Here is a 115,343-nt window from a genome sequence, read left to right on the forward strand (position 1 = left end):
CAACCTTCTTTTCTTCAAGAGCGGCTGCTAACGTGATAATTTTAAATGTTGATCCAGGTTCATACGTGCTCCAGATCGGCAAATTTCGGTTATAAACTTTCGGATCGACATGCTGATATTTTGTCGGATCAAATGTCGGTCTTGATGCCATGCCTAAAATTTCTCCGTTGTTCGGATTCATGGCAATGGCAATTATTCCGTCCGGATTGTATTTCGATTCGGCAATGTCCAATTCCCTTTCGATGATCGATTGAATTTTTGCATCAATCGTCAGCTTTAAATTCAAGCCGTCCACAGGAGGCATATATTCCTCCACTTCATTTGGCATTCTTTTTCCTTTAGCATCAGAATAAAATTTAACATATCCTTTTTGGCCTTTCAATTGCCGATCATAATATAATTCAAGTCCGCTTAGCCCTTGGTTGTCGATCCCTGTAAAGCCTAAAACGTGCGCTAAAAGGCTGTTAAACGGATAATATCTTTTAGAATCTTCGGCAATGTAAACGCCTTTTAAATTTAAACTGCGTATTTCTTGCGCTTTTTCGTCAGATATTTTCCGCCCTTCAGGATGAACACGGACAATCATTTCTTTTTTCGTTACGTATTGATAAGCTTTTTCCGTCGGCATATTTAAGACAGAAGCAAGCTTTTGAGCCGTTTCAGCTGGATTTTCGACCTGACGAGGAATGATAAATACGCTCGGGGCACTGACATTTGTCGCAAGCTTCTCCCCATTTCTGTCCACGATTTCTCCCCGCTTTGGTTCAAAAGGAATATTTCTGCTCCATAAATCCTTGGCAAGAGAAGTTAATTGCCCGCCTAACACAAATTGGACATATCCTAGTCTTACTTCGATCACGGCGAAAATCAAAAAACCTGCCAATAGAACGAAAACGAGCCGTTTTCTTACTGTTACATTTGAAACGCGCATATATACGATAACTCCCCTCATGTAGGTTCGCTATCAAAATATATGCCTCGTCCATTTAATATAGAACAAGCTTCAAGCGGAAGCAGGCGCCCGCTTGCCGAACCGTTCCCAGATACATTTTTTTTAAAAGCGGGCTCCTATTGTGGTACTATTTAGGCTTTTTTAATTTAATAGTTAATTGATCTCCTTTTCTAATTTCAGTGCCTGGTTTAATATTTTGTGCGTTAACATATCCGCTTCCTTCATATTTCAGCTCAAGCTCCATGATGGAACACAGCTTCATCACATCCCGCAACGACCATCCGGAAATGTTCGGCATTTTCACAGCTCCGTCCGTTAGAAGAAACACTTTTTCTCTTTGGATCACCCGTGAAGTCGCGCTTGGATATTGGGAGGTGACGGTGGCTCCGCCGCCTAGAACAATTGGTTGAATTTGCTGTTTTTCGAGCTGTTGAACGGCTTGTTGAACCTGCTGGCCTTTATATTCAGGCAGTGAAACTCCGACTTCTTTTTCATTTTTAACATTTTTTTCTTCCTTCGCAGCAGCAGTTGTCGGTTCAATTTTTAAATATTCAAGACTATTTTTCATCACTGATTTAAAAATCATGGAAACAGGAGCTGAACCGGTTTCTGTCGGCTTCAACTTCGGCTGCTGAACAGCAACGTAGACAATGAGCTCTGGATTTTCTTTTGGAGCCATTCCTAAAAAAGAAAATACATAATTTTCCCGACCCGTTAAATAACGTCCTCCTTCTCCTGCAATTTGAGCTGTCCCAGTCTTCCCGGCGATGTGATACCCCGGTATTTGAAAAGGTTTCCCTGTTCCATGTTCAGATGTCACAACAGTTTCTAAAATATCAAGCGTTTTCGCAGCAGTTTCTTTTGTGATTGGTTCGCCTTCTACCGATGGTTCCGTCTTCTTTAGCACTCGATTTGTGTCAGGGTCTACAATTTTATCGATGACATAAGGCTTCATCATCTTCCCATCGTTGGCAATAGCTGTTGCAGCTTGTACGAGCTGGATTGGTGTGAAAGCTGACGCTTGTCCAAATGCAGTCGAAATTTTATCCCTCTCCCATTTGTAATTTAATTTGCTGTTCTCTTCGTTCGGCAAATCAATACCCGTTTTCTCTAAAAATCCAAAACGATTTAAATATTGATAAAACCGCTCAAGCCCAATCTTTTTATGCGCTAATATGGCAAAACCGACATTGGATGACCGCTGAACAGCTTCATCAAACGTAATGGTGCCCCATCCGACATTGTTATGATCGTATATAGGACTTGCGCCTTTTACTTTATACATCCCGGACTTATATTTTTCGTTGCCGTTATAAACCCCTTCATTGACCGCAGCAGCTAATGTAAAAATTTTCATTGTCGAACCAGGCTCAAAACGGTAAGAAACAGCGTCATTGTAAAAATTTTGAATATCACGCTCGTTTGGATCAAAGCTTGGCCGCTGAGACATCGCTAAAATTTTCCCCGTTTTTGGGTCTGCGACAATTCCGATCATTTTCGTCGGCTGATATTGTTTTTCAGCTTCATTTAACGCATCTTCCAAAAACGTTTGAATTTTTTGGTCAATTGTTAAATAAACGTCGGCTCCGTTATTCGGCGTAACAATTTTGTCTTTGCTGCCCGGCAGCTTGTAGCCGCTTCGGTCGCTTTCATATATCACATATCCGTCTGTTTCCTGCAAATATTTATCTAAGCTTTTTTCTATCCCCAGCTGCCCGGTTGTTGTTCCCGTCTTTTCATCTCGCTTGGCGTAGCCAATCACATATGATGCAAATTTTCCGTTTGGATAAAAACGTTTTGTATCGCGAATAAAACCGATGCCGGGCAATTTAAGCTTTTCAATTTGCTGTTTTTTCGCAAAGCTGATGTTTCTTCCTTTTTCTCCGAATTCGACCTGAAATTTGTCTTTTTTCAAAATAGCTTCGATTTCTTTCTGTTTCATTCCAAGAATGGGAGCTAATTTTTCTGCCGTTTCTTCAGGATCGACAACATGATTCGGATGGTCGGGATCCGTTGTCATTTTTTCATCCAATACAGCTACTAATGTATAGGTAACAGTATCTTCAGCGAGCACGTTTCCTTTTTGATCCAATATTTGGCCGCGGCGGGCTTCAAGCATGCGCTTTTTTTCATATTTTTCTTTTGCCTTTACAGCTAGCACTTGACCATCGACAGTTCCTGTCGCTTGAATGTAGAAAAACCTCCCAAATAAGATAAAAAAGAGCAGAACAAATATTACGGATAATATTGCTGCTCCCCGATTCATATTTTTGCTTTTCTTCATCCCAATCAGTCCTGTATGCCTTTTACTTTGCTTGGATCTAATGTGAAGCCTAAGTCTTTAGCAATTTTATAAATTCTTTCAGGTCTTTTCAATTCATCGACCTGAAGGTTTAAATCACTGTTGATTTTTTCCTGATTTTCAATTTCAGCTTCGATTTTCTGCATTTCTATATTTGCTTGATACAATTTCACACTATTTGAGATAATCCAAATGGAGCATACCAGCATCAAAAATAAAAAAACAACAAATAACAGTTTCTCGCCTAATGTAATGGAGGATCTTTTTCGTTTAACAACGAGGGTTTGTTTTGCATGCTTCTTTTCTTCTTGTCGCCTTTCTTGAATTTTAACAGCTAAATTGCTCATAGAAAACCTCCTATTTTTTAATCTTTTCTGCTATACGAAGTTTAGCGGATCTCGCCCTTCGATTTTCTTCAATTTCATTTTCCGACGGCACGATCGGTTTTTTTGTTATAATTTTGATTTCTGGCAGCATTTCGTTGGGAATTATCGGTATGTTGCGCGGAATTTCTGCTTGGCTGGCAGCTTTTCTAAACGCCAGTTTGCAAATTCGATCTTCTAAAGAATGGAACGTAATAACACATATCCGCCCTTCTGGAGCTAACAGTTCAATTGCCTGACTAACCGCGCTTTCAAAAGCGGAAAGCTCGTCATTGACGGCAATTCTAATTGCTTGAAAGATGCGTTTGGCAGGATGCCCACCTTTTCTTCTAGCGGCGGAAGGAATGGCCTCTTTTATAATTTCCGTCAGCTCGCCAGTTGTTTGAATGGTCTTTTTTTTGCGGGCAAGTTCAATTTTTCGAGCAATTTGCTTTGAAAATTTTTCTTCTCCGTATTGAAAAAAATTTTTTACAAGCTTTTCATAAGGCCAGGTGTTGACAATGGTAAAAGCGGAAAGCTCTTGGTTTTGATCCATTCTCATATCAAGAGGAGCGTCATATTGATAGCTGAAGCCTCGTTCCGGTGTGTCCAGCTGAGGCGAAGATACTCCCAAATCAAACAAAATCCCGTCTACTTTATGAATACCCCTAGAGAAAAGCTCTTCTTTTAAATGTTTAAAATTGCTTTTGATGATGGTTACTTTATCTTGGAAGGGCTCGAGTTTTTCCTTCGCAAAAGCAATTGCAGCTTCATCTTGGTCAAAGGCGTATAAATGTCCAGTTGTCAGCCTTTTAGCAATTTGTTCGCTATGGCCTGCCCCTCCTAATGTGCAATCAACATAAATTCCGTCCTCTTTTATTCGTAAACCTTCAATCGCTTCATCCAGCAAAACTGTCTTATGTACAAACAATATCCAGCACCTCGTTTCCAACGGAAGAAGTTTTGATCATGGATAGGATGAACATCAAATATCAAAATCAATCATGTTTTCTGCAATTTCTTCAAATGATTCTTCTTGTTCAGCCACGTATTGCTCCCAATTTTGTTTGCTCCAAATTTCTATCCGACTGGAAACGCCGATGACGACGCATTCTTTTTCCAATTTCGCGTAAGCAAGAAGTGGAGCCGCAATGTTAATCCGTCCTTGCTTGTCCATTTCACATTCAATAGCGCCGGAAAAGAAAAATCGTGTAAAAGCTCGGGCATCTTTTTTTGTTAATGGGAGAGCTTTCAGTTTCTCTTCAATCACTTTCCATTCGCTGAGGGGATATCCAAACAAGCATTGATCAAGACCTCTCGTGAGAACAAACTTCTCGCCAAGGCCTTCCCTGAATTTTGCGGGTACGATCAATCTTCCTTTTGAATCGATCGTATGTTGGTATTCTCCCATAAACATCACGTTGGCCCCACTTTCATTTCTTTTCCACCACTTCCCCCCACTTTTCACCACAAATTTATTGTACTATTAATGGACATAAAAAAAAACCCTGTATGACACAGGATTTTTCAAAAAATAGTTTTATAATTTGACAATTTTATGTTTTCCATTGAAAGTATATGTCAACTGCTGCAAATCTTTTACAAAATTCGGCCCATATTTGTTTAAATAGTAATAAATATTCCATACTCTTTCTTGCCATTGATTATTCGGTTTCAGTGAATACTCAATACGCCTGAACTTTTGCAGCTCTGCTTCATATTTTGCATGTATCTTTTTTTGAACGATCCTTTCCACAAAATCTATCTGCTGTTCGATAAATTGTGCGTTTTTCCGCAATACGGGCGCTAAGCTTTGGTCGAAATCCTCTATTTTTTCTCGCAATGACCGATGAATGTCCTCAATCTCTACTTTTGCTTTCGACACATATGTGCTGACATCAAACGGCTCCTTTTGTTTAAACCACCTATGTTTTAACGGTTCAACCCCCTGCGTAAGAACCTCTTCCAACGGCAGGTCCAATTCTAGCAAGTCCGACTCTATGTTTCTTTCTAAAATCGTCAAATGAATTCTCGGAATAACTGGCGGCACATTCATCGAGAATAAATGAAATACCCCTTTTAATTCTGCCCAATACGCAATTTCTCCTGGTCCGGCGATAAAAGCCAAAGTCGGAAGCAAATATTCCTGCATGACCGGTCTTGTCACTACATTATTGCTGAACTTCCATGGATTTATTCTGACTTCTTCTAAAAGATCAGACAACGAAGACGTCCAATTGATTTCAGGGATCGAAAACAGATTCTTCTCTTTTTCTATGAGCAAATAGCGCTCATCTTCTATTTGATAAAACAGATTGGCGCAGTTTTCTCTCATTGTAATTGCTTGATATTGATATCCTTCTTCTTTTAAAATTTGCTGCTGCTTGACGACTTGATGATAAATGCTGTCAGTTGCCATGAGCATTTGTTCGAAATAAGATTTTTCCAATTCCCGCAATTCTTTTGATCCAGAGTTGATGAGTACAATTCCTTCATCTCCGAACATGGAGATGAGTAATCGTTCAAAAAATTCAACATAAGTGGCAGATTGGTCAAGCTCATGATACAAAGAAGCAAGCAAATGTTTCGTATATTTCGTTTCGCCAAATGCCGCAAAAACTTCTTCCAGCCAAATGCGACAAGCGTTTTTATCAATTGATAACTCCGATATCATTGTTTTTTTTCGCTGTGTTTGCATGATCGTTTTCTTTTTCAAACGCCCTCTGTCTGTCACATAGAGATGATTAATTTCGTCAAAGTCATGATCCTCCCCCGCGATCCAAAAAACGGGAACAACAGGTATGTTCAGCTTTTTCTCTTGCTCTTTCGCCAATGCCAATATGGAAATGATTTTATGTATTGTATATAAAGGTCCTGTTAAGAGTCCAGCTTGCTGACCGCCCACAACGACGACACTATTCGGATTTTTTAATTTTAAAATATTCTCCATTATCTGTTCTGTTGCGTTCAGCCGCTTATGATATTGGATTAAAACATCCGCCAGCTCATCCCTCTTATAAGTCCTTGATAAAATATCGTCATATCTTTTTTGAAATACATCTTCTTGAAATGGATCATAATCAAAATATTTTTCAACCTCTAATCGCCGATTTATATAATTGTTCACAAAAGGATTGGATTGAGGAAGGAAGAGTTCAAACGCCTCCATATCTATTAACTTCCTTTCTTCGTTCATTATCATTACCCCGACAAGAGTATAGCATGTAATATTTTTAAACAAAAAAATTTTGCTTTTATTTATTCACATTTGATTCATTATGTACATAAACACCCCGATGATCGCCATGCTCTCAGACAGCAGAAAAAATATTAAAAAAGAGCTTCTCCACATCATTTTCAATGCTTTCATCCATTTGATCTCGTCAGTGAATACGAATTGAAGTCCAGCTGTCGCCAAAAAAAGCAGCAAATATAAACAAAGCAGCCATAAAAACGATTGATGATGCCAAATAACAGAAAGCTTGATCCAAAATGAAACGGCAAAAAATACAGTAGCCACATCAACGCTCAAAAGGAAAGATTTTTTCTTACTCTTTAATAAAACACGAAAAAGAACCAAAAACAGCAGCCACGCGGCCAATGGAAACGTCACAAAAAAGGCGATGATTCCTATAACAATTCCCATCAACGTTCCTCCTGGTTTTCCAACCCTTTAATCGCATTGTACAAAAATTCCATTGTACAAGTATGAGCACCCTTTTCTTTCCCTTTTTGAATGAGATCCCCTAATATTGAATCAATTTCTGTTTTTTTATGATGTTCAATATCCGACAGCATTGATGAACGATTGTTTTTTGTCTTTATTGCAATACTTTCAATATATTCCCATAAATCATCCTTTTCATTTATTTCAAGAACATCACATACTTCGTGAAATAGCTTTTTGGCAAGCTTTGCAACATAAGGATTGCTGACGATGTGGCCATTCGGCATTCGAAATAAGGCAGTTAATGGATTAATAACTGCATTGGCGGCCAGTTTTTTCAATACAACCGGCACCCAATCCTCTTCATATTGTATCAAAAATAATGGATCAGACGTATTTAACTGATCAATAAATTCCCGCGCCCCACCGCCGTCATACGGGCTGATGCGAATTTTCCCAATACCAGTATGGTGAACGGTATTGGGGGATTTTTTTAAGGCGCCGTGCTCTACAACCCCTATATACAATTCATGTTGGGCAAGCTCTTTCATTCTGCCGATATGAGTTATGCCGTTTTGAACAAATACAATCTTTTTCGGCGGCAATTGCTTTAGATTTCCAAATAATGACGGCAGACTATATTGCTTGACAGCAATAATTAATATTTCTTCTTTATATAATACATCTGCACGTGATTTTACATATGCAGTCCAAGGGTTCGGGCCTATGACATGTATCCCTTCTGTCCTTACCGAAATTGCCTGCTCTTCCGTCTTTGTATAAAGGGTAATGTCATGTTTTCGGCTAAGGTATGCCGATATTAACAAGCCTACAGCTCCTCCGCCAATTACACCGATCTTCAAGTTCTCCACCTCTCTCATATGTATCATAACAAACAAAAACTAAAAATTCTTCTTTTTCCTGAATATAATTAAAAATTTGATTATATTTGCTTTTTTATTATTTTTTCAATGTTATTTTCTCTTTATGTTTAGTATAATGTGAGTGAAAAGGCGTCTATCATTATAGCGGCAATTGGGGGAGATTCGCCATGGTAAAAGTGGAAAAATTATTAGTCAATTATAAAACTTTAGAGGAATTTAAAAAATTTAAAGAATACGGTTTACAAGAATTATCCATGCTGGAGGATTTAGAAGCAAATATTATCGAAAATAACAGCGATTCGCCCTTTTACGGGATTTACTACGGAGACAAATTAATTGCCCGGATGAGTTTATATCGGGTGGATAAAAAATATGATCAATATTTTGAGCCAAAACAGGACTATCTTGAGTTATGGAAATTGGAAGTGCTTCCTGAATACCAAAGAAAAGGGTATGGAAAAGCGCTAGTTGATTTTGCCAAATCGTTCGGCTTGCCTATAAAAACAAATCCGCGTATGAAATCGGCTGGCTTTTGGGAAAAGATGGGCTTTGTCCCTGTAAAGTATGATATGAAACGAGATCGTGGAGAAAATCCTCTCGTTTGGTATCCTAACGGTGTCACTGTCAAAGAAAAGGGAGCTCATTAAAAAAAGACGCTGGCAGCGTCTTTTTCAAAGTCAGAAGTCGATAGTTGATGAAACCGGCACGCTTTGTCGGTTTCATCTATTTTTAGAATCTCCCTTTTTTCATTCCTGACCGAACTGAAACGGTCTTTTTTTATGTTTCATTTTTTCTTTCTCCGCCTCTTCTTTCAATCCTGCTCGTTCCCTCACTTTTTCCATCATTTTAATAAAAGCGTAAAATTCATTTTCAATCTTCTTCAATTGTTCATGTAATTGTTCATTTTCGTTTTTAAATTCTTCTACTTTTTGTTCTAGAAAAGAGATTTTTTCACGCAAGCTTTTATTTTCTTCTTCCAACCGATTGTTCACCGGTTGGTGCTGTGTAGACTTTAAAAAAGCAATCACATCTTCGATAGTGATTTCCGATCTTCCACCTGCTTTCTCATAATGAAGCAGCTTTTTTTCGGAATTTTTCTTCTCTTTTTGCTGTCTAAATTTTTTACGTTCCTGTTTCGCAAGTTCAATGTCTGTTTCATATTTTTTTCGCAAATATGAATTCCAGCGAAAACCGCATGCAGCAGCCGTTCTTGAAAGTTTCTCCGCAACGATCTCAAAAGCCTTTAGTTGTGTTCCGCCTTCGCGAATATGCTGCAAAACAATTTCTTTCAAGAGCAGATCTTCATCCTCTGTCCATGCATCTTGCCGTGTCACCGCCATTTGTTCATCCCTCCGTTTTGATTTGACTTTTTCTTAAAAATGATTTTTTAAAAATAGAATGAGATGTAACAAATCAATTGTTGCTTCCATTCTCTTTTCTAAATTTTGTGATGCGAGCTTTTTGCCTCATCTCAACTATTTCATGCAATTTTTAATAATATATATGCCTGTAATAGAAACGATAGAAGCACAGTTTTAGTTGAAAGGAAAAAGAATGTGCTTTTTCATTGACATTTCTTCTGCTTCCTAAAAAGTTTTTTTTGAAAATCGAGGGAGAATTGAGAGATGCATTAGTAAATTTGGAAGAAGCGGTTGTTCTAATTCGGCATTCGACATTTTCTTCACATCTTTTCCCATTCCGCCAGCAGGCAGGCTGTCAAAAGAGAGGATATTTTTTAGAGTCTAGCTTGGAGGAGATTTATGCTAAAAGGACAAATCTTCTACTCATATTCGTGAAGTCGTTCGCTTAACATTAGAGGAAGGATCGTTTTCTCGGCAGCTTCATGGAGCCTTAGGAATAAAGAGGATGCACAGATTGCAGAATGGATTAAGAAATTTTCAAAGATTCAAGGAAGCCTTTGTGCCAGGAGAAAAAATATGTATGTATTGAAAAGCTTTTTCTCGCGCTTTAATACAGAAAGCTCCAAAAACGATCAAGCCGTTCAAGCAGATCTTAAGCCGCATTTGCTTTCACAAAATGTAACGGCCTTTCCCCGACTGAATATCGAGAAAAGGCCGCAGCTAAATTGTCTACTTGACACGGGTATGGTCACTTTTCATTATTTGTTTACTACTTCTCTGCCTTTGTATGTTCCGCAAGATTTGCATACGCGGTGCGCCAGCTTCATTTCTCCGCAGTTTGGACATTCTACCATACCTGGAACTTGTAATTTAAAATGTGTACGGCGCAATCTTTTTTTCGTTTTGGATGTTCTTCTAAAAGGTACTGCCATTTTTCCCACCTCCTTACAGAGCAAAGCTTTAAGAATCATTTTCTTTCTTATCCAATAACTTAGCTAAGCTAGCTAATCTTGGGTCAATTTTGTTTTGTTGTTCTTCCTTTTTTATTAACTTCCAAAACTTTCCTTCTTGAGGTGCTGCTTCCTGCTTGTTTTCCTCTTCATCACTAAACACTTGAAGCGGAATTTCTAAAAGGACAAGCTCATGAATGATTGGCATTAAATCAATGACTTCTCCTTGAACAACATGTGTTTGCTCACTCGTTTCATACTCGTCGGAACTAAACAAAAACGTTTCCGATGTGCGGATTTCAAATGGATATTTAACATCAACAAGTGTTCTTGCGCAAGGAAGCGTCATTTCGCCAGTAATTGTTAAATGAAAGATGACTTTCATAGAGCTTATATCTGCATGTCCTTGAACATGAACAGGAGTTATCTCCCGCAAATCAGGATGATTTTGGACAAGATCATATAGATCGACATCTTCATTGATTTGTAAGCCTTTTTTCTGCAGTTTATACAATTGATGAACAGACCATTTCAACATATATCACCTCAAGACAACAAAGGTTATTATAGCTTTCAAATAAGTATTTGTCAATATTTTTCCTTTACACTATAATATAGGCATTATTGCACAAATATATTGATGAATTGAAAAAGAAGGTGATGGAGTTGAAGGCGGTCGGAATTGTTGTAGAATATAACCCATTTCATAACGGTCATTTACACCATCTAGCCGAATCAAAGAAGAAAGCAAATGCTGATATTGTCATTGCAGTGATGAGCGGTCATTTCTTGCAAAGGGGAGAGCCGGCACTCGTCTCAAAATGGGCGAGAACAGAAATGGCTCTAGCAGGCGGCGCAGATTTAGTTTTTGAACTTCCGTTTGCCTTTTCAACGCAAAGCGCAGAAATTTTCGCCAGCGGCGCCGTGTCGATTTTAGATGCGCTTGGCTGTGATTCACTATGTTTCGGAAGCGAGGTCGGAAAAATTGACGCTTTTCTTGAAACATATGAACTGCTGGAGAAAAGAAGCGATGATTTCGTTCATCTTTTGAAAACAGCGCTTTCGAAAGGCAACAGTTATCCAAAGGCCGTTTCCATTGCTTTTCAAAAAATTGCTTCCGGGGAAAAAACGCTATTAGATTTAAGCAAACCGAACAATATATTAGGATTTCAATATGTCAAAGCCATTGTTCAACAAAAAAGCTCGATGAAGCCTCTTACAATCGAGAGAATTGGCGCCGGCTACCATGATGAATCATACCATCACCCGAGCATTGCCAGCGCAACAAGCATCCGAAAAAACATTGTTCATGAACAAAACTTGTCTTCCATGAAACATTATGTTCCGGAAAGTTCGTTTCGCATTTTACTGAATTATAAACAAACTTATTCAGCCTTTCACGATTGGGAGCTTTACTTTCCATTTTTAAAATATTCTATATTGTCCAAAACTTTAACAGAATTAAAAGAAATATATGAAATGGACGAAGGCTTGGAACACCGCGTTGTTCACCATATTAAAAGGGCTGCATCATTCCACCAGTTTCTATCTCTCTTGAAAACGAAAAGATACACATGGACAAGATTGCAAAGATTATGCACCTATCTTTTGACCAATACGAAAAAAGAAGAAATGGCGAGCATATTAAAAACGAAAAAAGCCCCGTATATTCGTTTGCTCGGAATGTCAGGGCGGGGGCAAAGCTATTTGCAAGCTGTTAAAAAACAGTTGGAGCTGCCGCTTATTTCTAAAGTTTCGTCCTATTCTTCAGATGTATTGGAAATGGATCTCAGAGCGACAAATGTTTATGCGCTCATCCTCAACGAACCTGCCGCAACCGAGTTTATGAAGCTCGAGTATACAATGCCTCCTATACGTTACGGGCTTCCTTAACCGGAAGTCCTCATTGTTTCTAAATAATGGACGGCATCATCAAATGTATCCACCGGTATGATTTTCATATCAGAATGAATGGAGTCTCGTGTCTTCAGCGCTTCTTCATAATCGGAGCCTCTCTTGCCGTTTTCGTTAGGGGCAAAAAATATATCAATCCCAGCACGGTCTGCTGCTATCACTTTTTGTGAAATGCCGCCGATCGGACCTATCTCCCCTTTTTCATTAATCGTTCCTGTTCCAGCAATATCTAATCCTTTTGTTAAATCCGTTTTCGTCAGCTGATCGTAAATTTCAAGAGCCATCATCAGACCTGCTGAAGGACCGCCGATGTCTTTTGTATTGATAGTAATACCTGGTGAAGTCGTCAATTTTTTATCCGTCACGACGCCAACACCGAGACCCGTTTTATTAGGATAACCAGGAATTTGGACAAGTTCTACTGATGTATCAATTATTTTTCCATCTCTGTTTATTTTTAATGATATATGATCGCCTTTTTTCTTCCCTTTTAAATAATCAGTGAATTGCTCTGAAGTTTTTATTTTCATTCCATCGGCTTCGACGATTCGGTCGCCAACTTTTAATTTTTCCCTTGCCGGTACTTCTTTCATAACCTCCAATACTGTAACGCCATTATTTTGAATAGTAATTTTTTTGCCGGCTTCTTTATAGGCGATGGTAATCGCAGCTTTTTGTGAAGCTTCCATTATATGTATTTGACGTTTTATATATTCCTCATCAGATTCATCTTCTTGGCGGACATGTTGAATCGGCATAATCTCATAATCATTCTGCATTTTCGCCCATAAATACGTAAATAATGTTGCTCTTCCGAAACGGACTGTTGTTAACGAAAAGCTGCCCTCTTCCTTATATCCGTTTTCAACATGAATCATATTGGATAAATCATTGACCAATCCCGGTTTTGTAATATAATAAGGGAGCTTGATGAAGGAACCGGAGAGTGCGACAATGATGCTGATGATAAGAGAAATAATAATGCGTTTACTTTTCATGATTGGTCTCCTTCCATTGGTTGATCTTATTCTTGATCTCATCAATATGTTTCGTTGCTTCCTCTTCACCGAGTTTAATAATTTCATCAATTTTCGTAAACGCTCCGCTGTGAAAATGTTCAACACGCGGGCAGATCACTACATCTGATGTTATTCGATGCTGCGCTAACTCATTTTGCATAATGTCTAAACTCCGCATAATGACATCAAAAATGGACTGAATGCGAGCTTCTTTTTTGACATGTGATACATCGACCGCTATTACGATATCAGCCCCCATTTCTTTCACCGCTGAAACGGGAACCCGTTCAATCACTCCTCCGTCAACTAATAACGAGCCGTTATAAGAAAAAGGAACAAAAATTCCCGGAATCGAAATGCTTGCCCGAACGGCATCCGCCACAGGACCTTTTCGAAAAACAACTTTTTTCCCTTCATTTAAATCGGTTGCAACGACCGCTAAAGGAATCGGCAAATCTTCTATATTTTGATTTCGGGTAAAAATTCGAATTAACTGTTTAATGCGGTCTCCTTGAATAAACCCCATTTTTGGAACGGTCACATCGATAAAATATTTTCGTTTAAATGCTGCCGCCAATTTATACATTTGTTCAACAGTTAAGCCTGAGGCATAAAAGCTTCCTACAAGGGCCCCCATGCTCGAACCGGAAATCATATCAATCGGTATTTCATGCTGCTTCAACACTTTCAAAACACCCAGATGAGCAAACCCTCTAGCTCCCCCGGAACCTAACGCCACACCAATTGTTGGATGTTTCGGCATAAACGGAGCCCCCTTTCATGAATTTGTTATTCATCATATGGTCTAAAATGCCACCCTATTCACGTATATTGAATTATAGGTTGTACGAAAACCTCTTATTCATTCTATCATGTCAGCTTATACGTGTGCAGTTTTCAATAGGGGGCATAACAATTGAAAGAGGCAAAAATTAAAACTGCTTTATACGCAACCGTTATTTTCTTTATCACCTGCACGATTATTTTTTTTCCTGACGCCTCACTTGAGGCATCAAAGCGGGGATTACATATGTGGTGGAACATTGTTTTTCCTTCCTTGCTGCCTTTTTTTATTGTCTCGGAAATTCTTATATCAATCGGTGTGGTCCGTTTTATCGGCGTGTTTTTAGAACCGCTTATGCGGCCCGTTTTTAAAGTTCCAGGAGCAGGGGGATTCGTTTGGGCAATGGGGATGGCTTCCGGATTTCCCGCCGGGGCAAAATTGACTGCAAGATTAAGACAAGAAAACCAGATCTCAAGACATGAAGCGGAAAGGCTTGTGTCTTTTTCCAACTCTTCAAATCCTCTATTTATTTTCGGAGCTGTGTCAATAGGTTTTTTTCAAGATAAAAATCTCGGATTGCTGCTGGCCGTTTCGCATTATTTAGGAAATGTTTTCGTCGGGCTAACGATGAGATTTTGGGGAAAAGATGAAAAAAAGCTGCAAAAGGAAACAGTACATTCGAAGCCATCATTTAAAAAAGCGTTTCAGCTTATGCACGAAATGAGAATGCAAAATGAAAAACCTCTTGGAAAAATGCTCGGGGATGCCGTTCTCAATTCTGTCCAAACGCTGCTCGTCATCGGGGGCTTTATCATTTTGTTTTCGGTATTAAATCAAATTTTAAGCATCGTTCATGTGGCGGACATAGCAGCAACTTTCATATCGTCTTTGTTTATTCTTGTTCATATACCGACTGAGCTTTCCGTTCCGTTTTTTTCCGGACTGTTTGAAATAACATTAGGCAGCCAGCTTACAAGCCAGGCACAAGCCGCCATGCTGGATAAGGTGATCATCACAAGCTTTATATTGGCATTCAGCGGCTTCTCCGTTCAAGCACAAGTGGCAAGCATTTTAGCAGAAACAGACATCCGCTTTAAGCCTTTTTTCTTTGCCCGCATTATGCAAGGTATTTTTTCAAGCCTCTCTGCTTTGATCTTATTCAAGCCTTTATATATCGATCTATTATCAAAGAATGAAGGTTATGCACCAGCATTTATATTTGAAAAAACTCCAAGCTTTCTCACGGAGTATTGGCTGCTCCTTTCCAAAGTCGGCCCCGTTATCACGATTTGCACGCTCATTGTGTATATTTTGATTTACTACTTTCGTTTAAGAAATAAAAGTGGCACATAAGAAAAGGTTCGGAAACCAAAATTTTCCGAACCTCAAAAAATTATTTTTTATACATATGCTCATATTTTTTCTTTAATGCTTCTTCCACTTCATACGGTACAAGCTCAGAAACTTTTCCGCCGTATTTAGCGACTTCTTTAACAATACTTGAACTTAAAAACGAATACTGATTGTTTGTCATCATAAAAAAAGTTTCTATATTTTCATCCAGCACTCTGTTCACTGAAGTGATTTGCATTTCATATTCAAAATCAGAAACAGCCCGAAGGCCTCTCAATATAGCATTCGCATTTTTGCTTCTCGCATAATCAACGAGCAGCCCTTGAAAGGATTCAATGTATACGTTCGGTAAGTTGCCCGTTACCTTTCTCAGCAGCTCACATCTTTCTTCTACAGTAAATAGCGGCTTTTTTGAAGAATTGTTTAAAACGCAAACATACACTTTTTCAAATACATTTGCCCCCCGCTTTATGATGTCTAAATGTCCATATGTAACGGGATCAAAGCTTCCCGGACAGACTGCAATGCTTGCCAAAATAAATACCCCCATCCGACTTCAAACATTTTGATACAAAGATACACTTGTTATACCATATCGCTCAGACTTCGTTTTTGCAAGTGATAAAACTTGGTCTGGCAATGTTACTTCATAGCTATGCTCGCACACAACGACACCATCCGTTGACAACAAAGACTGCTCATGAATTACCTTTAGAATAGATTCTAATTTTTGTTTTTTATAAGGCGGATCCAGAAATATGATCCGAAACTTCAGCCCGCGTTTGCTGACAGCTTTTAACGCTTGATCAGCGCTGGTGCGATATACTTCAGAACAGTCGTTTAACTTTAAATTTTCTAAATTCTCTCGAATCGTTTGAATCGCTTTCATATCTTTATCAATAAAAATAGAGCATTCTATCCCTCTTGATAAAGCTTCTATTCCAAGACTGCCGCTGCCGGCAAACAAATCTAAAGCAAGTCCCCCTTCAAAATATGGTCCGATCATGTTAAATATTGCTTCTTTTACTTTATCTGTCGTCGGTCTTGTCGTCTTTCCAGGAACCGATTTTAATGCTCGTCCTTTTAATGCACCGGAAACCACTCTCATACCATTCACCACAACTTGACAAAATTCCTTTTGGCTCGGAATAATATTAACATAGAAAATGTAAGATCATCAATTAAATTTGACAGCTGTTTTTTTGCAGAAGCGAGTATAATTTTTTGCCAATTGACCATAATGAAAGTGACAACATCAGTTGTGATGGTGTTGTTGCCAACCGCGGAGAAGACTTACGTTTCCCCATAAGTTCTTCCTCCGGTTTCTCCTCTCCCTTTCCCTTCTGCTTTGAAGATTTGGCTTCAAAGCTAGGAAGGATCCTGCAGATCCAATCTGCAGGCTTTTTTTTATTCTTTCAATTCTTCCATTTTCATGATACATTTATTTACGGACAAAAGCGCAATACATTTAGCTTATGAATTTAGCAACCAAATACCCATTGGAGGAAGGATAAAAATGATCCAGCGATTTATTGAACTAGGAGAAGGATATTCAGATATATACGAATTATTGGAAATCGCAAAAAGAAATCAAGACCGGATTTCGCACTTTCTAGTCCTTTATACAGTAAAAAATGGAAAAGAGGTTTGTTCGTTCGTCATTGTGTTAAAACCGACGGAGATAGGTGATTTCCAGCCTCTTTATATTTGCCGGGAAGGGATCCCAAATCCGCAGAAAAAAACGAACAAACGATTTGAACTTTTTCAACAGGCTGCCGAAACATATGGTCATGAGCTGATCGAGCTTGTTGTAAAGCCTTCAGACCAATTTTCTGATGTTGAATTGTATTACCAGCATTTAATCGGCATATTGCGGATGAACCGATACATACCTTCTTTACAATAGTAGGACAGCCTAAATTCTCGGCTGTCCTATTTATAATCCAATTTTATAATCATATTCTTTTGCTTTATCCACTTTTGATTCAAATTCAATTTTTAAAAGCGGCCTGTAAGAAGGTTCGACCCTTTTTACGAAAGAAAATGATGCAATGGTGTCCATTATTTCGTCTATTTGTTCTCTATCACAATAAAGAACAACATATTTCATTTTTTTTGAAACATAATGAATGTTTCCAAATTTCCGCAAACTTTTTACATATTTTAAAGAATGCAGCCAAACAATAATTCCTTGTCTTTTTTCAAACATCCCGATTCTCCTTTTCCTTTGCTTCTAAACCCGTTTAAGCTGAACAGCCGCATGCTCCGCCTGATGCGCATCCACAGCTAGGCATCATTTCAAAATAAGGGTTTCCAGTAGGAACTTTAATGGCTGTTGAAACAGCTCGTCCGATATACATGCTGATTTCATCGAGAAGTTTTTGAATTTCTTTTTCCGCTTTTTTAAATGCAGCGACTTTATCATTTAAATCAAGTTCTCTTTTAATTTCCCTCATTTCGCTTTTAATTCGATTATAATCAGGATGATATTTGCCAAATCTCATGACATCTTCGTATTGCTCTTTTATTTTGACAAATTTTTGAATGATTGTTTGAGCTTCTTGATCATTTTGCAAATTATATAATGAACGCCGATATTCGATCGCAAGTTCTGATTCTGTTATCATTTTTGCTAAAGCTTCCGCTTCATCTAAAAGCAGAACGCTTTCCATTGACGTAACCATTAAGATCACACCTCCAATATTGATTGTAGCACGAACATCATCTTATTTACAACGCCTGCGTTTCTCATATATTTACAATCCATTCTTTTTTCAATTGATAGCTGGTTGAATCATTATATACTAATTCCAGGTTGATTGTGTGCCGCCCTTTAGACAATCCTTTTATTATAAATGCAGCAGAATAAATATCACTTTTTTTCTTTCCATCAATATATAATACGATATGACCTTCTCCTTCTTTTTTCGTGTTCCGTTCACCGTTAAATGTAAAATCAGGCACATAGCATTCTACATAAACGTTGTTTCCTTCTACATGATGACGAACTTGAAATTTTCTTATTTGGCTGTTCATCGTTTCAACGGCATTTCTGTCGGATTCATGAATTTCTGTCGGAACGATGCTGTCTTTTTTATTTCCTTCCGGTACCGGTTTTTCTGGGGAACAAGCCGCCATAACCGTGAGAAGCGTCAGCATTGCGAGCCATTTCATTTGCATAATCATTGATGCCTCCTTTTTCATATATTTTCAACACTTTATGTAAAAACATGTGCTTAAAAATAAAAAAGGGGCTGTCCGAAAAGTCGATTGAATCGACCTTGGGCTCAGCCCTTTTTTCTGTTTTTAGGGTACAAAAAAATCGTCCTTTTTTATAGAATGAAATTGACCAAAAAACATTCTACAGAAAGGACGATTTCTTATGAATAATCAAATGACTATTCAAGAAAATTATAACACGCAATTAGAAATGACTCTAGAGGGTATTCAAAAAATAGAGGTTCAAAAGAATAAGAAACGCAAAAAACTAGTTTTCCAACCTTATTGCAATCGTCAAGTCATGAGCATTTTAGATATCGAAATGTATATTCCTGAAAATCATGTCGCCCGTTTAGTGGATGAAATGGTGGAATCGATTCCGGATGAAGTGTTGTATACTCATTATGTTGGTGGGGGTCGTGCACCCTATCACCCTAAAATGTTATTGAAAGTGATTTTATATGCGTACACTCAAAATGTTTATTCAAGTCGGAAAATAGCGCAAATGGTGAAAGAAAATCTTCCGATGATGTGGTTGGCGGGATTGCAAACCCCTGACCATCGCACAATAAATGATTTTCGTAGTGTTCGTATGTCAAACATGATGGATTCTGTATTTGAACAATTTGTCCTTCAACTAGTAGAACAAGGACTTATCGACCTCGACCATATTTTTGTGGATGGTACGAAAATAGAAGCGAATGCCAACAAATATACGTTTGTATGGCGAAAATCCGTAGAAAAATATGATCAGAAACTACGAGCCAAAATTCAATCGTTTCTACAAGAAGCGCACCAAATCGCCTTGGAGGAATTAAAAGAAGAACAATTAGAAGAAGAATTAGAAAAATCATCGGCACAACTTTCTGAGAGAATAGAAGCTTTGGAAAAAGATTATAAACAGGAAGAAGACAAAGAAAGAAAAAAAGAACTTCGCTCTAAAAAATCCCAACTCACCAAACAACTGAAAACGATTCAAACGGATTATCTTCCACGATTACGAAAATACAAAGTACAAAAACAGATTCTAGGTGAACGAAATAGCTACTCGAAAACCGACCATGAGGCCACTTTTATGCGAATGAAAGAGGACCATATGAAAAACGGCCAACTCAAGGCGGGTTATAATGTTCAACTCGCCACACAACATCAATTTATCGTGGGATTTGAAATTTATCAAAATCCAGGAGATACTCGCTGTTTCCAACCATTTATGGAAAAGTTATTGGAATCGATGCCGAAGGAAAAGAAACTCAAGTATGTCATTGCCGATGCAGGATATGCGAGTGAAGAAAACTATTTATATGCGATTGGCGAAGAAAAAGAACCTCGTTTTGAATTATTAGCCCCATACCAAACCTATTTGAAGGAACAAAGTAAAAAGTTTAAAAAGGATTTATCAAAAGTACAAAACTGGAAATACATCGAAGAAGACGATTGCTTTATCTGTCCGAACAATCGGAAAGTCGTATTCAAGTATTATCAAAAAAGAAAAAATGCATCTGGATACATACAAGATTTGAAAGTGTACGAGTGTGAAGATTGTACGGATTGCCCGTTGAAGAATGGGTGTACGAAAGCCAAAGGAAATCGTCGAGTATATTGGAACACGATTTATGAAGAAATGAAAGCGAAAGCCAAAGCAGCTCTTGGTGACGAACAAAAGGCAGCTCTTTATGCGAAGCGTAAAGTGGATGTCGAAAGTGTGTTCGGTAACATCAAGGGCAATTTGCGTTTCACTCGATTTCTGTTACGGGGGCTTCATAAAGTCCGAACAGAATTCGGGATTGTGGCAATGGCCCACAACATACTGAAATGGGCCGCAAATTCCCAAACCAATTTCAAAAATAAGGAAACAGAGCGAATGGAAAAACTCATTGTTTTCTCCATTCGCTCTGTTTTTATGGACTTTTTAGACAAGCCCATTCACAAATTCGGAAGCTGCTGAGTGCGGAATACAAACAAAAACCCGTTTTTTTCATTCCATTAGGAAAAATGATTATTTTCTTACAAACACATTTGAACCGTTAATTTTCGCGAAATGCTTGCAGCATCGCCAGCATCATCGACATCATTTGAATAGAATTCGAAAATTTTTCTATTTTATGCGGCAGAGTTAGATAATAGTCATTTGCCATGCTAATTTCCATTTTCTCAAGAAATTCAGGATGTCTAGTCAAGGTGCGGTACCAATATGGCTTTTCGCGAATGTATTGCTTTAAAAGGGGATTTTGTTGAATATATAAATACAAGTCCTTTCTCATTGTTATTAATCCTTTCTAAACGATAAGGGATGCGAATGATTCGGATCTGATTTGCGGCTGCTCTCGATCTCTTTTAAAAGATTTTGAATGGTTGAAATCGCATCATTCATTTTATATAAATGTTCGTTTACCGTCTCCACATCTAAATGCTGAAAAGTTTGTAAAATATTTTTCAGAAAATCACCTTGTTGATGTTTACGGCTTTTCATACTGTTTGATCGGTATTTATTCCACAAAGGATCTTCCTCACCTAAAAGCTGCCAATCTTCATAAATCTCCTTCCATGTTTTCTTTTCTTTGCGGACTTCTTCTATTAATTTTGGATGTTTTTTAATAAATTGTTTAAACAATTCGAGTTTTGATAACGATTTTGTTTTCATGCGATCACCTCATAAACGTTTTTCTTATATTTAATATATCGATAACGGAAAAATTGGTGATAAAATGAAAAAGCGAGCCTCTTCATTTGGCCCGCTTTGCAATAAAATTTTGCGTATAAAATTTTTCATACACTCCTACCCCTATATGTGTGAACCGTTCATCAAGAAGCGTTTTTCGGTGTCCTTCACTATTCAGCCAGCCTTCGACCGCGTCAATTCCATCCATATATCCATGCGCAATATTTTCACCAGCCATTTCAAAATGAACCCCAGCAGATGTCAAACGATCGGAAAGAGAGCCTCTCTCAGGCGACACATGAGAAAAATATCCTTTTTCACTCATTTCCTTGCTGTGAGAATAGGCGACTTTCGCTGTGCTTTCTTCCTGCTTAAGAGGACTTAAACCATTTATTGTTCGTATTACATTCGTTATGTCAACAATTTGTTGTTCTTCCCCGTACTCAATTTTCCGCTGCTCTTCCTCTGTTATAGGCTCTGCCGCTAAAAGCTCGCCTCTATATACAACTTCATATGGACGCTGTTTTACTAATGTTTGAACATCAAAAGCTCTAATGCTCGATAACGTTCCAGTGAATTTATCCATATACAACTGAACATAAAGATCATCATTCAAACGGACTGTCGGCCTGACATTCAGGTCATCTTCCGACAGCTCGAACCGATATGAGTTTAAACCAATATCTGCTGTGACAAATGAATTGGGAGCGACAATATGAAATACTTGGGTAGACGGCTGGCCAATTTGAAACGGATCTACATTTACTTCTTTTCCAATAGCAAAAACTGTAACGACCTTTCCGTTTAAAACACCGAATTGCTTGTATTGCTGCAAATCATCTCGGTATATCCACCATTCATAATCGTATCTTGATGGATCAATCCGATCAGGTTTGCCAAAGGTTTTTAGTACTTCTTTGGAAGATCTTCCGACAAATGAGATAACTCCTTCCCCCACTTTTATTTCTTTGTCCGTTTTCTCTTGAAAATTTTGCTGTTCCGGAGGCAGTACTGGTTCCTTTTGAAAGGTGACATATACGATATATGTTAATGTAATAATTACAAATATCAATATAATTCTTGTAACTCTTTTCAGTTCAATTCCCCTCTTCTTTCTTTGTTTCTTATATATTCTGTTTTAAGTCATTTTAATCAAAAATGGGGAAATTTTGCAAACATTTCATGAAAAATTCACTTCTCTCATTTTTAATGGTGTAGTTTTTGTCTTTTCATCATGTAAAACAACGTTCTGTTATAATGCCAACAAGCTTTCCATCCTCAACAACCGGCAAATGATGAATATGATGAGCTGCAAGCATCTCAGCTGCGTCTTCTGCTGATGCATCAGGAGTGATCGTTACAACATCGCCGTTCATTACATCCGTAATTTTCGTAGAACCAGGACGTTTTTCTGCAATTCCTTTTGTCACAAGATCACGATCGGTTATGATTCCTGCTAATTGATCATTTTCAACGATTAAAACGGCATCAGCATTTGACTCTTTCATTTTCACAGCCGCTTCAAACACATTATCTAACGGTGTGCAAACAATACAATTTGTTAACATAATTTCCTTTACCTTTTTCAATGAGGACACCTCTTATGCTTTTTGATCTATTATGGGAAATTTCGATTTTCTTTATTCGCTCTCCATTTGAATACCGAATTTTATTTGAACATTGTGTAAATGCTATATATATAACATTGCATGTTTTAATTATTCATACTATTATTAAACAGTAGAGAGAAATCAATTTTTTGTTCGAAGCGCTTAGGAGGGAAATACATATGAAATTTGAACAAATCGGCCTGGAAGGGCTGACGGTGGAATTGTCTCACCTTAAGGATGCGTTGACAGAATTAGGTTTTATCCTTGCCGGCCAATGGGATTATGACCGTGTGACGTTTGACAAAAAATTTGAGCATAAGGGCGATGTTTTCTATTTAAGAGTACAAGGATATTGTATTGAAGGCGATGTGGGAGGCCGCTACGCACTTATTAAATTGCTAACTCCAATATTAGGGAAACATTATTATCCTCATGGTGTCGAATATGGAGAGGATGAACATTTTCCAGCCGTCATCGTTGAGTCGAGCGAAAAACTGTTAAAGCGGGCAAAAGAAGCGATTGAAAGCTTAACTGTTTGAAAAACTGCAGGCAAATAACCTGCAGTTTTTTTTATTTATTTGGTTCAGGAGACAAATTTTGCACATCAATGTCGTCTTTTTCTCTTTCTTTTTTCGCCCATTCAAAAAATACATGAGCTAAAAATGTTCCGTACACAAGCTCTTGGATCACTTTCATAATAATGCCGCCAAGCTGCTGATCCTCAAGCAGCGGCATTCCGCTAAACATTTGCGGGCCTGACAAAGACAACCCAGCCAACGTATCAGAAGGAACACATAAGCTTAAAGTCTTTACCCACGCCTCCGGATTCGAATATGTTTCAAACAGCGGCGCACCTGCAAAAATGATTAAACCGCAGGCTGGTGTGATTAAAACGCTGTTCCCTAAAATGTAGGCAATTTTTTTCAGACCCCCAATTGGATGCCAATTTGGACTTTTTCCAATCAATGGCCAATACATAAAAAAGGCAAAAACGAAAATAAAAGTAGTAGCAGCCTCATGATAAATATAATTTGATTTTAATGTATCGAAAATAAACGGCACATGATACAAGGAAAAAAATAAATTAAACAAAATCATTGCCAATATCGGTTTAGTGAAAAATTTTACAACAGGTTTTATGACCGGCTTTTCCATAACAGCCTTCCATAACCATTCAGGGACGCCGATAATCAAAAGCGGTGCTACGATTAAAAACAAAATCGCCATTGAAGCCATATGCCCTGTAAATGTAATGTGCCCCAGCAAATCAAGCGGGCTGCCTTTGCTGACATAAAGGAGAACGATTGCCAATATAAACACTAATTTTTGCTTTAAGCTGACCGGTTCAGAATTTTTAAAATAGTGACGAAGCGAATCGGTTAATAATAAGTAAAGCACAATTAAAATAACACAAAATATAAAAAACAGCGGACTCCACATAGCGCGAAAGCCAAATATATCTAAACTCAACTGAATCAATCCTTTCAATCATCGATCTAGTCGATTCCATTTCATTATACATGCTTTCCTTTTCTTTTTCCAATGAACGTTCTATGAATTTGCATTTCTTACAGCAAGCAGATTTATATTGCCTTAAAAAAAGAAGCAACCAGTTAAAACTGATTGCTTCCATAAAGAGTATTTTACCACCAGACAATTGTCATAAAGGCAAGAACCGTCAGAAATGTGACAAAAATACCTGACCATATGAAAAATTGTGGTCCTTCATGTCCTTTATGATTCATATGCATGAAATAATACAGCTGGAAAATGACTTGAATGCATGCAAGCAGTACAATAAATGGAACTTTCAACCATTCGTCGATTCCATCATATCCTACTGTAATAAAAGCTACAATCGTTAAAAAGATCATTAACGCAAATGAAACGACTTGGTGCTTCATTTCTTCCGCATTTTTTTTGCGGCGAAACGCTAAATCAACTTTTGGGTTACGAGAATTTTCACTCACCATCGTTATCCCACCATTCCCATTAAGTATACAACTGTGAATATAAATACCCAAACAACGTCGATAAAGTGCCAATAAAGGCTTGCGACGTAATATTTAGGAGCGTTGTATAAGTTTAATCCGCGTTTTGCATTTCGAATCATCAGCGTTGTGATCCAGAGAAGCCCGAAGGCAACGTGCGCACCGTGCGTTCCTACCAATGTGTAAAAGGCTGAACCAAGCGCACTGCTTGTCAACTTAAATTCATATTCATGCATATAATGGTTAAATTCATAAATTTCCAAAATTAAGAATGCAAGACCTAATAATACGGTGACACCAAACCAGAACTGCATTTTGCCAAATTGAAAGTTTTTCATATGATAAATTGCATAGACACTTGTCAAACTGCTTGTTAATAAGAGCATTGTCGCTACAAATACTAATTTGATATCAAAGAGCTCCTGCGTTGAGGCTCCACCAGCGGTGGAATTTCTCAACGCAAGAAACGTAGCAAACAACGTGGCAAACAACACAGTTTCGCCGCCTAAGAAAACCCAAAAACCTATAAACTTATTTTTCCCTTCGAGGGTGGCCTTTTCTGGCTGCTCAGGAAACGTTTCAGCCGTTAATTTTTCTTCTACTTGCATTATGCCCGAACCCCCCCATTATCATCTTTTAAAAGATCCTCTTTATGAATATGGTATCCGTGGTCATCAATAACCGAGCGTAAAAACATCGTACCGAACGTAATGACAAAGCCGATAATCGCAACCGGCACACCCCACGAATAGTCATTGTGGTACATGAGGCCGAAAGCGGCAATGAATAAGCCTAATGAAATAAAAAACGGCAAGATTGAAGAGTTCGGCATATGAATATCACTTAGCGGTTCAGCAGGTGTTAAGCCTTTTTTGCCCTCCATTTTTTCAATCCATAAAGGATCTAATCCTCGAACAAGCGGAGTTTGTTTAAAGTTGTATTCAGGTGGAGGTGATGCGACTGCCCACTCTAGTGAACGTCCATCTTCCCAAGGATCTGCACCTACTTTTTCTCCCTTCACAGAAGTAACCACAACATTGATCAAGAGAACGACTACTGCTACCCCCATCAGAACCGCACCTATTGTACTGATCAAGTTTCCAGTGTCAAAGCCTTGGCCTGATAAGAATGTGAACACGCGGCGCGGCATTCCCATTAAACCAAGGAAATGCTGGATAAAGAACGTTAAATGGAAACCGATGAAAAATAATACAAATGTTATTTTACCAAGCGTCTCATTTAACATTTTTCCAAACATTTTTGGCCACCAATAATGGGCAGCAGCTAAAATAGCAAATACGATACCACCAACGATTACGTAGTGGAAGTGTGCAACAACAAAGTAAGTATCATGGTATTGATAATCGGCTGGAGCAGCAGCGAGCATGACTCCAGTCACACCACCCATAACAAACGAAGGAATAAAGCCGACTGCATAAAGCATCGGTGTCGTAAAGCGGATGCTTCCGCCCCACATCGTAAAGAGCCAGTTAAACACTTTAATTCCTGTCGGCACACCAATTGTCATAGTTGCAACCGCAAAAATCGCATTGGCAATCGGACCAAGACCTGTTGTAAACATGTGGTGCGCCCACACCATGAATCCTAAAAATCCGATCAATACTGTTGCAAACACCATTGATGTATACCCAAACAATCTTTTCCGAGCAAAAGTTGGAATAATTTCCGAAAAAATTCCGAATGCCGGCAAAACTAAAATGTAAACTTCAGGGTGCCCAAAAATCCAGAAAATATGTTCATAAATGATCGTATTCCCGCCTAAAGCCGGATTGAAAAAGTTCCCGCCAAATAAACGGTCAAACATTAAAAGCGCAATTCCAACAGTTAGCGGAGGGAACGCAAACAAAATGAGCGATGATGACACAAATGTAGTCCATGTAAACAATGGCATCCGCATGTATGTCATTCCGGGAGCACGCATATTAATAATCGTAACAATAAAGTTGATCCCGGCGATCAATGTTCCTATACCGGAAATTTGCAGCCCTAGTATATAAAAGTCTACTCCATGTCCAGGAGAATTCAAGGCCACTGATGCGTATGCCGTCCAGCCAGCATCAGGTGCCCCGCCTAAAAACCAGCTTAAATTTAAGAAAACACCGCCAAAGAAAAACAACCAAAAGCCTAAAGAATTCAAAAACGGAAACGCAACGTCACGAGCTCCAATTTGGAGTGGAACAACTGCGTTCATATATGCAAACAATAACGGCGTAGCTGCTAAAAATATCATCGTTGTACCGTGCATTGTCATCAATTCGTTAAACGTACCTGCACTGACAAAGTCATTTTCTGGGATGGCCAATTGAATACGCATTAAAAGCGCTTCAATTCCACCAATTACAAAAAAGAGTCCTCCAGCGATTAAATAAAGGATGGCAATCTTTTTATGGTCAACAGTTGTCAAATAGTCCCAAACCGTTGGCCAGAACCCTTTTTTCCGAGCTAACGTACTCACGATGTAACCTCCCTTTTATAATTAGTGAGCATTACTTTTCAACTGATAGGCTTTGTAAATAATCTGTTAATGCTTGAAGTTCTTCTTCAGTCAACTTACCGTATGTGCCTGTCATTGTGTTGCCAGGTTTATATTTTTCAGGATCTTTCAACCAGTTTTTAATATTTTCTTCATTGTGCTCCAAGATGCCGGCTACTCGTTCACGATCAGCAAAGTTAGCTAAGTTAGGTGCCGTGCGTGCTTGTTCAGGTCGGTTATCAGCTGGTGATACTGCATGGCAGCCGATACAGCCTTTATCTTTGAACACTTGTTCTCCCTGTTTTGCAGACGCTGTTTGAGCAACAGTTTCAGCTTTGAAATTTTTCATTTTATTAATCCAAGAATTAAATTCATCTCGGGAAACCGCCTTCACTTTAAAGTCCATCAATGCGTGAGATGGTCCGCATAATTCAGCACATTTCCCGTAAAAAATGTTTTCAGCTTCCTTCGCACGTTTTGAATCAATTTTTAACCAGAACTGGTTCTCATTATCTGTGTTTGTATCGATTTTACCACCAACTGGAGGAATCCAGAATGAGTGCTTCACATCTGATGCTTTTAAGTTAAAATAAACTTTTTCATCTGTCGGCAAGACTAAATCTTGGCTTGTAATGACTCCATAGCCAGGATATTCAAATTCCCACCAATACAAACTTGCTCTTACATTGACAACAAGAGGATCTTTTCCTCCATTTTTATCGTCTGCCAACGCTTTTTTCATTGGGTCGGTATCCGCCAAATTAAAGGTGGAAGCAACTACCGGAACTGCCAATACAATCAGCAATAATATAGGAATAACAGTCCAAATGATTTCAAGCTTATGGCTTCCTTCCACTTGTACCGGAATTTTATCGCTTCCTTTCCGGCGGAATTTCATTAAGACATAAATAAAAATAATCGTTACGACTGCAACAACAATCACCATGATTGCCGTACTCAACATCATGAGCGAAAATTGTTCATCGGCAACTTCTCCAGCTGGAATCAGCGTGGAAATAAACGGTTCGCCGCAGCCTGACAATACGAGCGTCATGACTGAAAGTAGTAACAAAAGACGCCATTTCAGCTTTTTCATCGCTAAATCAAACCCCTCTTTCTTTGTTAAATCCTGTTCATAAAGAAAAAATGAAGAATTCCTTCTATGAATAAATTCTTATCTAGAAAGAATTACTACCGAACGTTAAATTATTGAAAAGGCAACCATAGCCACAAACAAAATGGTTAAATAGTTAATTGAATAGATAAACATCCACTTAGACCATTTTAAATCATTTTTCATTTTCAGTCCAATTAATGACAAAATCAACCAAATAATGTTCAATACAGTAGCCAAAACGATGAAGCCAATGCCTAGGCTAAACAAATAAAAAGGAAGGGGCAGCAAGCAGGCAACCCAAACAATGATTTGTCTTTTCGTCACCTCAAAGCCATGAACAACTGGAAGCATCGGAATTCCAGCTTTACGGTATTCTTCCGAACGCTTCATCGCAAGTGCCAAGAAATGAGGCGGCTGCCAAATAAACATGATTAGAAATAAAATCCATGCAATGATATTTAAATCATCAACTGCAGCCCATCCAATCAGCGGCGGAACAGCTCCAGCGATGCTGCCGACTACCGTATTGATCGTATATTGGCGTTTTGTCCACATCGTGTATAGCACTATGTAGGAAAACACGCCTAACAAACCAATGACGGCTGCGGAAACAGAAACCATTAGAAGCAAAATCGTTCCAATGGAAATGAAGCCGGTCCCCAGCAGCAATACTTGAAACGAGCTTATACGGCCCGTTACGGTTGGGCGTAATCTTGTTCTTTCCATTACATGGTCAATATCTCTGTCATAAAAATTGTTGATTGCGCAAGATCCAGCAATAATAGCTGCTGTTCCAAGCAATGTAAACACAACAATATCTATATTTTCAAGAAAACTTTTACCGCTGAAATATAATGCCAACCATATTCCGGTAAAAGTGGTGATTAAATTGGAGTTGACGATTCCGATTTTAATTAATGATAAAAAATCTTTCCAAGCGGAAGTTGCCACTTCAATTTCTTGCCGATCGTTTAAAACAACTTCGCCCCTTGTATTACCCAATTGAATGACCTCCTCTGGGACGGCCTCCTATCTGAGACCATTTAGCGTTTGCCTCTATCATATAAAAAAAACACGAGACAAAAAAGCATTCATATAGTATTAAACCATAATTCGTCAATTTTTTGTGTACATTTCGCGAATAAAGTTTGTCGAAATTGTGAAGCGGTTAAAAATAAAATATTTTCCGATTATAATAATAGTTGGTCGAACGTTTCGGCAAAATGCCTTCCCCATAATATTTCTAGCAAACTCCTTTTGAATATTCAAGCTTTTTCTTATTCTACAAGAAACTATTTGTTTCGAAGTTTGATGTTTCTATACCCATTATGGAGTTTCTTTCGGCTTTTTAAACTTATTAAAGATGTTAGAAGGTGAATGAGACATGCACTATTTATTAAAATGGCTTGGCGTCGTGACAACAATCGTCATGCTATTCGTTTTAATTGGCGGAGCACTCGTAACAAAAACAGGATCATCTCAAGGATGCGGCCGGTCTTGGCCGCTTTGCCACGGAAAAGTTCTTCCAGACCCTTTGACATTAGAAACAATCATTGAACTTTCACACCGACTTGTGAGCGGAATTGCAGGAATCCTTGTTTTATGTCTTGTTATTTGGGCTTGGAAAGCGATCGGGCATAAAAAAGAAACAAAGCTGCTTTGTTTTCTGGCCATCTTTTTTATTGTTTTGCAGGCGCTAATCGGTGCTGCAGCTGTCGTATGGGGGCAATCCGATGCCGTTCTTGCACTTCATTTTGGAATTTCCCTCATTTCATTTGCAGCTGTTTTGCTGCTTACTCTGCTGATTTTTGAAGTTGATAAAAAATTTGACGCAGATAATGCTGTCATTGGGAAAAAAATGCGATTTCATATTTATGGCATTATTACTTACAGTTATATTGTCATTTACACAGGTGCATATGTTCGGCATAAAGGCGCAAGTCTAGCTTGTCCAAGCATTCCTTTTTGCAGCGAAAATCGCTTGTTCCCGCAAACCGTCCATGAATGGGTGCAAATGGGCCACCGCTTTGCAGCAGGCTTGCTGTTTATTTGGATTGCGGTTGCCACTATTCATGCGATAAAACATTATAAAGATCAAAAAGTGATGTATTGGGGTTGGATTATAGCTTTCATTCTCATTCTTCTCCAAGCATTATCCGGCATATCCGTGATCTTGTCTGATTTAAATCTTTATCTTGCCTTGGCACATGCTTTATTTATTTCCTGCTTGTTCGGGCTGTTGTGCTATTTTGTTCTTCTTGCAGGCCGGGCAAAAGCTTCGAATGATTAAAAGGCTCTGTCTAAAGCCTTTAGAATTGATGATGGCGGAAATCGGCGAAAGAGCTGATATCCGCCATCTTTTATTTTTTTTTAAGAATGTGGGATGTCATTTTAAAAATCGAAACAATTTTTCCCTGATTGACGATGGAAAGTTTTCCAAACGAATCTTTTAATCAAGACTGTAAATGTCTTTATATTTCTTTTCTAAATACTGAATAAAATATGCCGGATTCAACGATTCGCCAGTCGCATCCTTTAATATTTCCAGCGGTTTTTTCATTTTGCCATATAGATGAACATGTTTTGTCAGCCAGCTTTGAATTTGCTGAAATTCTCCGTTTTCAATAAGTTCTTCAACATTCGAAAGATCCTGCTCCATTTTTTGCATCAATTGCGTTGCATACATATATCCTAAAGCATATGAAGGGAAATAGCCAAAGCTTCCTCCCGCCCAATGAACATCTTGAAGCACCCCGTTTCCATCATGATCTGGAGCAATACCTAAATATTCGCTATATTTATCATTCCAAACTTTTGGAAGATCAGACACATCCAAATTTCCTTCAAACAGCAATTTTTCTATTTCATAGCGTACAATGATATGAAGACAATATGTCAATTCATCTGCTTCAATACGGATCAGCGATGGTTTAACTTCATTGATCGCTCTGTAAAAATCATTTAAAGAAACCCCAGTAAATTGGTTTGGAGCATACGTTTTAAGTTGGTTGTAATATCGCTTCCAGAAATGATAGTTTCGCCCAATTAAATTTTCATAAAATAATGATTGAGATTCATGAATCCCCATTGAAGCGCCGTCAGCAAGAGGAGTTCCTTCCAGTTCTTCATTTATGTTTTGCTCATAAATCGCATGTCCGGCTTCATGAATGGTTCCGAAAACGGCCGTTCGAAAATCTGTTTCATCATACTTTGTTGTAATTCGAACATCGCCCCGGTTCATTCGAATTTCAAAAGGATGGACGGTTTCATCAAGGCGGCCGGCATCAAAATTGTAGCCTATTTCCTTTAAAATATATTCGGAAAACTTTCGCTGTTTTTCTTTCGGAAACGGTTTGTGCAAAAACGAAACGTCGATTTTTTTTGATGATTGTACAATTTGTTGTACTAATGGGACGATATGTTTTTTTAGCTCTGCAAAAACCTTGTCAAGCGTCTCCACAGTTATTCCTGGTTCATACAAATGAAGGAGCGTATTATATTTATGTCCCTTATAGCCCCAATAGGAAATAAACTTTTTATTGAATTCTATTAATTTTTCTAAATAAGGAGCAAACTGATTGAAATCTGCATTTGCTTTCGCTTCTTCCCAAACTGATTCGCTTTTTGATTGGAGAATGACATATTCTTTATATTCCTCTTTCGGAATCTTAATGTTTTTTTCATACTCCTCTCTGCATTCCTGAAGAGCTTTCTTTGTCACCGAAGAGAGATTGTCATAAACATGTTTTTCTGTTAATTCATCAAGAAACTCTTTCATAGTATCTGAAACGGACATCTGGAACCACTCTTCAGAAAGAATGCCGATTGTTTCAGCTCGCCGCTCCAATCCATTTTTCGGCGCACCCGTCCGTAAATCCCAATACATTAAATTTAATGCTTCTTCATAGCTTTCCATTTTCTTTAAGTAATCGAAAAATTTTTGTTCTTTTTCTTTTAAGCCCATTTTGATCATCCCCTTCTTCCAATTGAAAATATATTTCAGCTCGGTTTGACAGGCAACGCTTTTACGACCTCCGAAACAATATTTTCTCCCTCATCTTTGCTGATAAAAATCGTTACAGTACCATGGTCATCTTTCGTACGAAGGAGGCGTCCAACCCCTTGCTTCAGCCGCAGTATCATATACGGAAGATCCACTTCATAAAAAGGATCTGTTGCGGATTTTCGTTTCGCATCAAATACAGGATCATCCGGCGGGAATGGCAGCGACCAAATGATCACATGTTCAAGCGACGGTCCTGGAACGTCAAGCCCCTCCCATAAATGCACAGCGCACAAAACGGTTTCCGGATCTCTTTCAAAAGATGCCACTAATTCGCTGATTTCATAATCTCCTTCAAATAAACATGAATGCCAAAAGCTTGGTAAATGTTTTTTTAAGAAAAGCAGCTCCTCTTTCGTTCTGCATAAAATTAACGTGCGCCCTTTGTTTGATTTTATGACAGATTCCGTCCAGTTCAATTTTTCCTCGCTCGTACCTTTTTTTACAAACACTTTCATATTTTTTTCATAGTCAAAAGGAGAGGAAACGGAGAATGATAGATAATCTTTTATACCAAGGCTATTCGCCAAATAAGCAAACGATCCGTTTTGATCCGATAAAGTGGCTGATGAAAAGATATAAGGTATTTTATGAGAAAACACTTTTTCTTTTAAAATATCTTCTATCCTTTGCGGCATGATCACAAAAGAAGATGACGCGACGTTTTGTTCAAGCCAGGTAATTGTGTTGTCAAATTGTAAAAACAAGCGAAAAGAAAATTCCATTTGATCAAGGTATTCTTCCACAATCTTTAAGCTATATTCATCAATGGTATATAGTTCACTTTCAAAAACTAAAGCTTCAGACAGCTGGTTCAATCGTTCGTACAAATTTCCGGCCGCTTCTAACAAATCGTCTGTTCTCGTGATTGTCATCCGATTGGAGCCTTCCTTTTGATGTGCACTTTTAAACAGCATATGAAAAAAATGATCGTTCGCTAAAAGCGCTTCTTCGACCATTTCAGCAAGTTGTTCACGAATGTTGTTCTTTAAAATTTTTTCTAAATATGCTGCTAGCGTTTCTTTTTTCACTTGATACGTAAGTGCCTTTTGAGCCGCAAATTCTAATAAATGGCCTTCATCAAACACGACGCAGCTGTGCTCTGGGAGAAGCGGGAGCTGTCCTTCACGTTTCCGGGATTCTTTCGTCCAAATATGCTCCATATAAAAATCATGGGAGCAAACGATTAAATCCTTCGCCTTCCGATAATAATCGCGGGAAAGAATTAAGCCGCACCGATGTCTTTTGCTGCATGACAAACAGTTTTTAAAAGGATCCCAGCTGATTTTTTCCCATTTTTCATCGGAAAAAAACGGGTATTGCTTCCGGTCTCCATAATGATAGTAAGATTGCCATCCGCTCTGATCATGCACGAATTCAGGGAGAGATTCATAAAGATCAAAAAAGTCCTCATCATCGTCCATTCCAAGCAAATCCTCAAGCTTGTCCAAACATAAATATTGGTTCATCGATTTTGCCAATCGCACATCCACTTTTAGACCTAGAGCTTCTTCAAGCTTTTTTATATCCCCTTGTTTTTTGACAAGCTGTTCAATTAAAGCTTCGTCCGCACAGGCAATGACGGCAGGTCTTCCGGTATATCGCGCATATGCAATCGCATAAAGCAAATAAACAATCGTTTTTCCTGTCCCTACTCCCGCTTCCGCAAACATAACTTTCTTTTCTTTAAAAGCTCTGTCAAGCTGGAAAGCCATAAAAATTTGTTCGTCGCGCAATTCAAAGCCTTTTTCAGGCAAAATATCATACAGAACATCACCGATCCATTTGTTTAACGCTTCATAAAAACTTTCATTTTTTGTCAGCGGGAAAGGTAAACCTTGAAACATCATGACTCCAACCTCCGTGATTATTCATAGAGTAAAATTATTTCACTTATTACGCTTAACGTCAATATCTTTTCTGGCAGCGCGCGATTCAATTAAAATCATGTCAACCTCGCTTATGCAGGAAGCGAGCGGTAAGGTTTGAAGCATAAGCGATTGACTCGGTTGAAACGAAATCATTTAAAAACAGAAAAAACTTCCCATTTTCAGGGAAGCCGTTTCTCTCGAACGGAAAGAGATCCGTGAAAAATAGCCTTTTTCAATTGCCCTTCCGCTTCAAAGATTTGACTGAGCGCTTTTTCTGTTGAACCTCTTTCTACCAATGCAGTATACGTATTTTTTAATGCGCGAGAAATAATCGCATATTCTTCCTTTGTCATAAATCAACCAACCCCGTATAAATTTTATCCATTTTAATTTATGCAGAGCTGGTATTATTTATGCTTTTTTGGGCGGTTTAGGTCCCCAATACTGATAATAGTGCGTTTCGATAAACCCGTTAAAAAGTTTCCGTTTTTTTGTCGCCTTTTTTCCGTAAAACTGTTCAAAGTTTTTATTGCTAGTCAAAATGTAAATCGACCAAGTATCTAACAGCGAGAATGTTTTCCCCATTTCCTTATATAATTGCTCCACTTCTTCTCGTTCTCCGAGTCGCTCACCATACGGTGGATTCCCGACTATTACCCCAAATTCCTTCACTGTACGTAAATCTTTAACTTGCATTTGTTTAAAAGTAATGACATCCGAAAGCCCGGCCTCCATGGCATTTTCTTTTGAAATCTCAATCATTTTATGATCAATGTCCGTCCCGATGCAGTCGAGGCGAATATCATATTTAGCTAAATCCTCTGCTTCTTCTCTTGCCCTTCTCCATACATCCTTGCCGATCCAGTCCCATTGCTCTGAAATAAAATCTCTATTGAAGCCGGGCGCGATATTTTGCCCAATTAACGCCGCTTCAATCGGAATCGTACCTGAACCACAAAATGGATCAAAGAAAGGTCTGTCAGGAGTCCAATTCGTTAGCAAAATAAGTGCAGCAGCGAGCGTTTCTTTTAAAGGGGCATTTCCTTTTCGAGCGCGATATCCTCGTTTATGGAGGCCGTCTCCGCTCGTATCAATGGTCAGTGTAGCAATGTCTTTATGTAAAGAGATCTCAATCTTGTAAACCGCCCCTGTCTCTTCTAACCAATCGGTCGTTTTTCGGTACTGCTGCTTCAATTTTTCAACTATTGCTTTTTTCACAATTTTCTGGCAGTCAGAAACACTTGCCAGTTTTGATTTCACCGATTTTCCGATGACAGGAAATTGAGCGTTTTCAGGCAAAAATTCCGCCCAATCAATGGCTTTCGTTTTTTCAAACAGTTCTTCAAATGTCGTCGCCGGAAATTCAGCCACTTTTAATTTCACTCGATCAGCCGTTCTAAGCCATAAATTCGCTCGGCAAATCGCCAGTTCATCGCCTTCAAACGTTACTTTTCCGTTTTCCACTTTGCATGTATATCCTAGATTGCGCACTTCTGATGCAACAATCGCTTCAATTCCCATTGCAGCTGTTGCAATCAATGTAAACCGTTTGCTCATTTTTTCACCTGTCTTTTTCAGAAAATAAAAGCTCTCCAAATGGAGAGCACGAAAAATTGCGGTTTATTCCATAACGTTCTGTAAGCCATGTTTTGTCCCCATGCAGCTTGTACATGGGTGGTAATCATCTATCTACAGAAGGGTTTTAGCCCTTCTGTCCTTCTCCTCGTTCATTTCCTCAGAGAAGGTGCCCCTACCATCATTTGGGTTTCTCGCTCGTGGGGTTTACCGCGTTCCACTCTTGCGATTTCTCGCAAGACTACGTCACTGTGGCACTTTCAGGGTAATAGTGCCATACTAATCAATAGCTTAGGCACGTTCCCCGCCGTCAGCCGAAAAGGCTGCCCTAGCTTATGGTTTCGCTAGGCACGAACACTACGGGCATCTCAGCACCGTGCGAGCATGGACTTTCCTCTACAACGGATGATCCGTTGCAGCGATTACCCGAACGTTATGCTAAACCGCATTATGTAGTATAGTGAAAATGAATAAAAAATTCAAGTGGCATCCATGAACATTATTCATATAATTTGCTTCCAAATACATGTTTTTCTAAATTCGATAAACGCTTCAAAATGTCAAAGTTCGTTGTATTCGCCTGCATCGTCGGTTGTTTTTTCGATGCTTCTTCGAGCTGCTTTTTCAGCCGCATATTTTCCTGCCGCAACTGTTCGATCTCCTGGTAAAACGTTTCGTAATCTTTAATGATAATATCTAAAAATTTATCAACTTCTTCTTGTTTATAACCGCGCATCGAAGTTTTAAACTCTTTTTCCAAAATTTCTTTCGCCGTTAATCTAATTTTATCTGAAATCAACTCGGTTCACCTCAATCGTCAGAAGTCCTCCTAGGCTATATTTTTTCAAACTTCCTGATTAATGTCAATTTATTCTTTATGGTAATAACATGTCTCCATCCTATTATGGGAAAAAATGAAGCCTTCAGAGGTTTAAAAATAATGATTATAAACGGAAGGAGCTGGTTACTCAGCCCCTTCTCAAAGATTATCTCGGAAACGGACCAGGTCCCATGCACTGAAAATGTTGATGTGACACGTTATTTACCGCAGATTGAGTATGCGGGAAATAATGCAAATGTTGATACATTTGATGATTAACATTTGTTGTATGAATTGGATGGATATGAGGAACGATTGTTGTTGAATGTGTATGATTGACGCAGCATTTCGTCGGATGAACAATCGGCTGAAGAACGTTCGGTCTGCATTTCATATTATATAACTCCTTCCTTTTTATTATTTTTACAATACTAGCCTATGAATATAAAAGTGTACATGTACTAATTCAAATACCTATTTTCAAAAAAAAGCAGGCGCGATATTTATCATGTATAGGCATTTCCTTCATAACCGATTGATTAAGGCACTATAGTGAACTACCCTCCACTTACCACCCTTGCGGGTCGCTTGAAGTGGGGGCTTCTCGGGTAATCCTATCTAACGATAAGAAATTGACCGAGCTTACCCTCTCGTTCCGAAAGTTATTATTCTTTATGCTAATATGCGTAATCCTTCATTTTTGATATTGATTGCTGAATTGTGATCACGATCTAATACAAAACCGCAAGAACATTCATATACACGTTTAGATAATGGCATTTCTTTTTCCTTGCCACAACAAGAACATTTCTTAGTAGAAGGGAACCACTTATCGATTTTTACAAGTTGTTTCCCTTGTTCTTTTAGCTTGTATTCTAAGAAAGTAGTGAACATACCCCAGCCATTATCATGAACACTTTTTCCAAAATTGAGGGCTTGAGACATTCCTTTCATGTCTAAGTCCTCAATGATAACTGCGTCATAGGTTGATGCTAATTCTTTTGATTTATGGTGAAGAAAATTCTTGCGTTGATTGGCAATTTTCTCTTGTAACTTTGCTACTTTCAAACGTTGTTTTTCCCAACGTGCAGAACCTTTTTTTCTGCGAGAAAGAATTCGTTGTGCTTTTGCCAGTTTGTCTAATGCTTGTCGATAGTACCGTGGGTAATTGGCTTTCTCACCCTGTTCACTCTCGACATATAGACCGTCCATAGCAAAATCTAAGCCAACTACTTTTTGAATCTTTACTGACTGAATATCTTTCTCGTATTCTGTCAAAATCGAAATATAATATTTACCTGTCTTTGTTTTAGAAATAGTACAAGATTTGATTTTATAATCAGCAGGTATTTCTCTATGTCGGTTCATTTTCATTGGCTTTTTGATTTTTGGTAGTTTGATATGACCATTTTCTAGCTTAATATTGCCGTTGACCATATTGGTTGTGTAAGATTGTTTATTTTTCTTGCTTTTGAATTTAGGAAACTCCGCACGACCTTCAAAAAAGTTCTTATAAGCATTTTGCAAATTGATCTGTGCGTTTGCTAAAGCTAAAGAATCCACTTCTTTTAGGAATGGAAATTCATCTTTGTATTTCGCTGGTGTCGGGAATGCTTGTTGTTTAAGCGTTTCTTTATCGTTTTTGAATTTCTCATACGTTTCCTTACGTTCTTCCAGCATCTTATTGTAGACAAAGCGAACACAACCAAATGTTTTGGCTAATTGGATTTTCTGTTCTTTATTCGGATACAAACGAAATTTGAAGGCTTTGTTTTGTTTGGCCATATCAAATCACCTCACTTCTGACCTTGATTTTCAATGTATTTTTTTATGACTTCTATTGGTGCACCGCCTGTTGTAAGCAGGCAAAAGCTTCTTGACCAAAACATCTCTTTCCATAGTCTTTTTCGGATATGAGGAAAGTTTTTCTTTATCAGTCGAGAACTTGCACTCTTATAAGTATTGATGAACTTCGATAATTCAGAATTAGGATGTGCTTTGAATAGGATGTGGATATGATCCTTATCATGATTCCACTCTGTCAAAGTAATGTTGTATTTTTTTCCGATCTCAATGAACATATCTTTTGCAAAATCAGATATTTCATCGGTGAACACTTCTCTGCGATACTTTACAACTAATACAAGATGATAATGTAATAGGAACACTGAATGATTATTACTATCCAATTTCATTGATATATCAATCCTTTTTTATATATAAGACTGATTATATCAAAACCTTTGGCTAAAGCCAACCGAAATTCATCTCCCACCTACTCATTGGGCTACGCCCTGCACATTCCTTGAGGATGGGAGACTTCTTTCGGAAATCCGTTAAAATTTTTTGAATCGAGTAGGAGGGAGCGATTAACTCCCGTCCTCTCACACCACCGTACGTACGGTTCCGTATACGGCGGTTCAATTAAGATAATTGACGCAAGTCTTTATAACTTCCGTGAATAGCTGTTCTCTTTATGCCAGTGGTCACTCCACCCTCCAAGAGATCTCCCACGGGATTCACCGCTTCCTCCCTCAAGTGAGGTACTACGTTTTCTGTGTTCATCATGACTCACTGAATGCCAAGGGCTATTCTCTCTTAATTGTTCGGTCCTTCTTAGTTGTTCTAGACCAACTAATACTATGACCTCTGCTGACTTCTGACGGTTCAGCTACTTATCACTAAGTAGGTTATGAAGCGTACTTCACATATCCACCAGACCTCCCCGGGTAAGTACATGCACTTTCACACCATCTATCCGCCTCATTTACTCGATATGACCTTCGACAGAAAGAGCTTTGTTTTGTTTTGCAAACTCACTCAATCATACCTAGCCTTATATGAGGTTCGTGTTCCTCGGACCGGTGTTTTGCCTCCAGCTTCCTTCAGATTCCGCGTCACCACGGACACCCTTGCTCTTGGCTAACCTCTACTTCTGTCTTCGGGGTTCGGGACTTACACCCTATAGTTCATGTACATGCCGGGCGCACAAGAGAAAGACCTTCTTGTTCGATGGAAGGTCTTGCTAGTCAATCTTTCTCTTTAATTTTTTATATTTGACAGAAAAAGCATCTAATAGGCGATGCCGTTTTTTCTCGTATATAATACCAAAATATGTTACCGCCGGCATCTATTCCTTTTAACAAATCCTTATATTTAGACGGTTGTGATCGAGTAATTGTTTCATCTTTCTCCCAAATCTTCCAACTTATTTTTTTTCTTTTCCAGCCTCCATTTTCTTTTCAGCAGCTCTTCTTTTTGTGTTGAATGATTGGATACTCCCATTCTTTCCAGCTGTTTCAAAATTTGAATCGCTTCGTTTGTGTCCATATATGCAGCATCAATATTTTTTTCATGATGCTCATAAAATTTGGCCAGTTCGACTAAAGCTTTTATTTTCAAAAAGCCTTGTCCATGTTTTTTAATTTCGCTCCATAGTTTCACTGCCTCATCCAAACGTCCGTTTCGTTTTGCCAGCATTGCCATTTCAAATTTCGCCTTGAGGTGAAGGCTGTTTGACTGCTCGTTTATTTTCGCATATGAAAAATAAGCAAGCTTTTCATTTCCTTGAGCTTGAAACCATCTTGCCATTTCAAACAGTTCTTTATCATCATGGTTGTCATCGGGAAACAAAAGCTTTTTTGACAAATGAATATAAAGTGAAATTAAGGAGAGAATATCCATCTCATTATGCTGAAAAATTCCGATCACACTATCAGGATTTGGGTCTTTCAAAAAATGATGGTAAAGGATCGGCGCTAAATAGCCGGGAGTATCTTCCTTTCGGTTCACTTGCAAAATATCTTTTTCAACATTTGATAATTTTACCGACTCTAATCTATTTTTCCAGAGACGTCTAGCTGCATGATATAAATCAAAATGGCCGTACTCAGGCAATTGCGGCACCATATTGCGAATGAGAGTATGCCTCGTTTTCACCTGAGGCCAATCAAATGCTTTTCCATTGTATGTGACTAATGTTTTTATATTTACTTCACTTAAAAACCGCTGATATAAAGCAACCTCATGGCCAGGAGCAGGCAAAAAAAGCTGTTTGATCACCACTTTATCGAATAATATTCGCGCAAATCCAAGTAAAAAGATCATATTGCCTGCTCCGCCCTTTAAACCAGTCGTTTCCGTATCGAAAAAGAAAAGTTCATAAGGTTTATGCCCTTTTGCTGATAGCGGATGCTCCATTTCATTGTCATTCCAGTATTCTACAACATCAATTACTTCGCTCAATTCATACAATCCATGGCGATAATTGAGCGGATATTCTACTTCACGGATGAGAATATATTGGCCATCAAAGAAAAACGGCTTGACTCCAACGCTTTCCCAGCGTTTTAAGTATGGAATCTCTATATCCTGTTCCTTTTTCAATACGTCTTCATGAACGATATGATTTTTTAATCTGTTTAATTTTTGTTTTATGGACATAAAATCTGTCCTTTCTTTATATATTGAAGCAGCCGAAGCGCCGCCTCCTTTCTTCCGCTCGATTCTCCATCAAGACCGATGCAGGAAGGACAGCCATCATCGCATTTACAGTTTGTCACCATTTCTTCCGTTCTTTCAAGCAAGCTTTCAAACTCATCAAATACTTTCTTCGCAAGCCCAACTCCGCCTGGATATCGGTCATACAAATAGATGGTCGGTTTTCCGTTGTGAATGGATTTCACTTGAAATACAACGTCAAGATCGTTTGGATCGCACATTGCTGCAAGAGCACTCACATATTTTAAAGCATGGCTGATGCCGACTAAAGCTTTTTCCATTTGTTCTTCCGATAAAACAGAAAAAACGTCATTTTTAAAGCTAATCCAAGCACCTGTTGTATGAAGCTCTTCCTCCGGCAGATGAATAGGACCAGAACCAATGTTCTCATGTGTGCCAAATTTGATTTTTTTAAATATCGTCGGTTGGGCAAGCACCATGACATCACCAAATCCAATCTCCATGCTCTTGCTTTCCTTTTCCTGATCCACCTCAAGCACCTTTAATTGAACAGCTAGGTTCGCATCCGTAAAATAGTCAACATTGACTTCAGAAACATATGCTTTTTTTTCTTCCCAATCGAGCTTTTCAACCTGAAATTGCCTTCCTTCATGCAAATAGATCGCTTCTTCATGAAGCATCGTCATGGCGCTGAATCGGTCCATTTCCCCGATGACATTTGCGCCATTTGTAGTGTCAATAATTACGACATTTTCTTGAGAAGCAGAACGCAAGCTGATCCCATGTGCAGGAAACGAATCGCTCATCCAATACCATCTGCCTCCGTTTTCGTAAAGAACGCCTTCCTCTTTCAGAAAATCAAGTATATCGTCAACCTCCACCCCGTCTAACGTTTCACCTGACTGAAATGGAAGCTCAAACGCCGAACATTTTATATGATCTACGAGAATGATTAAGTTATCTGGATGAATGATCGCACTTTCCGGATTTTTTTCAAACAAATATTCTGGATGCTTTAAAATATATTGATCTAATGGACTCGATCCTCCGACGAGAATAATTGCTGCTTCCTCTTCCCTTCTGCCCGCCCGGCCTGATTGCTGCCACGCGCTGGCAATCGATCCGGGGTATCCTGTCATAATGCAAACCTGCAGCTGACCGATATCAACCCCTAGCTCCAAAGCATTGGTGCTGACGACACCTTTAATTTTTCCCTCTCTAAGGCCTTTTTCAATTTCCCTTCGCTGCTTCGGCAAATAACCTCCGCGATATCCGCGTATCGTTTTCGATCCCAATTCCTTTTTCGTCATCTCTTGCAGATACGTTAAAATAATTTCAACCCTTGTCCGGCTTCTAGCAAACACAATCGTTTGAATGTCGTTTTTTAAAAATTCTTTCGCAATCTCTTTTACATCAATCATGGCGCTTCTGCGGATATTGAGAGGCTTGTTAACAACAGGCGGATTGTAAAAGATGAAATGTTTTTTGCTTCTTGGGGCTCCGTTTCGATCAATAAGAACCGCTTTCTCTCCAATCAATGTTTCAGCAAATTCCAACGGATTTGCAATCGTTGCCGACGTACATATAAATTGAACGTCGCTTCCGTAAAATCGGCAAATTCTCTTCAGCCTTCTGATTACATTCGCAACATGGCTTCCAAATACTCCGCGATATGTATGCAATTCATCGATGACGACATATTTTAAGTTTTCAAAAAGCGACACCCATTTCGTATGATGCGGTAAAATGCCTGAATGCAGCATATCAGGATTTGTCATAACAATATGACCAGCTTTTCGAATCTTTTGACGGATCGTTGGAGAAGTATCTCCATCGTATGTATAGCAATTTATCTCCGTTTTTATTCCTTCAATCCATTCATTCAGTTCGCTTTTTTGATCCTGAGCTAGCGCCTTTGTCGGAAAAAGATATAATGCTCTCGTGTTATTGTTTTTTAATATTGCGTTTAAAACAGGCAAATTGTAGCACAACGTTTTTCCTGACGCTGTCGGGGTTACAGCGACAATGTTGTGATGATTTAACGCTAATTCAAACGCTTCTTTTTGATGACTGTATAATTGTTCAATTCCTTTTTTCTTCAACATTTCCTTCAATCGGTTATCCATATCTTCTGGAAAAGGAACTGTGATTGCTTCTTTTTCAGGTATTGTGTGCCAATATACAATCTGATCCCGAAAACGCTCGTCATGTCTAAAATCATGGATGACTTTTTCAAAAGGTTTCCGCCCAAGCATGACCCATTCCTCCTCGAATTCACTACATCTATTCTAACGAATAAACGTTCGTAAATAAAGCATGTTTTCATTGGAAGCTTTCGTATAAACTTTTCGAAACTCTTTTGCATATAAATGTGAAAAAAAGAAAGGGAGTGAGAGAGCAAGATGAAAAAAGACAAAAAGGAACATGATGAATTTTTGCCCGTGTTTTCCCAACTAGATCCGCTTCCAGGCAGGTTTTCACAATTTTTCGATCCTGCCTACATTCAATCGCTATTAAAACCGTTTCATGATTTGTTTGATGCCGCAATGTCCCTTCCCTTTTTTCATTTTGACACTCATGAAACCGATCAAGAATGGGTGTTAGAGGGAAAGCTTCCAGGAGTGAAAAAAGAGCAAATACGCATCGAATCGTATGATCATGTATTAACGATTTCCATTCAGCAAGATCAACATATTGAACAAACAAATGATGAAAAACAGATGACGCAAATGTTCAAGTCTCATGGCAAATTTGCGAAATCCTTTTATTTGCCAGCTTACTTAGATGTACAACGTATTAAAGCATCGTTTCAAAATGAAAAGCTGAAAATTGTGATCCCTTCCAAAAAAACAAAAATAAATATTGACTAATATGCTTCTAATCAAAGAGGTTGTCCAAAAAGTCAGGGTAACTGACTTTTGGAGTCCCTCATTTTTCCACTTTTAAAAAAGCAAAAAAAAATCGTCCTTTCTAAATAAAATGTAGTTGGGACCCAACATCACAGAAAGGACGATTTTTTATGAACCAATCAAATGATTACTACGGAAACAGCACTTTCACTAGATGTAAAAGAAGAAAATACTCCTGACAAAGGAAATTAACATTCCCTCCTACTTTCAAACTATATGACAACCGTCAAGTTCAAGTAATTTTCGATATTGAATTGCTCATACCAGAACATCACGTGGCACGTGTCATAGACAAAATGGTGAAGACGATGCAAGATGAGGTATTGTTTTCTCATTAGCTTACACTTCCTGAAATAGCGGCATCCGCCAGCTACTTTCAGATAAAAATCGAAAAATATAAAAGCAAGTGGAGAGAAACGCGTTGTTTCTCTCTGCTTGCTTCCTTTTAGGGACTTATCGGGCAGTCCCATTTTTCCTATTGCATCCTGTAATTGTCTGTTTTGTGATCGGTACTCATCATTCCCCGGGCAATTATGTCATCAGCTGTTGTTCCCGATTGGAAATATTCTTTTTCCAAAAATAGGTTTTTGGTATAAAAAGGATTTTTTCGTATATCCAACAAAGCATAAACAGCCTTGACTTGCGGCGAACGGCATCCCTAGCGCCTTACATCGTTTCAAAGCTCATTATTCAGCATCAAGCTTTAAAAATTTGCGTGACTCCTTTTAAAAGGGAGCTCATTTGATTCATCGTTTGAACAACTTGTCCTGCTGTATCGATCATTTTGTTAAAATCCATCTGTCCGTCCGCTTTTTTAAATGAAGAAAGCAATGAAGGATTTGACCCTTTTGGCATCATCATAGGCAGCGTGCTTGGATAAGGCTGAGGATACGGATTCATAAAAGGCTGATAATATGGAGATTGGAAATAAGGAACAACATGTTGATTCATCATGAAATATTGATCGTAAGAAACAGGTCTTAACCAATCATAAGCATGATCATGATACATTTTGATCCCTCCAATAAAAACTTAACTAATCATAAAATATGTTTTTGCCTTTTAAAGGGTGAGATGTCAAATAGTGTCGGAAGTTTTTATTTTTTTTAAAATTGATAATTACAAAAGAGATGGTAACATATTAATATAAGTGTTAGGGGGGGATGTTTTATGACGGTTCAAACATTGAGGGAAAGATTTAAAATGGAGAAGCAATACGAAGCAGAATGTGCAAATGAATTGCTGGACTTTGCTCGCAGATTGTATCTTTATGAAAACATCAGCATCAAAGACTTTCGAAATATTGTCAAAACGCTAGAACAGCAAGGAGCCGTTACACCTGAATACATCCTTTAAATCAAGCAGAGGCGGGAGAATTTTCTCCGGCCTCTTTTTGCCGCTTACGAATAGTCCCGTTTACGGCAGTTCAATAGCATAGATTGACAAAAAAGAACGGATATTTTTTAGATAGAATCTTTTAACCCCAAGATTTCTTCAAACGAAGTAAGGTTTTGCGTAAATCGAAAGCCCAATAGATTGTGTCTATATATTTCACACATAATAAAGCGGAGAAACTGCTCGCTTCTCCGCTTCCCCTTTTTCATTCATTTTTTTTCCATTTCACGGATCATGCTTCTTAATGTGTATTCAGCAGATTCTTTTATATTTTTAAATCTCACCTTGCTTGTATCTTGAAAAAAAGATTGGATCACAATGTTTTCAATATGCTCTTTTGCCGTATCAATTTGTTGCGAATGCAGGTATCTAGGATGGTACTTATTGATCCATTTTTTCGCAACAATTTCCCATTCATCCAATATTGGCAAAATCTTGTCAACACTCGGTTTAATTTCGGCAAAAAAATCGTATTCCAGTCCTTCCTTCTTGGTTCTCTCGAAGCGTTGAGCACTTTTTTGGATCACTTGAAGCAATTGCTCCGTGATTTTCCGGACTTGTTCTTCATCCAAGGTTCTCACCTCAGATTCATCATAGCAAATTTTTTTTGTTTTACCAAATTTTATACTACCTTTTTTCTCAAGCTCCGCACGAATTTCCTTTCTGCACACATTTTCTCAAATTTATTCATCTTTTCTTCTCCATTTTCTATAAAGTTTGAAACGGCTTGTTTTGTCCGATGAATTTCTTTATCTATATTTTGCGTCAATTGCTGCTCTAAAAGATCAATTTGTTTTTCAATTTCCTGCAATTTTTTTAATGCCTCTTGCTTTTCTATAAACGAACTCATCAGCATCCCTCTTTTCTTATTTTTGCTAAAAAATTCTTCTTCCTAAATATGAGTCCTGCCTGTTTGACAAAACTAGTTGTGATTCGGCAAAAAAAGTGTAAATTCCCTGCATTCAAAAATCCGCTTCATTGTGCGCATGTATTTTTTCAGGTTAGAAAAAATAAACATGGGAGGTGTTATGATGAAAAACGATAAAAAAACCATTCAAAATGATAGTCAAAAAGAAAAAAAGCGAGGAGTTGGAGACAAAAAGCTTGAAGGTCCAAACAGACCCTCTACTTAAAAATGGTCAGGCTCATTGCCTGACCATTATTGTAAGTATTGCTTCATCATGCATAATAAATGTAGCTGGGACTGTTTTTTCTCATACCAGTTAGTTAATTCAATTCGTTTCGGAATCTCTGGATCTTTATAATACTTTCCGAGCCTCTGCCCATGAAACCATTCTCTTTCTTTTTCGTCTATTTCGTGTGAGATTATCGGAAAAGCCGTCCTTAAATATGGGGATTTTCTTTTTGTTGTTTTTTTCATATATTTTTCATAATCATACCGTGATCCTGTATGTATTACACGATTTGAAAATTTTAGAAACTGTCCATGGTAAAGAGGATGAAATAAAAGCCATGCCAGCCTTTTTCCCAATTCAATCCGTTTTTTGACATGGCTGAATTGATGGGTGGAAAATCCGTACAATTTTCCTGTTAACGTCGGAAACAGTATAACGCGAAAATGAAATAGATCTTGAAAAATAAACGGCAAGCTGTGAAAGACAAATTTTTTAAATAATGGATGATCAATAACCGGTTTTTGAATAACATGCTGCTCATTAATAATAAGGGAGGTTAAAAGCCTTTTCTCATCTTTTGTGCGGAAAAAGCGTTCCCACTCCTCCATCATAAAGGCGGATACATGAAAAGCTTCGAGCAAATAAAACATCGGTTTGTTGTGACGCTTGGAATATTCATATAGTAAAAGCTGTGGATAAGCATCAGCAAAAATGAGCCAGTTTGCGGTTTCAACTGATAAAAAGAGCCATTGCCGTTTTTCATAAGGCAAAGCCTGTTTGAGGGGAATACCTTCTAAATCTGTCATAAACCAGCCGGCGTTTCTGGAGACCATGCTTGCCAGCAACGCCCATTTTACTTCCGGATGTTTTTTATAAAACTTTGCATATCGTTCCGTCCGTGAAATATTATCAACATTTCCGTCATCTGTTTTTAATTTTGTTTGTAATATTATATCATGTAGTGACATAGTATTCCCTCTTTCAACTTAAATCATGTATAATGAAGTCATTTCATCGAAAAAAGGTTAACATTTTTTGTTAAGATATAAATAGCCGGAAAAAGGAGGAGATCGCTTGGCTATTCGTTATCCTAACGGAAAGTTGTGGAAAGCTAAACAAAATGTAGCGAATCCAGTCCCAGTTGAAATACAATATTCAAATAGAGGGATGACCCTCGAGGACGACTTAAATGAGACAAATCTTTATTACAGGGAAAATGGAATAGCTGTCATCCATAAAAAACCGACTCCGATCCAAATCGTTTCGGTTGATTATCCGAAACGGAGCGCAGCAGTCATTAAAGAAGCTTATTTTAAACAGGCTTCAACAACCGACTACAACGGAGTTTATAAAGGCAAATATATTGACTTTGAAGCAAAAGAGACAAAAAACAGCTCTTTTCCACTAAAAAATATTCATGATCATCAATTCGAGCATATGAAAGCTGTGCTCGAACAAAACGGAATATGTTTTCTAATTATACGATTCACTAAACTAAATCAAATATACTTCTTAGAGGCTGAAAAATTGATGCATTTTTGGAAAAGACAGAAAAACGGGGGAAGAAAATCGATTTCGCATCAAGAAATTGTAGAATGTGGTCACCATATCCCCCTTGGCTATTGCCCAAGAGTTGATTATATTAGTATAATAGACAAGTTATATTTTTAGCTACTGCCCTTTTCATTCTAAATGAAAGGTTGGATTTATAATGAGTCAACAATATAAATCGAGGGAAGAAAGACGAAAAGCTTTAGCAAGTAAGAAAAAAAAGCCGAAGAAAAAAGGAATCGCAAGAAAAATTGTGTTTTTCATTCTTTTGTTAGGGCTCGTAGGCATCATTGGAGGAACATCGACATTTGCTTATTTTGCAGCAACAGCACCTCCTCTAAATGATGATCTTTTAAAAGGAAATATGTCATCAAAAGTATATGACAAGGACGGAAATGAAATAGGTGAAGTCGGTTCGGAAAAACGGACATATGTGAAAATCGATGAAATTCCGCAAGTTGTAAAAGATGCGTTTATTGCTACGGAAGATGTTCGATTTTATAAACATAACGGAATCGATCCAATTCGTATTGGAGGCGCTGTAATTGCCAACTTTAAAGAAGGATTCGGTTCTGAAGGTGCAAGTACAATTACGCAGCAGCTTGTCAAGCTTTCCTTTTTATCTCTTGACAAAACATTAAAAAGAAAAGCTCAAGAAGCATGGCTTGCCTTGCAAGTGGAGCAAAAATATTCAAAAGATGAAATACTTGAAATGTATTTAAACAGAATTTATTATCCCGGCAACTATTACGGCGTCGCAAGAGCTACGGAAGCTTTCTTCGGGAAGGATCTTAAAGACATCACGCTGTCTGAAGCGGCAATGCTGGCTGGGATGATTAAAAATCCTGATCTATACAACCCTAGAAAAAATCCCGATCTGGCGGAAAAGCGCCGCAATGTTGTCTTAAATTTAATGGTTAAAAACGGATTTATCAGTGAAGAGGAAGCGGCAAAAGCTAAACAAACATCCATCACAGAATCATTAGTTGAACCAAAACAGCAGCAAAACAAATATCATGCCTTTATTGAACATGCGATTGAAGAAGTAAGAAAAAAGCTTGGCGTTGATCCAAGCTCAGCAGGATTAAAAATCTATACAACAATCGATACAGATGCTCAAGAATATGTTGAACAATTATTGAACGGCGATGAAATCAGTTATCCGAGCAAATATTTTCAGGCTGGAATTGCTCTAATCGACACGACAACAGGTGAAATACGCGCTATCGGCGGCGGGAGAAACCAACCGATTGGCGGATTTAACTATGCTGTTGATTTAAAACGGCAGCCTGGTTCAACCATTAAGCCTATTTTAGATTACGGCCCTGCCATTGAGCATTTAAAATGGTCAACGTATCACCAAATCGTTGATGAGCCGTACACGTATTCAAACGGAAAACCAATAAACAACTATGACCGCAGCTATAAAGGGCAGATGTCAATCAGAGAAGCATTGGCTGATTCAAGAAACATCCCAGCATTAAAGGCGTTTCAAGAGGTTGGTGAATCGAGGGCAAAAGCATTTGCCGAGAAATTGGGAATTAAAATCGATAAAATTACAGAAGCATATGCAATCGGCGGATTTGAACACGGCATATCCCCTCTTCAATTGGCGGGGGCTTACAGCGCCTTTGGCAACAACGGTATATACAATGAACCATATTCCGTAACAAAGGTTGTTTTTGTTGATGGAACAAAAGCTGATTTAACACCAGATCCGGTCGAAGCAATGAGCGATTACACAGCATTTATGATCACCGATATGTTAAAAACCGTTGTAGAACGAGGAACCGGTACAAGAGCTCGGGTGCCTGGCTTGAATATTGCCGGCAAAACGGGTTCAACGAACTTTACAGAGCAAGAAAAAGCAAAATATCATCCGGAGCGCGGTGCAGCAAAAGACAATTGGTTTGTCGGCTATACACCAAAATACACAGCTGCTGTTTGGACTGGATATGAGAAAAATGAAGAGAAAATGTATATAACAAAAAGGGAACAACAAATTGCCAGAGACATCTTTAGAAAGCTAATGCGGCATGTATCTGACGGGGATTCATCCGATTTCAAACAGCCGAAAAGCGTGGTGAAAAAGGCAATCGAAAAAGGATCTAATCCGGCGAAGCTTGCAAGCAAATATACGCCAAAAAATATGATTACGTACGAATATTTTGTAAGAGGCGAAGAGCCGACAAAAGTTTCAACGAAATATGAAAAGCTGGACAAACCGTCAGGCCTATCCATCAATTATGATCAAAAAACGAATGCAGTGAAGCTTAGCTGGAATCACAGTGAATCGGACGTTTCATTTGAAGTGAGCGCCTCGATCGATAACGCTGCTTCCAAAGTATTAACGACTACAAAAGACAAATCGTATGTCTTGTCAAATGTGAAACCTGGTTCTGTATATAAATTCAGCGTTACAGCTGTAAGGGACAGCATGCGAAGCGATCCTGCAAGCGCAATGATCGAAATACCTTCTGTGGAGGAAGAGGAGCAAGAAGAATTACCAGATGAATTAACGCCGCCGCCTGAACAGGAACAAAATGAAGGACAAGATGAAGAGGATCAATTGGAGAACGAAAATGACAATGAACAAAATAACGGGCAAAATGAAGAGGAAAATCAAAACGAGAATCCTGAACAGCCGCAGACGCCAAATGACAGTACACAAAACGGCAATCAAGGCGGCGGACCTACTCCTCCTCAAGATCCAGGCAATAACTTCAATCGTTCACAAACGGGTGGAAACGGAAATTCACAAACCGAAACGCCTGCTGTTCAGCAATGAAAATAAGGGACTGTCCGATAAGTTCCTAAATGGAGCCAGTGAAGAAAAACAGCTCGTTTTTCTCCACTGGCTTTTGTTATAAAAAAAATGAGAGGGCTCGAAAAATTCAGTTACCCTGAATTTTTCGAAGCCCCCTTTTGTTTTGCTTTTTTGATCGCCTGATGTTTATAAAACAATTTTTCCGTTTCTGTAAATAGTTCATTTAATTGAATATATGCATGATATTGAGTAGGCTTTTTTAAAATAAACGTTAGACGATCTTCAATATTGACGGGAGCTATATCCAGCTTCTTTATTTCGTCTAATTGCAGTGAATGAACCGGCTTTTCATTGAGCCAATAAAGAAGTTGGATATAGAGGCAGATCCCTGTCATCATGTTTTGTCGATCCATTTTAAACGGTTTTGTTATCGTGCGTTGAATCTCTGTTTGAATTTCCTTCCACTGCTTAAAAAGCTTGGGCAAAAATTGCTCGCTCGCCTCCCACGGTCTCGTATCATCCATTCCAGCCAAATATTGAAGATCATAATAAAAAAAATCAGTTGGATGCAAATATACAGATTCCTCGTCAAAAAATGCAGTATTTTGAAATTGCTCAGGGAGATGAAACATCTTCCTATCGTGCATTTTTTATGCCTTTCCTTTCATTCTTTTTTCCCCTTCTCTGCACAAATAAAGAAGAGGACATTCATGACACTTTGGTGATTGGGCTTTGCAATGATACCTTCCAAAAAAAATAAGCCGATGGTGGGTGATTCCCCATTCGTCCTCAGGAACTTTTTCCATCAATGTTTTTTCCACTTCCAATACAGAATCCTTCCAACGGCAAATTCCGAGCCGCTTCGACACCCGTTCAACGTGTGTATCGACGGCGATGGCAGGTTTTCCAAACGCAACAGATAAAACAACGTTTGCCGTTTTCCTTCCTACTCCAGGAAGGCTCATTAATTCCTCTCTAGTTTCCGGCACTTTTCGGTCAAATTCTTCAATTAACATTTTGCATAATTTTTGAATATTTTTCGCTTTGTTACGGTAAAGGCCGATGGAGCGAATATCTTGTTCTAATTCCTCCAACGGGACAGACAAATAATCATCAGGTGTTTTATATTTTTGAAACAAATTTTTTGTTACTTTATTGACTAACGCATCCGTGCATTGAGCAGACAAAACGACAGCAATGACCAGTTCAAAAGGATTGCTGTGCACAAGCTCGCAATGAGCATCAGGAAACATTTTCCCGATAACCTCTAAGCATTCTTTTACTTTCTTTTTTGATAGCATGTACCATCACCTTTCAATCAGCTTGAACGAGGAAAAAAATTTTAGTTTTCCAGCCAGTTGTAGAAAGGCACCTTCCTTTTATATTCTTGCTCCCCTTGAGTAGACTGCTTTTGTTTTTGATTGAATTCATGAAATTTTTGTGAATGCTTTTTAGCTTGTTCAATTGTTTTGATTCCATTCTTCTTCCATTCAAATAAAATCCGATCAATATATCGAAAATTTAATTTTCCGGAGATCACCGCTTCCCTTAATGCAGAAATGATAATATCGGGATCATGATGATCTTGGTCGATCCAAAAAGCTAACGTTTCGCACTCAATCGGGGAAAGAGGTCGTCCAAATTCTTGTTCAAAGATGGTGTATAATTGATTTTCCTTTTCTACTTTTTCTTGATCTTGGTCCATGACGACTACATCATACAACTTTTCCCATAGCTGTTTTAAAGAATATTTCTCATAAATCATCCCGTTTTGCTCAAATTCCTCTATCGTTAAAAAACCTCTCTGAACTAAACTCCGAAGCAATTTGACACATTCCGCCGTTGTGATTGTCATATGGTCGGAAAGTTCTGTAGGAGTTGGAAAAGCATTTCCTTTTTGAATGTGGGAATGTACGTGCAAAAGGAGAACAAATTCTTTTTCTGACAAACCTAAATCAGCATAATTCCGCAGCAGTATATTGGGAACGGTCAGTGATCCATCTTCCACTAATTCGGTGAACTGTTTTTTCTTCATATTTCGACACCTCAAAATAAGTATACCATGATTGCGGCCATTCATGGCTTCAGAATGCATGGTTGAAAAACGAAACCTCCTGAAGATAGGAGGCTTCATGCAGTTTACGGATATAAACGATTTAATAAACGCGGAAATGGAATCGTTTCACGAACATGTTCGATACCGCATATCCAAGCAACAGTTCGTTCAAGTCCAAGGCCGAAGCCGGAATGAGGTACGGATCCGTATTGCCGCAGCTCAAGATACCATTTATACGCTGCTTCGTCCAGATGATGCTCTTCAAGACGTTTTTTTAATAAATGATAATCATGGATGCGTTCAGATCCGCCGATGATTTCTCCGTACCCTTCAGGAGCGATTAAATCCGCGCACAGAACAACCTCTGGTCGATTTGGATCAGGCTGCATATAAAAAGGTTTTAAGCTTGTCGGATAATGTGTAATGAAAACTGGTTTATCAAAGCTTTCCGCGATCGCTGTTTCATGCGGCGAACCAAAATCGTCCCCCCATGCGATGTCGTTGAATCCTTTCTTATGCAGCAGCGCGATAGCGTCGTCGTATGTTATTTTCGAAAACGGAGGAACAACCTGCTCCAGCTTGGAAATGTCACGTTCTAATGTTTTCAATTCAAGTGAACAATTTTTTAATACCGATTGCACAATATGGGAAACGTACTGCTCCTGCAGCTGCAAGTTGTCTTCAAATTGATAAAACGCCATTTCCGGTTCAATCATCCAAAATTCAATTAAATGACGGCGCGTTTTCGATTTTTCAGCCCGGAATGTCGGCCCGAATGAAAATACTTTGCCTAAGGCCATAGCAGCTGCTTCCATATACAGCTGACCACTCTGCGAAAGGTAAGCATCTTCATCAAAATATTTCGTATGAAACAATTCCGTCGTTCCTTCAGGCGCACTTCCGGTCAAAATAGGGGGATCCACTTTGACAAACCCTTGATCATTAAAAAATTCATAAGTGGCACGGATGAGTTCGTTGCGCACTTTCATAATGGCGTGCTGGCGCTTTGATCGAAGCCAAAGGTGGCGATTGTCCATTAAAAATTCAGTACCGTGTTCTTTCGGCGTAATCGGATAATCGCTTGCTTCATGAATAATTTCTATATTTTCAACGCCAAGCTCATATCCAAAAGGTGAACGTTCATCCACTCTCACAACTCCTGTGACATACAAAGAGCTTTCTTGTGTGAGTTGTTTTGCTTTTTTAAATATTTCTTCATCCACCTTCGATTTTTCAACAACCCCTTGAATAAAGCCTGTTCCATCCCGAAGCTGCAAAAAAGCAATTTTTCCGCTTGATCGCTTATTCGCCAACCAGCAGCCGATTGTTACTTGTTCTCCGACATGGTTTTTAACATTTGAAATTGTTGTTTTCACAGCTTTACCCTCCATATGAAACCGCCTTTTTATTCGATGCTTTCTATTATACATATGTTATTCCTTTTTTTTCAATAAAGGAAACCAGCGAAAAAGCCGGCTGAACCACCGGCTATTGACAATCTTTACTGTTTATGATTGTTGACAAAGCGATCAATACGTTCAATCGCTTTATTTAAAAGTTCTAGCGATGTCGCATACGATAATCTTACATTATCTGGAGCACCGAAGCCGCTTCCTGGTACTAGCGCTACCTTTTCCTCTTCCAAGAGCGCCTCGACAAATTCGTCAACATTACGAAAACCTGTTATCTCTGCTGCTTCTTTTGCATTTGGAAATAAATAAAATGCTCCTTGTGGTTTAATGCACGAGAAACCAGGTATTTGCACAAGTTTTTCGTAAATGATATTTAAACGGTCTTCAAAAGCTCTTCTCATTATTTCGACCGGTTCTTGAGGTCCCTCATACGCCGCGATCGCAGCATATTGAGCAATTGAAGTCGGATTTGAAGTGCTGTGGCTCGCTAGGTTCGTCATAGCTTGAATAATGCGCTCATTGCCCGCCGCATAACCAATTCTCCATCCTGTCATTGAATGGGATTTCGATACACCATTAATAATAATTGTTTTTTCTTTTACTTCAGGAGAAATTTCAGCGATGGACACATGTTCATTTTCTCCGTATACTAATTTTTCATAAATTTCATCGGAAACGATAATAAGATCATGGCTAAGGCAAACCTCCGCCAATTCTTTCAACTCATCCCGCGTATAGATCATGCCGGTCGGGTTGCTCGGAGAATTGATAATAACCGCTTTTGTTTTGTTTGTGATCGCTTGCTGCAGCTGATCAGGCGTAATTTTAAATTGATTTTCTTCCCTTCCCTCTACAAATACTGGAGCTCCGCCTGCAAGCTTCACTTGTTCCGGATAGCTTACCCAGTATGGAGAAGGAATGATCACTTCATCACCATCGTCAAGAATAGCTTGGAACAATGTATATAAAGCGTGTTTAGCGCCTGTTGAAACAATAATTTCAGACGGTTTATATTCTAAATGCTGGTCTTTTTTAAATTTTTCTATAATTGCCTCTTTCAATGATATAAGTCCTCCAGAAGGCGTATACTTCGTATGTCCTTCTTTCATCGCTTTTTCTGCAGCGTCTAAAATATGATCAGGAGTGTTAAAATCCGGCTCACCTGCCCCAAGGCCAATCACATCATGCCCGGCTGCTTTCAATTCTTTTGCTTTTGCAGTGATCGCCAGTGTAGATGAAGGTGTTAAAGTTGATACGCGTTTAGATAAATTCACTTTTACAATGCTCCCTTCTTATTGCTTAATGCTGTACATTTTATAAACTCTGTCATCCGTAAAGCTAACAATAAAATATGTATAACGGTTTTGTTGGTCAATATATTGGACCTCCCAAACCGGTATATCCCATTTTTTCGAATCTGTATCATCATACCCAAGCATGATTTTCTTTATTTTCTTCGGCTTGCTGTTGTCAATGTTTTGAATCAATTGAAGTACGTCGTCTTTGCTCAAGCCTTCCTTCGCTTTTTTAATTAAAATTTTATCCGTGTTCCCCTTTTTCATCCAGCCGATAATTTTTTCGCCTTTTTTATTTTTCCCTTGAATGATATAGTAAACATTTCGATTATAAAATGTGTTGACTTCATCGATCGATGCAAAGCCATGCTCCTTCGCAGCTTGTATAGCTGTTTCGTGTCCTTTTGTTTTATCTTCTTTTGCACTATTATAAAGAAAAGCAAACGTCACCACTAAAAAGATAAGAGCGCATATAAAAGAAATAAAAATTTTTCCTTTCATTATGATCACCGATTATGTTCTATAAATAGTAAAAACCGCTTTATTTGGATCTTTGCTGTCAAGGGCTAATCCGAATAATAAATGTTCTCTTTTTAATGTCCGATTTAGCAAATCAACTATTTTATACAAATCGTCGGAATGCTCAACCGTAACGGAAGATATAATTTCGATTTTGCTTTCCATGTCAGCTTCCTCCTTTACAAAAACAAAATTTGTAATTCATACTTACAAAGCATCCAGGAAACAATACAGATACAACAGCAATATGTTGTTATCTGTACCCATTATAACAGCTTTACGGCTCACACTAAATAAAATTTCTCCTAGTCCACACCTAATTTTTTGAGGAGCCATCGCTGCTCCTCTTTTTTCTATATGTATAGAAAAGTTATGGCCAATTACGTCCGCAATAGAAAATAGGTCAAGCCCTATCGAAAGCTTAAGAGCCTGACCCTTGTTTATCACATAATCGTGTTCGCCGGTTCCTCTTTAATTAACTCGATGATTTCATTGTTTTCATTCATGATGGCTATCGTTGGACGGTGGTTTTTTAATTGATCTTCATGCACAAGCTTATAGGAAATGATAATGACCACATCACCGACCTGAACAAGCCGGGCAGCCGCACCGTTTAAACAAATGACACCGCTTCCTCTTTTTCCAGGAATCACATACGTTTCAAAGCGTTCGCCATTATTATTATTCACGATTTGCACTTTTTCATTCGGGACAATCCCAACGGCATCTAAAATATCCTGGTCGATCGTAACGGAACCTACATAGTTCAAATTTGCTTCCGTCACCCTTGCACGATGAATTTTTCCGTTCATCATCATACGGAACATGTATGAACCCCCCCCTTTAGGTCAAATCGATAATAATATTATCGATCAGCCTAGCATGCTTAAATTTTACAGCAATCGCAACGATAATTTTTCCCGTAAGTGCGTTTGGTTTTTTCAAGTCAGGATAAGTCAAAATATCTATATAATCAATTTCTCCGCTCGTCTTTTCCGTTATATACGCTCTCATTTTTTCGATGATGGCTTCTTGATCATGCACTTTGTTCTCAACCATTTCTTTTGCCATTAATAACGATTGATATAAATGAACGGCTTCTTTTCGTTCCTGTTCGTCTAATCGTACGTTTCGAGAGCTTTTGGCCAATCCGTCCTCTTCACGAACCGTTTCCACCGGAACAATTTCAATTGGGAAATTAAGATCTTTTATAAGTGCTGCAACAACGGCAACTTGCTGGGCATCCTTCAAGCCGAAATAGGCTCTGTCTGGAGTTATGATGTGAAACAGCTTTGTTAAAACCGTTGCCACTCCGTCAAAATGTCCCGGTCTTGATTTTCCGCACAAAACGTCAACGCGCTTCGTCACTTTTACTGTGACGGCAGGTTCTTCCGGATACATTTCTTCTTTTGTCGGCGCGAAAAAAAGGTCAACCCCTTTTTGTCTTGCCAGCTCTTCGTCGCGTTTGATATCGCGAGGGTATGTTTGATAGTCTTCATTCGGTCCAAATTGAAGCGGATTCACAAAAACGCTCATCACCGTTACGTCGTTTTCCTGTTTGGCCCGTTCAACCAATGATAAATGACCTTCATGCAAATATCCCATCGTTGGCACAAACCCTATCGTTTTTCCTTCTTTTTTCTTGAGATCGATTTCTTTTTTTATTTCCTCTATCGTAGTGACGATTTTCATTTTCCTTTTCCTCCATATAAGCTTGCAAGTTCCTCTTCATTCATGCGGAACGAATGATCCAACGATGGAAAGTCCCGATTTTTCACTTCATCTTTATAAGCTTCAATCGCTTTTACAATGCTTTCATTTACATTTGCATATTGTTTAACAAACTTCGGCACTCTTTCCACTCCAAATCCAATCAAATCATGAAACACTAACACTTGTCCATCTGTATATTTTCCTGCGCCGATGCCGATGGTTGGAATGGACAGCTCTTTTGTTATTTTTTCCGCCAGCTGAAACGGGATGCATTCCAATACAATGGCAATCGCGCCAGCCTGTTCGCATTTTTTCGCATCTAGCAGCAGCTTTTCTGCACTTTTCGCTTCTTTTCCTTGTACTTTATATCCGCCTAATACACCTACTGACTGAGGAGTCAGTCCGAGGTGGGCAACAACAGGAATGCCGGCATTTGTTAACAGAGATATGACGTCAAAAACAGGCCCTTCCACCTTTAAGGCATCTGCCCCGCTTTGCTGCACCATTTTCTTTGCATTTTGCAGCGTGTCTTCTGTCGAAATATGATACGACATAAAGGGCATATCCGTCACAACAAATGTATTTTTTGCTCCGCGTTTTACAGCCTTCGTGTGGTGAATCATATCTTCCACCGTTACAGTTACGGTTGAATCATACCCTAAAACGACCATTCCAAGCGAATCGCCGACAAGGATCATATCAACATTTGCCTGTTCAGCAAGCTTAGCGGACGGATAATCGTACGCCGTCATCATCACGATTGGCTCTTGCTTTTGTTTCATTTGAATAAAATCCAGCTTTGTTTTCATAAAAACTCCCCCTCTTTTTAGTTGCAGAGGGTAAGAACGAACCGATCAAAAAAACCTTCTTTCACTGAGAAAGAAGGATTTTTACCATTTCCTTATTATCGGCTTCTTCATCCCTCTGTCCCAGTCCTTTTGGATCAAGGCAGAATCAATCTTTTAATAATGACAACATGAAACTTTTTTGGTGCAGTTCCAAACAGGATACTGCCCTTTCGTTAAGTATAACAAAATTTCATTGTAAAATATATTTATTTGATATCAATATCTGCTGAATACACTTTTTCTATTTTTCCTTCAGAAGTTTCAATGAGAAGCGCCCCTTCTTCATTAATGCCAAGAGCCTTGCCGACAACTGTTCCGGATAATGTCCGGGCATGGATCGTTTTGTTTAAACTAATGGAATAGCTTTCCCATAAAAGCTTAATCGGTTTAAATCCATGCTCTAAATATGTAGTATACCATTTTTCAAAACGTTCGAGAAACTTTTGAATGATAAGGGCGCGATGAATTTTCTCTCCCTTTTCAATCGCTATGGAGGTGGCGGTATTGCGAATCGCTTCAGGAAATTCATCAATTTGCTGATTTACATTAATACCGATGCCGATGATCACCGAATGCACTTGATCAGCTTCCGCCTCAAGCTCTGTTAAAATTCCGACTGCTTTTTTTCCATTAATCAAAATGTCATTGGGCCATTTAATGGTCGGAGAAAGCCCTGTTGCCTCTTCAATCCCTTCTACGAGAGCAACGGCTGTCAATAAAGTAAGCTGAGGAGTTTTCTGTAAAGGTATGTTCGGCCGCAAAATGATGCTCATCCAAATCCCTGTACCTTTTGGCGAATACCATACTCTAGCCATTCTCCCTCTTCCGCCTGTCTGTTCATCCGCAACTACGAGCGTTCCCTCCTCAACACCTTTCTGCGACAATTCATGGGCAATTTTTTGAGTAGAATCAACCGTATCGTAATATACAATGTTTTGTCCTATAAAATCCGTTTGCAGACCTAATTGTATTTCGTTGGCTGTAATTTTTTCCGGCGTCTTGACTATTCTGTACCCCTTTCTTCGCACCGCCTCGAGGACAAATCCTTCCTTCCTCAATTCCTCAATATGCTTCCATACTGCCGTTCTTGAACAACCGAGCAATTCGCTGATTTTTTGGCCTGAAACATAACCTCCATCAGCTTCAGAAAAAGCTGCTAACAGCTTTCGCCTAATTTCTGATTGCAATTTTTTAACCACTCCTTTATTTCGCCGCTATTATTTTCAATCAATCCATTGACAACCTGTTGTTCAACCAGCGTTAAATATTCCTCCACCCATTTGCCCGGCTTTTTCGGCACGATGTTTAAAATGTCATTCCCCGTTACGGCCAATTCTTTTCTAGAATGGATTGGAAGCTGTTCGTAAGACTTTTGCAGTTTCTGAATGGCTTCTTCGTTTTTTTCTTTTTGCAGCACCTGCCTTATTCTTTCCAGCTGAAGAGCATCCTCAAGCCCTGTCTTATATAAAAGAAAGGCTGTCCAGTCTTTCTCGAAGAGACAATTGAGCAACTCAAGATGTCTGCATACTTTTTTGATCACCCTTCTAGGAAGCTTCCAATTCCGCATAAATGATTCACCATCATCCGTTTCTAAAACGAATAACAAAACAGTCCAGTATTCTTCCCGCTCACACAAATTATGCATTGGATAGCTGAGCAGCTTGTGCAACTGTTCTTTCTTTTGTTTTAATCCAGGCATATGTTGATAAACATTCGTAAGAGTTAATAGTTGTATCGCATCATTTGCGGAAGCTCCAGCCAGAAGCTTTTCAAATTCAGCAGTTATTCGCTCGATCGATATGTTCTGAAGAAGCTTATGCCAAACGGTTATGGCTTGCAAAGTTTTTTCTTCAAGCCGAAAGGACAATTGGCTGACAAATCTTAAAGCGCGCAGCATTCTTAACGCATCTTCGGAAAAGCGTTCATACGGATCTCCCACTGTACGAATCATGCGGTTTTCTAAATCTTCCATGCCATTGACATAATCTAAAATGCGCCCGTTTTTGTCCATCGCCAAAGCATTAATTGTAAAATCGCGCCGCTTTAAATCTTCTTGCAGCGAGCTGACAAAACGGACATATTTAGGTCTTCGATACTCTTCGTATTCCCCTTCCGTCCGAAAAGTCGTCACTTCATACGGCTTTCCATTATGAAGAACGATGACTGTACCATGCTGCACCCCAACATCAATTGTTTTCGGAAAAATTTTTTGAATCTCATCAGGCTTTGCTGATGTGGCAATGTCGATATCCCCGATCTTCCGATTCAGCAATAAATCACGAACAGAACCGCCGACAAAATACGCTTCATGGCCATGCTCATTTAATTGTTCTATAATCGGTATTGCCTCCACAAATTCTGCTTTCATGTTGGAACTCCTTCAGATAGTAATTCAAAATAAATTTGCTCATATGTTGACACAATTTTTTCAGAATGAAATTTTTCTCTGACAAGCAGTATCGCATTTTCTGACATTTTTTGATGAAGTGTTTGATCTTCCAATAAGCGAATCGATTTTTCGGCGGTATCCTCAATATCGCCAAGCTCAACAATATAGCCTGTTTTATGATCTTCAATTACTTCCGGTATGCCGCCGATCCTCGTTCCAATACAGGGAACTCCGCAAGCCATCGCTTCCAATAAAACTAATCCAAAGCTTTCTTTTTCTGACAGCAGCAATTTTAAATCACTGATGGAATACAATTGATCTAAGTTTTCTTGCTTCCCCAAAAACAGCACATGATCTTCCAATTGCAGCTGTTTCACTAATTTCATGACAATCGACACTTCCGGTCCGTCGCCGACCAGCAACAGCTTCGATGGGACTTCCTGTCGGATGAGGGCAAATGCTTTGACGACATCAGGAACTCGCTTCACTTGCCGAAAATTTGATACGTGTATAAGCACTTTTTCATCATCTTGAATCCCGTACTCTCTTTTTAATGAAGGCAAATGTTTTTTATGATAAATTCGTTCATCAATAAAATTGTAAACCGTTTCAATTTCTTTTTTAGGCTCCAATAAATCATATGTTTGTTCAACGAGCGCCTTTGATACGGCTGTAACGCGGTCCGAAGCTTCAATCCCAAATTTGATCGCTATGGAGAGCGTCGGATCATATCCTAGCACAGTAATATCAGTACCATGAAGAGTTGTGACGATTTTTATTTTTCCCCCAACCATTTGTTTAGCCAAAAAAGCGCAAATCGCATGAGGCACAGCATAATGAACGTGCAAAATATCTAAATTTTCCCTCTCAATGACTTCGGCAATTTTGCTGGATAAAGCGAGATCATATGGAGGATATTTAAAAACAGAGTATTGATTTACTTCCACTTCATGAAAATAAATGTTGTGATAAACCTTATTCAGCCTGAATGGCATGCTGGAGGAAATAAAGTGAATTTCATGCCCTCTTTCTGCAAGCAATTTTCCAAGCTCTGTCGCCACCACGCCTGATCCTCCAACAGACGGGTAGCAAGTAATGCCAATTTTCAATTTTTTCATTCATTATCACCAGGAAAGGATATTTTCAAAACTATGATTTCTGCTCAATTTTTCTCGTGGATGATGTTTCTCCATGTAAAATCTCCCCGTTCAAGCCCCTTTACTAATATTTCCGCAGTGCCCATATTGGTTGCCAGGGGGATTGCATACACATCGCATAGGCGGATAAGGGCAGAAACGTCCGGTTCATGAGGCTGGGCAGTCAGCGGGTCGCGAAAAAAGAAGACGGCATCCATTTCGTTTTTCGCGACTAATGCACCAATTTCTTGGTCGCCTCCAAGCGGACCGGATTGGAAGCGGTGAATTTTCAGTCCAGTTGCTTCCTGTATTCTTAAGCCTGTTGTGCCTGTTGCAAATAAATCATGCTTTTCTAATATATGTTTATAAGCAATAGTAAATTGAACCATATCGTCCTTTTTCTTATCGTGAGCAATGAGTGCAATCTTCATATATTTCCCCCTCATTCAATAATGTTTTCCAACCCGTAAACGAGCGTATCGATCTTCATCACGGTTTCAACGGAAAGCTTTACTCCTGACATAAAAGACGCACGATTATAGGAATCATGGCGAATTTTCAGCGTTTGACCGTCACCGCCAAACAAAACCTCTTGATGAGCCACTAACCCTGGAAGACGAACGCTGTGGATATGAATGCCATTCCATTCGCCGCCTCTTGCTCCTTTGATCGTTTCCTTTTCCTCCGGATGTCCTTGCTTTTTATTTCCGCGAACTTCATAAATCATTTCAGCCGTTTTGATTCCAGTTCCAGAAGGTGCATCAAGCTTTTTATCATGATGCATTTCGATGATTTCAACATCAGGGAAGTATCTGGCCGCCATTTTTGCAAATTTCATCATCAGTACAGCTCCAATCGCAAAATTTGGCGCGATAATTGCCCCGATTCCTTTTTCTTCCGCTAATTTTCTCAATTCCTGCAAGTCTTCTTCCTGAAAGCCGGTAGTTCCTACTACAGGGCGGACACCGTGCTCCAGCGCAAGCTTTGTATGTATTTTTCCAACCTCTGGTGTTGTCAAATCAATCAACACGTCTGGCGATGTTTCTGCAAAGCATTGCTCAGGGTTTGTATAGGTGCGGACTTGATCTTGAAACCATTCGCCATCATTTATTTTGTCTAGTACAGCTGAAAGTGTAAAATGCTCTGTTTCATTTACCAGTTTTACTGCCTCTTGCCCCATGCGTCCTCTTGGGCCGGCAATGACGATCTTAATTTGTTCCATTATTCCATCACCTTTCTATTTTTTTGTCCATCTGTTTCGATCTCTAGTTTGAAATTTATGCATGACGCGATCGTGCGCCTTCTCAAGATCAATGTTTAAAGAATTGGCCAAGCAAATGATGACAAACAATAAATCGCCAATTTCCTCTTCAATTTCTTTCTCTTTCTCCGTTTCTTTTTTTGGCTTTTCCCCATAGTAATGATTAATTTCTCTTGCAAGCTCACCAAGCTCTTCTGTTAATCGCGCAAGCATCGCCAGCGGGCTGAAATAGCCTTCCTTAAATTGGGATATGTAATCATCTACTTCTTTTTGCAGGTCTTTAATTGTTTTACGTTCCATTAGGCAACCACCTCATTTGTCTTCTCTTTCATGTTAGCTAATTCCTTACCATTTGACAATGAAAAGAAATGTCGATTGAATTGTAACATACAATCTGATCCATTATAATTAAAAACATCGAAAAAAATAGGAGGTGGGAGTTTGTTGCCTTTTAAATTGAAAAACCTCTTTTTTATATTGCTCGGATCCGCTATTTTCTCGTTTGGACTCGTTCATTTTAATATGCAAAACAATTTAGCTGAAGGCGGTTTTACTGGTATTACGCTCCTTTTATTTTTTTTGTTTCAAATCAACCCCTCTATTTCCAATCTTGTATTGAATGTACCCATTTTTTTTATTGGATGGAAGCTTTTAGGGAAGACGACTTTTTTGTATACATTAATTGGAACGATTTCGGTTTCGTTCTTTTTATGGATTTTTCAGCTGCATCCATTTCATATTCCTCTACATGAAGATTTAACATTGGCGGCTCTGTTTGCAGGAGTTTTCATCGGCGTTGGACTAGGGATTATTTTTCGCTATGGCGGAACAACAGGTGGAGTTGATATCATTGCTCGTCTTGTTTATAAATTTTTCGGCATCAGCATGGGAAAAACAATGTTTTTATTTGACGCGTGCGTGATCACTTTATCGTCCATTTTTTATTTATCCTATCGCGAAGCCATGTACACATTAGTGGCTGTTTTTATCGGAACAAGAGTCATTGATTTTATTCAGGAAGGTGCCTATAGAGCAAAAGCAGCGACCATCATATCGGAGAAACATGAGGAAATTGCCGAAAAAATCATGAAGGATATGGATCGCGGAGTGACCATTTTAAAAGGACAAGGTTCGTTTACAAAACAGAATCGGAATATTTTATATTGCGTCGTTGCCAAAAATGAATTTGTCAAGCTGAAACAAGTTATTACAGCTGTCGACCCTCATGCGTTTGTTGTCGTCAGCGACGTTCATGATGTACTCGGTGAAGGCTTTACCCTTGATGAAAATAAAAATCCGATTGAGCACTAACGCGTTTCTTGTCGTCAACGATGTTTATGATGCTCAAGAAGGATTTACCCTTCATGAAAACAAAAACTTGTTTAAGCACTGACAGGGGCTGTCCAGAAAGTCAAATCCCTTTTGAAAACAAAAAATCATAAACATCGATATATCAACGTTTCTAAAACATAAAGGGGGCTGTCAATAAGCCAAAAAACGACTTATTAGACAGCCCCGCACTCTAGTTCTCTTTTCTTTTATCTGTTTTTTCTCCTTTGTATTTTTTCCATCCTGTATAAGCTAGTGCAATAAAAATGACGCTGCCCGTTGAAAACATCACCCATAACAATGATGGATCTGCTTCGTCGTTTTTGACGCGATCAAAAATGTTTTTTAAGTCTTTTTCGATTTCCATCATATGCTTCTGTCTTGTCTTTTTCGAAATTTCAAAAAACATTTTGTCGCTTACTGCTGAAATATGTGTTTCAATCTTATCAATGTTTTTGCTGTCAACATCAACGGTAAGGCTTGGATAAATAACGGAGTACAGTGACAAAAAACGATTCCACTCATGCTGAAAAGCCGCCCAATCCTCTTTTTCCATTTCCGTTTTTAATTCTGCAAATGTCGTCATGATCGGTTCTTCCATTGTGCTCCAGAGCGGCTGGTGTTCAGACAGAATTGCATCAACAACAAGCCGGAATTGAGTGACTTTGTCGATCCGATCTTCATAGCTCATTCCATCGTTCTCAACGGCATCCAACGCTTTTTCGTAAGAAGCAGAAATGACCCGAAGCTCATTTATTGATAAGCGGTTTTCAACATTATTTTCTTTAAATTCGTTTTCAAGAAATAATAACAGCTGCTTCGCTTCATCAAACTTTTTTTGCTTTGAAAGCTGCCACGCATAATTCGTCATGACATCCAATGTTTCCCAATTGTTTTTTTCTTTTGCATTGATCGGTATTTGAAGCAGGAAAAAAAGCAAGAGAACAATCAACGTACTGATCCATTTTTTCATTCTTGTCCCCCCTATAACTACTAGTAATAGTTATTCAAGAGTGGACAAGAGTAGACCATGTTTCTTACAATTCTTTCAATTCAAATTTGTATGTTTGATTTTTTATAACAAAAAAATAAGCGATCGCAATGGAAATAATACTCAGCCAAAACGTAAAGTAACCGATTAGCGCAGAATATTGATTTAAAACGCTATATTGAGGCATCATATCAAAAACGTAATCAATAATTTCATTGTGAAGCGTCCATATGGAGGCCAGCATCAAGTGCTTCATTTCAAACCGATAATACGGTGCATACAACAGCCCTTCTATTGCCATTCCTAAATGGGACAAAATGAGCATCATTCCGTAAATGGATAAAACACCCGTTTCCAAATATACAAACAGGTTCATGGCAACCGCCCAAATTCCATATTTAAATAGCGTAATCATCGCTAGTGCTTCAAACAATTTAAAATGCTTCCCAACAAGAAACCCAATCAAAACGAAAACAAAGAACAAACTAGCGGTTGGACTGTCAGGAACAAACGCAATAAACTGTGGCGGTGTTTCGGAAAGCTGCTGTTTATACCAAATATAACCATAAATTGTTCCTGCTGTATTGATTAAAAGCATCAAATATAAAAATGATCGCTGCCTTAATACAAAAAATAACCAACCCATCCAAGTTCACTCCTTGGTTTTATTGAATTCAGGGTCATGGATCATGAGACACCCTGTACTATGTATGCCAAGAAAACACTCTTTTTTCATTGCAGGAATGTTCCTTATATTTTGAAAAACTAAATGGTAGGAAGGCATTTTAAAAATAAGTTTATCGTCTTCCATAGCAACAATATTCATCCTGATTATCAAGAGTAACATTCTCTGTAAATAAGGAAAGCGCTCCTCATCTTTGGTAGAATTTTGTTTGATAAGAACATGACCTACCAAAAAAGGAGCACCTTTAAGGTGAAGTCTACCACACCTATCCACAAAATCAAGACCGAATGTACATCGCAAAATGCAACCAACTTCGGCAGATTCGAAATATTCCTCAAGCACCTCGAAAAATCAAGCCTGAGAAAGCGCTACAGGACTTGCCAGCATCAACGAAACGTCTCGCTGCGGAAGATGCCGCCTGTCGTTACTGGAAATGGTACGTCGATGATGAAGAAGGCATGACGGTCACCTACCAAGCGATCTTCTGGAAGAACCCTCATCGTGTTGAGATCATAATGCCAAACACAGGTGGTGGATGACGGCCAGATGCTCTAAATCTAATCTTTAATACGGATTTCGATACACACCAATCGTCACCAACCTCGAGTAGGAAGCGCTCAATTTGTGGCGTTTTTACAACAAACGATGTTCCATGGGAAATTACATCAAAGAAGCTAAGTGCAGGTTTGCCATGGACTGGATTGAGACTTTCGATTTTGAAGCCAATGAACTTGATTCTCATCAAACTGTTTTCCAACAACCGCTATGAGCGGTTTAAACAAGATTACTGTGAACCCGTTCATCGAGCATACAGCACTGCTCGGTTTCACTTAGAATTCTTCCGTTGTACAGCAATGTACGGTACAGCTGTCGAGGAATTCTCAGGTTGATAAAAGATTTTGCTAATCAACAGACCTGGAGGAGAAGCGAAACAAAGATCGTCCGGCTAGAATGAGTTTACCACAATTTCGCATAGGAATACCGAAGCTCTTAACAGTCGGGAGGGAAGACTAAAGAGTCATGTGATATGATTCAGCGATGCTAACAAATGTACTGTTTGCATACTCTGATATTTCGTCATCTATCATTGTCTACGATGCTGAAAAACACTGAATGATTATTACTATCTAATCCCAATGTTATATTAAGATCATTTCCTTTGATAAACTGATCATAACACAAGTGAAAAGAAAGGGCGATTCATCACACAGCCTATAAAGGTGAGCGACTTCTCGCCAATTTACGTTAAAAAAGGGCTTATTGTTGGTACGCAATCTTTAGGATCTTTCTTCATTTTCATGTTTATACCCGTCTGCCCAAAATTCGGCATTTTTTACACCCTGTTTTGTAGAATCATAAGTCGGATCAACACCTTGTTTTTTCTGATTTTCATAGTCTTTTAACGCCCTGATGGCCGGTTTAAATAATAATACGAGACCGATTAAGTTCACCCATACCATCAATCCTAGTCCGACATCTCCCAAAGTCCATGCGATATCAGATGTCCGAACCGTTCCGTAAAAGACGGCAGCCAAAAAAATTAACTTTAAGACAAGAATCGGTATATTCTTACTTTTTTTCTTAAACAAATATATAATATTTACCTCGGCAATATAATAGTATGCCATTATTGTTGTAAATGCAAAGAAGAATAATGCCACTGCTACAAAGGGGGATCCAAATCCAGGTAGTTGGGAATCGACTGCAATTTGAGTATAAGCAGTACCCACTTCAACAGTTTCTCCAATATTGTTTACAAGCAATGATTTTTGATCAGTCTCATACACATTGTAGGAATTTGTAAACAAAATCATAAAAGCTGTTGCTGAACAGACAAGCAATGTATCAATGTAAATAGAAAATGACTGTACGAGCCCCTGTTTGGCCGGGTGGGAAACTTCGGCAGCACTAGCAGCATGCGGCCCCGTTCCTTGACCAGCTTCATTTGAATAAATCCCACGCTTTACACCCCAAGAAATCGCATTTCCTAAAATCCCTCCGAATAATTGATTAGCTCCAAACGCACTAGAGAAAATTAGTTTAAATACACCAGGAACTGCTTCAATATTCATGATAATAATGATAAGTGAAATAAGTATATATCCGATTGCCATAAAAGGCACTACTAATTGAGCGACGTTGGCGATTCTTTTTACTCCGCCAAGAATAATCACTCCCAATAGTACAACTAAGATGATTCCTGTTACGGTCGGATCAACGGAGAATGCTTTTTTAAATCCAGAAGAAATGGCATTTGATTGAACACCCGGCATTAAAACACTCATTGCTACAATCGCAGCCACAGCAAAAACCATTCCGGCCCAACGTCGATTTAACCCTTTTTCAATATAATAAGCCGGTCCTCCGCAGTATATCCCATCCACTTTTTCTTTATAAATTTGGCCAAGTGTCGATTCCACATATGCCGTAGCAGCACCAAAAAAAGCAATTAGCCACATCCAAAATACTGAACCGGGACCACCGTATGCGATCGCAGTAGCAACACCAGCAATATTCCCGGTTCCGACCCGTCCCGATAATGCGATCGACAATGCTTGAAAAGAAGAAATTCCTGACTTGGAACTTTTTCCTTTAAACATTTGCTGAACCATATCTTTGATCAATCGTATTTGAGCAAATTTTGTCATAAATGAAAAAAACACTCCGATTCCAATACAAAATACGATCATCGGCGTACTCCAAAGCCACCCACTCAATGTTTCAATAAAACCATCCAAAAAAAAATTCCCCCTTATTTTAATGTTATGAGTAATTATAGCTCAGCATTTATATTTATAATAGATTCTTCATTAATTTTTGTGAAATAACACAAAAAAGAAAATATTTTTGAATTATTTGAAATGAATGTTAGTGCTATGCAACCAATTATCAGGAGGTTGAACATATTTTCTGTGCGACTAGAATTTCCAGAATTTTAAGTCGTTACTTAACATATGTTTGAAACACATTATAATGTTTAAATAGAGAAAAGGTTTTAGCAAGAACACTGTCCTTTTACGGCTTTTTTCACCACAAATGTTCAGAAAATCTGTGAATTACCCTTATGAAATAAACTGTTGTTTTGAATTGTTTATGTGAAACGATATCGTTGTGTCGATGATCGTGAAATATATAATTGGAGCAGCTCAAAATTCAATTATCAAATACCCCAATCATGGAATACTTTCAGACACTCCATACCTACACATGAGCAGAGGGCACAAATCATAAAATCAAAACAGTAAATGCCTTTGCATACTGGCTATAGAAACCGATGCCGATTTAGAACACGTGGCTTGTTTAGAGTGTACAGGAGAAACGTATAATAAGCAGGTGTCCTAGCCCTCCTTCTTTATCATTTTGTCAAAAAATAGTAAATGGATAGAAAGCCGTCAACAAAGGCGATTGACCTCCTCTATTTTTTCATTTACCAGTCTACAAAAAGAAAATACAATCGCATCAATCTTGCTGACTTAATTGTTAGAGTTGTTTCACAGTCAATGGAGATAAGACAATAAAAAAGCTTGTAGAGAAAAAATCTTCCTTTCTCTACAAGCTATACAGACAAACGCGATGTCAGCTCTTTTTATTTCGATGTAACACTAGAAACAAACTCTGCTAATACTTTCAACTCTTCATCCGTACCTTTAAAGATTCCAGGAGGCATGCTTCCTACGCCTTCTTTAGCAATTTTCGCAACTTCTTCCGGAGACAATCCGTTATCAACTAAAGAAGGTCCAGCCGCTCCGCCTTGCAGGTTATCACCGTGGCAGGAGACGCAGCCTTGTTCCTGAAATATTTTGTATCCTTCCGAATTTGTATCAATTTTAGCTTCCGCTTTAATTTTCCCTTGTTCCTCTTTTAATTCCCAGTCCGTATGCTCAACCGACTCCCATGTTAAATAAACGATGGAAGCTACAGCTAGCAGCATCATTCCTACAGCAACCGGACGCTTATGCGGACGGCGTTCTGGCCCGCGATCCAAAAATGGAGCAAGAAGTAGCGCAGAAAATGCCAGTCCAGGTATTACGATTGCACCGATAACGGTATAAGGACCTGATGCATAAGAATATTTTAAAAGCTGGTATAAAAATAAGAAGTACCAGTCAGGAAGCGGTATGTAACCAGTATCCGTAGGATCTGCAACCCGCTCAAGCGGTGACGGATGGGCAACGGTTAAACATAAAAAGCCAATTAAAAAGACCGCGCCAACTAACCATTCTTTTAAAAGAAAGTTGGGCCAAAAAGCTTCAGTTTTCCCTGGGTATTCGGAGTAATCTTTCGGTATGTTCGGCTTTCTTTCAGCCGACACACGAGAATCTCCAACGAACTTCATACCTTTTCCGCGATGCATTGTTTCCCCTCCTTTGTTAAGCGGTTCGCCACGAACAACTTACTAAAAAAGAATAAGCCGGATTTTATAGCGGACCTGAAATCCCTTGTTTGCGAATCATTAAGAAGTGCGCTGCCATTAATCCGAATAATGCAGCAGGCAAGAAAAATACATGAATCGCAAAGAAGCGAGTCAATGTTTGCGCACCGACAATTTCGGAATGCCCTGCAAGCAAAATTTTGACGTACTCACCAATAAGCGGTGTCGATTCAGCAATCTGCAAGGTAACTTTTGTCGCAAATAACGCTTTCATGTCCCAAGGCAATAAATAGCCTGTCAAACCTAAACCTAGCATAACGAAGAAAATGAGTACACCGACAATCCAGTTAAGCTCGCGTGGCTTTTTGTATGCTCCTTGGAAAAATACACGTAAAGTATGTAAAAACATCATGACGATGACTAAGCTTGCTCCCCAATGGTGCATACCGCGAACAATTTGTCCGAACGCCACTTCATTTTGCAAATAATAGACAGACTCCCATGCATTTTTAATATCCGGCACGTAATACATCGTTAAAAACATGCCAGACAGCACTTGAATCACTGTAACAAAAAACGTCAAACCCCCAAAGCAGTATACAAATGCTGAGAAGTGATGGGCTGGGTTAACATGTTCGGGAACTTCATGGTCTGCGATATCGCGCCATAAAGGGGTGATATCTAACCGTTCATCAACCCAATCATACAATTTGTTGAGCACTTATTACGCCCCCCCTCTTGGTTTAGCTTTTCCTAAATATAAAAATCCATCTTGAATTTTGTACTCATATTCATCCAGCGGAGCAGAAGGCGGTGTTCCAGGGACATTGTCGCCGTTTTTCTCATACAATCCTCCGTGGCAAGGACAGAAGAACATGTTAGGGTTTGATTTATCCCCGTTCCAGTTTACTGTGCAGCCAAGGTGTTTACAAATTGGAGAAAGTGCAACAATTTCTCCTTTTTCATTTTTATAAACCCACGCGGATTTTGGCTCTTCAGCTTCATGCCACGCGTCCTTCTGTTTAATGGTAAAGTCAACGCGTGTCGGTTCTTCTTTAATGTCTGATTCCTTTACATTTGTATTAACAAATTCTCCAGCTGCTTTCGGCTGCAATACAGGATCTACAGCGAAACGAACCATCGGCATGAGCATGCCCGCAGCCATAAAGCCGCCTACACCCGTTAGCGTATAGTTTAAAAATTGACGTCTTGAAACACGGTGTTTATTCTCGCTCATCTTTTTCCCCCCTCTATCTCAAGCTAGTCCATAATGGACATATACAGAAACATATAAAACTAGGACATACTCATGATATATCAATCTTTGTAGAAGGTCAATATAATCATATCGTTAGAAACAAGGGATTGAAAGGGTTTTTAGGTTCGATTCCAATATTGTAATAAAATGTTCATAATTTGTTCGATTTGGTCCTGAACAACCTTTCGCTTTACATCCTGATCCATATGTTCTATTGGGATTGACGGAATCCATATAAATTCATCACCTTCTTTGCGCCATCTTTCTTCACATGTTAAAAAAATGACATGCTGAAAATGCTGTTTAATCGTATCTTTCCACTTTTTTAACAGTTTATCCAAATCAATGTCGTCATTTTTTAAAGAAACAAACGGAGGTAACAGCATGATCCGCCCCTTTAACTGCCGTTCAAGCTCCTGTGAAACAATCTTAATAAAATCTGCTTTTGACGCACTTCTTTTCAGTTCCTCATCAAAAGATACCGATAGGAGAGGAACAACTGCAGTATCAACGTACTCCCTTGATTGAAGAAAAGAATCGATATCAACCATTTGCCATTTCACTGATTTCAGCCCCTATTTTTTATTTTTCCTTACTCATTATAAAACTGATAAGCAAAATAAAAAAGCAATGCTGTGCACATTGCCTAACATCCTAAATTGTTCAATTGTTTTACAAGCTTTCGAAACGCCTCTTCATCGTGAGCATCCAACGCTTCATCAATTAAGCGGAGGAGTTTTTCTTTTTGAAATTTTTTAATTGACTCCTCCAAAATTTTTTCCGCAAGCAATCGGTCTTTCTCATTTCTTTGCATATCTTTAGGCAAATATGGATTTTCAACTAAAACGGCAGCATATTCCGGGGAACGGTATTGAGCGCGAAAGTTTAACTGGATATACAAGTCTTCATCTTTATTCAAGCGAATATCGTGAAAAGACTTTTCTGCATCTGTTGTCATCACATTTTCTTTATAAAATCTAAACGGAACATCATCCACACAGTGGGTGGACATGACCATTCCCCTCGGACAAAATTTGGCATGCTCTACAAAGTGGACGTTTTCCATTAATGAATCATGGCTCATTAAATAATTTAATATCCATACGCATTCCCGTCTTTTCAACTGATAATGATTTAAAAACCAGCGAATAAATTCTTTCTTCTCGTTAACAGAAACAGGGGCTTTCATCTTTAACCCTCCTCTGCTTTCCATCTAATTCAAAAATTCAACATAGTTGCGTTGAATTCCTTCCAATTCCGCCTAAAAATTGTCCTCCAATTCGAGCAGCATATTTTCATATTCAATGTTGCCTGGATCAAGCTCCAGCGCTTTTTCAAAAAGCTTCCTAGCCTTTGCCCGCTCCCCTTCTTCAAGCAGAAAATAAGCGTAATTCTCCAAAAATTCCGGGTCTGTTTTAAAATTATTATATGCACTTTCATAATGCTTTAATGCCTTTTCGTACTGTTCGGTGCGATGATAAGCGATCGCTAAATTGAAGTCAAAATGAGGATCATATTCTTCATGTCTTTCTACGATTTCCGTCAACATCTCGATCGTTTCCATATATTTGCCTTGGTTTAACAACACTCCTGAAAGTGTTATGATTGCTTCTATATAACCCGGATCAAGCTCCAGCGCTTTTTTTAACAATTTTACTGCATTGTCTACATCTTTGAGCTTTAAGGCAATTTTCCCGCCGAATAAATAAAGCTCTTTATTAAATGGATCCTCCTGCAAACCTTCTTGAACAATTTGAAAACTTTTTTCCACCATCCCTTCCTGTTCATAGCTTTTGGCCAAATATAAATATAGTGAGTGGTAGGTAGGGTCCAATTCCTTTATTCGTTCAAATTGTGCAATCGCTGTTTTTGTCTGGCCTGCATTTAAAGCTGTCATCCCATAAGCGAAATATGTGTCCAAATCCTCTTCTTCCACCGCTTTCTCAAAATAAGCAAGGGCTTCTTCAAAATCACCGCAAGCAGATAAAGACTCGCCTATTCGTTTATGAATATTTACATTCATTATATTTTCAAATTCCTCTAGGACTACTCTATAAAAGTCGATTGCTTGACGATATTTTCCGAGATGAAAATAATGCTCGGCTAATGCGAAATCAATTACTTTCTCTTCAGGCAATCTTCTCTTGGCTTCCTTCAACTTTTGTTCACTGACTTCATATAAGCCTTGCAATTGATACAAATCAGCCATAAGAAGAAGGGCTTGCGGATATGATTCATCTTCTTGATCAATTTCATTCAGCAGATCAATCGCTTTTTCTTCATCGTCAAGCTCAATGTATATTTCCGCCAAAAAAAGAGTGATAGCAGATTCATCAGGGTATAGCTGCGACAGCTCCTCAGCTATTTTTAACGCTTCATCTGTCCTGCCCCATTGAAAATATTTTTCCGCAAGCTCAAACTTTTCTTCATCATTTAACTCTTTTTCAATGGATGAAAGTTTTTTCAATCCTTTTTCCACTTGGCCGCTTTCAACTAATTGAACGGCTTCGCTCATTTTTTTATTCAACCTAAAACTCCCCTTCTAAATTCAGTACTTGTTTATTGGCTGCGAATAAATATTGAAGCGTCCTGGTGCATTCAGCTGCACTTCTTTTCCGAACCCTGGTTTATAAAATATTTGTTCTCCTGCTTTCAAAACGCTTCCGTTGTGAACGATCACTTCTGGGTTATGATTATAATAATCTAGATAATTATTTTCTTCAACTAAATCGATCATCCGAAATAAATTATAATCAACATTGCTTCCGCTTAAAATTTCGCCGCGAATCGGATAAAGACCGATTTTCATTAATGCTTCTTTCGTAAGTGGGACACCGTTTTCAGGACATTCTTCCAATGATGGCAATTTATATTTTTTTACAATTTGCTGCCATTTGCTTTTCAACTGATGGAAGATGGATTGATCTTCTGAAGAAAAATGGGGAAAAATTGGAGTTTGCTTTGGAAATAAAGTCTCACGAATCCATTCCCATGGAACATCATCAAGCTCAGCAATCTGTTTAATTTCCACGATAATCACAGTAATTTTTTCTCTTTTTAGCATTCTGATGATTGAAGGAGTCAGCCGGTCGATTGGGATTTTTGCAGCGATCGCATAATCGATCGGCGAATTCATCATCACTTTGCGAATATGTTTTTTCTTTTCATCCCATTGTCTTTCAAACGGCAAATCAACAGCAGCTATTAAAAAGGTGCAGCCTTTTTGGATCAAATTTTTCACATATAATTTGAACGAATGGCTTTGTTCTAAATGCTGAATGTTTTGGTCAAGCATGACAAAGCCAGGTGTCATGAAATAGGGCGATCCGTCCATTTTCATAAATCGAAACTGATCTAATTGCTTTTCTTTAAAACGAAACTGATTTCCGTCAACGAGTATTGAGCGCGTCACAATTTGATTGTTTTCCATTAAACGAATTTGATCAATAATATATGCCATTTTCCCACCTCAATAGCTTTTTTAGACAAGCTATGAAAAGGTTGATAAAAATATGACAAAAACCATCTGACAAACTCAGATGGTTTTGGAAAGCAAATTCAAATGGTCAAAAAAAGCAGGATAGGATACACTGACTGCCTCGTGCTGCATTAATTCCACAGGTTCTTCACAAATAGTGCTGGCAATCGCGAGCATCATGCCGATGCGGTGATCTCCATGGCTGGAAACATTCGTTCCTCCTTTCAGCTTTGTTTTTCCGCGAATGATCATTCCATCGTTTGTAGCTTCAATATCCGCTCCAAGCTTTTTCAGCTCGCCGACAACTGTATCAATTCTATTTGTTTCTTTTACCTTTAATTCTTCGGCGTCTTTAATAACTGTCGTTCCTTCAGCCTGTGTCGCAAGAAGGGCAATGATCGGAATTTCATCAATCAGTCTCGGAATCAGCTCTCCTGAAATTTCGGTTCCTTTTAACTCAGATGTCCTGATCGATATATCAGCCATCGGTTCGGCAGAATCTAATGTAGGTATAATCTCGATCTCTGCACCCATATTTTCTAAAACATCTAAAATCCCTGTTCTTGTTGGGTTAATGCCGACATTTTTCAGCTTGATTGAACTGTCCGGAACAATGGCTCCCGCAACAAGGAAAAAAGCAGCGGAAGAAATGTCACCAGGCACATAAATATTGGCGCCTTTTAATGTTTGTCCTCCCTCTACCGAAACGGTCAAATTTTGTTTTTTCACATGGACGCCAAAGGCTGACAAAAGACGTTCCGTATGATCTCTTGATTGATACGGCTCCTCAACTGTTGTGGTTCCATCTGCTTGAAGACCTGCAAGCAAAATCGATGACTTCACTTGAGCACTCGCTACTGGGGATTTGTAATAAATGCTTTTTAAATTCCCGCCGCGCAAAGACAGCGGGGTAAAAGATCCGTTATTCCGTCCATCAATATGAGCTCCCATTTGTCTTAAAGGAGCTGTTACACGATCCATCGGTCTTTTCGCAATTGACTCATCCCCAATAATGCATGCATGAAAAGGACGTCCCGCTAAAATGCCCAGCATTAATCTTGTCGTGGTGCCTGAGTTCCCAACATTTAAAATGTTGACAGGTTCTTTCAGTCCGGAAAATCCTTTCCCTTCAATTGTTACATTCGTTCCTTCCTGTTTGATCGAAACCCCCATCTCTTTAAAGCATGAAATGGTGCTTAAACAATCCTCTCCAGTTAAAAAGTTTTGAATAGTTGTTTTTCCTTCCGCAATTGCCCCAAACATAACCGCCCTATGGGAGATCGATTTGTCGCCGGGAACTTCAATAGTTCCATTCAGCGAATGTTTTTTTGTCAAAACAAGCCCTTGATTCATATCTGTATCACCCCAACTACAGTATATATGTTTCATAATTCGTGTAGCGATCAATGCATTGTTTCGCCTTCATCCGGTCTTCATCCGACTGAAAGCTGATGCGCAAAACACCAAAAATTTCTTCACGCGTTTCTAAAATTCGAATATTTGTTATGCTAATTTCCTCTTTTGCTAAATAACCGGTAATTTCAGAAATAACCCCCGGATAATCCGGAACATCGACATAAAGGTCATAAAAGGACGGAATAGCTCCTTTTTGCCTTTCAGGCAATCCGTCTCGATATGTCTTCGCTTTTTCAAAATATGTATAAAGCTGTTCTTTATCGAGCTTCTCAATGAATTGTTTAATTTGCTTCATTTCTTGAATCCATTCATCAAACAACTCGATTAATACATCATGGTTGTGAACAATAATATCGCGCCACATAACCGGGTTGCTTGACGCAATTCGGGTAATGTCGCGAAATCCTCCGGCCGCAAGCCGCTTAATAATTGGAAACATTTCTTCTTTCTTTTCTGCCTGATGGACGAGGCTTGCCGCGATTAAATGCGGAAAATGGCTAATGACCCCGGTAATGGAATCGTGTTCTTCAGGTGTCATGACAATAAATTGCGCTTTTGTTCCCTTTAAAAGCTTTTTTAATTGTTCTATTTTTTCCGGACGTTCGTTGCTGCCAGGCGTTAAAATATAAAACGCATTTTCAAATAGATGAGTTTTCGCTGCCGCAACGCCTGATTTATGTGAGCCCGCCATTGGGTGACCGCCAATAAATGTTACTGTTTTCGGCAAAGAAACGCTCGCATGATCGACAATTTTTTTCTTTGTGCTGCCGACATCTGTGATAATGACTCCTTCTTTCAAGCTTAGTTCTCCCAAAAACGTTAAAACGTTCAATGTTTGTTCAACGGGAGTTGAAATAATAATAACGTCCGCTGATTCAGCGCCTTCCTTAATAGATTCTGCTGATTGATCAATGATTCCCAATTTTTTTGCCATTTGCACTTGATCGTTATTTATATCATATCCGACCAATTGAACCGATGGATGCTCTTTCTTAATTGCACGTGAAATCGATCCGCCGATTAAACCAAGACCAATGATAAAAACTTTTTCCACAAAAAACCACCTGTTTCTGCTTTTTGGTAAAAAAAGAGGTGAGCATTCACCTCTTTTAGGAAAGTAGTTCCTTTAAAGTTTGAATCAGTGCTTCATTTTCCTCTTCTGTTCCGACAGTAATTCTCAGCGATGTCGGAAATCCGAGAGCTTTTCCTGAACGGACGATGAATCCTTTTTCAAGGAGCTGTTGAAAAAGCTCATCCGCATCCTTTTGAAAATCTATTAAAATAAAGTTCGTTTGCGAAGGGAAGTACTCAAGACCAAATTGTTCACAAAAATCATAGTATTGTTTGAGCCCTTCCCGGTTCAATTTTTTGCAGGTTTCGATAAAAGTTTGATCGTTTAGCGCTGCAATAGCAGCCTTTTGTCCAAGACGATTTGTATTAAAAGGTTCCCTTGCCGGCTCAATTAAGCGGATGAGTTCTTCATTTCCAATTCCATATCCTATTCGGAGTGCAGCTAGGCCGTATGCTTTTGAGAACGTCCGTAAAATTAATAGATTTGGAAATTGATCCAATAAGGCGACTGAATTTGGATAATCTTCCGCCGTCACATATTCGTAATACGCTTCATCAGATACGACAAGGACATCCTTCGGCACTTTGTTTAAAAAATTAATAAGCTCTTCTTCTCTTATGTAAACTCCTGTAGGGTTATTCGGATTGCATAACCATACAATTTTTGTTTTGGAATCAATAGAGTCTGCCATTTTATCCAAATTGTGCCGCCCATCTACAAGTTCAATTTCACGAATTTCGGCATTTTCGATCACCGCATTATGCCGGTATTGGGAAAATGACGGTGACGCCATTACGGTATTGAAGCCTTCGCTCAAAAGTGAACGTGACAGAATTTGTATAATATTATCTGATCCGTTTCCGAAAATGAGCTGATTTTCTTTTACGCCTACATGCTTTGCCACCTGTTTTCGCAGCTCTGCACTACAGCCGTCAGGATAGATCGCAAGAGATTCAAGCTCCTCTTGTATCGCTTGTTTCACTTTATCAGAACAACCGTACGGGTTTTCGTTTGATGCAAGCTTGATCACCTTTGTTAGACCAAACTGTTCTTTTACTTGTTCAATTGGTTTTCCAGGTTCGTATGGTTTCAGCGACTTTAACTGTTCTTTTACCTCCAACCTTAACACCTCTTTCATCCCCTAATGGAGCAAACCGTGAATAAACCTTTCAAATTCCTGTAACCCGCTCTGTTTTGTATTCGCATTTGTGAGAAGCGGAATAAGCTTTTCAATTTGTTTAACAATCGCACTGCCCACAACGACGCCGTCACTTATTTTGAAAAATTTTTTTACATGCTCATTCGACGAAATGCCAAACCCGACAGCCACCGGAACTTCCGCATACTTCTTTACATGAGAGATAAAATCAGAAACGCGCTCATCAAATGATTGGCGCTCACCCGTCACCCCGAGAGATGAAACACAATATAAAAATCCTGCGGCGTTTTCAGCAATTTTTTTTATTCGATTGTAGGAAGTGGGAGCAACCATAGAGATAAAATAAATCCCATGCTCGTCACATTTTTTTCGCATCCATCCGCTTTCTTCGAACGGGAGATCAGGAATGAGAAGTCCTTCTAATCGATTTTTCTCCATTAAAGTAAAAAAGTATTTTTCTCCTAATTGTAGCACAGGATTGAAATAAGTAAAGAGAATGATCGGAATTTTTAAACCTCTTTCTTTCATTTTATATGCTAATTCCATCGCCTTTTCAATATTCATTCCATTTCTTCTTGCCCGGATGGATGCCTGTTGAATAACGGGGCCGTCAGCAAGCGGGTCGGAATAGGGAACGCCAAGCTCAATGGCTGACGCCCCGCATTTTTCTAAAATAAGGGCGAGATCAATGGTCAACTCTTCATTCGGATCTCCAGCTGTAATAAAAGGAATAAAAAGCTTGTCAAACTGTTGAAACATGCTTTTGTTAGAAACCATTTTCAACTCCCCCTTTCGTTTTCATCAAAGTGTGAACATCTTTATCGCCCCGTCCGGACAAACAAATTAAAATTGACTGTTCATTTGATAAAGTTTTTGCTATTTCAATTCCTTTTGCAACGGCATGAGCAGATTCAATTGCGGCTAATATTCCTTCTGTTTTCGCCAATGTTTCGAGTGCTAGAATCGCCTCTTCATCTGTAACAGATTCATAAACGACACGCCCTATTTTTGCTAAATAAGCATGCTCCGGACCGACACCCGGATAATCGAGGCCGGCAGAAATCGAATAAGGCTCAATAATTTCACCGTATTGATTTTGCAATAAGTACGTCATCGAACCGTGAATAACGCCTTTCGTCCCCTTGGTAATTGTTGCCGCATGTTCACCCGTTTCCACTCCTTTTCCTCCTGCTTCCACTCCAATAAGCTTTACATCTTCTTCTAAAAACGGTGTAAACATCCCGATCGCATTGCTTCCTCCGCCCACACAAGCTATGACAACATCCGGCAGCTTGCCAAACTCGTTGAAAAACTGCTCTTTCGCTTCATCTCCAATGATCCGCTGGAATTCTCTTACCATCATCGGATATGGATGCGGACCGACAGCTGAGCCCATTAAATAAAAATGGTCTTCACAATGCTGAACCCAATATCGGATCGCCTCATTCACAGCGTCTTTTAATGTTTTATTTCCGCTTGTAACAGGCACTACTTCAGCACCTAGCAGTTGCATCCGAAAAACGTTGAGGCGCTGTCTATCGATGTCTTCTTCTCCCATAAATACTTTGCAGTCCATGCCAAATTTCGCAGCGACAGTTGCTGATGCTACACCGTGCTGTCCGGCACCTGTTTCAGCAATAAGCTTCTTTTTTCCCATTCTTTTCGAAAGAAGCGCTTGACCAATGGCATTATTGATCTTATGGGCACCAGTATGGTTGAGATCCTCCCGTTTTAAAAAAATGTTTGCTCCCCCGACATGTTTTGTTAATTGGTCTGCAAATGTTAAAGCGGTCGGTCTGCCGGAATATTTTTGCAGCATTTGATGATATTGCTGTTGAAAAGAAGAATCACTTAATGCATCCTTTAATGCTTCTTCTAATTCATACAACGGCTTCATTAACGTTTCTGGTACATATTTTCCTCCAAATTCTCCAAACCTGCCATATTCATCAGGATATTTCATCAGCCTTTCACCTTCTCTATTAATTTTGCTATTTTTTCGACATCTTTTTTTTCATTTGTTTCAACACCGCTTGCAACATCAATGTTTTCAGCGCCTTTTTCAAGCAGCTCTGTTATGTTTTCAGGTGTAATGCCGCCCGCAATAAAACAAAGCTTCCGGTGATTTTTCGCCCATATTGTATAATCGGACACATTTGACCAGTCAAAAGCAACGCCTGTTCCGCCCCACATTCCTTTCACACGGCTGTCAATCACATATCCATCCACCCAACGCGAAAATTTTTCCATTTCCTCTATCACATGTTCATGATGAGGGAGAGCTTTCCAAACAGAAAGACCGAACTTTTCCTTTACCTGTTTTACAAATTCTTCATCTTCATCGCCATGCAGCTGTATGCAGTCTAATTCGACCGCTGCTAGCACATCCTCTAAAAATTGAATCGTCGGATGAACAAATACGCCTACTAGTTTTGGACGCATTTCTTTTGGAAAAGCTTCCATCCACCTGCCGACATCATTTGCCTTCACCTGCCGTCTGCTTTCAGAGGAAAAGATAAAGCCGATATAATCGGCTCCTTGATTGATGGAAACGGCTGTATCTTCAAATGTGCGGTTGCCGCAAATTTTGACGAGTCTCACTTTACACTCTCCTTAAACAGCTCATAAATTCCTTGTTCCGGGTCTTTTTTCCGCATGAGCGCCTCCCCGACAAGCACGCCTTTTGCTCCATATTCATACACCGTTTGCAAATCTGCCATCGTGCTTATGCCGCTTTCACTGATCAATAAAATATCTTTCGGCACATATTTTTGAATCGTTTCCAGATGATGAATATCCGTATGAAAGGTTGTTAAATCCCTGTTGTTCACCCCTAATATATTCGGCACAAATATGTCTAGTATTCTTTCAAGAGTCTCGACAGAATGGACCTCCACCAGCACATCCAGCTCTAAGCTGACCGCTTCATCCCAAAGCTCCTTTAATTTTTTTGGCGGAAGAGCCTCCCCGATTAACAAAATGGCATCCGCTCCGATCCATTTCGATTCATACACTTGCTTTTTATCGATAATAAAATCTTTGCGCAAAACAGGAAGTTTCACCTTTTCTTTAATTTCAGACAAAAATGCGGTTGACCCTTGAAAAAACTTTTGATCGGTTAAAACAGATAAGCAGTCTGCCTTCCCTCTCTCATATTTTTTTGCAATATCGACAGGATCGAAATCTTCACGAATGACACCTTTGGACGGCGATGCCTTCTTCACTTCCGCAATGAGCCCAAGAAAACGGTTCGGGTTTTGAAGAGCATCGAAAAATGATCTTTTTTCGAATGCTTTTTTGTCTAATTGCGTCAAATCAAGTTCTTTCACTTCTTGTTCTTTAACTCTTATGATCGTATCAAGCATAGCTCTCTTCCTTTCGGATGGCCAATCTCCTCAATTGCTGATAGGCGGTCCCGTCTTTTATGGCTGTTAAAGCCATCTGTACCCCATCAGAAATGTTTTTTGCTTTTCCTGCTACGTAAAGAGCTGCAGCCGAATTTAATGCTACAATGTTCTTCACGCTTTCATTTCCTTTATTTTTCAGTACTTCCTCTATCATTTTAGCACTTTCTTTCGCATCTGAGACTTGTATTTCTTCAAGCTTCCCTCGATTCATTCCAAATTGTTCCGGAGAAATCGTATATTTTGTTATGTTCCCATCTTTTAGTTCTACGACATCCGTTTCATCACTGATCGAAATTTCATCCAATCCGTCCCTTCCTGATACTAACAGCACATGCTCTGAACGGAAATGTTTTAATGTTTCAGCCATTTTCTCCGCATGCTCCAATGATGAAACGCCAAGCACTTGTCGTTTTGTATTGGCCGGATTAGCCAGCGGACCGAGCAAATTAAAAATCGTTCGGAATCCCACTTCTTTTCTTGCTTTGGCAACATGCTTCATCGATGAATGATAGAGAGGAGCAAACAAGAAGCTCATATTCGTTTCTTCCAGGCTTCTTCTAGCTTCTTCAGGCGTTGTTTGGATTGGGATGTTTAAACATTCGAGCACATCAGCGCTGCCGCTTCTTGAAGAAACAGCGCGGTTTCCGTGTTTTGCGACTTTCACTCCCAACGATGAAGCAACAATGGCAGATGCGGTTGAAATGTTAAAAGTTGATGCTCCATCTCCGCCCGTTCCGCAAGTATCAACTGCATTTTCAAATCCTTCAAGCTGAGTCATATTTTCCTTCATCGCTTTCACAAATCCCGTCATCTCTTCGACCGTTTCGCCGCGAAATCGTAAAATAGTGATGAGACTGGCAATTTGACTGTCCGGAACCTTTCCTTCCATGATTTTTTTCATAATATCTTCTGCTTCAGATGCTGAAAGAGTCTCACCATTAATGCACTTCTCCAATATATGCTTCATGCCCTCTTCCTCCCTTTTTCTAAAAACAATTGTTCTGCTAATTCGATCGTTTGAATGAGCGCACTCGCTTTGTTTCTTGTTTCTTCCCATTCTTTTAAAGGAACAGAATCGGCAACGATCCCAGCCCCCGCCTGGACATATGCCTTCTGATTGCTCAGCGTGATCGTCCGAATTGTGATGCATGAATCAATGCTTCCATCGAAGCTGATGTATGCAACAGTCCCCGCATAGCTCCCCCTGGCAGTCGGCTCCAGCTCATGAATAATTTCCATCGCGCGTATTTTTGGGGCGCCTGAAACGGTTCCGGCTGGAAAAGCCGAAATTAATGCATCAATCGGATGAATGCTTTTTCTCAATTTTCCTCTCACTTTTGAAATGAGATGGATAACATGTGAAAAATAAGCTGCATCCAGAAGTACAGGTGTTTTGACCGTCCCGTATTCAGCAACTCGGCCGATATCATTTCTTGCTAAATCAACAAGCATATAATGCTCCGCTAGTTCTTTTTCATCCTGCAGCAATTGACGAACGAGTTTTCTATCTTCTTCCTTTGTTTTGCCCCGCTTTCTCGTGCCGGCAATAGGATGAATTTCAACATAATCGTCGCGAACATGAATCAATCTTTCCGGTGAACTGCCGATAAGCTCTTGGTTTGATAGTTTTATATAAAATAAATAAGGGGAAGGATTGATAATTCTTAAAATTCGATACAATTGCAGACCGGTTACCGATACTTGTTTTTCAAAGCGCTGCGAAAGAACTCCTTGAAATATATCGCCAGAACGAATATATTCCTTCATTTTTTCTACATGATCCAAAAATTGTTCTTTTGTATAATTCGATTCAAATCCGGCGAAAGAAACCGGTTCTTTGTTTGACGGGATGAAAATATTTCCTTCCGGCTTGACGTTTTTTAATTCATTGCGATATTGAAAAATGCGTTCCTTTCCCGCCTCAAATATTTGCTTCAGCTCTTGCTCGCTTTCGTTTCCTTCTAGCTCTCTATAATGAATAAATGTCAGCAGTTTTTCCTTGTGGCTATATGCAATGACCGTTTGGCAAATGACCAGTTCACATACAGAATGGGTTCTGTCAGCATGACGATGAGCTGGAATTTTTTCAAATAGGCTGACCGCATCATAATCGATTTTTCCGACAGCTCCGCCTGAAAACGGCACATCGATCGCCACTTTTTTTACATTGAAGCTTACCGTCATTCTATGAAACAATGCTGATAACGAAACATCTTTGTCCATGACCATCTGTTTTCGATTTTGCAGCTGGAACGTTCCATTTTCTTCCTTGATAAAATACATCGGCTCAAGACCGATAAACGAGAAGTTGGACCAGTTCGACTCGCTGTCATTGCTTTCTAAAATATAACAAGCATCGGTTTGCAGCGTTTGAAATATTTGGATAGGTGTCAGCATATCGACATGATATTGCTCGATAATGGGAACCGTCTTATATTTGCGGCAATCCTGCAAAAAATCTTGAAAGGTTGTTGCCATTGAAGTACTCACTCCTCCAAAGTATTTGGAGAATGAGTCATAGAGGATCGTTTTTGAGGGATGAAATTGATAATAAAAATGCCCAAAAACATTACGTTTTTGGGCAGTCGATCAATCTATCTTCCTAAACCACTCATCTATTACTTCCTCGACTCATTCTCAACTACCCTTAACTAAACTCAGCTCATTTCAGGTCATATAAAAACTTTCTTATTCGCCATATTATCGGATACAGCATTATTTGTCAACAAGATCCGGTCGTAAAATTTTTGCCTTCTCTAAATAAACATGGCAAATATCGTTTTGGGCGGCTTCTGTATTAATATGCATCATCACCCTTACGCATTTCTCAAGGGCGCCTTCAACGGCTATTTCCTGCATGCATGTCACAGGAACATATTTCCAGCCTTCAATATTTCTTAATGCTTTTGCAGGGAAGCAGGCATTTAAATCATTTGTCGCCGAAATAAACACGGAAGCTACTTGTTCAGGGGCAATGTTGTTTAATCGAATCATCTCCCTTAAGAGCCTCTCCGTGCTTTCAACAATCTGTTCTTCATTATTTTCCGAAACGGTGATGGCCCCTCTAACACCTCTTATCAAACGCATCCCTCCGTTCTCCACTCATTAAGAAATGAATATAATGTATGCGTGTCAAACGTCTTAAGTACCGGATTGCCGATATCCTCGAGAAGTACAAAACGAATCTGGCTATGTACCGTTTTTTTGTCTTTTTTCATTCGTTCGAGAAGCGATTCGGTTTGAATGGTTTCATCGATTTTGACGGGAAAGCCGATTTCGTTAAACCAATTTTTGATCGATTTATATTGAAAATCTTTGCGGAATATCTTTTCACTCAGCCATAGAGCAAACAGCATGCCGCATGCAACGGCATCTCCGTGGGAAATCTTCCCGTAACCTAACTCCGCTTCGAGCGCATGGCCGAGAGTATGACCGAAGTTTAAAAACGCCCTTTTTCCCGTTTCTCTTTCATCTTCAGCGACAATTTCTGCTTTCACTTCAATTCCCTTTCGTATAAACCATTGCAGTTGTTCGCTTGTTACATGATTCAACGAATGGATCGTTTTCATTAAATTTTCAACAAATGAACGATCATTGATGAAGCCGTGCTTCACCACTTCCGCAAATCCTGAGCGGATTTCTAGAAGAGGCAGTGTTTTTAAAAACTGTGTATCATAAATAATGGCATGAGGCTGATGAAAAGCCCCGATCATATTTTTTCCGAGCGGATGGTTAATGGCCACCTTTCCCCCGACAGCACTGTCATGAGCCAAAAGGGTCGTCGGCACTTGAATGAACGGAATTCCTCTCATAAATGTTGCAGCTACAAAGCCTGCTAAATCACCCACTACACCGCCGCCAAAAGCAATGATCACGGATTCTCTGTCCAGATTGTTTTCTAAAGCAAAGGTCAAGCATTTATAGTACGTTTCAAATGATTTAGACTGTTCGCCGCTCGGAACAACACATGTCAATACGTCCAAATCAAATGCTTTTAATACCGACTCTAATTTTCCGCCATACAGATCCTTGACTGTTTGATCAGTAATGATCAAAATTTTCGAAGGATTATTGCAAACAGACAGAAGCCATTCTCCGACATTATCGATAATTCCGTCTCCTAAAAAAACTGGATACGGGCGACTTTTCGTTTGAATCATCATCTGTTCCATTAAAATTCCCTCGCATATTGTTTCATACGTTCGATATTTTCCCGAATAAGGTCAATGCGATCAAGACCAAACTGTTCAACGATCGCTTTGGCTACTTCCCATGCAACAACTGCCTCCGCCACAACACTTGCAGCCGGGACTGCGCAGCTGTCCGATCGTTCAATGCTCGCCAAAAAAGGCTCTTTCGTATCAATGTCAACGCTTTGCAAAGGCTTGTACAGTGTTGGAATTGGCTTCATGACTCCTCTGACGACGATGGGCATGCCGGTCGTCATGCCGCCCTCAAAGCCTCCCAGATTGTTTGTTTTGCGATAGTATCCTTTCTCTTCGCTCCAAAGGATTTCATCATGAACTTCGCTGCCAAAACTCCGTCCCGCTTCAAATCCCAAGCCGAATTCAACCCCTTTAAACGCGTTGATGCTTACGATCGCTTGCGCTATTTTGGCATCCAGCTTTTTGTCCCAATGAACATAGCTGCCGACACCAGGCGGCATTCCTTCAACAATCACCTCAACGATGCCGCCGATGGAATCACCCTTTTCTTTTGCTTCGTCGATCGCCTTCATCATTTGCTGAGCCGCATTTTCATCTAAACAACGCACAGGTGAGTTCTCTGTCTTTTCCTTCAACTCAGCAAGCGTCGAATAGTCCAATTTTTGCGCACGGACACCGCCAATTTCAATGACATGTCCTGCCACTTGAATGCCGAGTTCAGACAAAATTTTCTTCGCAACAGCTCCTGCTGCCACCCTGACAGTTGTTTCCCGGGCAGAAGAGCGTTCAAGCACGTTGCGCATATCACGATGTCCGTATTTGATCGCCCCGACTAAGTCGGCATGGCCTGGGCGAGGTCTCGTAATTTTTCGTTTCATTTCCGCTTTCTCCGATTCGGAAATCGGCTCTGCCCCCATAATTTTCGTCCAATGGGCAAAGTCTTTATTTTCTACAACTAGCGCTATTGGTGATCCTAGCGTTTCGCCATGGCGCACTCCGCCTAGAATTTGCACCTGGTCTTTTTCGATTTGCATTCTTCGACCGCGGCCATAGCCTTTCTGTCTTCTTGCAAGCTCAATATTGATGTCTTCTTTCGTTAGAGGAAGCCCTGCCGGAACTCCTTCTATAATCGTCGTTAATTGCGGGCCGTGAGATTCCCCTGCTGTCAAATATCTCATACTAGCAAACTCCTTCCCATAACACTTTAACGCTTTTATGCTTTTATGCTTTTACGTAACTATACCATAAGATTTTTTGTTTGAATAGAAAGATCTTTGCTATTGCTACAATCGTGTATAAAAAAACGTTTCGATCGTTTTTAATCCATATTTTTCCGGAGTGAAAATTTGCTCTGTGCTGCCAACAAATAAAATCCCGTTTCGTCTAAGCGAGTTGCTGAATTTTTCATAAAGCTCTTTTTTCGCAGACTCAGTAAAATAAATGAGGACGTTTCGGCATACGATCAAATCAAAATCTGTTTCAAAGCGGTCTGACAGCAAATTATGCTTTCTAAAAGTAACCGAGCGTTTAATGTCTTCTTTTACATGATAGAAAGAGCCTTCTTGCTGAAAATAATTAGTTTTATATTCAAGAGGTACTTCTTTTAGCGATCTTTCCGGATAAATTCCAATTTGTGCTGTTTTAATCGCTTGTTCATCTATATCTGTGGCTAATATATATGAGTCTTTCAATAGCGAATTTTGTGCTAAAATCATCGCAATTGTGTAAGGTTCTTCTCCCGTTGAGCAGGCAGCGCTCCAAACCTTTATATGTTTTTTACCATCCAGCAAACGCGGAAGCAATTTTTTTTCAAGGATGTTCCAGCGCTGATAGTTGCGAAAAAATTCAGAAACATTAATAGTCATCCGATCTAAAAACAGATTGTATAAACATTGATCCTTTTCCATCGCTAAAAAAAACTCGTAAAAGGATTGAAAGCCTTTTTTTTCATACAATGATTTTAATCTTCTTTTCATTTGAGTCTCTTTATATAACGACAGGTCAATCCCACTTTTTCTTTTTATCTTTTCGATAAATGCAACATAGTCCTTATCTGTCACTTTCCGATCTTCCCCCGAATGTAATGTAGAAAACCCTAATCAAACCATTGTTTGATTAGGGTCAGATGTTAATAGATCCATGCATCAATTTCACGGTCATATTCTACAAGCTCTTCAGCTTTAAAAAACAATTGAATTTCCCGCTCAGCGCTTTCAGGTGAATCAGAACCGTGAATTACATTCTTCCCTACTGTTAAACCAAAATCGCCGCGAATTGTTCCAGAAAGGGCATCCTTTGGATTGGTTTTTCCCATCATTTGACGGGCAATTTCGATTGCATTTTCGCCTTCCCAAACCATTGCAAAAACCGGTCCTGAAGTGATGAATTGAACGAGTTCATTGAAAAAAGGCTTTTCTTTATGTTCTCCATAATGCTGCTGGGCCAATTCTTCAGAGATTTTCATTAATTTTGCACCGATAAGCTTCAGCCCTTTTTGCTCAAATCTTGAAACGATTTGTCCAATCAGCTGCCGTTGTACACCATCAGGCTTTACCATTAAAAACGTCTTTTCCATCAACACATCCACCTCGAAAATTTCTTTATGTATAAGTACAAAATCCACAAGAAAATAGTATCATTATTAAAGCGGTTACGCAAACTAAAATTTCCTTTTTCCAATATATTTGGCAATATTGTATAGCGAAGTTCGCGCTTTCCCGTGCTTGAGGCCTTCCAATTGATGAAAGCTCTTCTGCAAATAGCGGTCACTAATATTCATCGACTGTTCGATTGCTCTTGATTTTTTAATTTCATAAATAATCGGCTTGATTTCTTCAGCAGTTGTTTGATTATTGATTTTGACAATTTTTTTTCTTAATTCTTCATTTTGCATGGCAAACAAAACAGGAAGGGTAATGTTTCCTTGAAGTAAATCGCTCCCAACTGGTTTTCCAAGCTCTTCTTCCGTAGAGGTAAAATCTAAAAGATCGTCAATAATTTGATACGAAATTCCAACATAATAACCGTACAAATACAGCTTTTTACAAACGGATTCTGGAGCGCCGGAGGCAAGAGCGCCCAATTGGCAGCTGACAGCAATTAATAAAGCTGTTTTTCTTTTAATTCGTTTGACATACGTCCGATAAGACTGATCAAAATTGTATTTATCGTTGATTTGTTCGATTTCTCCTAAACAGAGTTCAACAAGAGCTTTCGAAAGAACTCGGTGAATAAGCGGATCGTCCAGCTCTGTTATGATTTCAAGAGCCCGTGCGAATAAGTAATCTCCAACATACATGGCAATGCGATTGTCCCATTTTGCATTAACTGTTGGTTTTCCTCTTCGCAGCTCAGCATTGTCGATGACGTCATCGTGTACCAATGAGGCGCTGTGAATCAGCTCTAAAGCGACGGCAACCGGTTTCATACGGTCAATGTTATAATCTCCGAACATTCCTGACAACAATACAAAAACAGGGCGAATCCGTTTTCCCCCTGCTTGAAGAAGATGAATCCCGGCTTCACGTATTAACGGATCTTTTGTTTGTACGGAAGACAGCAATTCATTTTCAATCACTTCAAGGTCTTTTGTTAAAAAGGAATAGAATGATTTTAACTTCATTTATTTCACCTTTGTTTCCAATTTCGGTTTATAACCTAAGTGCATTGCTGCAACACCGCCTGTAAATGGCTTCACTTCTACATTTATAAAACCAGTTTGCTCGAACATTTTTTTCAGCTCTTTCATGCCAGGAAATTGACGCGCGGACTCCTGCAGCCAAGAATATTCTTCATAGCTTTTAGCAAATATCTTGCCGAATAAAGGCATGATAAAGCGAAAATAAAAATAGTAAAGCTGTTTGAAGCCAATCAAGGTCGGCTGTGATGTCTCCAAACAAACTACCATTCCTCCGGGTTTCAATACGCGGTACATTTCCGATAGAACCTGCATATAATCAGGAACATTTCTGAGGCCAAACCCGATGGTCACATAATCAAACTCGTTTTCAGGAAACGGCAAATCCATCGCATTGCCGTGAATAAATGAAATATTGGAAAATTGTCTTTCCTTTGCCTTTTCCTCACCGATGCTTAACATATTTTGGCTAAAATCAAGTCCTATGACCTTTCCGTTTTGCCCGACTGCTTCCCCGAGCGCAAGCGTCCAGTCCCCCGTTCCGCAGCAAACATCGAGTGCGTAGGAACCTTTTTTCACATTCATTCTCCGCATCGTTTCTTTTCGCCATGCAATATGACGATTAAAGCTGATCACAGAATTCATCCGGTCATAATTTTTATAAATTTTTTCAAATACGCGGTGCACACGTTCTTCTTTCGATTGCTGCATTTTTTAACCTTCCTCCACTATCATATGCGAAAACCGTAATACATGAATTCGGTTCATAATAAATTGTTTTACGGCAGGCGAATATTTCAGACTTTTTTCCAACAGTTTATTAATTTCCCAGAAATAATGATTGCAGCATTCTATGAAAGTTCCAACTAAATCAATCGGGCTTTTAGATTTCTTTTGAAATTGTGTTAAAACGGACTGGCTATTTTTATCGTATTTATGTTTTTCTTCACATAAACGTTTATATGTTAAATATGTTTTGGAAATTTCCGGCCACGTCTCAATTTGAAAATGCTCTCCGATCCGTTGAAATAACGCGGTTTCCACAATGACGATGCTTTCGACTATTGCTTCAATCGACTGGCAGCTTCGGTCGTAAAGACGAATTTTATGCTCATTAATTTCTTTAATCGCGGTTGCAAGCGCACGAACCATTTTCAAGTCTTGAATTTCAGAAAGAATAAAATAATATAGTCCGCTGAAATAATCACCTGCAATGACATTTAATTGTCTTTCAACAAAAAGCTTCTTATTTTCACATTCCGTTGTCGTTACTAAATCATGGGTATCAAGGGCTGATTGAACAAGCATGGCGGTCACAACATATTTTTCCTTCTTTTCATCTGCTATTTCCGCTTCTTCAAAAAGCGCGTAAAACAATAGCAGCTTGTCTTCATCAATTACAGGCTTTTGAATATATTGTTTAAACACAGGATGTGAAAAATATTGGTCTAGCGAACGTTTTATTTGCTCCAGCTTTTGATAGATTTCCATCATTATCACCCTTGTCCCCCATATATCTCTATACTAACATTTACAAATTTTATTATATCATAACCACATTTTTTCATTAGGCTTTGTCGAAAAAGTAAAAGCAGAAATCCTGCTTATTTTCTCTCGCCGCTCTCAATCTCTCCATAGCTTGTTTGAATAAGCGCCTTGCCGCGAATTTTAATGGCAGAAGTGTGTTCCGTAAATTGAGCAATCATTACTTCTCCTTTATCAAGCTTTTCGGAATGGTGGAACCTAGTATCGGAACCTCTTGTCAAACCAATCACATTGACGCCATCTTCAATTGCTTTAATAACCACATAATCATTTTGATTCGGATTCATCTATCAACACCTACCGTTTATTTTTTTATTAATGACAGCACTTCGCTTCTTGCCGCAGCATCATTCAAAAAACATCCTCTGACTGCTGACGTTACAGTGATTGATCCAGGCTTTTTCACTCCGCGCATTGTCATGCACATATGCTCCGCTTCAACAACAACCATCACACCGTGAGGATCCAATGATTCGACTATGCTGTCGGCAATCGTTGATGTAATCCGTTCTTGCAGCTGTGGTTTTTTTACAACCGCTTCAACAGCGCGGGCTAGTTTGCTTAGTCCAGTCACTTTGCCGCCTTTTGGTATGTATGCAATATGTACTTTACCGAAAAAAGGAACTAGATGGTGTTCGCACATTGAAAAAAATTGAATATCCTTTACTAAAACAAGCTCTTCATGATCCTCTTCAAATACGGTTTGAAAATATTCTTTAGGATCCTGATTTATACCTGAAAAAATTTCCTCATACATATTGGCAACCCGCTTAGGTGTATCAGCCAATCCTTCCCTATTAGGATCCTCCCCTATAGCTTCTATAATTAAACGTACTGCCTGTTCTATTTGCTCTTTATTAATTTTTGGCATACTCGGCTCCTCCTATTGTCATTCATTCATACCGATTCTAGCACAATTAATGAAAAAAAAGCAAAATGAAGCTTCCTTTCCCGCAAATAGAACAGAAATCTTTTCAATAAAACCTTTGAACAATCTCGCCTAAATAGGAAAAGCCCCAAAAAGGGGCTTATTCTGTGAAGAAATGCAGCGAGCATATGTAGTCGCTACTCATTTCTTAATTGTGTGCGTTCATTTCATTACTTGCCAGCAACTGCATCTTTAAGAGCTTTGCCTGGTTTAAACGCAGGCACTTTGCTTGCCGGAATTTCAATTTCTTCACCAGTTTGAGGATTGCGACCTTTGCGCGCTGAACGCTCACGCACTTCAAAGTTTCCAAAACCGATGAGTTGAACTTTGTCACCTTTTTTCAAAGATTCTAAAATTGTATCGAAAACAGCATCTACAGCTTTCGTTGCATCTTTTTTGGATAATTCGCTAGCTTCTGCTACAGCGTTGATTAATTCTGTTTTGTTCATTTAATGTTTCACCTCCTCCCAAAAAAGTTTCATGAAAATCCAGCTATTATACATTTCTTCACAGCTTTTAAGAATTCTATACATGCAACAACAAGAAGTTGGTGACTAGCTTATCATAAATGAAACAATATTTCATTTCAACAGTTTTTCATTTTCAAATTGGTTGCAAAGGATGATTCATCCTTATGAGAGAAGAATTTCTGTAAAAAGATTATCATAACAATAATGGCAGAATCAAGCACATTTCTATTAATTTCAGTCATTTTTCAGTTGCTTTGGCAAAAAGTTCGCCAAAACAATAGAGGGAGACTGCATAAGCAGTCAACCCTTCCATCATTTAAAAACGCAGCTCCCACATATTTCCGTTTTCAAAGCGCCGAATTTTTTTTCTTTTCGTATGTTTAAAATCCCGGCTGCCGCTTGTTTTTTTACGATCGCTGCGATGGCTTCTTCTCCGGCTGCCGCATGTTTTTTTATGGCCCCTGCGATGGCTTCTTCTCCGGCTGCCGCATGTTTTTTTATAGCCGCTGTGATGGCTTCTTTTCCGGCTGCCGCATGTTTTTTTATGGCCGCTGCGATGGCTTCTTCTCCGGCTGTCGCATGTTTTTTTATGGTCGCTGCGATGGCTTCTTCTCCGGCTGCCGCATGTTTTTTTATGGTCGCTGCGATGGCTTCTTCTCCGGCTGCCGCATGTTTTTTTATGGTCGCTGCGATGGCTTCTTCTCCGGCTGCCGCATGTTTTTTTATGGTCGCTGCGATGGCTTCTTCTCCGGCTGCCGCATGTTTTATCCGATCTTCTTCTTCCTTCAGGTTCTTGGAAATAAAAATGTTTCAACCCTTTTTCTTCCCCACTATGAAATGCTTCTTTAATGACTTTTTCGGAAATCACTATTCTGCCTCCCTTTTTATTTTGTATAGCATATGAATCTTCACACTAACTCGTTTGGACTTTTAAATCGTTTAAAAAAATGTGCGTTTGCCATCAGTGGCAAGTTTTATCCACATTCATACTATTTAAATGAAAAACAGTGAAAAGAGGGATCAAATGGAAAAACACTTGGAGAAAATTTCCTTATACATTCATCCGAAAGATTTGCTTTTTTTACAAAAAAATAAATGGGATGAAGACGGAGTTCCCGGCATGGTTTATTTAGGGAAGAAAAAAATCGATGCGGATATAATGTATCGTGGCTCTCATACTAGGAAAGCGAAAAAAAAATCTTTTTTTATAAAATATTACCGTCCTTCAAAATACAATAACGAAAAGGAATTTCATTTAAATGCGGAATATTTTGATCCTTCATTGATTCGCAATAAGCTTTCTTTTTATTTTTTTGACCGCATAGGAGTATTCGTTCCCGAAACAAAATTCGTCCTTTTATCGATCAATGGAATCCATCAAGGTATTTATTTACGCCTTGAATCCGTCAATGAAGATTTTTTAGCAAAAAGAAAACTGCCTAAAGGTCCAATTTTTTATGCAATAGATGGTGATGCGAATTTTTCATTATACAGCGATTTAGACCAAAAGGTAAAAAAAAGCTTATCACAAGGATATGAGTTAAAATACGGGGAAAATGATGATTTTAGTAAGCTCGAACAATTTATTTATTTTGTTAATACAAGCACTTCGTCCCAATTTTCTGAAGAAATCGAACAATATTTAAACGTGGAGCAATATTTAAAATGGCTGACAGGTGTCATTTGCACACAAAATTACGATGGTTTTGTTCACAATTACGCACTTTACTTACATGGAGAAACAAGCCGTTTTCATATTATTCCCTGGGATTACGACGCGACATGGGGAATTGATGTCAACGGAGAAAAAATGCGACATGACTATGTTCGGGTAGAAGGATTTAACACTTTAACGGCAAGGCTGCTAGACGTCCAAAAGTATAAAAAACTTTACCAACAACTTTTATATGACACTATACAACATCAATTTACGGTAAAAAATTTGAAAGATGCTGTATACGGTTATTATGAACAAGTGAAAAAGTTTATTAGCAAAGATCCTTTTTTCCAATATACCCTTGACGAATTTGATCAACAGCCTTCACAAATTCTCGATTTTATCTCAAAAAGAAATCAATTTATCGCTTCACATTTAATGTTTTAGCAAGTTGAAGAACGCAAATAGGCGATCGCTTATTTTTCATGAATTGGGTAAATGTTCTGTTGCTTTCTCCCATTTTGAACGTATAAATACATTATAAATAACCTGTATGGTTGAATGCCAAGGGAGGTTAATGAAAATGACTGCAACTGGAGAAAAATTTTATCAATATGTAAAGTCGCTTGTTGGAAAAATGATTAAGGTGAATAGAGGCGGTCCTGAAAGCAAAAGCGGTTTACTGCTTGAAGTAAAAACTGATTATTTGGCCCTCTATTTATTCGAATCAAACAATGTTGTTTACTACCAATTGAAACACATTAAAAGCATTACGGAAAATTCTAAGACAAATTCCAAACCTTTTCGACTGGAAAATGTTGAACAAAACGCTTCGAAAAGCGATAGCTTCCGCCGCCTAATGAAATTATTTCAATACGAATACCTTCAAATTAACCAAGGCGGCCCTGAAGCAATGAGCGGGAAGTTATTAGATGTAACAAATCATTATGCCGTTCTCTACAAAGATGATCGGGTGATCTATGTCAATTTGGAGCATATTAAAAGCTTCTCATTAAACAAAAGCGAAAACGCTGAAGAAAAGGAAACCGTCCGCTATTTGAAAGTAAAAACATTTGATGAAATACTCAATTATTTTATTCATAAATGGGTTTCCATCAATTGGGGAGGACCGGAAGCGCTCGAAGGTGTTCTGTCATACAACGGAAATGGGACATTCATTTTAATTAACAAAGAAGAAGTCATTCGAATTCAGCCGTTCCACGTTCGAAGCATTTTTGAAGGTTCCCGCGATCAGAAAAAAAATGAGAACAAACAAACTGAAAAAAAAGATCGATCCGATCGTGATAAAAGAACTTCTATGGAAAGAGATTCTAAAAGCGGGCAAAGCACGTCCGAGATTGAGCACAAAAACACTTACTCACACTCAGAACGTCATGAAAGAACAGATGATCTTGATAGAAGGACTGAAAAAAAATACCGGTCAACGCCAAATGAAAGCAGAAGAGCTTCGAATGCCTATATAGAAAGAGCAGAGATACAGTTGCGATCAATGCCGCATCTTGAAAAAGTAGTCAAAACTGTCCACTATCGTTGGAAAGGCTAGCTAGCGTCTCTGCCATCAAATTCCCCCTCTGTTTTTGTTTCTGTTGTTTCAAAGAAAGGAGGCATTGAAGTTTTGAGATTTTCCGAACTTATTGACGAACAAGTAAAAGCAGAAATAAGCGGCAAAAACGAAGTTATCGGAATTTTAGTTGACGAAGGATTAGATGTGATCGTACTTTATATTGGTTATAAATATATATATATTCCTCTTCTACATTTACACAGTTTGGAAAAATATGATGACGAAAATCCGATTAAATACGATCACAAAACGATTAAACCAATGATTATTGAGGATGATTCCATTTCATACCGAAAAATATTAATAAATGCTAAAGGAATGTTTGTTGAAACATATGTAACTGGAAATAAAGCTTTACACGGTTATATTACATCTGTCTTAACTGACTATTTTGTTTTTTATTCCCCCGTGTTTAAATATGTTTTAGTGTCTTTTCACCATTTAAAATGGCTCATTCCATATCCAAACACAACAACGCCTTACTCGTTAAACGAACATGAATTGCCAGTGGTGCCCGCCATGATCACCGTTAACCGCACCTTTGAAGAACAATTAAAAAAATTCATCAACAAACTAGTAGTATTTGATCTTGGGGAAAAACAAGAAAAAATCGGAGTGTTAAAGTCTGTTCAGCAAAACTTCGTCGAATTGGTAACAGCTGAAGGCCACACGGTGTTTTTAAAAATTTCCCATATTAAAACAGTGCACGTTCCGTAAACGTTTCCGCCTGCTTAATTACGTTTCGCCTAAACCATTGCTTCAATTTATAAAAAAAATGGGGTGAATCGCACCCCATTTTTTAACATTATACAAACAAAAGCTTGATCCAATAGTATAAACAGAACATCGTAAATATTAATGTTGGCGGAATGACAACAAATGTTACTTTCACATATTTTGCCCAGCCGATTTTCATTCCGTTCTCTTTTAAAATGTGCATCCATAAGAGCGTCGCCAACGTACCGATCGGAAGCAGCAATGAGCCGATATCACTGCCGATGATGCTTGCTAAATAAGCTGTTTTTAACGTGATTTCGTCCAATCCGAAATTTGTAAGCACCATTGAACCGATCATTAATGCCGGGTGATTATTAAAGATATTGGATAAAACAGTGATCAGCCCGCCCATCCAAAAAATTCCGCTTGCTACATCTGTCATCAACGGCTTTAACAGCTGAAGGAAAAAAGTAACTAACCCGATATTTTTCAAGCCATAAACGATGATGTACATGGAAAAAGCAAACAGAAATACTGACCATGGTGCTTTCATTAAAACATCGATTGGACTTAAACGAAGCTTATACCACCGTACCGTTAATAAAACGATTGAACCAAACAGAGCCACAAGCCCTATCGAGATTTCGAAAAAGGAAGCGACAAACAGACTGATTCGAACAACGATCACAAACATCAACATTTTCATCATCATACTTGTCTTCTCTTTAAAAACTTTTGGCAACAATTTAGGCTTCAAAGGATGATACGATTGGATGAAAAAGTTCTCATCTTTTGGCACGTTTATCACCCTTTTTGGAATGTCTTTATAAAAAACGAAAAAGAGCAAACTGACCATTAACAACAACCCGGTTACAGTAGGTGCGAAAATCATTGCCGTATGCATGTATAAATCCATTCCTACAATCTTTAATGCGATCAGATTTACAATGTTGCTGACACCAATTGGCGCGCTTGAAGCGGTGGCAACCAGCGCTCCACTTAGAAGGTACGGAATTTTTTCGTGATGTTTTAAACGAAGGTGATGAAGAAGTAGCAGTAAAATAGGAGTCGTAATTAAAATGCTTCCGTCATTATTAAATATGACAGTCATGAAAAAACATAGAAGATTCGTATACCAAAACAATCGGATTCCAGATCCGTTAGCTTTAAATGCCAAATGATGAGCACACCATTCGAAAAAACGAAAGCTTTCCAAAACGATTGCCATGACAATCGTTGCGATAATCGTAACAGAAGCTTCTGTTACATTTAAAGCAATTTCCGACAATTCTTGAAAGCTAATTCCCCCAACGAATAATATGATAAGTGCCCCAATTGTTGCTGGAAATGCTTCATTTACTCCGCGGGGGCGCCAAAAAATCAAGATCATCGTTATGAAAAACACGAATAAAATCACTAAATCGCGGTCAACTAGCAAACTATTTCCCTTCTTCCTTACCGTCAGATTCTTTTTAAATATCCACCATGGTTTCTATCACTCCTCATCACCTGTACTATATAAATATGTGTCTAACAATATCTCTGCTATCTATCAACAACCCATTTTCTATTAAATCCGCAAAAAACTATCAACTATTATCTCGGCAAGATTGTTGTCATATCATGATTTTAGTCGAAAAAAGACAGAATCATTTACACTGAATGCAATATGTTTTCTATACAATTTAACTGCACAGAAGACAAATCAATTCACTTGTCGGTTTTTTCGCTAAGTTGTTTAACCTTTTTAAAAAAATGATGTGTCTTTTCAAAGGCCGGAAAACGCAGGGCAGAACTTCTTGTCAAAAAAAAAAAAAAAACAGGGCTCACTCGTTTGCCCCTTGTGAAAAAAACAACGGCCAAAAAACCGTTGTTTTTGACCTTTTGATCTTTTATAATATGATTGCTATGAGCCCGCCTGACCCCTCGTTGATGATTCTTTCCAATGTTTCTTTTAATTTGTAGCGCGCATTTTCAGGCATCAACGACAATTTTGCCTGTATTCCTTCTCTGACGATCGAGCTTAAGCTTCTTCCGAATATATCGGAATTCCATATGGACAAAGGATTTTCTTCAAAATCTTGCATTAAATAACGCACAAGCTCTTCACTTTGTTTTTCTGTGCCAATGATCGGTGCAAATTCAGATTCAACATCTACTTTAATCATATGAATGGAAGGTGCGACTGCTTTGAGCCGGACGCCGAATCTCGATCCTTGGCGGATAATTTCCGGTTCATCCAGACTCATATCTGATAAAGCCGGTGCTGCTATGCCGTAACCTGTCTGTTTTACCATTTTTAAAGCATCGGCTACTTGATCGTATTCCGCCTTAGCGTGTGCAAAATTTTGCATGAGCTCAAGCAGATGATCCTTCCCGCGTATTTCAACACCGACAACTTCTTTTAAAATTTGATCGTACAGCTCATCCGGCGCAAACAAATCGATCTCCGCAATCCCTTGGCCCATTTGAATACCAGCTAGTCCAGCCCGCTCAATAAAATCATACTCACTGAACTGCTGGACAACTTGATTGACATCACGCAGACGTTTGATATCTTTTACTGTTTCCTTCACCGTTTCTTGATAGCTCGTGCGAAGCCAATGATCTTCTCTCAGCACCATCACCCAGCTGGGCAAATTCACATTGACTTCCAAGACAGGAAATTCGAAAAGCGCTTCTCTCAATACATTCGTTACATCAATTTCCCTCATGCTTTCCACGCTCATAGCAAGAACTGGAATATCATATTTTTCATTTAATTCTTTTCTTAAAGCCTCCGTATCCGGATGATGAGGATGCACAGAATTAATAATCATAATAAATGGTTTTCCGACTTCTTTTAACTCTTCAATTACTCGTTCTTCCGCTTCTACGTAATCTTTTCTAGGAATTTCGCCGATTGAACCGTCTGTTGTGACGACTACACCGATTGTTGAGTGGTCTTGAATAACCTTGCGGGTGCCAATTTCCGCTGCTTCATGAAACGGGATCGGCTCCTCATACCATGGAGTGTTGATCATTCTCGGCCCATTTTCATCTTCGTATCCCTTTGCACCAGGCACTGTATATCCTACGCAATCTACTAATCTTATATTGACATCAAGGCCTTCATCAACATGGACGGTGACCGCTTGATTCGGGACAAACTTTGGCTCCGTTGTCATAATGGTTTTGCCTGCTGCGCTCTGAGGGAGCTCATCTTGAGCACGTGCTTTATCCGCTTCATTTTCAATATTGGGAAGAACAACTAATTCCATAAACTTTTTTATGAATGTTGATTTACCGGTTCTAACTGCACCAACGACCCCTAGATAAATATCGCCGCCAGTTCGCTCTGCAATGTCTTTGAAAATATCTACCTTTTCCAAGTGATTCCCTCCCGACTTTCAAGTCTTATAACATCCATACATTTACAATTCTTTAGTCATTACATATTTATGATGTTGTCCTATCTAGTTATGACTGTAAAAAAAGAATTTCTTCCAAAAAGAAAAGAACCTTTCTCTTAAATTGTATTCTTAAGAAAAAGGTTCATGACTTATTTTATTAAAAATACCGGTTCATTTTTTTCATTCACAGTATATGGAAGGGAAAATGCAGGGACGAACGGGGAGTTTTCTACTAGCAAATGACGGATATCTTCCCCCTCTTTGAATGATCTTTTTGATTCCTTTATGGCACGGTATAAATCTAAGCTGTAATCAACGTAAACTTCTCGATTGTTGTCGATCACAAGCGGAAGATTTTCCCCTGAGTACGGACTCTTCACATGAGGAGGCTCTTTTAATCCTAGCTTTTTATAGTTCAGTGTAAATACATTTTTCGCTATTTGCTTTTCATAAGGAGGATATTCATGAGCATTGATCCTCATCTTTAGTTCACGGATCGCCTCTGCTATTCGTAAATCGATCAGCTTTACGGTTGGATTTTTTTCCACATCGACTAAAACATATAAGTAAATGCCTCCATTTTCAAACGCGGTGCCAGGGGGCTCAGGCAAATATTCAGGAATCAACAGATTGAAATCAATAGGGTATTTTTCATAAATAGGCGTTGATTTGTCTCTCGTTTTAATCGGCAAAAGCCCTTCCGTATCAGCTTTATATTGTTCTACTGCTTTTTGCACGGATTGTATTTGCGCTTCATAAGGTATTTCATTTTTATGTAATCGTTCTTCTGGGTATAAACATCCAGATAAAAGCAAAACAAACATGATAGAGATGAAAGATTTCATTATGCTTTTCTTGTTCATCCTCGTCTTCCTCACTTTGCCTACTCGCTTGTCGGTCCGGAAAAGACTACGAAAAAAATGATAATTCCTGCTAAAATCATAAAAAAATAAGCAATCACTGCTGTGATAGATTTCAAAAATCCTTTTAGTTTAAAACGGCTCAAGTATATGGAAAAGACCGCGATAAACATAAAGGCCATCGCTGTGAGAGCAATCCACATTTTCATTAGACCTTCTGACATTGTGATCCACTCCTTCTATTCCTACCAATCATTTTAACATATGCTCTTTTTCACGCAATTGTTTTCCATATAAGAATCGAATTCAAAAAAAAACTGGAGCAGCTGGGAAATGTGCTACAGTTCTTCATTTCGATTTTCTAATATGTTCACAAGATCTTCCATTTCATGCGTTTTAACTCTCGCCATAAGCTCTTCGACTGCTTCTTTCGGATCTTTTTCGTGAAACAGCACTTCATAAAGGACATTGGCAATCGGCATTTTTACTGAATATTTTTCAGAAAGCTGTTTAGCTGCTTTTGTTGTTCTTACTCCTTCGACAACCATTCCCATGCTTTCTAAAACTTCATCTAGTTTTTTGCCCTTTCCTAGCAAATGGCCGGCACGCCAATTGCGGGAATGCACACTTGTGCAAGTGACAATTAAGTCGCCGATTCCGGCAAGACCAGAAAATGTTAATGGATTGGCACCCATTTTACAGCCTAATCTTGAAATTTCCGCCAATCCTCTAGTTATTAAAGCAGCCTTCGCATTGTCCCCGTATCCAAGGCCGTCGCTGATTCCGGCAGCTAAAGCAATAATGTTTTTCAGCGCCCCTCCAATTTCAACCCCGATTATATCCGGATTCGTATACACACGAAAATAACGGTTAATAAATAAATCTTGAACAAATTTTGCTGCTTGAATATTTTTGCTCGCAGAAGTCACTGTTGTCGGCTGTCTCAAAGACACTTCTTCCGCATGGCTTGGACCTGATAATACAACTACGTCCTTCAAAAGGTGAGGAGGCATTTCTTCTTCAATAATTTCGGAAATTCTTTTTAATGAACCCGGCTCAATCCCTTTTGAAACATGGACAATTAAAACCGGCCGATCAATGGCTTCTCTTAATTGACTCAGCACTTCTCTTATCGCTTTTGTCGGGACTGCCAAGACAATCGTTTCCACATTTTCAACCGCATCCTTTAAGAAATAAAATCCGGTTAAATTGTCCGGCAATGGGACATTTGGCAAATATTTCTCATTTTTTTTTGTACGATTGATCGCTTCTATATGTTCTTTCCGATGTCCCCAAAGATGCACTTCATGACCATTGTCGCAAAGAACAATTGCAAGCGCTGTTCCCCAGCTTCCAGCTCCCAATATTGCCACCTTCGCCAAATTACTCACTTCCTTTTATTTATCTTCTTTTTCTCGCAATGATTTTAATAGGGGTTCCTTCAAACCCGAATGCATCGCGAATACGATTTTCCAAAAAACGTTCATATGAAAAATGAAGAAGCTCCGGATCATTTACAAATATGACAAATGTAGGCGGTTTAACAGAAACTTGTGTTGCATAATAGATTTTTAATCTCGTACCGTGGTCCGTTGGAGTCGGATTCATAGCAACGGCATCCATGATCACATCATTCAATACGTTTGTTTGGACACGCATCGCATGATTCTCGCTGGCAAGAATAATTTGAGGCATTAATGTGTGCAATCTCTTCTTCGTTTTTGCAGACAAAAAGACGATTGGCGCATAGTCTAAAAATAAAAATTGATCGCGAATATCTTTTTCAAACTCTCTCATCGTTCTTTCATCTTTTTCCACTGCATCCCATTTGTTTACTACAATGACAACGGCTTTCCCGGCTTCATGGGCGTAGCCAGCAATTCGCTTGTCTTGTTCAATAATTCCTTCCTCTGCATTTAAAACAACTAACACTACGTCAGAGCGTTCAATCGCTTTAAGCGCCCGCAAAACACTGTATTTTTCTGTTGTCTCATAAATTTTTCCTTTTTTTCTCATGCCAGCTGTATCAATGATGACAAACTCCTGCTTGTTATACGTAAACTTAGTGTCAATGGCGTCTCGTGTTGTTCCAGCAATTTCGCTGACGATCACTCTTTCTTCTCCTAAAATAGCATTTACTAAGGAAGATTTGCCGACATTTGGTCGGCCAATCAAAGAAAATTTAATGATGCCTTCATCATCATTTTCTGATTGGGGTTTTGGAAAATGTTTGCATACTGCATCCAAAAGATCTCCCAGTCCGAGCCCATGCGCTCCTGATATCGGGTACGGTTCTCCAAAGCCAAGAGAATAAAATTCATATATATTTTCCCTCATATCCGGGTTGTCCATTTTATTAACGGCAAGGACAACGGGTTTGTTTGAGCGGTACAATATTTTTGCAACTTCTTCATCAGCGGGAGTTACGCCTTCTCGACCGTTTGTAATGAAAATAATTACATCTGCTTCTTCAATCGCAATTTCCGCCTGATGACGAATTTGTGCTAGAAACGGTTCATCCCCAATTTCAATTCCACCTGTATCGATCAAGTTAAATTGGAAATTCAGCCATTCACAAGGTGCATAAATACGGTCACGGGTAACACCAGGTATATCTTCTACAATTGAAATACGTTCACCGACAATTCGATTAAAAATCGTCGATTTGCCGACATTTGGTCGACCGACAATAGCCACAACAGGTTTCGGCATACTAAAACTTCCTTCCTAATTTAAAACTCATCGCATTTTTTCACTATGTATAATGTTAAAGGGGCTACGCCTTCAAGAAATCGCAGCATGTTTTCGCCTAACTCCTTTTTCGGCATGCCCCGGAAGTTTTTTACCAAGCTTTTTTCCAACTACCCTATTATATAGCAGTTTATGAAATTGAACAACTGCCTTAAAAATGTTTCACAATGATATATATTTCCTCGCTTATGGCATGAGCAATTCCATCTAGAATCGCTTCTAAATTTTTTGCAATCGAATCCATTTCTTTTTGGTTATCACAAATAAAAACAGGTGCACCGCCTTTTATTTTTTTCTCATTTGTCGTAACGACCGCTAAAACCGCTTTCTCTAAAACCATCGTTTTTTCTCACCTTTCCTATTTGCCTTCGACTCCGTCGGCATGCGAATGGCATTTTCAAGCGTTGGCACGTTGCTGATCACTCGAATGGCGATATCCAAATCATGTTTTTGAGGAAGCACAAACACGCCGACTCTTCCATCCTCAAGATCTCGTTTTGCCAATGGGACTAAAGATGGTTCACCCGCATCGCGGTTTACGCCCAGCGCAGTTGAGACATCATGGAGAATCGCCTGACGTTGTCCGATGTTGGCAATCGTTGTTCTCGCATCAAATGATTTTGGTGTCAAAATAAACCCCATGCCATATTTTAAAACTAGTTCACGTTTTTCCGGGATGCCGATATTCATAATATAAATGTCATCGACATACAAGCCTGCACCGTCAAAATGCGGCTTTACATATTGAATGTCAACAATATCTTTCAATGTGCCTCCAGACATTAACACTTTAGAAATGATAAAGCAAACGACCGTCATCACAAGAGCCATCCAAAAGCCAAAGATTAAATAAGCAAGCGTAACAAATAAAGATGTGAAAATCACTAAATAATTTCTGCTTTCAAAGGCGATTGCAATTCCTTCAATATATGTACTTCCCCGAGGAACAAGCTCATATTGATCGAGCTCTGACAGTGTATTTCTTTCCATGTTGCGGACTTCGCGAAACTGCGATGCAGCCAACGTTAAAAAAGTAATGGCAGTAAACTCCTTTTCCATTATGGCCGGAACAGCAATCGTGCCGAGTCCCGCCGCTATAAATCCAAGTGCGATATGAATAATTTTTCCGTGCAAATATGTTGGATATTGGCGATAATCGGTTTTTAGCATAAAAAGACGGGCTAACACACCTACGAAGACACCATAAAAAATAGGAAGCGTGTATTCATTCATGACCCTTGCCTCTCCCTTGCATGTTTTTTGAATATATGTTCTAAAGAAGCAGCGAATGTTTTGAATGACGCCCATATGAGCAATGAAAAGATTCCGATTGACAGCATATCAAGAAAAGGAAAGTCGCCTATTACAATCGGCCGATAATAAGAATAAACTGCAGACGAAAAAAGAGCTTCTCCGTAACAAGACCCCAATATAAAAAATGCCATTCCTTCAAAAAAATCTTTGCTCAGCATATTGGATAAAATGACTCCTAATATAGATAAATACATCTGAACGTCAAGTAAAAACCAGACAGGATCAAATAAATAAAACAGCTTGACTCCTGCATAGGCAACCGTAATGATCAAAACGGAAAATAATGAATAAAATAAACGCTTAGTTCTATACAAGATGAAAAAACTAAGCAAAGCAAATAAGATATACGAAAAACCAACATGTATTTGTGTAAAGTGTATAAACGTTGCACTTCCTAAAATATTTAACAATATAAAAAAGGAGAGCCAAAAACGAGCATCCGTTTTTGGAAGCCAAAATGTTACAATTACCCAAATCATCCACATGAACCAATAATAATATATTCCTTCCATCTCCAACCTCCTACTATTTCCATTATGTGAAAAATTTATGGATGCTAACCGTACAAATTTTGAAACCAAAGCTAAAAGCGTATAAAAAGCAGTTAAAGGGCTGTGGGAGAATTGATTGCTGATGGATTGCTGTGAGAGGAAAATGTAAACATTTCACTGCCCGTCAAGAAATGAATTTTCGCTATTTTTTTAGAACTCATAAGCCGATCTGTTTAATGGCAGAATGTCCGTATAATTTCTTTTCATAAAAAAAGGCTTCTAAATCATTATTTGTTTTTTTAGGAGGGAGTTTTTCTGCAAAAAAATTGTGGGCTAATGAATACAGGCTGGATGTATCACTTGTTTATCAAAATGGGAATTGCACAAGTTTTGATTTTTAATGGAGATACGAACGCAAAACGGACGTATCGCTTGCTTATTAAAAGCAGCGAAGAATTTTGTTCGCACATATAATCACGATATAGAGCAGCTTAGCAAAAATCGAACCGATACTGCAGAACTCAAAATACAGCTTATTGAAGTGATATGGAAGCTATATACTAGGCGAGGCTTCGAACAATAACAGCTTATTACAGCGAGGATGCATCGTATCATTCTCAAGGATTTATGAAAAGAACAGCAGTGGAGAAGATGATAAAACAGCTCGTTATATGCTGGGCGGTGCTTATGGAGTCTTTATGGAGAACGCTCAAATGCGAAACGTAGATTTCGTTTGAGGATTGGCAATCGATACAAATTACCCTCATAAAACGACTAAACGGCCTCAGCCCTATGGAATATAGAGATAAAGCCGCTTAGAACATTTTTTATTCCGCTGTCACCTTGACAAGGGGCAGCTCGTGATGATCGCCTTTGTCTTTATTTTAATTTATTTAATTGCTCTCCGATCATTTCGCTTAGTTGAAATCCTGTCGATTCCTCTTTCGGACGATATTTGCGAAAATCTTCTTCACTACCGGTCCCATCATCTTCCAATTCCTTTATGCTTAAGGAAATCCGTTTCTCTTCTTCGTTTACATCAAGCACTTTTACTTTTACCTTTTGTCCTTCTTCTAATACTTCTTGAGGAGTGCCTATATGTTTTTTAGAAATTTGCGATATATGGACAAGACCTTCTACTCCAGGTAAAACTTCAACAAAAGCTCCGAATGAGACGAGGCGTTGTACAGTTCCTTCGACAACATCACCGGATTTGATTTTTTCAGAAATGTTTTCCCATGGACCAGGCAATGTTTCTTTAATCGATAGTGAAACCCGTCCATTATCCCGATCGACAGACAAAACTTTCACTTTTACCTTTTCGCCTTCTTGAAGCACATCTGACGGTTTATCTACATGAGCATGAGAGATCTGAGAAATATGTACAAGACCGTCAATCCCGCCGATGTCAACAAAGGCTCCGAAATCGGCTAAACGTTGGACTGTTCCTTCCAATACATCACCAGGCTGAATCGACTGAAGCACTTGCTGTTTTTTCTCTTCCTGCTCCTTTTCCACTACAGCACGATGAGACAAAATCACTCGATTTTTTTCACGGTTTAGCTCCACAACCATCAATGTCAATGTTTTTCCTTTATAATCTGAAAAATCCTCAACATAGTGAGGTTCAACCAATGAAGCAGGAATAAATCCGCGGACGCCCAGGTCTACCACTAAACCGCCTTTTACGACATCCTTCACTTCTGCCTCAAATACTTCTTTATTTTCAAATTTTCTCTCTAATTCCACCCAAGCTTTATCCGCAGCCACTTTGCTTTTCGATAAAATGACTGCTTCTTCCTCAACTTTAATGACCGCTAGTTCAAGCTTGTCATTTTCCTCTACAACATCTGAAGCTTTTTCAATATGCAAACTAGACAGTTCACTAATCGGAATGATGCCCATTTGTTTGCAATTTTTAATATCAACAATCACCTGCTTATCTTCCACTTTTGTTACAATTCCTTCTACAACGTCTCCCACTTCAGGCACAAAAACTTCACCTTGATTGATGTCCTCTACCATACCATTTACCTCCTTGGTCAAGCCATAGCAACTCAACAAAATATGTACCATTCTATTTAGTATGTCACAAGCTACTCTAAATAGAATGAAAAATACCTCTTTTCTATAAGTTCTAACAAAAAATTCCGTTTGTCAAGTTAAATCCATTGATTACCTATATTTTTCGAGCAAATTTCTAATTTCTGTCATGATTTTATCGGTCGCTTCTTCAGCTGAAATTTTTTTGTTTCGATAAGATGTAAAATCAATGGCTGGGCCGAAAATGACTTTCGTTTTCCGAAACGGTTTGTAAGAACTGACGACGGCGCATGGCAAGACGACACAATCTGATCTTAAGGCAAAAAAACCTGCACCAGCCAAACCTTTTCCGAGTTCACCTGTTTTGCTTCTCGTTCCTTCCGGAAAAATGGCTAAAACTTCTCTTTCTTTTAATATTTTCAAGCCTGTTCTTAACGCCTCTCGATCGGAAAAGCCCCTTTTGACCGGAAACGCCCCCAATGCCCGGACGATCAGGCTGAAAACCGGAATTTTAAACAGCTCCTCTTTAGCCATAAAACGGAGCTGCCTTGGTGAAACGATACCAATCGTCGGAGGATCCAAATTATTAATATGATTGGAACAAAGCAGCACGGCACCATCCATTGGAAAATGTTCCTTTCCGATCACTTCGACCCGAAAGAGCGGTTTAATAAAGCAGTAAACAATTGCCTTTGCAAATTGATAAAATTTACCCATTTCTTACAGCCTTTCTTTTACCAATTCTTTAATTAATTCCGCCACCTCTTCAATCGTCAATGAAGTTGTATCGATTTCGACGGCATCCGGCGCTTTTTTTAATGGGGCAGTTGCCCTCGTGGAATCAAGCTTATCTCTTTCTTCAATTTCTTTCTTTAATTGTGTTAAATCGGATGTAAAACCTTTTCTTAAATTTTCCTCATACCTTCTTTTTGCTCTTTCCTCTACAGAAGCTTTTAAAAATATTTTCAACTCCGCATTCGGCAGCACATGAGTGCCGATATCCCTGCCATCCATGACAACGCCGCCGTTTCCTGCAAGCTGTTTTTGCCTTTTCACCATTTCCTCCCGCACATTAGGATGTTTGGAAACAGTGGAAACATGCTTTGTTACTTCATTGGAACGGATAATCGCCGTTACGTCTTCACCGTTTACTAGCACTTGCTGACCTTCATTTACCGGCTTCAGTTCAATCGTCATTTCATTCAAAAGCTTGGTGAGCGCTTTTTCATCCTCCAAAGAAATGCCATTCTGTAAAGCTTTCAAAGTGAGAGCTCTGTACATCGCACCCGTATCAATGTATGTATAGCCTAAATCTTTTGCGATTTTTTTGGCAACTGTGCTTTTCCCGGCAGCTGCCGGACCGTCGATTGCAATGGAAATTTTTTTACTCATAATACCTCCTAGCTAGTTTCAAAAAATATGTATCTATTTTTTTGGAATACAGAAAGAAAAGCAGGGGTTTCCTGCTCTTTTAGCGGCTGATAGTTTCCACCCATTCGGAGATGGACATGTTTCCAACACCTTCATATTGCACGGCTTTTGATAAATATGGCTTCAACTCAGAATGGCGCAAAAAAAGCTGAGCGGCAATTAACATAATGAATTGTATAATGATCAATTTGATCAATATTTGTTCAAAGCGCTTCACAAAAAACATCCTTTTGCCATTTTTTATAAATAGTATGGACAGCCTTGCCGGTACTATTCATTCAAAATTCCTTTCTTTTTCATTTGCAGCTGCTGTTCAAAGCAAAAGCGAATCAATTTTTGCTGTGTCTTTTCATCAATATTGATAAATGCTATGGAAGCGAGCTTATGATGTTCCGCTTCCACAACTCTGAGCGCCTTCCCTGTTACCTTATAATATTCAATCGTTCCGTCCATAAACGTGAGCACCATATAAATATGTATATTTTCATTTAGCGGTACGTCCACACCGTTTGGAATAATGATTGAAATGCCGCCAGCACTTATGTCGTTTGTAACTGTTGTAAATGGGGCGAATTCCTGATTAATAGCGTGTATGGCTACATCAACGGCTGTCTCGATTCTGACAAATTGCCGCCTTTGGATCTCCTCCATATACTCAGGTGCCTGAAGCATGATCATCGGGAGGTTATCTTTTTTCTTGCCAAGAACTTTAGTACGAAATTTATACGGTTTTTTTTCGCTGTTCACAAATGTTGCAACGAGCTCGGTGCCGTCTGGTAAGAAAACAGTTTTTCCTGTCTTGCTATTTACAGGAAAATCAATATAAAGAATGTTTTCTTCTTGGTCCACAAGTTTGCATTTTAGTATTTGATCTTGGCCAGAAAGTTCCAATGTGATCATCGTACCAATTTTTATCAACGTTACCACTCTTTCAATGTAATAAGCGCTCTACATTTATTAAAGCATGAAATGAAAAAAAGGGAAAGCCTAAAAATCGACTCCCCTTTTGTGATTAAATTTCTCTGAATAACGGTTCAGCACTTTGCAATTTTTCCACTTTTTCTTCCGTTCCATCCATTGCGTTGATGAAAATGCGGTACGTGTCTTGGTCAATCGTTCCTAAAAATTCATAGCACAGCACTTCTTCGCCGGCATCATTTGTCACAACAGCTAATCGATCCTCCTGAATTTCAACGTTAGAATGGACTGATTTTTTCGCTTCTTCTTTTGTAATAGCCGGTTTCGGCAAATTTCTTTTTTTGTGCGCTGCTAAATAATCACGTCCAGAATAACCTATAATTTCTCCGTTGTCCAACGCTACCTTTAAACGAACTGCATCAGGATATAGACGTACACCTTTGTAATTAGAAACAAATGTGAAAACACCAATGTTGTCATATTGTGCACTCTCATAAAGCTCTAAATCCTTAAATTTTAGCTTTTTCAAAAATTCCGTTGCTCGGTTGGATGCTTCATTTAAGCTGATTTTTTGTTGTTTAATATCTCTGTTGTGCAATAAATAAATTAAATGACCGCCTTTTTTCGTGATATCCATATAAACATCATGTTTATTTCCTTTATCATGCATAGTAATGCTGTAAAACTGAATGTTTGATCCTTTACCATTTGTTGTTACATCTACTCGTTCTACATTTTTAGGGGCAAATCGTGTTGCGATTTGTTTTGCTTCTTGCTCTGATATTTCCTTTCCAGTTAATTGTTCAAATCCTTTTTTAGGCTTTTGCAGCGCTGTTGCCGTTGGACCGAAATTAGTTTCGGAATAGCCTTCAACATTTTTTTCTACCGTTTTAAATCCATCAATGATCGTATTGTCCATTTGTTTTTGCCCTGATGCTAGTGCGAGTTCAACATCCATCCAGCGCAGATTGTTTTTTAAGATTAAATGCTGGACGTTTCTCAATTCGTCTTGTATGTCTTTTGCATTTTTATACAATTTTTTTAACGTTTCATATTCTTGATCCGTTAACGGATCTTTGTTTAAATCTCTCACTGCTGTTTGATAACTAAATTTCCCAATATTTGACAAGAATTCCTCTGTTTTATTGAAAGGTAAAAGAGTTAACGGAAGCTGGCCGACATCATTGTGCGCTTCCGATGTAATTCTCCAAACTTCCGCCAGCGCCGGTGACAATGATTTTCTTGAATTCATGGCGAGTGTCTCGCCAATTTTGTCATGAAGCTGATCCACTTGATAGGTTAGATCGTGAAAAGCCCGCTGGTAATTGTTTTCTGCATGAATTAATACGGCGTTTTTTTCCTGATGCTCTTTATATCCCCAGTAGCCTGTTCCGATTAAGGCCACTGTAAGCAGCCCGATTAATAATCCTCGAAGCATATTGAATCACCTCACTATTCACAGAATATGTGTTTTCCGATTTTCTTGATTTGCGGCCGCGTCCATATCCATGGGCTTGTTGCTGTATCAGGATTGAAATAATAGAGAGCTTCTTCTGTCGGATCCCACCCGTTAATGGCGTCCATCACCGCTTTTCTCGCTGTTTCATTTGGTGTCAAATATATTTGTCCATCGCTGACAGCTGTAAAAGCACCCGGTTCAAAAATAACACCAGCAACCGTATTTGGAAATGTCGGGCTGTTCAGTCGGTTTAAAATAACTGCCGCAATTGCTACTTGACCAATATAAGGCTCGCCGCGGGCTTCTCCGTAAACGGCATTGGCTAAAAGATTTAAGTCATTTTGTGAAAAGCCTCCAGGCATATTCACCGCCATCGGCTGTACCGATTTCCCTGTTTGTTGTTTATTTTGGGCTGCTTGCTGTTTAGGAGCAGCCTGCTTTTGCCCTTGTCCAGCCTGACCAGCTTGTTGTTTTTTTGGCGGTACATTTTTTGCGAGATTTTTTTCGGTTTGCTTCCGCCATTTTGCGCGCAGCTCCTCAGAAGGCGCTGTTTGGATTTTTAGCGGCACTCCGCCATAATGGGTAAAGTCTCTGCCTTTTCGAATTTGTTCGTGGACAAAAGACTTATAATATTTTGTCGTATTGATAAGCTTTTGTTTTGTTTCAGGACCAACTAAACCATCTACTTCTTTAAGTCCGAAATTATTTTGAAATTTTCTAACTGCCCAATAAGTATTCCATCCATATACCCCATCAATTTTCCCATGATAATATCCGTTATATTGAAGTCTTGCCTGCAGTTCAATGACATCATCACCTGTCGCACCTCTCTGAATCACTTGTTCGCTAAAAGCATGAACATGCAGCTGATTGTTAGAAAGAATAAGAAAAACGATTAAAACAAAAGCGTTTGCGAGCAGATATTTCATGTTTTTTCCCATCATCATGCCTCCTCACTTTATATCGTTACATGTATTTTCTGTAGTAGATGTCATTTTATACAACAAAAAAACCGGCTCATGCCGGTTCAAAAATTTTTTTATCCTGATATTGTTTCGATATTTTGCTTGTATACCATGCGCGCTTTTTTTGCTTTATGAAGCCCAAACCACCATAAAAACACCATAAACGGAGTGACCCAAAACTTCCAGTCTTCATTGGAAAGCAAGATATAATTGTACGTTCCGTGCAAAAGAAACGGAATAACTAGAGAATAAAAGAGCCATCTTTTTTTAAGCCTATCATTCGAAAATTTGCTTTTTCCTAAATAATACCCCATGATGACACCGAACAATGCATGGCTTGGGACTGGAAAAATTGCGCGCCCGAATGCAAACTCCACACCGTTCGCAATTAAATATAAAATATTTTCCAATGTCGCAAAGCCGAGAGAGATGGACACACCATAAACGATTCCATCGTAATGTTCATCAAAATGAAAATGGGAGTAAATTGTAAAATAAAAAATAAACCATTTAAAAAACTCTTCCAATAAACTCGAAGCAAAGAAAGCTTGTAAAAAAGAAGAGGGAAATACATTTTCTGTTTCCAGAACGTATTCAATAAACATAATTGGAAAAACAAGCAGCGCACCGAAAATAAACGTCCGAACAACCATGTAAAGGGGTTCCATTTCATATTGATCCTTCAAATAAAAATATGAAAGTATTGCCAGCCCTGGTGCAATGCCTGCTGTAATAATCGCAATCATAATGACAGCCTCTTTTCTTCTAGTATCTCCTTATTTATGTATAGATTTATTAGAATGTTCCTTTTAAAATAAAACAAAATAAAAGAATGAGAAATGATGATTCATGTAGAGCAGCAGTAAGTTGTTAAAAACATCCTTTTGATAAAATGGTAACATGTATATGACAAAATGAAAATCAAAAATAAGCATGAAAAAATGAAACTTTAATGAAAGGGATAAAAAGATGAAGAAAGTATTGATTTTACATACAGGCGGTACAATTTCAATGCTGGAAGATGAGCAAAGCGGTGCAGTGAGACCAGAAGGGTCCAATCCTCTAACAAATTTTTCATTGAATGCAAACAATGTACAAACAATCGTAAAAGAGCTTTTTAACTTGCCTTCCCCGCATATAACTCCTAAGGAAATGCTGGAAATTAAAAAAGAAATCGAACATCATGCCAAAAATGGAAGCATCGACGGTGTCGTCGTCACTCATGGAACGGATACTTTAGAAGAAACAGCTTATTTTTTAGATTTGACTCTTGACCTTCCCATCCCGGTTGTTGTAACAGGTGCGATGAGGTCAAATAATGAACTCGGATCAGACGGATTATATAATTTATTGATGTCCATAAAAGTTGCTGCTTCCGACGAAGCGAAAAACCTTGGTGTGTTAGTTGTCATGAATGACGAGATTCATACAGCAAAAAACGTCACAAAAACGCATACAAGCAATATCGCTACATTCCAAAGTCCGCAATACGGACCGATCGGTATTGTGAACAAAAAAATTCTGGCATTTCATCACTATCCGTTAAGAAAAGAAACATATAGTATAACGAAAATCACTAAACATGTGCTCCTTTTAAAGGCGTATGCAGGCATGGATGAAAAAATAATGGAAGCAGTTGAAGGACTGAATCCGGATGGAATCGTCATTGAAGCTTTAGGGCAAGGAAATTTGCCGCCGGCTTTAGTACCCGGCATGAAACGGCTTATTGAGAAGAAAGTGCCGATCGTCATTGTCTCACGATGTTTTAACGGCATTGTGCAGGATGTCTATGATTATCAGGGCGGAGGAAAACATTTAAAACAGCTTGGCGTTATATTTTCGAACGGATTAAACGGGCAAAAAGCTAGAATAAAGCTTTTAGTGGCTTTAGAAAAAACGAGCGATTTAACTGAAATAGAAGAAATGTTTTCGAAATAATAAGCTGTTGTGATGATCAACACAAATTTTACTAAAAAATGTTACAAGAAGGGGGTGTCTAATAAGTCGTTTTTACAGCTTATTGACGCCC

General features: G+C 38.8%; 123 protein-coding genes, 1 other RNA gene and 1 pseudogene (1 of these 125 only partly in view). 17 read left to right on the forward strand and 108 right to left on the reverse strand.

The features are described 5' to 3' along the window. The 8 genes from NSU19_RS11790 to NSU19_RS11825 form a co-directional block, all read right to left on the reverse strand. Positions 1-931: the 5' portion of a stage V sporulation protein D gene (locus tag NSU19_RS11790; protein ID WP_144597719.1), read on the reverse strand. 1,007 nt of this gene lie to the left of the window's left edge; 931 of the gene's 1,938 nt are visible here — the first part of the coding sequence; its start codon is at positions 929-931; the stop codon falls past the left edge of the window. A gap of 148 nt (positions 932-1,079) precedes the next feature. Further along, positions 1,080-3,236: a penicillin-binding protein gene (locus tag NSU19_RS11795; RefSeq protein ID WP_339196650.1), complete on the reverse strand. Its 2,157-nt coding sequence runs from the start codon at positions 3,234-3,236 to the stop codon at positions 1,080-1,082. A 5-nt stretch (positions 3,237-3,241) separates the two neighbouring features. After that, entirely contained in the window at positions 3,242-3,601 is a 360-nt protein-coding gene (ftsL, locus tag NSU19_RS11800) for a cell division protein FtsL (protein WP_063388501.1), read from the reverse strand. Between the two features lie 10 nt (positions 3,602-3,611). After that, positions 3,612-4,547, reverse strand: coding sequence for a 16S rRNA (cytosine(1402)-N(4))-methyltransferase RsmH (rsmH, locus tag NSU19_RS11805; RefSeq protein WP_339196653.1), 936 nt, complete (start codon positions 4,545-4,547; stop codon positions 3,612-3,614). Between the two features lie 54 nt (positions 4,548-4,601). After that, a complete protein-coding gene (gene mraZ / locus NSU19_RS11810; RefSeq protein ID WP_063388503.1) occupies positions 4,602-5,033 on the reverse strand; it encodes a division/cell wall cluster transcriptional repressor MraZ in 432 nt (143 codons plus the stop codon). A 123-nt stretch (positions 5,034-5,156) separates the two neighbouring features. Then, on the reverse strand, positions 5,157-6,812 hold the full coding sequence (gene bshC / locus NSU19_RS11815; RefSeq protein ID WP_339196656.1) for a bacillithiol biosynthesis cysteine-adding enzyme BshC: 1,656 nt from the start codon (positions 6,810-6,812) through the stop codon (positions 5,157-5,159). Positions 6,813-6,878: 66 nt separating this feature from the next. Continuing rightward, the gene (locus NSU19_RS11820) at positions 6,879-7,262 is read right to left on the reverse strand and encodes a DUF3397 family protein (RefSeq protein ID WP_311066253.1); all 384 of its coding nucleotides are present in this window, start codon (positions 7,260-7,262) and stop codon (positions 6,879-6,881) included. Continuing rightward, entirely contained in the window at positions 7,262-8,146 is an 885-nt protein-coding gene (locus NSU19_RS11825; protein ID WP_339196661.1) for a 2-dehydropantoate 2-reductase, read from the reverse strand. Before NSU19_RS11825 ends, NSU19_RS11820 begins: the two co-directional genes overlap by 1 nt. Before the next feature lie 188 nt (positions 8,147-8,334). Here NSU19_RS11825 and NSU19_RS11830 point away from each other — a divergent pair, with 188 nt between their 5' ends. Next, positions 8,335-8,814 carry an N-acetyltransferase gene (locus NSU19_RS11830; protein ID WP_063388507.1) on the forward strand — a complete coding sequence of 160 codons (480 nt, stop codon included), beginning with the start codon at positions 8,335-8,337 and terminating at the stop codon, positions 8,812-8,814. A gap of 99 nt (positions 8,815-8,913) precedes the next feature. Here NSU19_RS11830 and NSU19_RS11835 read toward each other — a convergent pair whose 3' ends face one another. The 3 genes from NSU19_RS11835 to NSU19_RS11845 all read right to left on the reverse strand — a co-directional run bounded on the left by NSU19_RS11835 (position 8,914) and on the right by NSU19_RS11845 (position 11,013). Further along, entirely contained in the window at positions 8,914-9,507 is a 594-nt protein-coding gene (locus tag NSU19_RS11835; RefSeq protein WP_339196664.1) for an RsfA family transcriptional regulator, read from the reverse strand. A gap of 779 nt (positions 9,508-10,286) precedes the next feature. Continuing rightward, positions 10,287-10,460 (reverse strand): 50S ribosomal protein L32, encoded by a 174-nt coding sequence (gene rpmF / locus NSU19_RS11840; RefSeq protein WP_063388509.1) that lies wholly within the window; start codon positions 10,458-10,460, stop codon positions 10,287-10,289. 28 nt (positions 10,461-10,488) lie between these two features. Then, positions 10,489-11,013 (reverse strand): YceD family protein, encoded by a 525-nt coding sequence (locus tag NSU19_RS11845; protein WP_066251834.1) that lies wholly within the window; start codon positions 11,011-11,013, stop codon positions 10,489-10,491. 131 nt (positions 11,014-11,144) lie between these two features. Here NSU19_RS11845 and NSU19_RS11850 point away from each other — a divergent pair, with 131 nt between their 5' ends. Continuing rightward, complete coding sequence (locus NSU19_RS11850; RefSeq protein ID WP_066251837.1) at positions 11,145-12,371, forward strand: nucleotidyltransferase; 1,227 nt, start codon at positions 11,145-11,147, stop codon at positions 12,369-12,371. On the opposite strand, the gene NSU19_RS11855 is transcribed toward NSU19_RS11850, so the two are convergent. Beyond that, entirely contained in the window at positions 12,368-13,390 is a 1,023-nt protein-coding gene (locus NSU19_RS11855; RefSeq protein WP_144597723.1) for a SepM family pheromone-processing serine protease, read from the reverse strand. The two genes, NSU19_RS11850 and NSU19_RS11855, sit on opposite strands and share 4 nt — an antisense overlap. Further along, a complete protein-coding gene (locus NSU19_RS11860; protein ID WP_063388513.1) occupies positions 13,380-14,174 on the reverse strand; it encodes a patatin-like phospholipase family protein in 795 nt (264 codons plus the stop codon). Before NSU19_RS11860 ends, NSU19_RS11855 begins: the two co-directional genes overlap by 11 nt. A 153-nt stretch (positions 14,175-14,327) precedes the next feature. Between NSU19_RS11860 and ylbJ the strand changes: the two genes are divergently transcribed. Continuing rightward, positions 14,328-15,548: a sporulation integral membrane protein YlbJ gene (ylbJ, locus tag NSU19_RS11865; RefSeq protein WP_339196668.1), complete on the forward strand. Its 1,221-nt coding sequence runs from the start codon at positions 14,328-14,330 to the stop codon at positions 15,546-15,548. Positions 15,549-15,588: 40 nt separating this feature from the next. On the opposite strand, the gene coaD is transcribed toward ylbJ, so the two are convergent. Together coaD and rsmD are read right to left on the reverse strand one after the other, a co-directional pair. Next, positions 15,589-16,083, reverse strand: a complete 495-nt coding sequence (coaD, locus tag NSU19_RS11870) for a pantetheine-phosphate adenylyltransferase (RefSeq protein WP_063388514.1) — start codon at positions 16,081-16,083, stop codon at positions 15,589-15,591. Between the two features lie 21 nt (positions 16,084-16,104). Further along, complete coding sequence (gene rsmD, locus NSU19_RS11875) at positions 16,105-16,656, reverse strand: 16S rRNA (guanine(966)-N(2))-methyltransferase RsmD (protein WP_066251986.1); 552 nt, start codon at positions 16,654-16,656, stop codon at positions 16,105-16,107. Positions 16,657-17,064: 408 nt separating this feature from the next. Between rsmD and NSU19_RS11880 the strand changes: the two genes are divergently transcribed. Further along, positions 17,065-17,454: a methylthioribose kinase gene (locus NSU19_RS11880; protein WP_130156241.1), complete on the forward strand. Its 390-nt coding sequence runs from the start codon at positions 17,065-17,067 to the stop codon at positions 17,452-17,454. A 30-nt stretch (positions 17,455-17,484) separates the two neighbouring features. Here the strand turns inward: NSU19_RS11880 and NSU19_RS11885 are convergent, their stop codons facing one another. The 3 genes from NSU19_RS11885 to NSU19_RS11895 all read right to left on the reverse strand — a co-directional run bounded on the left by NSU19_RS11885 (position 17,485) and on the right by NSU19_RS11895 (position 18,734). Beyond that, positions 17,485-17,757, reverse strand: coding sequence for a YlbG family protein (locus tag NSU19_RS11885; protein ID WP_063388517.1), 273 nt, complete (start codon positions 17,755-17,757; stop codon positions 17,485-17,487). A 34-nt stretch (positions 17,758-17,791) separates the two neighbouring features. Further along, the gene (locus tag NSU19_RS11890; RefSeq protein ID WP_063388518.1) at positions 17,792-18,232 is read right to left on the reverse strand and encodes a YlbF family regulator; all 441 of its coding nucleotides are present in this window, start codon (positions 18,230-18,232) and stop codon (positions 17,792-17,794) included. 64 nt (positions 18,233-18,296) lie between these two features. Then, entirely contained in the window at positions 18,297-18,734 is a 438-nt protein-coding gene (locus tag NSU19_RS11895) for a hypothetical protein (protein ID WP_339196671.1), read from the reverse strand. Between the two features lie 196 nt (positions 18,735-18,930). Between NSU19_RS11895 and NSU19_RS11900 the strand changes: the two genes are divergently transcribed. Further along, positions 18,931-20,715 (forward strand): IS1182 family transposase, encoded by a 1,785-nt coding sequence (locus NSU19_RS11900; protein WP_339196673.1) that lies wholly within the window; start codon positions 18,931-18,933, stop codon positions 20,713-20,715. Between the two features lie 79 nt (positions 20,716-20,794). Here NSU19_RS11900 and NSU19_RS11905 read toward each other — a convergent pair whose 3' ends face one another. From NSU19_RS11905 to NSU19_RS11920, 4 genes are all read right to left on the reverse strand, one after another. Next, the gene (locus NSU19_RS11905; RefSeq protein WP_063388520.1) at positions 20,795-21,031 is read right to left on the reverse strand and encodes a YlbE-like family protein; all 237 of its coding nucleotides are present in this window, start codon (positions 21,029-21,031) and stop codon (positions 20,795-20,797) included. Positions 21,032-21,036: 5 nt separating this feature from the next. Further along, entirely contained in the window at positions 21,037-21,411 is a 375-nt protein-coding gene (gene ylbD / locus NSU19_RS11910) for a spore coat protein YlbD (protein WP_063388521.1), read from the reverse strand. 82 nt (positions 21,412-21,493) lie between these two features. Next, positions 21,494-22,525: a CAP-associated domain-containing protein gene (locus NSU19_RS11915; RefSeq protein ID WP_339200019.1), complete on the reverse strand. Its 1,032-nt coding sequence runs from the start codon at positions 22,523-22,525 to the stop codon at positions 21,494-21,496. 136 nt (positions 22,526-22,661) lie between these two features. After that, a complete protein-coding gene (locus NSU19_RS11920) occupies positions 22,662-23,018 on the reverse strand; it encodes a CBS domain-containing protein (protein WP_339196676.1) in 357 nt (118 codons plus the stop codon). A 200-nt stretch (positions 23,019-23,218) separates the two neighbouring features. On the opposite strand from NSU19_RS11920, the gene NSU19_RS11925 reads away from it, so the two are divergent. Next, entirely contained in the window at positions 23,219-23,578 is a 360-nt protein-coding gene (locus NSU19_RS11925; RefSeq protein WP_144597729.1) for a YugN family protein, read from the forward strand. Between the two features lie 31 nt (positions 23,579-23,609). Here NSU19_RS11925 and ctaG read toward each other — a convergent pair whose 3' ends face one another. The 6 genes from ctaG to cyoE form a co-directional block, all read right to left on the reverse strand. Continuing rightward, positions 23,610-24,515: a cytochrome c oxidase assembly factor CtaG gene (ctaG, locus tag NSU19_RS11930; RefSeq protein ID WP_186439338.1), complete on the reverse strand. Its 906-nt coding sequence runs from the start codon at positions 24,513-24,515 to the stop codon at positions 23,610-23,612. 167 nt (positions 24,516-24,682) lie between these two features. Then, positions 24,683-25,012: a cytochrome c oxidase subunit IVB gene (gene ctaF / locus NSU19_RS11935; RefSeq protein ID WP_063388526.1), complete on the reverse strand. Its 330-nt coding sequence runs from the start codon at positions 25,010-25,012 to the stop codon at positions 24,683-24,685. A 2-nt stretch (positions 25,013-25,014) separates the two neighbouring features. Next, positions 25,015-25,638 carry a cytochrome c oxidase subunit III gene (gene ctaE / locus NSU19_RS11940; RefSeq protein ID WP_339196679.1) on the reverse strand — a complete coding sequence of 208 codons (624 nt, stop codon included), beginning with the start codon at positions 25,636-25,638 and terminating at the stop codon, positions 25,015-25,017. Next, positions 25,638-27,506, reverse strand: a complete 1,869-nt coding sequence (gene ctaD, locus NSU19_RS11945; RefSeq protein WP_339196681.1) for a cytochrome c oxidase subunit I — start codon at positions 27,504-27,506, stop codon at positions 25,638-25,640. The genes ctaE and ctaD overlap by 1 nt, the downstream gene beginning before the upstream one ends. A 31-nt stretch (positions 27,507-27,537) precedes the next feature. After that, positions 27,538-28,620 carry a cytochrome c oxidase subunit II gene (coxB, locus tag NSU19_RS11950; protein ID WP_063388529.1) on the reverse strand — a complete coding sequence of 361 codons (1,083 nt, stop codon included), beginning with the start codon at positions 28,618-28,620 and terminating at the stop codon, positions 27,538-27,540. Between the two features lie 105 nt (positions 28,621-28,725). Further along, the gene (gene cyoE, locus NSU19_RS11955) at positions 28,726-29,598 is read right to left on the reverse strand and encodes a heme o synthase (protein WP_339195788.1); all 873 of its coding nucleotides are present in this window, start codon (positions 29,596-29,598) and stop codon (positions 28,726-28,728) included. Positions 29,599-30,025: 427 nt separating this feature from the next. Here cyoE and NSU19_RS11960 point away from each other — a divergent pair, with 427 nt between their 5' ends. After that, positions 30,026-30,931: a heme A synthase gene (locus NSU19_RS11960; protein WP_063388531.1), complete on the forward strand. Its 906-nt coding sequence runs from the start codon at positions 30,026-30,028 to the stop codon at positions 30,929-30,931. A gap of 159 nt (positions 30,932-31,090) precedes the next feature. Here the strand turns inward: NSU19_RS11960 and NSU19_RS11965 are convergent, their stop codons facing one another. The 11 genes from NSU19_RS11965 to NSU19_RS12015 form a co-directional block, all read right to left on the reverse strand. Beyond that, positions 31,091-32,614, reverse strand: a complete 1,524-nt coding sequence (locus tag NSU19_RS11965; protein WP_144597730.1) for a carboxypeptidase M32 — start codon at positions 32,612-32,614, stop codon at positions 31,091-31,093. Between the two features lie 26 nt (positions 32,615-32,640). Then, positions 32,641-34,551 carry an ATP-dependent DNA helicase gene (locus NSU19_RS11970; RefSeq protein WP_339200021.1) on the reverse strand — a complete coding sequence of 637 codons (1,911 nt, stop codon included), beginning with the start codon at positions 34,549-34,551 and terminating at the stop codon, positions 32,641-32,643. 203 nt (positions 34,552-34,754) lie between these two features. Beyond that, positions 34,755-34,928 carry a hypothetical protein gene (locus NSU19_RS11975; protein ID WP_157728005.1) on the reverse strand — a complete coding sequence of 58 codons (174 nt, stop codon included), beginning with the start codon at positions 34,926-34,928 and terminating at the stop codon, positions 34,755-34,757. Positions 34,929-34,986: 58 nt separating this feature from the next. Then, positions 34,987-36,132, reverse strand: coding sequence for a class I SAM-dependent RNA methyltransferase (locus NSU19_RS11980; RefSeq protein WP_339196684.1), 1,146 nt, complete (start codon positions 36,130-36,132; stop codon positions 34,987-34,989). A gap of 76 nt (positions 36,133-36,208) precedes the next feature. After that, an RNA gene (gene rnpB, locus NSU19_RS11985) (RNase P RNA component class B) lies at positions 36,209-36,584 on the reverse strand. Between the two features lie 65 nt (positions 36,585-36,649). Continuing rightward, on the reverse strand, positions 36,650-36,949 hold the full coding sequence (gene gpsB, locus NSU19_RS11990; RefSeq protein WP_063388535.1) for a cell division regulator GpsB: 300 nt from the start codon (positions 36,947-36,949) through the stop codon (positions 36,650-36,652). Between the two features lie 187 nt (positions 36,950-37,136). After that, positions 37,137-37,364 carry a CotD family spore coat protein gene (locus NSU19_RS11995; protein WP_063388536.1) on the reverse strand — a complete coding sequence of 76 codons (228 nt, stop codon included), beginning with the start codon at positions 37,362-37,364 and terminating at the stop codon, positions 37,137-37,139. A gap of 278 nt (positions 37,365-37,642) precedes the next feature. Next, positions 37,643-38,755 carry an RNA-guided endonuclease TnpB family protein gene (locus tag NSU19_RS12000; RefSeq protein ID WP_003353586.1) on the reverse strand — a complete coding sequence of 371 codons (1,113 nt, stop codon included), beginning with the start codon at positions 38,753-38,755 and terminating at the stop codon, positions 37,643-37,645. Between the two features lie 11 nt (positions 38,756-38,766). Then, entirely contained in the window at positions 38,767-39,165 is a 399-nt protein-coding gene (gene tnpA / locus NSU19_RS12005) for an IS200/IS605 family transposase (protein ID WP_094245197.1), read from the reverse strand. A 988-nt stretch (positions 39,166-40,153) separates the two neighbouring features. Continuing rightward, positions 40,154-41,413 carry a ribonuclease H-like domain-containing protein gene (locus NSU19_RS12010; RefSeq protein WP_311066258.1) on the reverse strand — a complete coding sequence of 420 codons (1,260 nt, stop codon included), beginning with the start codon at positions 41,411-41,413 and terminating at the stop codon, positions 40,154-40,156. Then, positions 41,404-43,686, reverse strand: coding sequence for a DEAD/DEAH box helicase (locus NSU19_RS12015; protein WP_339196686.1), 2,283 nt, complete (start codon positions 43,684-43,686; stop codon positions 41,404-41,406). The genes NSU19_RS12010 and NSU19_RS12015 overlap by 10 nt, the downstream gene beginning before the upstream one ends. A 147-nt stretch (positions 43,687-43,833) precedes the next feature. Here NSU19_RS12015 and NSU19_RS12020 point away from each other — a divergent pair, with 147 nt between their 5' ends. Next, on the forward strand, positions 43,834-44,301 hold the full coding sequence (locus NSU19_RS12020) for an Hsp20 family protein (RefSeq protein WP_066251868.1): 468 nt from the start codon (positions 43,834-43,836) through the stop codon (positions 44,299-44,301). A 735-nt stretch (positions 44,302-45,036) separates the two neighbouring features. Here NSU19_RS12020 and NSU19_RS12025 read toward each other — a convergent pair. After that, entirely contained in the window at positions 45,037-45,351 is a 315-nt protein-coding gene (locus NSU19_RS12025; protein WP_094246113.1) for a YppG family protein, read from the reverse strand. A gap of 159 nt (positions 45,352-45,510) precedes the next feature. Here NSU19_RS12025 and yppF point away from each other — a divergent pair, with 159 nt between their 5' ends. Next, positions 45,511-45,696 carry a YppF family protein gene (gene yppF / locus NSU19_RS12030; protein ID WP_063388541.1) on the forward strand — a complete coding sequence of 62 codons (186 nt, stop codon included), beginning with the start codon at positions 45,511-45,513 and terminating at the stop codon, positions 45,694-45,696. Between the two features lie 248 nt (positions 45,697-45,944). Here the strand turns inward: yppF and NSU19_RS12035 are convergent, their stop codons facing one another. The 3 genes from NSU19_RS12035 to NSU19_RS12045 form a co-directional block, all read right to left on the reverse strand. Further along, positions 45,945-46,307 carry a YppE family protein gene (locus tag NSU19_RS12035; RefSeq protein WP_066251871.1) on the reverse strand — a complete coding sequence of 121 codons (363 nt, stop codon included), beginning with the start codon at positions 46,305-46,307 and terminating at the stop codon, positions 45,945-45,947. Positions 46,308-46,357: 50 nt separating this feature from the next. Beyond that, entirely contained in the window at positions 46,358-46,585 is a 228-nt protein-coding gene (locus tag NSU19_RS12040; protein ID WP_066251875.1) for a hypothetical protein, read from the reverse strand. A gap of 309 nt (positions 46,586-46,894) precedes the next feature. Next, positions 46,895-47,839 carry a DUF2515 family protein gene (locus NSU19_RS12045; protein WP_339196690.1) on the reverse strand — a complete coding sequence of 315 codons (945 nt, stop codon included), beginning with the start codon at positions 47,837-47,839 and terminating at the stop codon, positions 46,895-46,897. Positions 47,840-47,945: 106 nt separating this feature from the next. On the opposite strand from NSU19_RS12045, the gene recU reads away from it, so the two are divergent. Both recU and NSU19_RS12055 read left to right on the forward strand, forming a co-directional pair. Next, the gene (gene recU, locus NSU19_RS12050; RefSeq protein ID WP_327863925.1) at positions 47,946-48,542 is read left to right on the forward strand and encodes a Holliday junction resolvase RecU; all 597 of its coding nucleotides are present in this window, start codon (positions 47,946-47,948) and stop codon (positions 48,540-48,542) included. A gap of 40 nt (positions 48,543-48,582) precedes the next feature. Then, positions 48,583-51,210: a PBP1A family penicillin-binding protein gene (locus NSU19_RS12055; protein ID WP_339196694.1), complete on the forward strand. Its 2,628-nt coding sequence runs from the start codon at positions 48,583-48,585 to the stop codon at positions 51,208-51,210. A gap of 110 nt (positions 51,211-51,320) precedes the next feature. Here NSU19_RS12055 and NSU19_RS12060 read toward each other — a convergent pair whose 3' ends face one another. The 16 genes from NSU19_RS12060 to NSU19_RS12135 form a co-directional block, all read right to left on the reverse strand. After that, positions 51,321-51,836, reverse strand: a complete 516-nt coding sequence (locus tag NSU19_RS12060) for a YpoC family protein (protein WP_339196696.1) — start codon at positions 51,834-51,836, stop codon at positions 51,321-51,323. Positions 51,837-51,839: 3 nt separating this feature from the next. Next, positions 51,840-52,490 carry an endonuclease III gene (nth, locus tag NSU19_RS12065; RefSeq protein ID WP_063388548.1) on the reverse strand — a complete coding sequence of 217 codons (651 nt, stop codon included), beginning with the start codon at positions 52,488-52,490 and terminating at the stop codon, positions 51,840-51,842. Between the two features lie 41 nt (positions 52,491-52,531). After that, a complete protein-coding gene (locus NSU19_RS12070; RefSeq protein WP_063388653.1) occupies positions 52,532-53,224 on the reverse strand; it encodes a DnaD domain-containing protein in 693 nt (230 codons plus the stop codon). A 104-nt stretch (positions 53,225-53,328) separates the two neighbouring features. Beyond that, positions 53,329-54,621 carry an asparagine--tRNA ligase gene (gene asnS, locus NSU19_RS12075; RefSeq protein WP_066251988.1) on the reverse strand — a complete coding sequence of 431 codons (1,293 nt, stop codon included), beginning with the start codon at positions 54,619-54,621 and terminating at the stop codon, positions 53,329-53,331. A gap of 125 nt (positions 54,622-54,746) precedes the next feature. Next, positions 54,747-55,931, reverse strand: a complete 1,185-nt coding sequence (locus NSU19_RS12080; RefSeq protein WP_066251883.1) for a pyridoxal phosphate-dependent aminotransferase — start codon at positions 55,929-55,931, stop codon at positions 54,747-54,749. A gap of 18 nt (positions 55,932-55,949) precedes the next feature. After that, positions 55,950-56,453, reverse strand: coding sequence for a DUF5590 domain-containing protein (locus tag NSU19_RS12085; RefSeq protein ID WP_063388550.1), 504 nt, complete (start codon positions 56,451-56,453; stop codon positions 55,950-55,952). A 12-nt stretch (positions 56,454-56,465) separates the two neighbouring features. Further along, positions 56,466-56,636, reverse strand: a complete 171-nt coding sequence (locus tag NSU19_RS12090) for a YpmA family protein (protein ID WP_065095534.1) — start codon at positions 56,634-56,636, stop codon at positions 56,466-56,468. Positions 56,637-56,914: 278 nt separating this feature from the next. After that, positions 56,915-57,298, reverse strand: a complete 384-nt coding sequence (gene panD, locus NSU19_RS12095; protein WP_063388552.1) for an aspartate 1-decarboxylase — start codon at positions 57,296-57,298, stop codon at positions 56,915-56,917. A 16-nt stretch (positions 57,299-57,314) separates the two neighbouring features. Then, a complete protein-coding gene (gene panC, locus NSU19_RS12100; protein ID WP_066251888.1) occupies positions 57,315-58,163 on the reverse strand; it encodes a pantoate--beta-alanine ligase in 849 nt (282 codons plus the stop codon). Then, positions 58,160-58,993: a 3-methyl-2-oxobutanoate hydroxymethyltransferase gene (panB, locus tag NSU19_RS12105; RefSeq protein WP_339196700.1), complete on the reverse strand. Its 834-nt coding sequence runs from the start codon at positions 58,991-58,993 to the stop codon at positions 58,160-58,162. Before panB ends, panC begins: the two co-directional genes overlap by 4 nt. Positions 58,994-59,238: 245 nt before the next feature. Further along, complete coding sequence (locus NSU19_RS12110; RefSeq protein WP_117016804.1) at positions 59,239-60,219, reverse strand: biotin--[acetyl-CoA-carboxylase] ligase; 981 nt, start codon at positions 60,217-60,219, stop codon at positions 59,239-59,241. After that, positions 60,189-61,400, reverse strand: coding sequence for a CCA tRNA nucleotidyltransferase (locus tag NSU19_RS12115; RefSeq protein WP_066251893.1), 1,212 nt, complete (start codon positions 61,398-61,400; stop codon positions 60,189-60,191). The genes NSU19_RS12110 and NSU19_RS12115 overlap by 31 nt, the downstream gene beginning before the upstream one ends. Then, complete coding sequence (bshA, locus tag NSU19_RS12120; RefSeq protein WP_063388557.1) at positions 61,397-62,539, reverse strand: N-acetyl-alpha-D-glucosaminyl L-malate synthase BshA; 1,143 nt, start codon at positions 62,537-62,539, stop codon at positions 61,397-61,399. The genes NSU19_RS12115 and bshA overlap by 4 nt, the downstream gene beginning before the upstream one ends. Before the next feature lie 44 nt (positions 62,540-62,583). Continuing rightward, positions 62,584-62,988, reverse strand: coding sequence for a methylglyoxal synthase (mgsA, locus tag NSU19_RS12125; RefSeq protein ID WP_063388558.1), 405 nt, complete (start codon positions 62,986-62,988; stop codon positions 62,584-62,586). Positions 62,989-62,999: 11 nt separating this feature from the next. Next, positions 63,000-63,779: a 4-hydroxy-tetrahydrodipicolinate reductase gene (gene dapB / locus NSU19_RS12130; protein ID WP_063388559.1), complete on the reverse strand. Its 780-nt coding sequence runs from the start codon at positions 63,777-63,779 to the stop codon at positions 63,000-63,002. Between the two features lie 15 nt (positions 63,780-63,794). Further along, positions 63,795-64,118 carry a nucleotide pyrophosphohydrolase gene (locus NSU19_RS12135; protein ID WP_063388560.1) on the reverse strand — a complete coding sequence of 108 codons (324 nt, stop codon included), beginning with the start codon at positions 64,116-64,118 and terminating at the stop codon, positions 63,795-63,797. 141 nt (positions 64,119-64,259) lie between these two features. Here NSU19_RS12135 and NSU19_RS12140 point away from each other — a divergent pair, with 141 nt between their 5' ends. Continuing rightward, a complete protein-coding gene (locus NSU19_RS12140) occupies positions 64,260-65,129 on the forward strand; it encodes a YitT family protein (protein ID WP_094246122.1) in 870 nt (289 codons plus the stop codon). A 211-nt stretch (positions 65,130-65,340) separates the two neighbouring features. Here the strand turns inward: NSU19_RS12140 and ypjB are convergent, their stop codons facing one another. Both ypjB and NSU19_RS12150 read right to left on the reverse strand, forming a co-directional pair. After that, positions 65,341-66,120: a sporulation protein YpjB gene (ypjB, locus tag NSU19_RS12145; protein ID WP_339196702.1), complete on the reverse strand. Its 780-nt coding sequence runs from the start codon at positions 66,118-66,120 to the stop codon at positions 65,341-65,343. A 64-nt stretch (positions 66,121-66,184) separates the two neighbouring features. Next, the gene (locus NSU19_RS12150; RefSeq protein WP_066251898.1) at positions 66,185-66,784 is read right to left on the reverse strand and encodes a DUF1405 domain-containing protein; all 600 of its coding nucleotides are present in this window, start codon (positions 66,782-66,784) and stop codon (positions 66,185-66,187) included. A gap of 326 nt (positions 66,785-67,110) precedes the next feature. Here NSU19_RS12150 and NSU19_RS12155 point away from each other — a divergent pair, with 326 nt between their 5' ends. Beyond that, the gene (locus NSU19_RS12155) at positions 67,111-67,362 is read left to right on the forward strand and encodes a hypothetical protein (RefSeq protein WP_339196705.1); all 252 of its coding nucleotides are present in this window, start codon (positions 67,111-67,113) and stop codon (positions 67,360-67,362) included. Positions 67,363-67,836: 474 nt separating this feature from the next. Here the strand turns inward: NSU19_RS12155 and NSU19_RS12160 are convergent. The 30 genes and pseudogenes from NSU19_RS12160 to NSU19_RS12305 all read right to left on the reverse strand — a co-directional run. Continuing rightward, positions 67,837-67,960, reverse strand: a pseudogene (locus NSU19_RS12160) (IS200/IS605 family transposase); the annotation flags it as partial. Positions 67,961-68,100: 140 nt separating this feature from the next. Beyond that, a complete protein-coding gene (locus NSU19_RS12165) occupies positions 68,101-69,561 on the reverse strand; it encodes an alanine/glycine:cation symporter family protein (RefSeq protein WP_339196707.1) in 1,461 nt (486 codons plus the stop codon). 848 nt (positions 69,562-70,409) lie between these two features. Continuing rightward, a complete protein-coding gene (locus NSU19_RS12170) occupies positions 70,410-71,177 on the reverse strand; it encodes a menaquinol-cytochrome c reductase cytochrome b/c subunit (RefSeq protein WP_063388567.1) in 768 nt (255 codons plus the stop codon). A 64-nt stretch (positions 71,178-71,241) separates the two neighbouring features. Continuing rightward, entirely contained in the window at positions 71,242-71,916 is a 675-nt protein-coding gene (locus NSU19_RS12175; protein WP_063388568.1) for a cytochrome b6, read from the reverse strand. A 3-nt stretch (positions 71,917-71,919) separates the two neighbouring features. Further along, entirely contained in the window at positions 71,920-72,432 is a 513-nt protein-coding gene (locus tag NSU19_RS12180) for a ubiquinol-cytochrome c reductase iron-sulfur subunit (RefSeq protein WP_063388569.1), read from the reverse strand. A gap of 140 nt (positions 72,433-72,572) precedes the next feature. Then, a complete protein-coding gene (locus NSU19_RS12185; RefSeq protein WP_339192994.1) occupies positions 72,573-73,016 on the reverse strand; it encodes a YpiF family protein in 444 nt (147 codons plus the stop codon). Between the two features lie 83 nt (positions 73,017-73,099). Then, positions 73,100-73,642, reverse strand: coding sequence for a ReoY family proteolytic degradation factor (locus tag NSU19_RS12190; RefSeq protein WP_066251907.1), 543 nt, complete (start codon positions 73,640-73,642; stop codon positions 73,100-73,102). Positions 73,643-73,714: 72 nt separating this feature from the next. Continuing rightward, complete coding sequence (locus tag NSU19_RS12195) at positions 73,715-74,980, reverse strand: tetratricopeptide repeat protein (protein ID WP_144598143.1); 1,266 nt, start codon at positions 74,978-74,980, stop codon at positions 73,715-73,717. Between the two features lie 21 nt (positions 74,981-75,001). Beyond that, positions 75,002-75,913 carry a hypothetical protein gene (locus NSU19_RS12200; protein ID WP_144598142.1) on the reverse strand — a complete coding sequence of 304 codons (912 nt, stop codon included), beginning with the start codon at positions 75,911-75,913 and terminating at the stop codon, positions 75,002-75,004. A gap of 75 nt (positions 75,914-75,988) precedes the next feature. Then, positions 75,989-77,284, reverse strand: coding sequence for a 3-phosphoshikimate 1-carboxyvinyltransferase (gene aroA / locus NSU19_RS12205; protein WP_144598141.1), 1,296 nt, complete (start codon positions 77,282-77,284; stop codon positions 75,989-75,991). A gap of 16 nt (positions 77,285-77,300) precedes the next feature. Continuing rightward, positions 77,301-78,401: a prephenate dehydrogenase gene (locus NSU19_RS12210; protein WP_327859056.1), complete on the reverse strand. Its 1,101-nt coding sequence runs from the start codon at positions 78,399-78,401 to the stop codon at positions 77,301-77,303. 55 nt (positions 78,402-78,456) lie between these two features. Then, positions 78,457-79,539, reverse strand: a complete 1,083-nt coding sequence (gene hisC, locus NSU19_RS12215; RefSeq protein WP_339200022.1) for a histidinol-phosphate transaminase — start codon at positions 79,537-79,539, stop codon at positions 78,457-78,459. A 21-nt stretch (positions 79,540-79,560) separates the two neighbouring features. After that, positions 79,561-80,337 (reverse strand): tryptophan synthase subunit alpha, encoded by a 777-nt coding sequence (gene trpA / locus NSU19_RS12220; RefSeq protein WP_066251991.1) that lies wholly within the window; start codon positions 80,335-80,337, stop codon positions 79,561-79,563. A 7-nt stretch (positions 80,338-80,344) separates the two neighbouring features. Then, positions 80,345-81,544, reverse strand: a complete 1,200-nt coding sequence (gene trpB, locus NSU19_RS12225) for a tryptophan synthase subunit beta (protein ID WP_133309193.1) — start codon at positions 81,542-81,544, stop codon at positions 80,345-80,347. Continuing rightward, positions 81,541-82,179, reverse strand: a complete 639-nt coding sequence (locus NSU19_RS12230) for a phosphoribosylanthranilate isomerase (RefSeq protein ID WP_066251930.1) — start codon at positions 82,177-82,179, stop codon at positions 81,541-81,543. The genes trpB and NSU19_RS12230 overlap by 4 nt, the downstream gene beginning before the upstream one ends. Further along, entirely contained in the window at positions 82,176-82,943 is a 768-nt protein-coding gene (trpC, locus tag NSU19_RS12235) for an indole-3-glycerol phosphate synthase TrpC (protein WP_339196711.1), read from the reverse strand. Before trpC ends, NSU19_RS12230 begins: the two co-directional genes overlap by 4 nt. Then, on the reverse strand, positions 82,936-83,952 hold the full coding sequence (trpD, locus tag NSU19_RS12240) for an anthranilate phosphoribosyltransferase (protein WP_144598138.1): 1,017 nt from the start codon (positions 83,950-83,952) through the stop codon (positions 82,936-82,938). The genes trpC and trpD overlap by 8 nt, the downstream gene beginning before the upstream one ends. Continuing rightward, positions 83,949-85,463 carry an anthranilate synthase component I gene (gene trpE, locus NSU19_RS12245; RefSeq protein ID WP_339196714.1) on the reverse strand — a complete coding sequence of 505 codons (1,515 nt, stop codon included), beginning with the start codon at positions 85,461-85,463 and terminating at the stop codon, positions 83,949-83,951. Before trpE ends, trpD begins: the two co-directional genes overlap by 4 nt. Before the next feature lie 237 nt (positions 85,464-85,700). After that, entirely contained in the window at positions 85,701-86,066 is a 366-nt protein-coding gene (gene aroH, locus NSU19_RS12250) for a chorismate mutase (protein WP_063388656.1), read from the reverse strand. Continuing rightward, complete coding sequence (gene aroB / locus NSU19_RS12255) at positions 86,063-87,157, reverse strand: 3-dehydroquinate synthase (RefSeq protein WP_063388582.1); 1,095 nt, start codon at positions 87,155-87,157, stop codon at positions 86,063-86,065. The genes aroH and aroB overlap by 4 nt, the downstream gene beginning before the upstream one ends. After that, a complete protein-coding gene (gene aroC / locus NSU19_RS12260; RefSeq protein ID WP_063388583.1) occupies positions 87,157-88,329 on the reverse strand; it encodes a chorismate synthase in 1,173 nt (390 codons plus the stop codon). Before aroC ends, aroB begins: the two co-directional genes overlap by 1 nt. 105 nt (positions 88,330-88,434) lie before the next feature. After that, on the reverse strand, positions 88,435-89,211 hold the full coding sequence (locus NSU19_RS12265; RefSeq protein ID WP_339196719.1) for a protein-glutamate O-methyltransferase CheR: 777 nt from the start codon (positions 89,209-89,211) through the stop codon (positions 88,435-88,437). A 68-nt stretch (positions 89,212-89,279) separates the two neighbouring features. Then, positions 89,280-89,726, reverse strand: a complete 447-nt coding sequence (ndk, locus tag NSU19_RS12270; RefSeq protein WP_063388585.1) for a nucleoside-diphosphate kinase — start codon at positions 89,724-89,726, stop codon at positions 89,280-89,282. An 84-nt stretch (positions 89,727-89,810) separates the two neighbouring features. Then, a complete protein-coding gene (hepT, locus tag NSU19_RS12275) occupies positions 89,811-90,773 on the reverse strand; it encodes a heptaprenyl diphosphate synthase component II (protein ID WP_339196722.1) in 963 nt (320 codons plus the stop codon). Beyond that, positions 90,774-91,499: a demethylmenaquinone methyltransferase gene (locus NSU19_RS12280; protein WP_063388587.1), complete on the reverse strand. Its 726-nt coding sequence runs from the start codon at positions 91,497-91,499 to the stop codon at positions 90,774-90,776. It lies immediately after the preceding gene. Between the two features lie 3 nt (positions 91,500-91,502). Next, positions 91,503-92,279: a heptaprenyl diphosphate synthase component 1 gene (locus NSU19_RS12285; RefSeq protein WP_235600459.1), complete on the reverse strand. Its 777-nt coding sequence runs from the start codon at positions 92,277-92,279 to the stop codon at positions 91,503-91,505. Positions 92,280-92,392: 113 nt separating this feature from the next. After that, entirely contained in the window at positions 92,393-92,620 is a 228-nt protein-coding gene (gene mtrB, locus NSU19_RS12290; RefSeq protein WP_063388589.1) for a trp RNA-binding attenuation protein MtrB, read from the reverse strand. Positions 92,621-92,637: 17 nt separating this feature from the next. Continuing rightward, positions 92,638-93,204, reverse strand: a complete 567-nt coding sequence (gene folE / locus NSU19_RS12295) for a GTP cyclohydrolase I FolE (RefSeq protein ID WP_066251953.1) — start codon at positions 93,202-93,204, stop codon at positions 92,638-92,640. Positions 93,205-93,431: 227 nt separating this feature from the next. After that, positions 93,432-93,710: a non-specific DNA-binding protein Hbs gene (gene hbs, locus NSU19_RS12300; protein ID WP_063388591.1), complete on the reverse strand. Its 279-nt coding sequence runs from the start codon at positions 93,708-93,710 to the stop codon at positions 93,432-93,434. A 337-nt stretch (positions 93,711-94,047) separates the two neighbouring features. Next, positions 94,048-94,599, reverse strand: a complete 552-nt coding sequence (locus NSU19_RS12305) for a hypothetical protein (RefSeq protein WP_339196727.1) — start codon at positions 94,597-94,599, stop codon at positions 94,048-94,050. Between the two features lie 156 nt (positions 94,600-94,755). Here NSU19_RS12305 and NSU19_RS12310 point away from each other — a divergent pair, with 156 nt between their 5' ends. The 3 genes from NSU19_RS12310 to NSU19_RS12320 all read left to right on the forward strand — a co-directional run bounded on the left by NSU19_RS12310 (position 94,756) and on the right by NSU19_RS12320 (position 97,690). Then, positions 94,756-95,835: a CotH kinase family protein gene (locus NSU19_RS12310; protein ID WP_339196730.1), complete on the forward strand. Its 1,080-nt coding sequence runs from the start codon at positions 94,756-94,758 to the stop codon at positions 95,833-95,835. A 136-nt stretch (positions 95,836-95,971) separates the two neighbouring features. Continuing rightward, entirely contained in the window at positions 95,972-96,952 is a 981-nt protein-coding gene (locus NSU19_RS12315; protein WP_339196732.1) for a hypothetical protein, read from the forward strand. Between the two features lie 63 nt (positions 96,953-97,015). Then, positions 97,016-97,690: a DUF2642 domain-containing protein gene (locus tag NSU19_RS12320; RefSeq protein WP_339200023.1), complete on the forward strand. Its 675-nt coding sequence runs from the start codon at positions 97,016-97,018 to the stop codon at positions 97,688-97,690. 88 nt (positions 97,691-97,778) lie between these two features. On the opposite strand, the gene NSU19_RS12325 is transcribed toward NSU19_RS12320, so the two are convergent. The 17 genes from NSU19_RS12325 to prsW all read right to left on the reverse strand — a co-directional run bounded on the left by NSU19_RS12325 (position 97,779) and on the right by prsW (position 114,060). After that, complete coding sequence (locus tag NSU19_RS12325) at positions 97,779-99,080, reverse strand: arsenic transporter (RefSeq protein WP_339200025.1); 1,302 nt, start codon at positions 99,078-99,080, stop codon at positions 97,779-97,781. Between the two features lie 502 nt (positions 99,081-99,582). Further along, the gene (gene spoIVA / locus NSU19_RS12330) at positions 99,583-101,061 is read right to left on the reverse strand and encodes a stage IV sporulation protein A (RefSeq protein ID WP_063388595.1); all 1,479 of its coding nucleotides are present in this window, start codon (positions 101,059-101,061) and stop codon (positions 99,583-99,585) included. A 170-nt stretch (positions 101,062-101,231) separates the two neighbouring features. After that, the gene (locus tag NSU19_RS12335) at positions 101,232-101,945 is read right to left on the reverse strand and encodes a hypothetical protein (RefSeq protein WP_082829632.1); all 714 of its coding nucleotides are present in this window, start codon (positions 101,943-101,945) and stop codon (positions 101,232-101,234) included. A gap of 20 nt (positions 101,946-101,965) precedes the next feature. Continuing rightward, positions 101,966-102,166: a DUF2768 domain-containing protein gene (locus NSU19_RS12340; protein WP_063388596.1), complete on the reverse strand. Its 201-nt coding sequence runs from the start codon at positions 102,164-102,166 to the stop codon at positions 101,966-101,968. A gap of 114 nt (positions 102,167-102,280) precedes the next feature. Next, positions 102,281-103,324 (reverse strand): NAD(P)H-dependent glycerol-3-phosphate dehydrogenase, encoded by a 1,044-nt coding sequence (locus tag NSU19_RS12345; RefSeq protein ID WP_339196735.1) that lies wholly within the window; start codon positions 103,322-103,324, stop codon positions 102,281-102,283. A 19-nt stretch (positions 103,325-103,343) separates the two neighbouring features. Beyond that, positions 103,344-104,654: a ribosome biogenesis GTPase Der gene (gene der, locus NSU19_RS12350; protein ID WP_063388598.1), complete on the reverse strand. Its 1,311-nt coding sequence runs from the start codon at positions 104,652-104,654 to the stop codon at positions 103,344-103,346. A 190-nt stretch (positions 104,655-104,844) separates the two neighbouring features. Further along, entirely contained in the window at positions 104,845-105,033 is a 189-nt protein-coding gene (locus tag NSU19_RS12355) for a hypothetical protein (RefSeq protein WP_066251964.1), read from the reverse strand. Continuing rightward, positions 105,024-105,926 carry a YIEGIA family protein gene (locus NSU19_RS12360; RefSeq protein WP_063388600.1) on the reverse strand — a complete coding sequence of 301 codons (903 nt, stop codon included), beginning with the start codon at positions 105,924-105,926 and terminating at the stop codon, positions 105,024-105,026. Before NSU19_RS12360 ends, NSU19_RS12355 begins: the two co-directional genes overlap by 10 nt. After that, a complete protein-coding gene (locus NSU19_RS12365) occupies positions 105,923-106,519 on the reverse strand; it encodes a hypothetical protein (protein ID WP_063388601.1) in 597 nt (198 codons plus the stop codon). The genes NSU19_RS12360 and NSU19_RS12365 overlap by 4 nt, the downstream gene beginning before the upstream one ends. 858 nt (positions 106,520-107,377) lie before the next feature. Then, positions 107,378-108,523 (reverse strand): 30S ribosomal protein S1, encoded by a 1,146-nt coding sequence (rpsA, locus tag NSU19_RS12370; protein ID WP_130156170.1) that lies wholly within the window; start codon positions 108,521-108,523, stop codon positions 107,378-107,380. Positions 108,524-108,673: 150 nt separating this feature from the next. Further along, the gene (locus NSU19_RS12375; RefSeq protein WP_066251969.1) at positions 108,674-109,258 is read right to left on the reverse strand and encodes a lysophospholipid acyltransferase family protein; all 585 of its coding nucleotides are present in this window, start codon (positions 109,256-109,258) and stop codon (positions 108,674-108,676) included. Between the two features lie 3 nt (positions 109,259-109,261). Beyond that, a complete protein-coding gene (cmk, locus tag NSU19_RS12380; protein ID WP_063388604.1) occupies positions 109,262-109,933 on the reverse strand; it encodes a (d)CMP kinase in 672 nt (223 codons plus the stop codon). Between the two features lie 79 nt (positions 109,934-110,012). Next, a complete protein-coding gene (locus NSU19_RS12385; protein WP_232515564.1) occupies positions 110,013-110,198 on the reverse strand; it encodes a DUF5359 family protein in 186 nt (61 codons plus the stop codon). Positions 110,199-110,242: 44 nt separating this feature from the next. Continuing rightward, complete coding sequence (locus NSU19_RS12390) at positions 110,243-110,890, reverse strand: flagellar brake domain-containing protein (RefSeq protein ID WP_066251971.1); 648 nt, start codon at positions 110,888-110,890, stop codon at positions 110,243-110,245. Positions 110,891-110,984: 94 nt separating this feature from the next. Further along, complete coding sequence (gene ypeB / locus NSU19_RS12395; protein ID WP_339196741.1) at positions 110,985-112,328, reverse strand: germination protein YpeB; 1,344 nt, start codon at positions 112,326-112,328, stop codon at positions 110,985-110,987. Positions 112,329-112,342: 14 nt separating this feature from the next. Further along, positions 112,343-113,296 carry a spore cortex-lytic enzyme gene (sleB, locus tag NSU19_RS12400; RefSeq protein WP_094246145.1) on the reverse strand — a complete coding sequence of 318 codons (954 nt, stop codon included), beginning with the start codon at positions 113,294-113,296 and terminating at the stop codon, positions 112,343-112,345. 92 nt (positions 113,297-113,388) lie between these two features. Further along, complete coding sequence (gene prsW / locus NSU19_RS12405; protein ID WP_066251976.1) at positions 113,389-114,060, reverse strand: glutamic-type intramembrane protease PrsW; 672 nt, start codon at positions 114,058-114,060, stop codon at positions 113,389-113,391. A gap of 223 nt (positions 114,061-114,283) precedes the next feature. Between prsW and NSU19_RS12410 the strand changes: the two genes are divergently transcribed. Continuing rightward, on the forward strand, positions 114,284-115,252 hold the full coding sequence (locus tag NSU19_RS12410; RefSeq protein WP_339193011.1) for an asparaginase: 969 nt from the start codon (positions 114,284-114,286) through the stop codon (positions 115,250-115,252). The last annotated feature ends 91 nt before the right edge of the window (positions 115,253-115,343 follow it).

It is taken from the genome of Aeribacillus sp. FSL k6-2211 (genome assembly GCF_037966125.1).
GTDB classification, from domain to species: Bacteria; Bacillota; Bacilli; order Bacillales; family Aeribacillaceae; genus Aeribacillus; species Aeribacillus composti.

Bases quoted from the DNA above. Each gene is read 5' to 3' on its own strand.
- NSU19_RS11795 (WP_339196650.1), bottom strand. From the start codon at position 3,236: ATGAAGAAAAGCAAAAATATGAATCGGGGAGCAGCAATATTATCCGTA.
- ftsL (WP_063388501.1), bottom strand. From the start codon at position 3,601: ATGAGCAATTTAGCTGTTAAAATTCAAGAAAGGCGACAAGAAGAAAAG.
- mraZ (WP_063388503.1), bottom strand. From the start codon at position 5,033: ATGTTTATGGGAGAATACCAACATACGATCGATTCAAAAGGAAGATTG.
- bshC (WP_339196656.1), bottom strand. From the start codon at position 6,812: ATGAACGAAGAAAGGAAGTTAATAGATATGGAGGCGTTTGAACTCTTC.
- NSU19_RS11820 (WP_311066253.1), bottom strand. From the start codon at position 7,262: ATGGGAATTGTTATAGGAATCATCGCCTTTTTTGTGACGTTTCCATTG.
- NSU19_RS11830 (WP_063388507.1), top strand. From the start codon at position 8,335: ATGGTAAAAGTGGAAAAATTATTAGTCAATTATAAAACTTTAGAGGAA.
- NSU19_RS11835 (WP_339196664.1), bottom strand. From the start codon at position 9,507: ATGGCGGTGACACGGCAAGATGCATGGACAGAGGATGAAGATCTGCTC.
- rpmF (WP_063388509.1), bottom strand. From the start codon at position 10,460: ATGGCAGTACCTTTTAGAAGAACATCCAAAACGAAAAAAAGATTGCGC.
- NSU19_RS11855 (WP_144597723.1), bottom strand. From the start codon at position 13,390: ATGAAAAGTAAACGCATTATTATTTCTCTTATCATCAGCATCATTGTC.
- NSU19_RS11860 (WP_063388513.1), bottom strand. From the start codon at position 14,174: ATGCCGAAACATCCAACAATTGGTGTGGCGTTAGGTTCCGGGGGAGCT.
- rsmD (WP_066251986.1), bottom strand. From the start codon at position 16,656: ATGAGAGTGGTTTCCGGTGCATTAAAAGGACGAGCATTAAAATCGGTT.
- NSU19_RS11880 (WP_130156241.1), top strand. From the start codon at position 17,065: ATGATCCAGCGATTTATTGAACTAGGAGAAGGATATTCAGATATATAC.
- NSU19_RS11885 (WP_063388517.1), bottom strand. From the start codon at position 17,757: ATGTTTGAAAAAAGACAAGGAATTATTGTTTGGCTGCATTCTTTAAAA.
- NSU19_RS11890 (WP_063388518.1), bottom strand. From the start codon at position 18,232: ATGGTTACGTCAATGGAAAGCGTTCTGCTTTTAGATGAAGCGGAAGCT.
- NSU19_RS11895 (WP_339196671.1), bottom strand. From the start codon at position 18,734: ATGATTATGCAAATGAAATGGCTCGCAATGCTGACGCTTCTCACGGTT.
- NSU19_RS11900 (WP_339196673.1), top strand. From the start codon at position 18,931: ATGAATAATCAAATGACTATTCAAGAAAATTATAACACGCAATTAGAA.
- NSU19_RS11905 (WP_063388520.1), bottom strand. From the start codon at position 21,031: ATGAGAAAGGACTTGTATTTATATATTCAACAAAATCCCCTTTTAAAG.
- ylbD (WP_063388521.1), bottom strand. From the start codon at position 21,411: ATGAAAACAAAATCGTTATCAAAACTCGAATTGTTTAAACAATTTATT.
- NSU19_RS11925 (WP_144597729.1), top strand. From the start codon at position 23,219: ATGAAATTTGAACAAATCGGCCTGGAAGGGCTGACGGTGGAATTGTCT.
- ctaF (WP_063388526.1), bottom strand. From the start codon at position 25,012: ATGGTGAGTGAAAATTCTCGTAACCCAAAAGTTGATTTAGCGTTTCGC.
- ctaE (WP_339196679.1), bottom strand. From the start codon at position 25,638: ATGCAAGTAGAAGAAAAATTAACGGCTGAAACGTTTCCTGAGCAGCCA.
- coxB (WP_063388529.1), bottom strand. From the start codon at position 28,620: ATGAAAAAGCTGAAATGGCGTCTTTTGTTACTACTTTCAGTCATGACG.
- NSU19_RS11960 (WP_063388531.1), top strand. From the start codon at position 30,026: ATGCACTATTTATTAAAATGGCTTGGCGTCGTGACAACAATCGTCATG.
- NSU19_RS11965 (WP_144597730.1), bottom strand. From the start codon at position 32,614: ATGATCAAAATGGGCTTAAAAGAAAAAGAACAAAAATTTTTCGATTAC.
- NSU19_RS11970 (WP_339200021.1), bottom strand. From the start codon at position 34,551: ATGTTTCAAGGTTTACCTTTCCCGCTGACAAAAAATGAAAGTTTTTAT.
- NSU19_RS11975 (WP_157728005.1), bottom strand. From the start codon at position 34,928: ATGACAAAGGAAGAATATGCGATTATTTCTCGCGCATTAAAAAATACG.
- NSU19_RS11980 (WP_339196684.1), bottom strand. From the start codon at position 36,132: ATGAGCAAACGGTTTACATTGATTGCAACAGCTGCAATGGGAATTGAA.
- NSU19_RS11995 (WP_063388536.1), bottom strand. From the start codon at position 37,364: ATGAAATGCAGACCGAACGTTCTTCAGCCGATTGTTCATCCGACGAAA.
- NSU19_RS12000 (WP_003353586.1), bottom strand. From the start codon at position 38,755: ATGGCCAAACAAAACAAAGCCTTCAAATTTCGTTTGTATCCGAATAAA.
- tnpA (WP_094245197.1), bottom strand. From the start codon at position 39,165: ATGAAATTGGATAGTAATAATCATTCAGTGTTCCTATTACATTATCAT.
- NSU19_RS12010 (WP_311066258.1), bottom strand. From the start codon at position 41,413: ATGTCCATAAAACAAAAATTAAACAGATTAAAAAATCATATCGTTCAT.
- NSU19_RS12015 (WP_339196686.1), bottom strand. From the start codon at position 43,686: ATGCTTGGGCGGAAACCTTTTGAAAAAGTCATCCATGATTTTAGACAT.
- NSU19_RS12020 (WP_066251868.1), top strand. From the start codon at position 43,834: ATGAAAAAAGACAAAAAGGAACATGATGAATTTTTGCCCGTGTTTTCC.
- NSU19_RS12025 (WP_094246113.1), bottom strand. From the start codon at position 45,351: ATGTATCATGATCATGCTTATGATTGGTTAAGACCTGTTTCTTACGAT.
- yppF (WP_063388541.1), top strand. From the start codon at position 45,511: ATGACGGTTCAAACATTGAGGGAAAGATTTAAAATGGAGAAGCAATAC.
- NSU19_RS12040 (WP_066251875.1), bottom strand. From the start codon at position 46,585: ATGAGTTCGTTTATAGAAAAGCAAGAGGCATTAAAAAAATTGCAGGAA.
- NSU19_RS12045 (WP_339196690.1), bottom strand. From the start codon at position 47,839: ATGTCACTACATGATATAATATTACAAACAAAATTAAAAACAGATGAC.
- NSU19_RS12055 (WP_339196694.1), top strand. From the start codon at position 48,583: ATGAGTCAACAATATAAATCGAGGGAAGAAAGACGAAAAGCTTTAGCA.
- NSU19_RS12060 (WP_339196696.1), bottom strand. From the start codon at position 51,836: ATGCACGATAGGAAGATGTTTCATCTCCCTGAGCAATTTCAAAATACT.
- nth (WP_063388548.1), bottom strand. From the start codon at position 52,490: ATGCTATCAAAAAAGAAAGTAAAAGAATGCTTAGAGGTTATCGGGAAA.
- NSU19_RS12070 (WP_063388653.1), bottom strand. From the start codon at position 53,224: ATGAAGAAAAAACAGTTCACCGAATTAGTGGAAGATGGATCACTGACC.
- NSU19_RS12085 (WP_063388550.1), bottom strand. From the start codon at position 56,453: ATGAAAGGAAAAATTTTTATTTCTTTTATATGCGCTCTTATCTTTTTA.
- NSU19_RS12090 (WP_065095534.1), bottom strand. From the start codon at position 56,636: ATGGAAAGCAAAATCGAAATTATATCTTCCGTTACGGTTGAGCATTCC.
- panD (WP_063388552.1), bottom strand. From the start codon at position 57,298: ATGTTCCGTATGATGATGAACGGAAAAATTCATCGTGCAAGGGTGACG.
- panC (WP_066251888.1), bottom strand. From the start codon at position 58,163: ATGAAAATCGTCACTACGATAGAGGAAATAAAAAAAGAAATCGATCTC.
- panB (WP_339196700.1), bottom strand. From the start codon at position 58,993: ATGAAAACAAAGCTGGATTTTATTCAAATGAAACAAAAGCAAGAGCCA.
- NSU19_RS12115 (WP_066251893.1), bottom strand. From the start codon at position 61,400: ATGAAAGCAGAATTTGTGGAGGCAATACCGATTATAGAACAATTAAAT.
- bshA (WP_063388557.1), bottom strand. From the start codon at position 62,539: ATGAAAAAATTGAAAATTGGCATTACTTGCTACCCGTCTGTTGGAGGA.
- mgsA (WP_063388558.1), bottom strand. From the start codon at position 62,988: ATGAAGATTGCACTCATTGCTCACGATAAGAAAAAGGACGATATGGTT.
- dapB (WP_063388559.1), bottom strand. From the start codon at position 63,779: ATGGAACAAATTAAGATCGTCATTGCCGGCCCAAGAGGACGCATGGGG.
- NSU19_RS12135 (WP_063388560.1), bottom strand. From the start codon at position 64,118: ATGGAACGTAAAACAATTAAAGACCTGCAAAAAGAAGTAGATGATTAC.
- ypjB (WP_339196702.1), bottom strand. From the start codon at position 66,120: ATGAAAAAATGGATCAGTACGTTGATTGTTCTCTTGCTTTTTTTCCTG.
- NSU19_RS12150 (WP_066251898.1), bottom strand. From the start codon at position 66,784: ATGGGTTGGTTATTTTTTGTATTAAGGCAGCGATCATTTTTATATTTG.
- NSU19_RS12155 (WP_339196705.1), top strand. From the start codon at position 67,111: ATGTACATCGCAAAATGCAACCAACTTCGGCAGATTCGAAATATTCCT.
- NSU19_RS12170 (WP_063388567.1), bottom strand. From the start codon at position 71,177: ATGCATCGCGGAAAAGGTATGAAGTTCGTTGGAGATTCTCGTGTGTCG.
- NSU19_RS12180 (WP_063388569.1), bottom strand. From the start codon at position 72,432: ATGAGCGAGAATAAACACCGTGTTTCAAGACGTCAATTTTTAAACTAT.
- NSU19_RS12190 (WP_066251907.1), bottom strand. From the start codon at position 73,642: ATGAAAGCCCCTGTTTCTGTTAACGAGAAGAAAGAATTTATTCGCTGG.
- NSU19_RS12200 (WP_144598142.1), bottom strand. From the start codon at position 75,913: ATGGCATATATTATTGATCAAATTCGTTTAATGGAAAACAATCAAATT.
- aroA (WP_144598141.1), bottom strand. From the start codon at position 77,284: ATGAATCAAGGGCTTGTTTTGACAAAAAAACATTCGCTGAATGGAACT.
- trpA (WP_066251991.1), bottom strand. From the start codon at position 80,337: ATGTTTCAACAGTTTGACAAGCTTTTTATTCCTTTTATTACAGCTGGA.
- trpC (WP_339196711.1), bottom strand. From the start codon at position 82,943: ATGCTTGATACGATCATAAGAGTTAAAGAACAAGAAGTGAAAGAACTT.
- trpD (WP_144598138.1), bottom strand. From the start codon at position 83,952: ATGAAGCATATATTGGAGAAGTGCATTAATGGTGAGACTCTTTCAGCA.
- trpE (WP_339196714.1), bottom strand. From the start codon at position 85,463: ATGGCAACAACCTTTCAAGATTTTTTGCAGGATTGCCGCAAATATAAG.
- aroB (WP_063388582.1), bottom strand. From the start codon at position 87,157: ATGGAACAGATGATGATTCAAACGAAAAGTCGCCCGTATCCAGTTTTT.
- aroC (WP_063388583.1), bottom strand. From the start codon at position 88,329: ATGAGATATTTGACAGCAGGGGAATCTCACGGCCCGCAATTAACGACG.
- ndk (WP_063388585.1), bottom strand. From the start codon at position 89,726: ATGGAAAAGACGTTTTTAATGGTAAAGCCTGATGGTGTACAACGGCAG.
- hepT (WP_339196722.1), bottom strand. From the start codon at position 90,773: ATGAAGTTAAAATCATTCTATTCCTTTTTAACAAAAGACCTTGAAGTG.
- NSU19_RS12280 (WP_063388587.1), bottom strand. From the start codon at position 91,499: ATGCAGCAATCGAAAGAAGAACGTGTGCACCGCGTATTTGAAAAAATT.
- NSU19_RS12285 (WP_235600459.1), bottom strand. From the start codon at position 92,279: ATGGAAATCTATCAAAAGCTGGAGCAAATAAAACGTTCGCTAGACCAA.
- mtrB (WP_063388589.1), bottom strand. From the start codon at position 92,620: ATGAATCCGAATCAAAATGATTATGTGGTTATTAAAGCAATTGAAGAT.
- folE (WP_066251953.1), bottom strand. From the start codon at position 93,204: ATGCCAAAAATTAATAAAGAGCAAATAGAACAGGCAGTACGTTTAATT.
- hbs (WP_063388591.1), bottom strand. From the start codon at position 93,710: ATGAACAAAACAGAATTAATCAACGCTGTAGCAGAAGCTAGCGAATTA.
- NSU19_RS12310 (WP_339196730.1), top strand. From the start codon at position 94,756: ATGGAAAAACACTTGGAGAAAATTTCCTTATACATTCATCCGAAAGAT.
- NSU19_RS12315 (WP_339196732.1), top strand. From the start codon at position 95,972: ATGACTGCAACTGGAGAAAAATTTTATCAATATGTAAAGTCGCTTGTT.
- NSU19_RS12325 (WP_339200025.1), bottom strand. From the start codon at position 99,080: ATGATCTTGATTTTTTGGCGCCCCCGCGGAGTAAATGAAGCATTTCCA.
- NSU19_RS12335 (WP_082829632.1), bottom strand. From the start codon at position 101,945: ATGAACAAGAAAAGCATAATGAAATCTTTCATCTCTATCATGTTTGTT.
- NSU19_RS12340 (WP_063388596.1), bottom strand. From the start codon at position 102,166: ATGTCAGAAGGTCTAATGAAAATGTGGATTGCTCTCACAGCGATGGCC.
- der (WP_063388598.1), bottom strand. From the start codon at position 104,654: ATGCCGAAACCTGTTGTGGCTATTGTCGGTCGACCAAATGTCGGCAAA.
- NSU19_RS12355 (WP_066251964.1), bottom strand. From the start codon at position 105,033: ATGGTTTTAGAGAAAGCGGTTTTAGCGGTCGTTACGACAAATGAGAAA.
- NSU19_RS12360 (WP_063388600.1), bottom strand. From the start codon at position 105,926: ATGAATGAATACACGCTTCCTATTTTTTATGGTGTCTTCGTAGGTGTG.
- NSU19_RS12365 (WP_063388601.1), bottom strand. From the start codon at position 106,519: ATGGAAGGAATATATTATTATTGGTTCATGTGGATGATTTGGGTAATT.
- rpsA (WP_130156170.1), bottom strand. From the start codon at position 108,523: ATGGTAGAGGACATCAATCAAGGTGAAGTTTTTGTGCCTGAAGTGGGA.
- NSU19_RS12375 (WP_066251969.1), bottom strand. From the start codon at position 109,258: ATGGGTAAATTTTATCAATTTGCAAAGGCAATTGTTTACTGCTTTATT.
- cmk (WP_063388604.1), bottom strand. From the start codon at position 109,933: ATGAGTAAAAAAATTTCCATTGCAATCGACGGTCCGGCAGCTGCCGGG.
- NSU19_RS12385 (WP_232515564.1), bottom strand. From the start codon at position 110,198: ATGTTTTTTGTGAAGCGCTTTGAACAAATATTGATCAAATTGATCATT.
- ypeB (WP_339196741.1), bottom strand. From the start codon at position 112,328: ATGCTTCGAGGATTATTAATCGGGCTGCTTACAGTGGCCTTAATCGGA.
- sleB (WP_094246145.1), bottom strand. From the start codon at position 113,296: ATGATGATGGGAAAAAACATGAAATATCTGCTCGCAAACGCTTTTGTT.
- prsW (WP_066251976.1), bottom strand. From the start codon at position 114,060: ATGATTGCGATTATTACAGCAGGCATTGCACCAGGGCTGGCAATACTT.
- NSU19_RS12410 (WP_339193011.1), top strand. From the start codon at position 114,284: ATGAAGAAAGTATTGATTTTACATACAGGCGGTACAATTTCAATGCTG.